This window comes from Paenibacillus sp. NPDC058898, from assembly GCF_049316025.1.
GTDB lineage: Bacteria > Bacillota > Bacilli > Paenibacillales > Paenibacillaceae > Paenibacillus_AQ.
In genome coordinates this window covers 115,344-201,064 of the sequence record NZ_JBMOSM010000012.1, presented here as the reverse complement: position 1 = coordinate 201,064, position 85,721 = coordinate 115,344, and the positions used below count along the sequence as shown (strand labels likewise).

Annotated in this window: 87 protein-coding genes, 1 tRNA gene and 1 riboswitch (1 of these 89 only partly in view); of the genes, 30 read left to right on the top strand and 58 right to left on the bottom strand. The window is 49.4% G+C overall.

What is annotated here, in order from left to right:
• The coding region (locus ACOZB4_RS26660) for a WIAG-tail domain (RefSeq protein ID WP_422759701.1) at window positions 1-2,184 on the top strand (2,184 nt) is incomplete at its 5' end.
• Between the two features lie 89 nt (window positions 2,185-2,273).
• Here the strand turns inward: ACOZB4_RS26660 and ACOZB4_RS26655 are convergent.
• The 5 genes from ACOZB4_RS26655 to ACOZB4_RS26635 all read right to left on the bottom strand — a co-directional run bounded on the left by ACOZB4_RS26655 (window position 2,274) and on the right by ACOZB4_RS26635 (window position 6,292).
• Window positions 2,274-3,023, bottom strand: a complete 750-nt coding sequence (locus ACOZB4_RS26655) for an ABC transporter permease (protein ID WP_215163258.1) — start codon at window positions 3,021-3,023, stop codon at window positions 2,274-2,276.
• A complete protein-coding gene (locus ACOZB4_RS26650; protein ID WP_076322210.1) occupies window positions 3,024-3,785 on the bottom strand; it encodes an ABC transporter ATP-binding protein in 762 nt (253 codons plus the stop codon). It abuts the gene before it with no gap.
• A 169-nt stretch (window positions 3,786-3,954) separates the two neighbouring features.
• Window positions 3,955-4,296, bottom strand: a complete 342-nt coding sequence (locus tag ACOZB4_RS26645) for a DUF1048 domain-containing protein (protein WP_215163257.1) — start codon at window positions 4,294-4,296, stop codon at window positions 3,955-3,957.
• Between the two features lie 70 nt (window positions 4,297-4,366).
• Complete coding sequence (locus tag ACOZB4_RS26640; protein ID WP_076322212.1) at window positions 4,367-4,687, bottom strand: PadR family transcriptional regulator; 321 nt, start codon at window positions 4,685-4,687, stop codon at window positions 4,367-4,369.
• 354 nt (window positions 4,688-5,041) lie between these two features.
• A complete protein-coding gene (locus tag ACOZB4_RS26635) occupies window positions 5,042-6,292 on the bottom strand; it encodes an MFS transporter (RefSeq protein ID WP_379410484.1) in 1,251 nt (416 codons plus the stop codon).
• 329 nt (window positions 6,293-6,621) lie between these two features.
• On the opposite strand from ACOZB4_RS26635, the gene ACOZB4_RS26630 reads away from it, so the two are divergent.
• Window positions 6,622-7,140, top strand: a complete 519-nt coding sequence (locus tag ACOZB4_RS26630) for a sigma-70 family RNA polymerase sigma factor (RefSeq protein ID WP_379410486.1) — start codon at window positions 6,622-6,624, stop codon at window positions 7,138-7,140.
• Window positions 7,137-7,985 carry a hypothetical protein gene (locus tag ACOZB4_RS26625; RefSeq protein WP_379410489.1) on the top strand — a complete coding sequence of 283 codons (849 nt, stop codon included), beginning with the start codon at window positions 7,137-7,139 and terminating at the stop codon, window positions 7,983-7,985. The genes ACOZB4_RS26630 and ACOZB4_RS26625 overlap by 4 nt, the downstream gene beginning before the upstream one ends.
• A gap of 124 nt (window positions 7,986-8,109) precedes the next feature.
• Here the strand turns inward: ACOZB4_RS26625 and ACOZB4_RS26620 are convergent, their stop codons facing one another.
• From ACOZB4_RS26620 to ACOZB4_RS26610, 3 genes are all read right to left on the bottom strand, one after another.
• The gene (locus ACOZB4_RS26620) at window positions 8,110-9,171 is read right to left on the bottom strand and encodes an NAD(P)-dependent alcohol dehydrogenase (protein WP_379410495.1); all 1,062 of its coding nucleotides are present in this window, start codon (window positions 9,169-9,171) and stop codon (window positions 8,110-8,112) included.
• Between the two features lie 39 nt (window positions 9,172-9,210).
• Window positions 9,211-10,887, bottom strand: coding sequence for a glycoside hydrolase family 13 protein (locus tag ACOZB4_RS26615; RefSeq protein WP_379410505.1), 1,677 nt, complete (start codon window positions 10,885-10,887; stop codon window positions 9,211-9,213).
• A gap of 298 nt (window positions 10,888-11,185) precedes the next feature.
• Window positions 11,186-13,438 carry an ATP-binding cassette domain-containing protein gene (locus tag ACOZB4_RS26610; protein ID WP_379410516.1) on the bottom strand — a complete coding sequence of 751 codons (2,253 nt, stop codon included), beginning with the start codon at window positions 13,436-13,438 and terminating at the stop codon, window positions 11,186-11,188.
• Window positions 13,439-13,726: 288 nt separating this feature from the next.
• On the opposite strand from ACOZB4_RS26610, the gene ACOZB4_RS26605 reads away from it, so the two are divergent.
• Both ACOZB4_RS26605 and ACOZB4_RS26600 read left to right on the top strand, forming a co-directional pair.
• Window positions 13,727-14,302 carry a 5' nucleotidase, NT5C type gene (locus tag ACOZB4_RS26605; protein WP_379410518.1) on the top strand — a complete coding sequence of 192 codons (576 nt, stop codon included), beginning with the start codon at window positions 13,727-13,729 and terminating at the stop codon, window positions 14,300-14,302.
• Window positions 14,303-14,533 (top strand): hypothetical protein, encoded by a 231-nt coding sequence (locus ACOZB4_RS26600; protein ID WP_071222107.1) that lies wholly within the window; start codon window positions 14,303-14,305, stop codon window positions 14,531-14,533.
• A gap of 50 nt (window positions 14,534-14,583) precedes the next feature.
• Here ACOZB4_RS26600 and ACOZB4_RS26595 read toward each other — a convergent pair whose 3' ends face one another.
• The 5 genes from ACOZB4_RS26595 to ACOZB4_RS26575 all read right to left on the bottom strand — a co-directional run bounded on the left by ACOZB4_RS26595 (window position 14,584) and on the right by ACOZB4_RS26575 (window position 19,743).
• Window positions 14,584-14,739: a hypothetical protein gene (locus ACOZB4_RS26595; RefSeq protein ID WP_006208027.1), complete on the bottom strand. Its 156-nt coding sequence runs from the start codon at window positions 14,737-14,739 to the stop codon at window positions 14,584-14,586.
• A gap of 190 nt (window positions 14,740-14,929) precedes the next feature.
• A complete protein-coding gene (locus ACOZB4_RS26590) occupies window positions 14,930-15,448 on the bottom strand; it encodes a DinB family protein (protein WP_379410524.1) in 519 nt (172 codons plus the stop codon).
• A gap of 113 nt (window positions 15,449-15,561) precedes the next feature.
• Window positions 15,562-15,861 (bottom strand): phage holin family protein, encoded by a 300-nt coding sequence (locus ACOZB4_RS26585; protein ID WP_379410527.1) that lies wholly within the window; start codon window positions 15,859-15,861, stop codon window positions 15,562-15,564.
• A 334-nt stretch (window positions 15,862-16,195) separates the two neighbouring features.
• Window positions 16,196-18,001 carry an ABC transporter ATP-binding protein gene (locus tag ACOZB4_RS26580; protein WP_379410552.1) on the bottom strand — a complete coding sequence of 602 codons (1,806 nt, stop codon included), beginning with the start codon at window positions 17,999-18,001 and terminating at the stop codon, window positions 16,196-16,198.
• Window positions 17,998-19,743 (bottom strand): ABC transporter ATP-binding protein, encoded by a 1,746-nt coding sequence (locus tag ACOZB4_RS26575; protein ID WP_379410583.1) that lies wholly within the window; start codon window positions 19,741-19,743, stop codon window positions 17,998-18,000. Before ACOZB4_RS26575 ends, ACOZB4_RS26580 begins: the two co-directional genes overlap by 4 nt.
• 264 nt (window positions 19,744-20,007) lie before the next feature.
• Between ACOZB4_RS26575 and ACOZB4_RS26570 the strand changes: the two genes are divergently transcribed.
• The gene (locus ACOZB4_RS26570) at window positions 20,008-20,340 is read left to right on the top strand and encodes a hypothetical protein (RefSeq protein ID WP_076322226.1); all 333 of its coding nucleotides are present in this window, start codon (window positions 20,008-20,010) and stop codon (window positions 20,338-20,340) included.
• Between the two features lie 209 nt (window positions 20,341-20,549).
• Here ACOZB4_RS26570 and ACOZB4_RS26565 read toward each other — a convergent pair whose 3' ends face one another.
• Complete coding sequence (locus ACOZB4_RS26565) at window positions 20,550-21,278, bottom strand: N-acetylmuramoyl-L-alanine amidase (protein ID WP_379410619.1); 729 nt, start codon at window positions 21,276-21,278, stop codon at window positions 20,550-20,552.
• Between the two features lie 306 nt (window positions 21,279-21,584).
• On the opposite strand from ACOZB4_RS26565, the gene ACOZB4_RS26560 reads away from it, so the two are divergent.
• From ACOZB4_RS26560 to ACOZB4_RS26550, 3 genes are all read left to right on the top strand, one after another.
• Window positions 21,585-21,788, top strand: coding sequence for a hypothetical protein (locus tag ACOZB4_RS26560; protein ID WP_379410623.1), 204 nt, complete (start codon window positions 21,585-21,587; stop codon window positions 21,786-21,788).
• A gap of 508 nt (window positions 21,789-22,296) precedes the next feature.
• Complete coding sequence (locus tag ACOZB4_RS26555) at window positions 22,297-24,105, top strand: LamG-like jellyroll fold domain-containing protein (RefSeq protein ID WP_379410628.1); 1,809 nt, start codon at window positions 22,297-22,299, stop codon at window positions 24,103-24,105.
• Between the two features lie 520 nt (window positions 24,106-24,625).
• On the top strand, window positions 24,626-25,168 hold the full coding sequence (locus tag ACOZB4_RS26550; protein ID WP_379410631.1) for a cupin domain-containing protein: 543 nt from the start codon (window positions 24,626-24,628) through the stop codon (window positions 25,166-25,168).
• A gap of 943 nt (window positions 25,169-26,111) precedes the next feature.
• Here ACOZB4_RS26550 and ACOZB4_RS26545 read toward each other — a convergent pair.
• A complete protein-coding gene (locus ACOZB4_RS26545; RefSeq protein WP_379410635.1) occupies window positions 26,112-26,396 on the bottom strand; it encodes a DUF4183 domain-containing protein in 285 nt (94 codons plus the stop codon).
• Window positions 26,397-26,525: 129 nt separating this feature from the next.
• The gene (locus tag ACOZB4_RS26540) at window positions 26,526-27,371 is read right to left on the bottom strand and encodes a DUF4183 domain-containing protein (protein WP_422759700.1); all 846 of its coding nucleotides are present in this window, start codon (window positions 27,369-27,371) and stop codon (window positions 26,526-26,528) included.
• 173 nt (window positions 27,372-27,544) lie between these two features.
• Between ACOZB4_RS26540 and ACOZB4_RS26535 the strand changes: the two genes are divergently transcribed.
• Window positions 27,545-28,480 carry an ATP-dependent DNA ligase gene (locus tag ACOZB4_RS26535; RefSeq protein WP_422759699.1) on the top strand — a complete coding sequence of 312 codons (936 nt, stop codon included), beginning with the start codon at window positions 27,545-27,547 and terminating at the stop codon, window positions 28,478-28,480.
• Window positions 28,481-28,549: 69 nt separating this feature from the next.
• Here the strand turns inward: ACOZB4_RS26535 and ACOZB4_RS26530 are convergent, their stop codons facing one another.
• Window positions 28,550-28,660, bottom strand: coding sequence for a YjcZ family sporulation protein (locus ACOZB4_RS26530; RefSeq protein WP_379410644.1), 111 nt, complete (start codon window positions 28,658-28,660; stop codon window positions 28,550-28,552).
• A 219-nt stretch (window positions 28,661-28,879) separates the two neighbouring features.
• Between ACOZB4_RS26530 and ACOZB4_RS26525 the strand changes: the two genes are divergently transcribed.
• A complete protein-coding gene (locus tag ACOZB4_RS26525) occupies window positions 28,880-29,287 on the top strand; it encodes a hypothetical protein (protein WP_379410647.1) in 408 nt (135 codons plus the stop codon).
• A 30-nt stretch (window positions 29,288-29,317) separates the two neighbouring features.
• Window positions 29,318-29,611, top strand: coding sequence for a tyrosine-type recombinase/integrase (locus tag ACOZB4_RS26520; RefSeq protein ID WP_422759698.1), 294 nt, complete (start codon window positions 29,318-29,320; stop codon window positions 29,609-29,611).
• A 116-nt stretch (window positions 29,612-29,727) separates the two neighbouring features.
• Here the strand turns inward: ACOZB4_RS26520 and ACOZB4_RS26515 are convergent.
• Both ACOZB4_RS26515 and ACOZB4_RS26510 read right to left on the bottom strand, forming a co-directional pair.
• Window positions 29,728-29,799: transfer RNA gene (locus ACOZB4_RS26515), tRNA-Thr, on the bottom strand.
• Between the two features lie 108 nt (window positions 29,800-29,907).
• The gene (locus ACOZB4_RS26510) at window positions 29,908-30,213 is read right to left on the bottom strand and encodes an MTH1187 family thiamine-binding protein (RefSeq protein ID WP_076322239.1); all 306 of its coding nucleotides are present in this window, start codon (window positions 30,211-30,213) and stop codon (window positions 29,908-29,910) included.
• Window positions 30,214-30,580: 367 nt separating this feature from the next.
• A riboswitch (cobalamin riboswitch) is annotated at window positions 30,581-30,813 on the top strand.
• A 194-nt stretch (window positions 30,814-31,007) separates the two neighbouring features.
• Between ACOZB4_RS26510 and ACOZB4_RS26505 the strand changes: the two genes are divergently transcribed.
• The 4 genes from ACOZB4_RS26505 to ACOZB4_RS26490 all read left to right on the top strand — a co-directional run bounded on the left by ACOZB4_RS26505 (window position 31,008) and on the right by ACOZB4_RS26490 (window position 35,217).
• On the top strand, window positions 31,008-33,341 hold the full coding sequence (locus ACOZB4_RS26505) for a ribonucleoside-diphosphate reductase subunit alpha (RefSeq protein ID WP_098741781.1): 2,334 nt from the start codon (window positions 31,008-31,010) through the stop codon (window positions 33,339-33,341).
• A gap of 223 nt (window positions 33,342-33,564) precedes the next feature.
• Complete coding sequence (locus ACOZB4_RS26500) at window positions 33,565-33,783, top strand: hypothetical protein (RefSeq protein WP_422759697.1); 219 nt, start codon at window positions 33,565-33,567, stop codon at window positions 33,781-33,783.
• A 65-nt stretch (window positions 33,784-33,848) separates the two neighbouring features.
• Window positions 33,849-33,977, top strand: a complete 129-nt coding sequence (locus ACOZB4_RS26495; RefSeq protein ID WP_379410651.1) for a hypothetical protein — start codon at window positions 33,849-33,851, stop codon at window positions 33,975-33,977.
• A gap of 208 nt (window positions 33,978-34,185) precedes the next feature.
• Window positions 34,186-35,217: a ribonucleotide-diphosphate reductase subunit beta gene (locus tag ACOZB4_RS26490; RefSeq protein WP_379410654.1), complete on the top strand. Its 1,032-nt coding sequence runs from the start codon at window positions 34,186-34,188 to the stop codon at window positions 35,215-35,217.
• Between the two features lie 200 nt (window positions 35,218-35,417).
• Here ACOZB4_RS26490 and ACOZB4_RS26485 read toward each other — a convergent pair whose 3' ends face one another.
• The 5 genes from ACOZB4_RS26485 to ACOZB4_RS26465 all read right to left on the bottom strand — a co-directional run bounded on the left by ACOZB4_RS26485 (window position 35,418) and on the right by ACOZB4_RS26465 (window position 39,021).
• Window positions 35,418-36,872 carry an MDR family MFS transporter gene (locus tag ACOZB4_RS26485; RefSeq protein ID WP_379410657.1) on the bottom strand — a complete coding sequence of 485 codons (1,455 nt, stop codon included), beginning with the start codon at window positions 36,870-36,872 and terminating at the stop codon, window positions 35,418-35,420.
• Between the two features lie 245 nt (window positions 36,873-37,117).
• On the bottom strand, window positions 37,118-37,588 hold the full coding sequence (locus tag ACOZB4_RS26480; RefSeq protein WP_379410660.1) for a DinB family protein: 471 nt from the start codon (window positions 37,586-37,588) through the stop codon (window positions 37,118-37,120).
• Between the two features lie 140 nt (window positions 37,589-37,728).
• A complete protein-coding gene (locus ACOZB4_RS26475) occupies window positions 37,729-38,367 on the bottom strand; it encodes a ThuA domain-containing protein (protein WP_379410665.1) in 639 nt (212 codons plus the stop codon).
• A 28-nt stretch (window positions 38,368-38,395) separates the two neighbouring features.
• Window positions 38,396-38,530: a hypothetical protein gene (locus tag ACOZB4_RS26470; protein WP_379410668.1), complete on the bottom strand. Its 135-nt coding sequence runs from the start codon at window positions 38,528-38,530 to the stop codon at window positions 38,396-38,398.
• A gap of 89 nt (window positions 38,531-38,619) precedes the next feature.
• Window positions 38,620-39,021 (bottom strand): Rrf2 family transcriptional regulator, encoded by a 402-nt coding sequence (locus ACOZB4_RS26465; RefSeq protein ID WP_076322244.1) that lies wholly within the window; start codon window positions 39,019-39,021, stop codon window positions 38,620-38,622.
• Between the two features lie 312 nt (window positions 39,022-39,333).
• Between ACOZB4_RS26465 and ACOZB4_RS26460 the strand changes: the two genes are divergently transcribed.
• Window positions 39,334-39,717: a RidA family protein gene (locus ACOZB4_RS26460; protein ID WP_379410675.1), complete on the top strand. Its 384-nt coding sequence runs from the start codon at window positions 39,334-39,336 to the stop codon at window positions 39,715-39,717.
• 187 nt (window positions 39,718-39,904) lie between these two features.
• Here the strand turns inward: ACOZB4_RS26460 and ACOZB4_RS26455 are convergent, their stop codons facing one another.
• From ACOZB4_RS26455 to ssuE, 17 genes are all read right to left on the bottom strand, one after another.
• On the bottom strand, window positions 39,905-40,282 hold the full coding sequence (locus tag ACOZB4_RS26455) for a VOC family protein (RefSeq protein ID WP_379410677.1): 378 nt from the start codon (window positions 40,280-40,282) through the stop codon (window positions 39,905-39,907).
• 53 nt (window positions 40,283-40,335) lie between these two features.
• Window positions 40,336-41,199, bottom strand: coding sequence for an AraC family transcriptional regulator (locus ACOZB4_RS26450; RefSeq protein WP_379410681.1), 864 nt, complete (start codon window positions 41,197-41,199; stop codon window positions 40,336-40,338).
• A 303-nt stretch (window positions 41,200-41,502) separates the two neighbouring features.
• Window positions 41,503-43,011 carry a multicopper oxidase family protein gene (locus ACOZB4_RS26445; protein WP_379410684.1) on the bottom strand — a complete coding sequence of 503 codons (1,509 nt, stop codon included), beginning with the start codon at window positions 43,009-43,011 and terminating at the stop codon, window positions 41,503-41,505.
• Window positions 43,012-43,327: 316 nt separating this feature from the next.
• Window positions 43,328-44,188 (bottom strand): hypothetical protein, encoded by an 861-nt coding sequence (locus tag ACOZB4_RS26440; protein ID WP_379411013.1) that lies wholly within the window; start codon window positions 44,186-44,188, stop codon window positions 43,328-43,330.
• 189 nt (window positions 44,189-44,377) lie between these two features.
• The gene (locus tag ACOZB4_RS26435) at window positions 44,378-45,817 is read right to left on the bottom strand and encodes an MFS transporter (protein ID WP_379410686.1); all 1,440 of its coding nucleotides are present in this window, start codon (window positions 45,815-45,817) and stop codon (window positions 44,378-44,380) included.
• Window positions 45,818-46,060: 243 nt separating this feature from the next.
• On the bottom strand, window positions 46,061-46,606 hold the full coding sequence (locus ACOZB4_RS26430; protein WP_379410689.1) for a TetR/AcrR family transcriptional regulator: 546 nt from the start codon (window positions 46,604-46,606) through the stop codon (window positions 46,061-46,063).
• Between the two features lie 161 nt (window positions 46,607-46,767).
• Entirely contained in the window at window positions 46,768-46,920 is a 153-nt protein-coding gene (locus ACOZB4_RS26425) for a hypothetical protein (protein ID WP_379410692.1), read from the bottom strand.
• A gap of 189 nt (window positions 46,921-47,109) precedes the next feature.
• Window positions 47,110-47,718, bottom strand: coding sequence for a TetR/AcrR family transcriptional regulator (locus ACOZB4_RS26420; protein WP_379410695.1), 609 nt, complete (start codon window positions 47,716-47,718; stop codon window positions 47,110-47,112).
• Between the two features lie 18 nt (window positions 47,719-47,736).
• Window positions 47,737-48,588: a CPBP family intramembrane glutamic endopeptidase gene (locus tag ACOZB4_RS26415; protein ID WP_379410699.1), complete on the bottom strand. Its 852-nt coding sequence runs from the start codon at window positions 48,586-48,588 to the stop codon at window positions 47,737-47,739.
• Window positions 48,589-48,801: 213 nt separating this feature from the next.
• Entirely contained in the window at window positions 48,802-49,743 is a 942-nt protein-coding gene (locus ACOZB4_RS26410) for a GNAT family N-acetyltransferase (RefSeq protein WP_379410701.1), read from the bottom strand.
• Window positions 49,744-49,874: 131 nt separating this feature from the next.
• On the bottom strand, window positions 49,875-50,009 hold the full coding sequence (locus ACOZB4_RS26405) for a hypothetical protein (RefSeq protein ID WP_272914349.1): 135 nt from the start codon (window positions 50,007-50,009) through the stop codon (window positions 49,875-49,877).
• Between the two features lie 165 nt (window positions 50,010-50,174).
• Window positions 50,175-50,972 carry a DUF817 domain-containing protein gene (locus tag ACOZB4_RS26400; protein ID WP_379410704.1) on the bottom strand — a complete coding sequence of 266 codons (798 nt, stop codon included), beginning with the start codon at window positions 50,970-50,972 and terminating at the stop codon, window positions 50,175-50,177.
• Window positions 50,973-51,283: 311 nt separating this feature from the next.
• Window positions 51,284-52,702: an MDR family MFS transporter gene (locus ACOZB4_RS26395; RefSeq protein WP_076322248.1), complete on the bottom strand. Its 1,419-nt coding sequence runs from the start codon at window positions 52,700-52,702 to the stop codon at window positions 51,284-51,286.
• Between the two features lie 82 nt (window positions 52,703-52,784).
• A complete protein-coding gene (locus tag ACOZB4_RS26390) occupies window positions 52,785-53,198 on the bottom strand; it encodes a MarR family winged helix-turn-helix transcriptional regulator (protein ID WP_098741772.1) in 414 nt (137 codons plus the stop codon).
• A 335-nt stretch (window positions 53,199-53,533) separates the two neighbouring features.
• On the bottom strand, window positions 53,534-54,304 hold the full coding sequence (locus ACOZB4_RS26385; RefSeq protein ID WP_379410712.1) for an AAA family ATPase: 771 nt from the start codon (window positions 54,302-54,304) through the stop codon (window positions 53,534-53,536).
• 287 nt (window positions 54,305-54,591) lie between these two features.
• On the bottom strand, window positions 54,592-55,182 hold the full coding sequence (locus tag ACOZB4_RS26380; RefSeq protein WP_339270065.1) for an AAA family ATPase: 591 nt from the start codon (window positions 55,180-55,182) through the stop codon (window positions 54,592-54,594).
• A 60-nt stretch (window positions 55,183-55,242) separates the two neighbouring features.
• The gene (gene ssuE / locus ACOZB4_RS26375; protein ID WP_379410717.1) at window positions 55,243-55,788 is read right to left on the bottom strand and encodes an NADPH-dependent FMN reductase; all 546 of its coding nucleotides are present in this window, start codon (window positions 55,786-55,788) and stop codon (window positions 55,243-55,245) included.
• Between the two features lie 544 nt (window positions 55,789-56,332).
• On the opposite strand from ssuE, the gene ACOZB4_RS26370 reads away from it, so the two are divergent.
• Together ACOZB4_RS26370 and ACOZB4_RS26365 are read left to right on the top strand one after the other, a co-directional pair.
• Window positions 56,333-57,241 (top strand): SDR family oxidoreductase, encoded by a 909-nt coding sequence (locus ACOZB4_RS26370; protein WP_379410720.1) that lies wholly within the window; start codon window positions 56,333-56,335, stop codon window positions 57,239-57,241.
• Window positions 57,242-57,297: 56 nt separating this feature from the next.
• Entirely contained in the window at window positions 57,298-57,753 is a 456-nt protein-coding gene (locus tag ACOZB4_RS26365; protein WP_076322252.1) for a hypothetical protein, read from the top strand.
• Between the two features lie 67 nt (window positions 57,754-57,820).
• Here the strand turns inward: ACOZB4_RS26365 and ACOZB4_RS26360 are convergent, their stop codons facing one another.
• Together ACOZB4_RS26360 and ACOZB4_RS26355 are read right to left on the bottom strand one after the other, a co-directional pair.
• Window positions 57,821-59,563, bottom strand: coding sequence for an NAD(P)H-hydrate dehydratase (locus ACOZB4_RS26360; RefSeq protein ID WP_379410724.1), 1,743 nt, complete (start codon window positions 59,561-59,563; stop codon window positions 57,821-57,823).
• A 67-nt stretch (window positions 59,564-59,630) separates the two neighbouring features.
• Window positions 59,631-60,263, bottom strand: coding sequence for an NAD(P)-dependent oxidoreductase (locus ACOZB4_RS26355; RefSeq protein ID WP_076322255.1), 633 nt, complete (start codon window positions 60,261-60,263; stop codon window positions 59,631-59,633).
• A gap of 365 nt (window positions 60,264-60,628) precedes the next feature.
• On the opposite strand from ACOZB4_RS26355, the gene ACOZB4_RS26350 reads away from it, so the two are divergent.
• A complete protein-coding gene (locus tag ACOZB4_RS26350; RefSeq protein WP_379410728.1) occupies window positions 60,629-61,519 on the top strand; it encodes a hypothetical protein in 891 nt (296 codons plus the stop codon).
• A 392-nt stretch (window positions 61,520-61,911) separates the two neighbouring features.
• Here the strand turns inward: ACOZB4_RS26350 and ACOZB4_RS26345 are convergent, their stop codons facing one another.
• Both ACOZB4_RS26345 and ACOZB4_RS26340 read right to left on the bottom strand, forming a co-directional pair.
• The gene (locus tag ACOZB4_RS26345; protein WP_379410731.1) at window positions 61,912-62,664 is read right to left on the bottom strand and encodes a MerR family transcriptional regulator; all 753 of its coding nucleotides are present in this window, start codon (window positions 62,662-62,664) and stop codon (window positions 61,912-61,914) included.
• Between the two features lie 21 nt (window positions 62,665-62,685).
• Window positions 62,686-63,669, bottom strand: a complete 984-nt coding sequence (locus tag ACOZB4_RS26340; RefSeq protein ID WP_379410735.1) for an alpha/beta fold hydrolase — start codon at window positions 63,667-63,669, stop codon at window positions 62,686-62,688.
• Between the two features lie 149 nt (window positions 63,670-63,818).
• Between ACOZB4_RS26340 and ACOZB4_RS26335 the strand changes: the two genes are divergently transcribed.
• A complete protein-coding gene (locus tag ACOZB4_RS26335) occupies window positions 63,819-64,730 on the top strand; it encodes a hypothetical protein (RefSeq protein WP_076322259.1) in 912 nt (303 codons plus the stop codon).
• Between the two features lie 299 nt (window positions 64,731-65,029).
• Here ACOZB4_RS26335 and ACOZB4_RS26330 read toward each other — a convergent pair whose 3' ends face one another.
• The 4 genes from ACOZB4_RS26330 to ACOZB4_RS26315 all read right to left on the bottom strand — a co-directional run bounded on the left by ACOZB4_RS26330 (window position 65,030) and on the right by ACOZB4_RS26315 (window position 68,237).
• Entirely contained in the window at window positions 65,030-65,251 is a 222-nt protein-coding gene (locus tag ACOZB4_RS26330) for a YezD family protein (protein WP_100540014.1), read from the bottom strand.
• 145 nt (window positions 65,252-65,396) lie between these two features.
• On the bottom strand, window positions 65,397-66,260 hold the full coding sequence (gene cysW, locus ACOZB4_RS26325; protein ID WP_379410741.1) for a sulfate ABC transporter permease subunit CysW: 864 nt from the start codon (window positions 66,258-66,260) through the stop codon (window positions 65,397-65,399).
• Between the two features lie 13 nt (window positions 66,261-66,273).
• Window positions 66,274-67,122 (bottom strand): sulfate ABC transporter permease subunit CysT, encoded by an 849-nt coding sequence (gene cysT, locus ACOZB4_RS26320; RefSeq protein ID WP_339270044.1) that lies wholly within the window; start codon window positions 67,120-67,122, stop codon window positions 66,274-66,276.
• Window positions 67,123-67,160: 38 nt separating this feature from the next.
• Window positions 67,161-68,237, bottom strand: a complete 1,077-nt coding sequence (locus ACOZB4_RS26315; RefSeq protein ID WP_379410745.1) for a sulfate ABC transporter substrate-binding protein — start codon at window positions 68,235-68,237, stop codon at window positions 67,161-67,163.
• Window positions 68,238-68,598: 361 nt separating this feature from the next.
• Here ACOZB4_RS26315 and sleB point away from each other — a divergent pair, with 361 nt between their 5' ends.
• Window positions 68,599-69,258: a spore cortex-lytic enzyme gene (gene sleB, locus ACOZB4_RS26310; RefSeq protein WP_076322264.1), complete on the top strand. Its 660-nt coding sequence runs from the start codon at window positions 68,599-68,601 to the stop codon at window positions 69,256-69,258.
• A 175-nt stretch (window positions 69,259-69,433) separates the two neighbouring features.
• On the opposite strand, the gene ACOZB4_RS26305 is transcribed toward sleB, so the two are convergent.
• On the bottom strand, window positions 69,434-70,507 hold the full coding sequence (locus ACOZB4_RS26305) for a lactonase family protein (protein ID WP_339270039.1): 1,074 nt from the start codon (window positions 70,505-70,507) through the stop codon (window positions 69,434-69,436).
• 236 nt (window positions 70,508-70,743) lie between these two features.
• On the opposite strand from ACOZB4_RS26305, the gene ACOZB4_RS26300 reads away from it, so the two are divergent.
• The 4 genes from ACOZB4_RS26300 (at window position 70,744) to ACOZB4_RS26285 (ending at window position 73,627) form a co-directional block, all read left to right on the top strand.
• Window positions 70,744-71,904, top strand: coding sequence for a stalk domain-containing protein (locus tag ACOZB4_RS26300; protein ID WP_379410752.1), 1,161 nt, complete (start codon window positions 70,744-70,746; stop codon window positions 71,902-71,904).
• 174 nt (window positions 71,905-72,078) lie between these two features.
• Complete coding sequence (locus tag ACOZB4_RS26295; protein WP_379410754.1) at window positions 72,079-72,462, top strand: cytochrome-c oxidase; 384 nt, start codon at window positions 72,079-72,081, stop codon at window positions 72,460-72,462.
• Window positions 72,463-72,608: 146 nt separating this feature from the next.
• The gene (locus tag ACOZB4_RS26290; RefSeq protein ID WP_379410757.1) at window positions 72,609-73,019 is read left to right on the top strand and encodes a hypothetical protein; all 411 of its coding nucleotides are present in this window, start codon (window positions 72,609-72,611) and stop codon (window positions 73,017-73,019) included.
• Between the two features lie 398 nt (window positions 73,020-73,417).
• On the top strand, window positions 73,418-73,627 hold the full coding sequence (locus tag ACOZB4_RS26285; protein WP_379410759.1) for a hypothetical protein: 210 nt from the start codon (window positions 73,418-73,420) through the stop codon (window positions 73,625-73,627).
• 2 nt (window positions 73,628-73,629) lie between these two features.
• On the opposite strand, the gene ACOZB4_RS26280 is transcribed toward ACOZB4_RS26285, so the two are convergent.
• The 3 genes from ACOZB4_RS26280 to ACOZB4_RS26270 form a co-directional block, all read right to left on the bottom strand.
• The gene (locus ACOZB4_RS26280; RefSeq protein WP_379410761.1) at window positions 73,630-75,027 is read right to left on the bottom strand and encodes a DUF4179 domain-containing protein; all 1,398 of its coding nucleotides are present in this window, start codon (window positions 75,025-75,027) and stop codon (window positions 73,630-73,632) included.
• The gene (locus tag ACOZB4_RS26275) at window positions 75,020-75,550 is read right to left on the bottom strand and encodes a sigma-70 family RNA polymerase sigma factor (RefSeq protein WP_379410764.1); all 531 of its coding nucleotides are present in this window, start codon (window positions 75,548-75,550) and stop codon (window positions 75,020-75,022) included. Before ACOZB4_RS26275 ends, ACOZB4_RS26280 begins: the two co-directional genes overlap by 8 nt.
• A gap of 137 nt (window positions 75,551-75,687) precedes the next feature.
• Window positions 75,688-75,879, bottom strand: coding sequence for a hypothetical protein (locus ACOZB4_RS26270; RefSeq protein WP_076322272.1), 192 nt, complete (start codon window positions 75,877-75,879; stop codon window positions 75,688-75,690).
• A 229-nt stretch (window positions 75,880-76,108) separates the two neighbouring features.
• Here ACOZB4_RS26270 and ACOZB4_RS26265 point away from each other — a divergent pair, with 229 nt between their 5' ends.
• The 3 genes from ACOZB4_RS26265 to ACOZB4_RS26255 all read left to right on the top strand — a co-directional run bounded on the left by ACOZB4_RS26265 (window position 76,109) and on the right by ACOZB4_RS26255 (window position 78,003).
• Window positions 76,109-76,828, top strand: coding sequence for an MBL fold metallo-hydrolase (locus ACOZB4_RS26265; protein ID WP_379410767.1), 720 nt, complete (start codon window positions 76,109-76,111; stop codon window positions 76,826-76,828).
• Entirely contained in the window at window positions 76,825-77,385 is a 561-nt protein-coding gene (locus tag ACOZB4_RS26260) for a TetR/AcrR family transcriptional regulator (RefSeq protein WP_379410771.1), read from the top strand. The genes ACOZB4_RS26265 and ACOZB4_RS26260 overlap by 4 nt, the downstream gene beginning before the upstream one ends.
• Window positions 77,386-77,511: 126 nt before the next feature.
• Window positions 77,512-78,003: a cytochrome c biogenesis protein CcdC gene (locus ACOZB4_RS26255; RefSeq protein ID WP_076322275.1), complete on the top strand. Its 492-nt coding sequence runs from the start codon at window positions 77,512-77,514 to the stop codon at window positions 78,001-78,003.
• A gap of 292 nt (window positions 78,004-78,295) precedes the next feature.
• Here ACOZB4_RS26255 and ACOZB4_RS26250 read toward each other — a convergent pair whose 3' ends face one another.
• Complete coding sequence (locus ACOZB4_RS26250) at window positions 78,296-79,309, bottom strand: NADP-dependent oxidoreductase (protein ID WP_379410777.1); 1,014 nt, start codon at window positions 79,307-79,309, stop codon at window positions 78,296-78,298.
• 224 nt (window positions 79,310-79,533) lie between these two features.
• On the bottom strand, window positions 79,534-79,794 hold the full coding sequence (locus tag ACOZB4_RS26245; RefSeq protein ID WP_076322276.1) for a metal-sensitive transcriptional regulator: 261 nt from the start codon (window positions 79,792-79,794) through the stop codon (window positions 79,534-79,536).
• A gap of 344 nt (window positions 79,795-80,138) precedes the next feature.
• On the opposite strand from ACOZB4_RS26245, the gene ACOZB4_RS26240 reads away from it, so the two are divergent.
• Complete coding sequence (locus ACOZB4_RS26240; RefSeq protein WP_076322277.1) at window positions 80,139-81,887, top strand: alpha-glycosidase; 1,749 nt, start codon at window positions 80,139-80,141, stop codon at window positions 81,885-81,887.
• Window positions 81,888-81,952: 65 nt separating this feature from the next.
• Here ACOZB4_RS26240 and ACOZB4_RS26235 read toward each other — a convergent pair whose 3' ends face one another.
• The 3 genes from ACOZB4_RS26235 to ACOZB4_RS26225 form a co-directional block, all read right to left on the bottom strand.
• Window positions 81,953-82,828 (bottom strand): UbiA-like polyprenyltransferase, encoded by an 876-nt coding sequence (locus tag ACOZB4_RS26235; protein ID WP_379410781.1) that lies wholly within the window; start codon window positions 82,826-82,828, stop codon window positions 81,953-81,955.
• A 12-nt stretch (window positions 82,829-82,840) separates the two neighbouring features.
• Window positions 82,841-84,148 carry an aspartate aminotransferase family protein gene (locus ACOZB4_RS26230; protein ID WP_379410784.1) on the bottom strand — a complete coding sequence of 436 codons (1,308 nt, stop codon included), beginning with the start codon at window positions 84,146-84,148 and terminating at the stop codon, window positions 82,841-82,843.
• 109 nt (window positions 84,149-84,257) lie between these two features.
• On the bottom strand, window positions 84,258-85,721 hold the 3' portion of the coding sequence (locus ACOZB4_RS26225) for a peptidase U32 family protein (protein WP_379410786.1). It continues 516 nt past the right edge of the window; the window shows 1,464 of its 1,980 coding nt (coding positions 517-1,980); its start codon lies beyond the right edge, outside the window — the gene reads right to left on this strand; its stop codon occupies window positions 84,258-84,260.

Below are 85,721 nucleotides of genomic sequence, written 5' to 3'. Positions count from 1 at the left end.
GTGCAGATTGCCGAAGGCTCACTGACTGGTGCGCAAATTGCTGACGGAGCCATCGGCAGACAACACCTAGGACCGGATGCCTTCGATAACTTCACCCTAGACGAAGGATCGGTGACCGGCAGCAACATTGCTAAGGATTCCATCACCGCCGAACACGTTGCGGATGGTTCGCTCACGGGCGTGCAGATTGCCGAAGGCTCACTGACTGGTGCGCAAATTGCTGACGGAGCCATCGGCAGACAACACCTAGGACCGGATGCCTTCGATAACTTCACTCTAGATGAGGGATCGGTAACCGGCAGCAACATTGCTAAGGATTCCATCACCGCCGAACACGTTGCGGATGGTTCGCTCACAGGCGTGCAGATTGCCGAAGGCTCACTGACTGGTGCGCAGATTGCCAACGGGGCGATCGGCAGCAAGCATCTCGGTCCGGATGCCTTCAACGACTTCTCGTTAGCCGATGGCTCCATTGACGGCAGCAAGATTGCTAATGCCTCCATCACTGGCGCTCACGTTGTAGATAGTTCGCTCACAGGCACGCAGATTGCCGACGGAACTATCGGCAGCCAGCACCTGGGACCAGATGCCTTCGATAACTTCACGTTAGCCGAAGGCTCCATTGACGGCAGCAAGATTGCTAAGGCCTCCATCACCAGCGCTCACGTCGCCGACGGGGCGATCGGCAGCAATCATCTCGGTCCGGATGTCTTCGATAACTTCTCGTTAGCCGATGGCTCCATTGACGGCAGCAAGATTGCGGAGGCTTCCATCACCGGCAAGCATGTTGCTGATGGCTCCCTGACTGGTGCGCAGATTGCCGACGGAACTATTAGCAGCAAGCACCTCGGACCGGATGTCTTCAACGACTTCTCGTTAGCCGAAGGTTCCATTGGCGGCAGCAAGATTGCTAAGGCCTCCATCACAGGATCGCACGTTGCTGACGGCTCCCTGACTGGTGCGCAGATTGCTGACGGAGCGATCGGCAGCAATCATCTCGGTCCGGATGCCTTCGATAACTTCTCGTTAGCCGATGGCTCCATTGACGGCAGCAAGATTGCGGAGGATTCCATCACTAGCGCGCACATTGTTGATGGCTCCCTGACTGGCGCACAAATTGCCGACGGAACTATCGGCAGCAAGCACCTCGGACCAGATGCTTTCAACAACTTCTCGTTAGCCGAAGGCTCTATAGACGGCAGCAAGATTGCGGAGGCTTCCATCACTGGATCGCACGTTGTAGATGGTTCGCTCACGGGCGCGCAAATTGCCGACGGAACTATTAGCAGCAAGCACCTCGGGCCAGATGCCTTCGATAACTTCTCGTTAGCTGATGGCTCCATTGACGGCAGCAAGATAGCTGAGGATTCCATCACCGGCAAGCATGTTGCTGACGGCTCCCTGACTGGTGCGCAGATTGCAGATGGAACTATTAGCAGCAAGCACCTCGGTCCGGATGCCTTCGATAACTTCACTCTAGATGAGGGATCAGTGACCGGCAGCAAGATAGCTGAGGATTCCATCACTAGCGCGCACATTGCTGATGGCTCCCTGACTGGTGCGCAGATTGCTGACGGAACTATTAGCAGCAAGCACCTCGGTCCGGATGCCTTCGATAACTTCTCGTTAGCCGATGGCTCCATTGACGGCAGCAAGATTGCGGATGCCTCCATCACCGGCGCTCACGTTGCCGACGCCTCACTCACAGGCGCGCAAATTGCCAATGGAACTATCGGCAGCAAGCACCTCGGACCAGATGCCTTCAACGACTTCACCTTAGCCGAAGGCTCCATTGATAGCGATAAGCTTGCAAACGGCGCCGTCACAAGCACCCATCTGGCCGAAGGAGCCGTTACCGGACAACAATTGGCTAAAGGCGCAGTAACGGCAGAACATTTATGCTTTACGCCAGTGCGCAGCACACCTGGCCAGCCGAAGCTGCAGCAATTCGGCATGACGCCATTTGTATTTGGAGCTGAGGCGTTAACCGAGGTAACCGTCCAATTCGAGGAAGCTTTTGCTGGGATCAACTATATCATTGTGGGGATGAGCAACAATCCTGGCTTCCAAATCTCCCTGAAATCCCAGCGCGAGGATACCGCCGTCCTTGAAGTGAGCCGCCAGCCTAACTGCAATCTCGCCTATGGTTTCATGTCCTGGATTGCGATCGGTCCTTCACGGTAACACCATAGCATTCCAAAAGAGGCCCTCCCCTGGGTAACACGGGAGGGCCTCTTTTACGTCAATTTCTCCACATTCCCAGAATGGTGTACTTACCCTAACTGGCGTTTAAATGTTTTACTGGCGAAGAAGTAAGCGATGACCATGATGCCAACGCACCAGGCAAGCGCGATCCAGATATCGTTGCCAACCGTCCCTTCATATAAGAGGGCACGAATCGCATTCACGATTGAAGTCACGGGCTGGTTCTCAGCAAACGCACGGACAATTTTAGGCATGGTTTCGGTGGGGACAAAGGCCGAACTAATAAACGGCAGGAAAATTAGCGGGTACGAGTAGGCTGTCGCCCCTTCCATAGACCCTGCTGTCAATCCGGGAATGACCGCCAGCCATGTCAGCGCCAGCGTAAACAACCCGAGTATCCCAGCTACCGCGAGCCAATCCAGGATATCGGCGCCGGAGCGGAAGCCCATCAAGAGCGCGACGAGGAAAACCACCACGACAGTAAGCGCATTGGAAACAAGTGAGGTCAATACGTGGGCCCACAATACCGACGAGCGCTTGATCGGCATGGTAATGAAACGCGCCATCAACCCACTCTTTACATCCGTAAACAGCCGCAAGGAAGTGTAAGCAACGCCGGATGCGATAGCCATCAGCAAAATTCCCGGCAATAAATAATTGACGTAATTGTCCGTACCTGTCTCTATGGCGCCGCCAAATACGTAGACAAACAGCAGCATCATCATAATCGGCGTAATCGCCACCGTGATAATTGTGTCCGGGCTGCGCATGATGTTGCGCATTAAACGCCCTAGTAACACCCCTGTTTTGCTTTTCATTTACATCGCCTCCTTGTTGCCGATGATCGCGAGGAAAATTTCCTCCAATGTCGGCTGCTTCTCGATGTACTCCACTTTGGCTGGCGGGAACATCTCTTTGAGTTCGGTAAGGGTACCGGTCGTGATGATTTTTCCGCCATGCAGAATGGCGATACGGTCCGCCAGTTGTTCGGCTTCCTCCAGGTACTGGGTCGTCAGCAAGATGGTCGTGCCGCCGCCGGCAAGCTCCTTGACGGTATTCCAGACCTCAATCCGCGCTTCGGGGTCAAGCCCTGTCGTCGGTTCGTCGAGAAAAATGACGGCTGGTGTCCCGATCAGGCTCATGGCGATGTCAAGCCGGCGCTTCATCCCGCCGGAATATTTATCTGCCCGGCGGCTAGCCGCATCGGTCAGGCTGAATCTTGCAAGCAGATCGTCGGCGACTTGAGCTGGATTGGAAACTCCCCGCATCTTGGCAATCATCATCAGGTTTTCCCGCCCGGTAAGCATGCCGTCTAAAGCCGCGAACTGCCCTGTCAGGCTGATGCTCTGGCGAACATGATCCGGTTGACGCTGGACGTCAAAGCCGCAAATACCTACTTGGCCGCCATCGAGCTTCATCAGCGTTGAGAGAATGTTGACTGTCGTTGTCTTGCCTGCTCCATTTGAGCCCAGCAGCGCGAAAATTTCCCCACGCCGCACTTCAAAATCCACCCCCTTTAAGACTTCCTTGTCTTTAAAGGATTTTTTTAACCCTTTTACAGAAATCGCTGCATTCCTCATATTTTTTCCTCCTCATAATTAGCGCCTTGCGGAGCTAGGTTGCCTGCACCCAACTATTTAGTAATACTGATAATCTGTATAACTTACTACCGGGTTAAAAATTAACTGAATAGCGAAGGTGGCAATTCACATTAGTAACCAGCTAATCAGTCGGTATGATCTATTGAATTTATTTTTTACCCAATCGGTTCATGATACTCTGATTCAAATCTTCCCGATACTTGGCTACATAGGTTTTAGCGTTTGCTACTAGTTCGTCAGCAAAGGACGCCACGTCTTCCCCGGTGATTTCCAGCACTTGTCTGCCTTCAGCTGCTCCGGCTTCGAACAACTCGATTAATTCATACTGCATGTGCAGCATATCCATCCCGTTGCCCGCTGAGAAATTCCACATGTAGTTTTGAATTTTCTTAAATACAAACTGGTAGTCCTCAGGCAGGGCTTCAACCCGTGCCATCATCATTTTGTACTCTTTTTTATCACCAATCATTTTTTTGAATATTTCCAACATATAATTTTCCTCCTTTTATATAAAGCGGAACAAGGCACTCCAAAAATATCGGACGGAATATCTTATGAGGCTAGATTGACTTCAAGACGTTGATTTTTGATGATAAGAAATCCCACCTTTCCCAAAACGATTCAAGCTCCTGGCGGCCAGCCTCATTAAGTGAGTAAAACTTGCGCGGAGGCCCCATGTCTGACGGTTTCTTTTCAATGTTCACCAGCTTTTTCTTTTCTAACCGCACGAGTATGGTGTAGACCGTTCCTTCCACGACTTCGGTAAACCCAAGCTCGTTCAGACGGCGGGTAATCTCGTAACCATAGGTTTCACGGCGGCTGATGATTTCCAGCACACAGCCTTCCAGCGAACCCTTCAGCATTTCAGTTAAATTTTCCATATTCGAAAGCCTCCTCTATTTCGCCCTCCCCTACTTAGTATTACCTATATTCAGTATAACATAGTACCGAAGGAAATTTTTACTTAATAGCATTTGGAAAAACACACTATTAAGTATTACTCATTACACGTACATTGTAATACTGAGTAGCAGGGAGTGTCAACAACTTCTTTAAAATATTTTTTCAACCTCATTGTTCAGTGATGTCGGTATTCAGTGTGACCTACTACGGGTATATCGTAATACGTAGTAGATGGATTATCAACCGGATTTCCAAATATTTTCAAACCAGTATCGCCCCGCGATTTATGCATGCAAAAAAGACGAGCTTTAAGCTCGCCTTTTGTTTATTGATTATTCGATGCCGATCCGTCCTTGTTCAAGCCCCTCCCCTAACTCCGGCAATCTCGTTCGTATCCGTAATGCGTAACATCCCGAGATGAACAATACCGTGGCCGCGATGATGTACGTAGCCCGAACGCCGAATTCATCGGTTATGAACCCAAACAACAGGGTGGATAATCCGAATACCAGCGAAACAAGCGCGCTTTGAGCTGCGTACACTTTTGGCAATACATGGACAGATACGCCCCGCTGCAGTGTAGTCTGAAGCGAGACTGCCTTAAGCTGTTCAAAAACGCCGAAGCCTGCCGAGAACACCAGGGCCATCCAAGGCACCGAGGTCAATCCAAAACCGAACGTCATGATACTAATGCCGAAGGAAGAGCAGATGACGAACTTGCGGATGTTGCGGTCGATCAGCCCCGCGTTTTTCATTCCAAACAGTCCACCCAGCATGAGTCCCAGGAAAAAGCTTGCGTTGATATATCCCCACCATGCCTCCTCCCTGTGCAGCACATCGGCTACATACACGTAGATGGTCGCTGCGATCCAAATCACGCCCGCCATCGTCTCCAATACATAAATCACATGAATTGCCCGAAGAGAAGGCTGTTTCCAAATGAGTGTCCAGCCTTCCTGAATGGAGCGCCAATTCGAAACGCGAGCCTTCTCTTTCTGTTCCTGGGTGGATTCATGCCGATCCTCTATAAGCTTCATGAAGACTGCGGCGGCGAGGGTTAGGGCAAAGGTCAGCCATATTACGTTGCTTCCGCCCAAGACTACGACCAGCAGTCCCCCAACGGCCCAGCCTCCCAGTTGAATTAGCTGATCCACGATGGCAACAAAGCTATTCGCTTTCGTCAGCTCGGTGGCATCCACCAGACGCGGCAGCATGGCATGGCTTGCAGGTGCAGCCCAACCATCAAGCAAAGAGATGAGGAATACGAATCCGAGGATCGCATAGACCGTCACCTCCTGCTCTCCCAGCACATAGTAGGTCATTAACAATAGGAACAACACGGCCGTTTTCCCGATTTGCGACAAAGCAAGCAGCGACTTGAGGCTGTATTTATCCATCAACACGGGCGCAAAGCTCCCGCTTATAAACCGTGCCATCGTCGTGACAAAAGGTATCATGGCCATCAACATGGCGGATCCCGTAATCCCATAGATAATTGCCATCAGGCCGACAATGTAAAACAAGTCGCCGCTATTGGCGAGCGCCTGACCTATCCAGAGATACCGAAAAGATTTCCTCTTCATCTTTCTACCCCAGTTCTGTATTTAGTTGTGTTGGTTAGGGTAGAAAAACCTACATGTTCTGGCCTCCGTACATTTTATATGGTCTTAATATAGTAACACCGTTAAAGACTTCTGTTAAGTTAACGGATTAATTTTTTCAAGCGAATCAGATGGCATATCTCACCAACCGCAACTTTTTTTATCCCTGGCTAAAACTATTTGGCCCGCTCCACGGTCTAATGATCAGTCAAGCGCACTCAAGTACTTGAGCATGATCCAACCCATTAAACCAGGAATAGATCAAAACGAATTCGTGCCATGACATAAAATACTAGCGCTAGTAGTTAGGAGTGAGTGAACTGAGAGCGAAAGAGTCGAAGCCAAAACAGTTCAGTGAAAATATTGAGAAATGCAAAAGCAAGTTATACCGGGTGGCCTATTGCTATGTCAAAAATGAGCAGGAGGCACTCGATATCGTCTCCGAGGCAACCTATAAGGGATTTCTCGCTTACGAGCGAATGAACACGCCGCAGTATTTTGAGTCCTGGATGACCCGGATTGTCATTAACGCTGCCATCGACCATCTCGGTCGCAAGAAGCGGGTAACTTATATGGAGGACCAAACGCAAGACTATGCAGCCGCAGAGCATACCCTACCGCTGGAAGAGAAAATGGATTTATATGATGCGCTGGACAGACTGATGCCAGAAGAGAAAACCTATATTATTCTGAAGTTTTTTGAGGACCTGCGCTTTCGAGAAATGGCGGAAGTGCTGTCATTGTCCGAAAACACGGTCAAGACCAGATTCTACCGCATTATCGGAAAATTAAAATCGTATTTAATCGAGGGAGAGGTCGATAATCTATGACAGGAAAAGAACGCTACGAACACATTGAGATCCCTGCCCAGCTAACCGATGTTATGACCGCAGCACAGAAAAAGGCGGCTGCCCGCAAACGATCCATGCGCTTGACGAGATATTCGTCCGTTGTTGCAGCTGCCATTGCCGTACTATTCGTGGTCAACATCCCGACGGTGGCAAACGCCTTAGCCAAAGTCCCCGTGGTGGGCAGCATCGTTCAGGTTCTGCAGTTCGGGGGCGGAGGCGAGCGGACCGACGGCGTTACCGTGGGTACGGAAGCTTCCGAGGACGTGATTAAGATTCAATTTGATCAGGAAGGCAAGTCCGTTTCCAGTGTCCCGTCCTACACCGTGGATCATCGGGATGCACCAAACCGTCTGATCTTCACGTTTAACGGTGTACGAAACTTTGATTATGAAACCCTCAGGAAAGACATGCTGGCCCTGCCGCTGGTGAAGGATGTCTATGAAAATGTGATTTTGGATGACTCGGCCATGCGTTTTGTCGTTGAACTGAAGGATGGCGTGAAGCATACCGTATCCGAATATAAAGACCCCGGCTATATTGAGCTGAAGCTCACTTCGACCGGCGAGCCGGTAAACCCGCGCGAGGTCTTCTATATCCGCAGTGAAGCCATGCCACAAGGGGAATCCCTTGCTATTCTTGAAGAGATTTATATGGAAGACGACGTGACCTTCATTAAGACCGCTGGCGGTGACTTCATCGCGGTCATCGGCGGGTTCGATTCCCGTGAGGAAGCCGAGCAAAAGCTTGGTGAAATTTCGGCTCGCGACAGCTACAGCGATGATCTGCATATCGACAGCTGGATGAGCAATGAACGCCCGAACTAACCTGGATTATGAAAAGGCACCGCTCCGACAAGTGTTGGAGTGGTGCCTTTTTTATGATGATCAATGACGTTTTTTGGGCAATATTGAACATGCCGGTCTCGCGGCTCTCCCGGCTACAACCATATTATGCGGTTGAATGAGGATAGATCATGACTTTTACGCTGGTGTCCTTGTGCGTGCGAGCAAGCTCTACAGCTTCCTCGATCTGATCCAAGGAAAACTGGTGGGTGATGATATCGCGTATGCGGCTGCCCTTGTTTTGCAGCATCTGTATAGCCGCCGGGTACGTGTTCGCGTAGCGGAACACGCCGTATACATCCAGCTCGGCGTCAACCAAAGCGCCGATATCCACCGGGATGGCATCCTTTGTCGGCAGACCTACATACACGATCCGGCCTCCGCGGTTCACATAACCGATTGAATCAGCGATGGCACCGGCGTTGCCCGACGTTTCAATAATAAGATCAATCCCTTTGCCGCCCGTAAGTTCCTTCAACCGCTGCGGAACGGATTCATTCATCGGATTGATCACGCCGGAGGCTTCCATCTGAAGGGCCAAATTACGCCGGTATTCCACGACGTCACTGCCATATACCTGAGAAGCTCCGGACATTTTAGCCGCCTCCATAGCAAGCAGGCCAATCGGCCCCAGGCCGAGAACCAGCACCCGGTCCTCCGGGTGCATACGCCCGCGGCGTACGGCATGAAGTCCTACGGACAGCGGTTCAAGCAAAGCGCCTTCCTCAAAGGACATTTCATCCGGCAGCCGGAACAGGAAGTCGCTTCGCACCGCGACGTATTCGGCCCAAGCTCCGTCAACCGGTGGGGTGGCCATAAATACAACATCCGGACACAGGTTGTAACGTCCGCTTTTACAATAAGAGCAGCGCCCGCACGTAACGCCCGGTTCCACGGCCACGCGGTCACCGGCGGAGACATTTCTCACCTTCTCCCCCGTCCTTACGACAACGCCGGCAAGCTCATGTCCCAGAATCAACGGTTCCTTCACCTCATATCTGCCAATCCGTCCATGCTCATAGTAATGCACATCCGAACCGCATATGCCGATGCAATACACTTGAATCAAGGCTTCATCCGGCTTTGGCTCCGGAATGGGAACCTGCTTCACCCCAATGGATAAAGGGCGTTCAAGAACGGCGGCAGACATCATGTTTGGTTGTGACAAGCTGCATTCACCTCTCATCTCAAGAAATCGCTTACGAACTTAGTTTACACGATAAACTATCGCTTCATAAGGGTGTAGAGCGAATTCGCCGAAACTTCGCTCCGAGCGCTTGTAGTTCGAGAGTACAACTTCCGGTTGATGCTCACGCCACTCGACAGGGAATTGAAAATCCGGTGTTCCGCTATAGAAGTTGAGTACGACCAAGTACATCTCGTTCCCGAGCGACCTGGAATAGGCGAATATTTCCGGATGCTCCTGAAGCACCGCTTCATAGGTTCCGTAGATCAACGCCTCACTGGATTTGCGCAGACGAATCAAGGCCTTATAGTAATTGAGAATGGAATCGGGATCATTTAACTGCTGCTTCACGTTGATCTCATGATAATTCGGATTGCAGCGGATCCACGGCACAACCGTGGAAAAGCCGCCATAAAGCGTGTCATCCCATTGCATCGGCGTTCTTGCATTGTCCCTTGCCCGGTACGCGATTCTGCGCATCGTCTCGGACACGTCCTTCCCGTCCAACAGCCGCTCGCGGTAATAGTTGTAGATCTCCACGTCTCGATAATCGCTCAGCTCCGCAAACTCAACATTCGTCATTCCGATTTCCTGCCCCTGGTAAAGAAACGGCGTCCCCTGCATCAGCATAAAAAAAGTAGCCAGCATCTTGGCCGATTCCTTATGATAGTGGACCGGATCGCCAAAACGGGATACGGAGCGCGGTTGATCATGATTCTCCATATAGAGGGCATTCCAGCCCACGCCTTCAAGTCCCGTCTGCCATTTATGCATGATCTGCTTCAATTCGGCCAAGTCCCAGATCGCATAATCCCAGCGCCCTTCGAGTCCGAAATCAAGATTGACATGCTCAAATTGAAAAATCATGTTCAAGGCCCCGTTCTCTTCCCCGATCCATCGGTCTGCTTCCGATATCGGAATGCCACTCGCTTCGCCAACCGTCATAATGTCATAATGGGCGAACGCTTCGCGTTTGAATTGTTGAAGAAAATCATGGATGCCCGCTATATTCCGATGTCCCGGATTCGAGTCGACATATCGAAGATGATTCGGATTGGGCATATCCGGCAAACCCGGCTGCTTCTTAATATGGGTGATCGCATCCACGCGGAAACCGTCAATCCCTTTATCGAGCCACCAACGGATCATCCTGACCAGATCATCCCTGACCGCAGAATTCTCCATATTTAAATCAGGCTGCTTCTTGGAATAGAGGTGGAGATAATATTGATCCGTTAACTCGTCATATTCCCAAGCGGAACCGGTAAAGATGGATTCCCAATTGTTCGGCTCGGCCCCATCCCTCGCATCCCGCCAGATGTAGTAATCCCGCTTCGGATTAGTCCTTGAGGAACGGGATTCAATAAACCACGGATGTTCATCCGAGGTGTGATTGAGCACCAGATCCATAATAAGGCGCATGCCGCGGTTATGGATTTCGGCCAGCAGTTGATCGAAGTCGGCCATGGATCCAAACTCCGTCATAATATCCTGATAATCACTGATATCGTAACCGTTGTCACTATTGGATGATCGATAGATGGGGCATACCCATATAACATCAATCCCGAGATCCTTCAAATAATCCAGGCGTGATATAACCCCTTGCAGATCCCCGATGCCGTCTTCATTCGAATCCATAAAACTGCGTGGATAGATCTCGTAAGCAACGGCTTCTTTCCACCATACTTTCTGCATTGTCGTATCCCCCATTTACAATAAAGATGCTGCTTATTAGGATTGCAGACCGAGTCATTACACGTACTTCATTAACCAACTTAGTCTGTCGCAGCATACAGTATTGCCGTTTAAGCGATCATATAAGCCTAACAACCATAGAATAGCCGTGCCGCGGGGATATGCGGCACGGCCACTATAAAGTCCACTATGAAACAACTACGGAAATGAATTCGTGCCTGCTCCATGTAACATACTGCATGGGTTTGGTCAGACCCCGATAAGGACCCGCCATTCACTCCACTTCTTTGATCTCCCGCTAACCCCGTACATACTTTGCAGTCAGCGATTGTTCCGCCATGATCAGTTCAGCAGGCGTTCCTTCGAACATGACCCTGCCTCCCCTGCTGCCGCCCTCGGGTCCAAGATCGATGATCCAATCCGCCTGACGGATTACATCCAGATTGTGCTCGATCACGATCACCGAGCTGCCGTTATCGACGAGCCGATTCATCATGTCCAGCAAATGCCCGACATCCGACATATGCAGCCCCGTTGTCGGCTCGTCCATCACGTAGATCTTTCCCTGTCTGTGCAGCTCGCTGGCCAGCTTGATGCGCTGGCTTTCGCCCCCGGACAGGGTGCTTAGCGGCTGTCCGAGCGTTAGATAGTGCAAGCCGACATCGTGCAGGGCCTCCAGCCGCCGTCTGATTTCTTTTTTCTCGAAAAAATCGAGTGCCTGCAGCACCGTCATATCCAGTACGTCGGTAATCATTTTTCCATGGAGTTTATACTGCAGCACATCATCCTTAAAGCGCCTGCCATCACAGGTGTCGCACGGAGACTTGATGCCTTCCATAAACGCCAGGTCCGTATAGATGAACCCGAGACCGTGGCAGTCGGGACAGGCTCCTTTGGAATTGAAGCTGAACAGGGATGGACTCTGATCGTTAGCTTTGGCAAACATGCTCCGGATGTCATCCATGATCCCCGTATAGGTAGCAGGATTGGAACGAATCGAGGTGCTGACGGCGGACTGGTCGATGACGACAGCCTCGGGATGCTGGGACAGGAAGGCATGATGAATCAGCGAGCTCTTGCCTGACCCCGCTACGCCCGTGACCACGGTTAACACGCCTTCCGGGATATCCACCGTTACATTTTTCAGGTTATGATGACTGGCATTGGCAATCCGCATTTGTCCTGTCGGTACCCGGAACTGTTCTTTCATCGGCATGCAGCGTTTCATATACTGCCCGGTTAACGTAGAGTCTTGGCTGCACAGCTGCTCAACCGTACCCTCGAAGACAACTTCCCCTCCCCGGGTACCTGCATTCGGTCCCACATCCACCACATGGTCGGCAATTTCAATCACGTCGCGGTCATGCTCCACGACCAGCACCGTGTTGCCCTTGTCACGAAGCTTCCTGAGCATGTCGTTCAGGCGGTGAACATCCCGAGGATGCAAACCAACGCTCGGCTCATCAAAAACATACATCATGTCCGTCAGACTGCTGCCCAGATGCCTAACCATCTTCACCCGCTGCGATTCACCTCCGGAGAGCGTGGTCGTCTCCCGATTCAGCGTTAAGTAATCCAGCCCCATATCCATCAAGTGCTGCAGCCGCTCGGCCAAACTGGCCACCATACTGGCAGCCACAGGCTCCTTGATATTCAGGATGACCTCTCTTAACTCCCCAATCTCCATGGCCGCACACTCGGCGATATTATACCCGTTGATTCTGCAGCTTAATGCCGCTTGACTGAGCCGTGTCCCCTCGCATAACGGGCATGTGCCATGCGTAATAAAATTTTTGACGTGATTTAAGGTGCGTTCGGACAATTCACTGCTGTCTCTCTGGATATACAGCCGGTTGAACTTCAACACGAGACCTTCGAAGTCAGACTGTACCGGTCCACCCTTGGACGGAAACGTCACCTTTCCCTCCTTGCCGTATAGGAAGAGATCCCATTCCGCTTCCGAATAGTCGGCCAGCTTCTTATCGTTATCAAAGAAACCGGACATGGTGTAATTTTTCATATACCAGCTATCCACTGAGAAAATAGGAAATCGGACTGCTCCCTCATTCAAAGATTTGCTCGTATCCAGCAGTTTATTTAGATCCAGCTCGACCTTCCTGCCGATACCTTGACATTCCGGACACATGCCTTGCGGGTCGTTAAAAGAAAAGACGTTGGAGTATCCCGCAAATGGCTGTCCCACCCTGGAAAACAACAGACGGAGTATGGCGTACAGATCCGTGATTGTGCCTAGCGTGGACCGTGAATTGCCCCCCAGACGCTTCTGGTCGATGACGATGGCCGTCGACAAGTTCTCGATCGAATCGACGTCCGGCTGGCTATGCCGTGGAAGTCGGTTACGAACAAAAGCGGTAAACGTCTCATTCAGCAATCGCTGAGCTTCCGAACTGATGGTATCAAACACGATGGACGATTTGCCCGAGCCAGATACGCCGGTAAAGACCGTGATTTTCCGTTTTGGAATTTGCAGCGAAACATTCTTCAGGTTATTCTCCCTGGCTCCACGTATGTTGATATATTCTTGCGCCATGGCCGCTCCTCCCTTATACCCTGTAGTGTTCCTATTATAAAAGGGCAATCATGACATGTACTGTCATAATGGGTGAAGGTCTCTATTATTAAGTTATTCCCGCAACCGGTAAATATCAGGAAGGTTGTTGACCGTATTAATGCTATACTTAGTTTATAAGAGTTTGGGGAGATAAAATGTTACACCCTCCCATTTTTGATTCCGGTTTGCCAATAAGCATCCTGTCCCTTACAATTACGGAACATCATCGTTTCTTAGAATTCATGTTTACAGGAGAGTAATGACGATATGAGCAAAAAAATAGTCGCCATCGATATGGATGATACCATCTGCCATCTCATACCCAAGGCCATTCACTATCACAATCTGCAGTACAAAGATCCTCAGCTGACGCTGGATCAGATTACCGATTATAATCTGCACCAAATCTGGCATCCTGACTGCTCAGAAGAGTCTTTCTTCGGAAAGCCGGGCTTATATGAAGAACTTGAAATATTTGATGAATATACGATTGACGAAGTCCACAGAATGACGCATGATTATGACGTTATCGTTGTTACCGCAGCCCGTCCCTCCTCGGTGCCCGAGAAGTGGAGATGGCTGCAGCGGCATATGCCTTTTATTCCGTTCGAGAATTTTTTCGTGGCCAAGCGCAAGGATTTAGTCGAATTCGATCTTCTGATTGACGATGGTCCCCATAATGCGATTGCCGCCAGAAAAGCCGGAAAGCAAACCATTCTGATTCCGCGTCCGTGGAACGCGCATATTCAGGATGAATTTATTCTGAAGGATTCCTGGAAGGGAATGAACGAGTTAGTTGACCGTATTTTATCTGATTCTAACCATCAAGGGGATATGAAATAAATGAATACAGACCGCAATAGTCGGTACCTATCGCAAGACATCCATTTTTTCGCGGCCGCACTGTCGGAAACGGTAGTTTCCGTATGGGAAGAGGATCCCGCAAGCGTATACGTGGAGATCGAGCGAGGTTACATTGAATGCTATACACCGGATGTCGTCCGCATCCGCAACGAAGAGACAGGTTATCTGACACACTACAGCCGTGACACCGCTATGTTTCAACGGATGTAATAGATAAAGGCCGCTTCCCTTGCCGGGAGGCGGCCCTTTTATTACTTAAATCATCTTTTAGCTGACAGAACAAGAAACAGGGTTGCGAGCGGGCCTAACAAGAGGGACAGCAGAAACCAGTTTAATCCCGTTCTGTTTTTTCCTTGAGCCAATCCGGCATTAATTAATGCCAGCGTTCCCCATCCCACGTAAAATTCATTATTCATCCTATCTCCTCCGATACCGTGCTCTTTATCTGCTTATTACGTTTTGACATGCTGAATCGTTGCAGGATATACAAAAAAGAGCAAGGAAAGCTCCCTGCCCTGGGCAATTTTAACATGTATAGCAGCAGCCTCAAAAGGCTCCGGCTTTAGCCGCGAAGGCCCCAGTCTCACTTGAGTGGACAATCGATCCTTATGCGTGTTCCAACTCTCTTAACAGCTGAAATATCTGTCCCCGATGATGGGATTCATGCTCAATCAGATGATAGATGACCCATTCGGGCGTTACATCGTACGGTTCCAGTTGTCTGACTCGCCTCCAGTCCGAGAGGTCCATGCCTTTGAAATGGGCAAGCAATTCATGACGTACTCTCTGCATGCGGTGAAGGTGTTCCTCCAATGACTGATCCGGCACTTCAGAAAGACTATTATCCTCGGTACGGTGATCCCAGGGAAAGCAGGTCTTTATTTTCGGGTCCCAAGCGGATTCAAGCACCTCGGCGTACAGCCAGTCCGCTTCAATGTAAGCGATATGGTACAACAGTGAACCGATCGACTGCCGACCGTCCACCTTATGGTTCAAAAACTCATGCCGAATCCCTTCCAGCCGTCTCAATATCGTTTGCCGCACATCTTCAAGTCCCCATATCCACCGGCCGATCTCCGGCTCAAACCCAGGCAATGCCTCAACCGTCAACGTTTTCCTCTGCAAATCTTCACGCTCCCTTACATCATCTCATGAACCTAAGAATAACAGGCTCAAGCGGCAGACTGCCAGGTAAAGTTCGGTTTAGGCAAAAACCACCCTGGGTCATTGAGCCGTTCTTACTTCTTTCTAGTCGCAATCGCCTCTGCTGTTTGTTTAACGGCCTGATGCCCGAATACCGCAAACGCCCCTGCGAGTATGCCTTGAATGATATTTTCCACGCTCCAGCCGATCAAGCCGGTTGTGAACAGAACCGATACGACTATAACCAGATATACAATGCTCCAATTCGGAACCTTGGGGGTTTGCTTCAGCACATATCCGATTACCCAACAGGCAGCAACGACCATGAAGAGCCGCGGGTCAATCAATTGAAAAATGACGCTCCATTCCATGGTAAACCCACCCTTTCCATTCATCTTCTACATCCTATTCCTCGAGCCTATCGATTGGCTTGTATTTATATCCTTATTCTCGTAAGTAAAATAATAGAATCTGCAAAATGGAATTTTCGATAGGTTTGACGATGAGCGGACGCAGCACAAATCGCGGTATTCCTGGGTGGAGGAAATACGCAGTGAGTATCCAATATGAATGGCGCGGTTCTTCATTTAGAGCTTCCCCTGATATATCAGAATATATGGCCCGTTATTTTCCATTCATATTATATAAAAAAAGGCAGCCTCCATACCAACGGAAGCTGCCTTGCTCGAAACCTGTTCTAACATCCCCAATTCCAAACCAAACTTAATGTTATACCTTGCTAACCTCAACTCTATCCTCTACGGGGGCCTGAGCCTCGACAGCGGACTGCTCACCCTGCCATAACAGCTGCATCTCTTCGCTCGTGGCGAGCAGCGCAGACAAGCTGCCCTCCGCTTCGATCCGGCCATCCTTCATGACGATGATATGTTCGGCCTTCGAAAGGGCTGCCCTGCGATGCGATACCGCGATGCAAGTGACGCCCTGCTCCTTGAACAACCCATCCCATACCAGCTGCTCCGTCTCCACGTCCAGCGCGCTGGACAGATCATCAAAAATGAATAAATCCGCGCCCGTAATCAGCATGCGTGCCGTAGCCGCCCGCTGGATTTGTCCGCCCGACAGCATAACGCCCCTCGGACCGACCAACGTCTCCAGTCCCTGATCCAGATTCTCGATATCCTTCTCCATGACGGCCAGACGGATGGCCCTCTCCAGAGCTTCCTCCGTCCGCTCTTTCTTCCCTTGAACAATGTTCTCTCTCAAGGGATCACTAAACAGCCTAGGAACCTGCGGTGTATACGCCGCCCGAGGAGGCATAAGGAAGGTTGCTGGATCCACCTCTTCCCCGTTCCAGCGGATCGTCCCTTCCTGCTTCGGCAGCAGACCCAGCAATGTCCGGACAAGCGTCGATTTCCCCGCTCCGATTCGTCCTGTCACCACCAGGAACTTGCCGCGCTCCAAGCGGAAATTAATATCCGATATGCCATTCTCCGAATTCGGATAATGATATGATAAATTCTTGACTTCCAGCTCCTGCAGCTTCTCCCCCGGTTCTCTGTGAATGACGGGCAGTTCCGGCGGCTCTTCGTTCAGATACGTTTCCCGTGCCTCAATAATCCGGTCTTCCTCACCAGGACGGAACAGCGAGCGCATCCGGTCAAAGGAAACCTTCAGCCGCTTGTGCTGGAACACCATATACCCGAACAAGGAAATACTGAAGCCGATATTAGCCAGGTAAGACGTAAACAAAGCGAAATCCCCGACGGTAAAATGCCCGGCCTGCATTTCAGCAGCGCACATCAGCAGAATTAGTCCCGTACAGATGCTAAGCACATGCTGATTCAAGGATCGCATCCATTGTTTGAACAGATTATCCTTCAGCGCTGCCTGCCGGCGGTCTTCGTTCAGCTTCATGAAGCGCTCATGAACATGATCCTCGGCCTGCCCGAGCTTCAAGGCTTGAACCGCACCGAAGGTTTCCGCGATAAAGCTGGTAATGCGCCCCGTAGCTTCCCGGTTCTTTAGCCCGTAACGACGCGCGCGGTTGCCGGACAGATTGTTCAGGAGCGTGACCACTACGAGCGGCAGCACGGCCACCAGCATGATCTTCCAGTTAATGCTTGCCATAATGACTACGGATACGAGGGCAAAAACGAGGCGCCCCCAGAAATCCACCCAGGATTCCACGTATTCCACAACTTCTTCCACGTCATCGCGGAAGCGACTCATCGCCTCCCCTGGAGAAGCCGGCAAATTCCGCCCCGGCCAGCGCATGATCCCAGCCAGCATGTTCGTGCGCAGAATGGCCTGAATGTGGTAAATATACGTTACCCATTGATAAAAGGCCGCAAAGAACGTCCCCACCCGCGCAACCCTTACTACGGCAATGAAGATCAAAGGAACGGCTAGCCATACATAATCCGTCGAATTCGATGTAGCCCGGTCAAAAAACCACTGCATCCCAAGCCCGATCAATAGCGGCAAGGAATGAAATATGCACCACAACAGACCGTTGAATAAAAATAATGAAGGCTTGAAACGAAATAGGCGCCCTATAAAACCTGTGATGGTCATGCCAGTTCCTCCTCTCTGCCTGTGATCAGCAGTCTGGCATAATGCGATGCCGGATCTTGTGCAAGTGCTTCCCGTGCTCCGAATTCCAGAATTCGTCCGTCACCCAGCACCATAATTTTATCTACCTGCTCCAGCGTAGCCAGCCGGTGCGCGATGATGATGCCCGTACAACTGCTCATCAGCTGATCCACGGCCGTCTGCAGCATCATTTCCGTTGCGGCGTCTAGGCGTGAGGACGGTTCATCCAGAATCACCAGGCTCGGCTGTGTCAAAAATACCCGGGTTAAAGCGAATAGCTGCGCTTCCCCCGCGGATAGCGATGCTCCGCCTGTTGTCAGATGCGTATCCAGACCTTCCGGCTGCGCATCGATCCATTGCCGAAGTCCCAGACGCTCCGTCGTTTCCAGAATAAATGCATTCGACACGCCGTTATCGAACAACGTCAGGTTGTCACGCAGCGAGCCATCAAACAGCTGTACATCCTGCGTGACCATCCCCACCCGGCGGTAAAGCGCAGGCAGCTTCAGCTTCGTGATATCGGTCCCCCCAACGCGGATCACACCGCTGTCGATGTTATACAGTCGAAGCAGAATACGGCTGAGACTCGACTTTCCGCTGCCGGTACGTCCGATAATACCCAGGCGTTCGCCTGGTTTGACCTCAAAGTTGATGTCTTTTAGCACCGGTTTATCCTCGTTATAACTGAAGTTGACGCCCTCAAATTCCAAACCGAGCGCTCCCTCCGGAAGCTCTTCTTGTTCTCCGTCTACAATCTCGCTCTTATTGGACAGCAGCTCTCTGGAACGCAGCATGCCGGATTTTGCCTTTTGGAACTCCTGCACCTGGTCACCCAGCATTTCAATCGGGTCATTCAGCATCTGCGTATATTGATAGATTAGGAAGAGGGTCCCTAGCGTAATTTCACCGATCAAATAATAACGAACCCCTAGTAGCAGGACAGCGGTAACTGCAAGGGCAAACAGAATCACCGTGGTATTCCAAGGGACGACGCGAAGCATCCAGGCTTTTCTTCCTTTCAGGAACACGCTGCGCATCATGCGATGAAACCGATTCATCACATACGGCACATTTCCGTTCGCCTGTACATCCTCAATGCCAGCGATGCGTTCCTCAATTAAGCCAAACAGCGAAGCGCTGGCTTCCCGTTCATTCTTCGAAGAATTGACGCCCATATTCCGGATGAACACCATGAACAAAATAGACAGCAGTGTAAACACCGTCATGACGATCGCGATCGGCAGATTGACTGTGAACATAAATCCTAGTATGCCGGCGAGCAGCACAAAACTTCCGATAACCTGCACGATGAACATCGCAAAGAAGTTCGAAATATTCGTCACGTCGCCATCAACCCGCTCAATCATCTCGCCTGGCGTTTTCACATTATGAAATCGCATATCCAGCCGCAAGCAATGCTTCAAAAGATCGCCGCGAAGCCGGTTCGTGGCGCGCCATGAAATATCGTTCCCCATATAGCTGACAGCCACGGTAATCAGCTGATTAAAAACAGCCACGACCAGAAACAATCCCGCCAGTTGAATCAGCGTGGCTATAACGCCGCCTTCGGCTGCCGTGTCAATAAACCGTTTGACAATCTGCGGATTCAGAAGCTGCAAGCCTGTCGACGTCAGCAGCATCATGATCAGCAGTATCAGCCGTCCTTTAACCGGTTTTAAATACCGCAGCAGCCATGACATTGAAACCTTTTCTTGTTTGGGCACAGTGCCCACCCCCATATGCAAGCAAGTATGTACAGACCTCCATCTCCCCATAAAGCAAGGCATGGCGGCAGTAAATCATTACCAGTCTACATGATATCCACAGTCATTCCTAGGTAAAGAATAATTATAATATGATGTAAATCCCTTCTCCTCCTCTATAAAACTAGCAAGTCAATACCCGCTTCAAAAAAAAGCGAATCCAATAATTCAGCATACTCGTATATGTATAATAGAGTGACGTGCAACTTTTTGGAGGTGGGCATAATGAATACTGGGATCAGTGGATTAGACGGACTGGATGAACAGAAGCTATCAGAAATTCGCGAAAATGCCGCAAGGCTCTCGGACATGAAACAAGAAGTGCCCGTGGAAGAACTGTTCTCGGAATCATTTATTCAAAGACATACCAAGTTTTCTTCAATCGGTCACTTGCTGAAAGCCGCAGGTTATGAGGGAAGCACAGATGAAGAGTTTGACGAATTCATACAAGGACATACGATTAACCCATTTATCGTTGAACATACCCCATTTCGCAGCTGGCAGGATTTTCAGGAGTTAGCCGTATCCGCTTATATCACGAAATGGCTGGGATTCTAAATATTCAATCAGAAATCCGCCTGTACGCAGGCGAGGGAAGATAACCAAAGAAGCCCCTCTAACCGATGTTAGAGGGGCTTCTGATATATTTTTTAAGGGGTGCTTTTATCTTATGCTCCAAATATTAATGGAAGCTTAAATTATGATTAAAGGGACATAAATTGTTCGACGCGGCACAAATAGCCCGTTCTTTTATAATAATCGGGTGTTTATTCGGTTGTAACTGTAGCCGTTTTGGTCTTGTTATCCCAGACAACCTTGGCGCCTAACGCCTCACCGATAGCCCGAAGCGGCACATAGGTCACGCCATTCTCAAGCTTGCCGTCCGCGATCTGCTTCCCGTTTACAATGACATGTACCTTATCCTCCACCGTAACGCCCCCCTCTTTCTTCTGAAGTCCCAAAGATTTAGCAATGCCATTCACATGACCGATCGCAATAGAATCAATCACATCCTGCCGTTTAAGCTTGGCTGCATCTGCCGCCACATCGATAAACAGGTTTTCGGTTAAGACAGCAGGCATCTTAGCTTCACGGACCATATGCAGATTAGCGGCCTTCTGCCCCCGATCGATGACACCGAAGGATTTAATGGTACTCATGATTTCCGCGTGCATAACGTTCTGCAATCTTACCGAAGCCGAGCTTGCCGAGGTATATCGATATGACTCAAAGCCCCCAGCACCGCCACCCGCGTTACAATGGATGCTAACTAGGATATCGGCGCCAGCAGCGTTTGCCTTATGGGTCCGTTCAGCCAATTCAAGGAACACATCTGAGGATCGGGAGAGTAGTACTTGGACATCGCCATATTCCGCTTCCAATCGTTTCTTCACAGCAAGAGACACCGCTAATACGATTTCCTTCTCCTGCAGGTCGTTTCCGGTTGCTCCGGAATCCTTCCCGCCATGCCCTGCGTCAATCCAAACCTTTTTCACGATCATTCACCGCCTTTGTAGGTTGTTGAATAGCCCGGTGATCCATTACAGCGAAGGCAACTGCGGCAATTGCTTCCAACTAATGTTTCAATGGTTATATTAGGCAAGCAACTGTAAGTCCTACTGCAAGGACGAGTATATATATAAGATACTCCTGTTTAGCACATTCGGTGTTTGCTTGTGCCTAAATTGAGCGGCCTAGATCGGTTTCTAGTCACCTTTTGAGTTTAGATACGAGCCCTGCATTTTACATTTAATGGAACCTAAAATTGGGATTTGCGTATTGTCTGTTAAGGGGTTGATTCTATGTTTACCATGTTCGTCGGTGCCATTAATATCTGGCTTGGTCTATTAATATTCAGAAATCCTGAAGAAATGGCAATCCGCATGAATCGGGATGAATACCATGAAATAGATGATAATGATATATTAAAAATGCAGTTTCTCGGAGTATTTGTTGTTGGTTTTGGTGTTATTTTAGCTCTTTTAGGGTTATCTACTTTTTTCTAACTTGTAATATGTATTACTCGCATTTAACTTTTTCATTAAGCCATTGATGAGGGGCTGGTTATATGTCTGGGTTTACACTTATCCTGTTCGCTGTTGTTTTTCTAATACGTGGTCTATTGAGGATACGCAAACCCACATGGGGTTCGTTATATAAGAGTTGGCAGGTAAAACACGAGTCTGAGCCAAGCTCGGACTACATTCAATATATCAAATCCAGTGGGCTTCCCTAGATTGTTCTAGGATCCCTTTTTCTAGTGTTAGGCATTCTCCTTATGATTCTTTGAACACTCCTTTATAGCTTAGTGGCCGGGTGCTCGCGATTCCCGTAATCGATATACTGCCAATTGGTTCACACTGGAAGCCGCCGGTGGCTGACCGCCAACGGCAATTTAATCAGCACAGACCATTCCCCATACTTTACACAAATCCGTTTCTCTCCTAACATCCCGGTAATACATATTCCGTACAATGTCCCTATCACATTACATCGATGAAGGGATATGACAGAATGAAAAAGAAATTTAAGAAATTGCTCGCGCTGCTGTTGCCAGCGACGATGATTGCGGGGCTGCTGTCGGGCTTTCAAGCGTCCGCAAGTCCGGCCACTTCACCAGATAGCGACAATAGCTTCAAAATGGCCATACTGCCGGATACGCAAAAGTATGCGCGTTACAAAAACGAGCTTTGGCTGTCGCAAACGAATTGGATCGCAAAAAACGCGAAAAAAGAAAATATTGTGTTCACCGCACATTTAGGCGATTTGGTCGATCGCGCCGATGAAGAATACGAATGGCGCAACGCCGACGAGGCGATGAAAGTATTCGATAAAGCCAAGCTTCCATACGGTTTTTTGGCAGGAAACCATGATGTGCTCAACTCGCAGCAATACGACAACGAACGGGATTTGGCCAAGGAACCGTTTTTGAACTATTTTTCGACAGATCGGATGAAAAACATCCCGGGTTTTACCGGCCATTCGGAGGACGGATTTAATTCCTACTATATTTTTGAAGGGTCCGGGAAAAAGTACATGGCACTCTTTCTGGATTGGAGAGCATCCGAAGAGACGTTGAAGTGGGCGCAAAAGGCAATCGACAAACATCCTACGTACCCGGTCATGGTGTTCACCCACCAACTGCTGAACATTTCCAACGACAAAAAATCAGCCGTCATGACAGATCACGGGCAATTTCTATGGGACAAGCTGATCGCGAAAAACGATCAAATCTTCCTCACCGTAAACGGTCATCATCATGGCTATGCTCATACGGTCAAGAAAAACAACAAAGGTCACGACGTCATTATGATGGTCGTTGATTATCAGAGCGCCTTTCACGGCGGCAACGGAATGTTACGAACGCTTGAATTCGACATGGAGAAAAACCGCATTCATACATCCTCCTTCTCCCCATGGGTCATGGGATTGCCGGAGGAACAAAGAACCGCGTTTGATGAGGAGAAATTAGTAGACGATTTTAACGATTTTACAGTCGCGATGGATTTTGAAGAACGGTTCTCCGGGTTCCAGCCCATCATTTCCGTCAATAAAGAAGTGCCAAAAGTAGAAGGTACGGTCGCTTACTGGCAAATGGACAACCGTTTGGCCGCTGAAGGGCAAGCTGTGACAGGCAAGGGAGCGGCGGTCAAAGATCTTTCCGGCAAAGGCAACGATTTGTACCGTATCGACGAAGGTGACGCCAAGCCAGGCGATCTGATCTGGTACAAAGGAAATGCGCAAAATCCCCAAAGCAATTCGGGCATTCGCTTTTTCAACAACAAGTCGCAAAAGAAAGGCTCGTATTTGAAAACATCCGATCAAGCGCCTATCAATGCACTGACATTCCCGAACGGATATACGATTGAAGCGGTCGTGAAGCTCGGGCCTGACTTTGACGCCGACAAGCATTCCTGGATGGGCATTCTGGGCCGGTACGGCACCGGACAAGACGTCGGCAAGAAAGAAGGTGACGCCGACGCTCCGCTAGCAACGTTGGCTGTGTCAAGCTTACGGGAAATTCAATGGGCGTCCTTCCCGCTCAATTACAGAAGCGAGCAAACGAGTTGGTCGTGGGAAATGGACGACAGCTGGCACCATATCGCGCTGGTCAACGACGGGCAATCGACAAAGATGTATATCGACGGCGTAGAAGTACTGCGCAATCCCGACACAAAGCTGCAGGGCATCGCCACGACCGGCAAACCGTGGATCATCGGCGCGAGCCAATATGCCAATAAGCTGGACGGCGTATTTAACGGATGGATCAGCGAAATTCGTATCGTCGATCATGCGCTGAACAAGAAAGATTTCTTACAATAGTTAGACATGCGCAAGCGCCGGAATGATTCCCGGCGCTTGAAGCGCTACCTGCTTGCTTTTATGATGATTTCATCTTCCAGATATTTTTGAATGACTTCTGCTGAGATGATCAATGGTTCCTGATTTGGGTAGAAAATTTGGTAGAAGTTCTGGTAGAAGACTACAGCTCGCCGACTAAAAGCTGGCGGGCGATTTTTATTAATATGCTGATACGCTAATAAACGTTATTAGGCTAATAGACAAGAAAGTTTAACAATAATTGCTTTTTTCCTTCGATTTTCATATCCTCCTTGGCCGGGGGATACCCTGGATGACTCTTCCAATAACCAGGAAAAGCGCTCCTTCATCCCAGCGACCAGATATCTTGTTAAGAGCCGTTTTAAAGGAAAAAATGTCATTTCCAAAAAATGGTCGATAATATTGTTATAAGCCATAGGCTCCAGCCCATTGTTGTCTCCTCTATATAGGCTACTGCATAGGATAGATAGAAAATTACGAAACCATGAAGAGGAGATTGAATATGTACCGTTATCCATGCCACCCTTACCAAGGGTATAATCCTGCGCATAACTACTGGAATAACCAAAATTGGAGCGATAATTTGAATTTTCGTTATTCGAGTTGGAACAACAATTGGCATCGTTATGATGAAAATATGAAATTAACTGATTATGGACAAAGGCCTCTTGTGTTGAATATTGATCAAGCAGCTAAACAAAACAATACTTACCGAACCGCCTTATGGACAGGAAAGCACTTTCAAGTGACACTAATGAGCATTAATGTTGGAGATGACATTGGTTTAGAAGTTCATCCTACAACTGATCAATTCATACGAATTGAACAAGGTAAAGGACTTGTTCAAATGGGTGATAGTAAAGATAACTTGGATTTTCAAGAAATGGCCTATGATGACTATGCAATCATGATACCGGCTGGAAAATGGCACAATGTAACCAATATGGGGAATGTACCACTAAAAGTATACGTGATCTATGCTCCTCCAGAGCATCCATATGGCACGGTTCAAGAAACCAAAGCAGATGCCATGTCTGCTAGGTAAAATAAAGGATAGAACCTTTAAAATTAAAATAGCGGCAAACTGGGGTTTTGACATCTCAGTTAGCCGCTGTATTTATTTCCCTTTCAAGCTGAATGCTCTCCGAAGCTGATGAGTATAAAACTGATATCTCTGATATGCCCAACGTTGCTTTTCGATCAGAATCGTGGCGTTAGCCGTCTTATCGGCATGTAGATTCTCCTGATCAATACGGCGAGCTGCTTCGCCATTATGTGGCTTTCGAGCTCGCGGCGTTTACCGGCATGAGGCACAGTGAGATCCTTGCTTTAAGACGAATTGATGTAGACCTAAACATCAGGAGCATATCTGTAAGACAGGCATATACAATTGCTGAGGTTGGACATGACTTTGATGATACAAAAAATGATAGCAGCATTCGATCAATAGCTCTATTTGCTAACACAGTACAAATGCTCCGAGACCATTTTGAAAAACAGCGGATAGAGAAAGAAACAAATAAATTCTACACAGATTCGGGTTTAGTCGTACAAACAATCTTGGGTACCCCTCTTGGACCGCGAAACCTCATGAGGATTACTATAGCATTCTTGACCTGGATCCGTTTAAGGTTCTTGAAGTATTTCTTGGCCGTTAGAAGATTTGTTAGAAGTTCTGTTAGAAGACTGAGGCCCGTCAGCTAAATGCTAGCGGGCAATTTTCTAGTGATCAGAAACAACTTTATCAATCTTTATCCATTGCTTTTCACCTTCAGCTAAAGACAATTTGATTTCTCGTCTGAACGAGTGGATCAGTACGATAATACCTGTTAACTCTATCTTCATACTCATCGAACAGCCACAATGTAATAGTGCATTTTGTTTCAGAAAGCACTATCTGGGAAGATCATCCCCTTTTGTATTTAGAAAAAGCCCTGCTCCTTTAAAAACAGAGCAGGGCTTTTGGATAAGAGCAAATATACCAACATTTAAGAGACAACGAATTGAACTATAAGAGGTGTTCCGGGATCTAACGCATCTCCGCCAGGGATGGTAATCGTCGTTGTTGTAACAGAAGAAACATCAGCCGTTTGCATTATACCATTCACATAAAGGTTGTAATAGTTGAACGTACTCGGAAATACAGTGGCAGCTGTTCCTGCATCATTAGTAAACGCTGTGGCTGCAATTGCGAATGTTGCTCCTGTTCCCGTTCCAGCACCAACTGTAGAAGTGAATCTTCTACTGTTTTGATACGGTGGTACTATTGGCATTTTCATCGCCTCCCTTCTTTGTTGAGGATCATGCTGAAACTCAAGCTGAAATCTTTGAAAGCATGCCTGATCCTCTTATACATTTAATGCAAGAGTTCAGAGATTGCGCAGGCATATTACCAAAAATTGTTAGACAATAACATTAGCCGTTAACTCTACTGTTTCTAAAACGATCGGAGTACCTGCATAGATTGTGCTACTTTGGGCTGGAAAAAATAAGCAGAGCGAATTTACATCGTACGAGTTACTGAGCTGAAGAATTCCATTTATATAAAGATTGTTAAAGCTGTTTGGGCCAAGGGCCGAGAATTCCACCACGGGGGCTCCCATATCGTTCGTGAATTGACCGGCTGGAATCATAGCTGACATAGTTAGATCCAGATCTGTTTCTGGTTCATAAAAATAACGGTTAATTGCAGTAGTGACAGCAACTTCAGGAATGACTACTTCTCCAGGAGGGCCTTGTGGTCCTTGTGGGCCTTGAGGACCTTGTGATCCATCAAGCCCTCTTTCTCCTTGTGGTCCTTGTTGCCCTGGCGGTCCTTGAGGACCCTGTGATCCATCAAGCCCTCTTTCTCCTTGTGGTCCTTGTTGCCCTGGCGGTCCTTGAGGACCTTGTGATCCATCAAGCCCTCTTTCTCCTTGTGGTCCTTGTGGGCCTTGCGGACCTGAAATCTCTTGAATACCTGGCTGGCTTAGGGATTTCTGCATTTCACACAATTTAGCTAACTCAGCTTTCATTTTGGATTTAGCTTCCTGTATTGCAGCTTGTAAGGCTTTCTGGTTAATTAGAGCTTGAAGATTTTGCTTTCTTCTATTTAATAAACACCACTTTGATATGCACCTTTTACAAAGGAGTTTCTTAAGAAAAACTGTTTTTTTAATTCTTTTGGTACATTTGTATTTTCTTTTTGCCTTTAAACATTTGTACTTTCTTTTTGCCTTTAAACATTTATACTTTCGTTTAGCAGCCACCCTTCATTTTCGCCACCTTCTCTTAGACTTTATAACTGTGTGTATAGTCATATCTATATGTCAAATGCACACCATGGGGGTGGACGAATAACTTGTATCAAACAAACCGGAACCATTCCAGATAAAAAATAGGCGTTTTATTTAGGGATATCCTATTTCGTTATACTTAAGTATTGAGCCCAAAAATCAGCGCCGCTATCTGTTATGACATAACTTACCGCCTGATCAGCATATCCTTGAACGTTATAATTATTTCGAGGTGTTTTTCATGTTTATTGAACCGATGCTACTCGCAACAGCCTTTCTCAGATTCGCACTATATATTCGAACCAAAGATTGACGGGCACAGGCTCCTGTTTTCCCAACAGTCCGGCCAGATCCGGCTTTATACTCGTCATGAGACGGAATGTACACAACAATACCCTGAACTCTTGGTTCCGTTTGATGATGACATCCTTCTGGATGGTGAAGTAGCATGTGCCGGTCCCGACGGCGTGGACTTTGAGGAAGTTATGGTCAGGTTTAAAGCAAGTAAGGACCAATGCATCAAGCAGCTGACCATATCTTCTCCAGTTACGTTTGTTGTGTTCGACATATTGCAATACAAAGGGCAAGACCTTCGGAAGATGCCACTGCTGCAGCGCAAAGAGATCCTTGCCGGCATAAAAATGCCAAATCAGCAATTTGGCGTCATTCCCTTCGTGGAAGGCGCAGGCGAAGCTTTATTTGAACAGATGGTGAACCGAAAACTTGAAGGGATGGTCGGCAAACGAAAGAATAGTCTATATGTAAGCAGCCGATCACCAGCCTGGCAGAAGGTTATTAATTGGTCGTATACTAACGTGATCATAACCGGGTATCGAAAAAACGAATTCGGATTACTTGCCGCGGTTCAGAATGAGTCTGGTGGTCTTCGGTCGGCTGGGATTGTCGAATATGTTACAAAGGCAACCAGGAAAGAGTTTTATTCGAAGAGTCAATTCCTTGTCACAGGTGAGGATAAAAAATTCGTTTATTTGAACCCGATGATCCAGGGGCGGGTGAAATATAGAAACTGGTTCAAATCGGGGATGTTGCGAACGCCAGTATTAACGGAACTCAACTATTAATTAAAATTTCGTTTATGTGAAAGAACCCCACCAGGATTTGCAGGTAGGGTCTTTGTTATTCGGGGAGTCTTATACGAAGGCACTTGTAATGATTACCAACAAAATAAAGAGAACAAGAATTGCCCCGACTGAATTATTAACTCCGTATCCCCCAGTTCTTTCATAACCGACTTCGCTCATGTTGTCCCCTCCCCTTTTTTAGTACGATACAAAGTATTCAAAATTTCATGGAATGTCAGGGCGAATATACTTCTTGGAGACAAAAAAGAACCCCACTAGCTTAAGCTAGTGAAAGGTGCAGATGACAAAATTAAAACCCAAGCACTTCCACGATTTTTATCATAGAACGTTATTACCAAATTAGCAGTCGGATCCATTAAAAAGGCCCATGTAATCATCATGGACGCTTTAGATCGAGCCGTGACCTGGGGTGAGATAGTCCAAAACGTAGCAAGATCAGTCGATCTTCCCCAAGGGAAAAAGGCAAAGTTTGAAGTGTGGAATGAAAAACAACTAAAAATTTTCTTGGATACAGCAGCTCATAATCAGTATTACGTCGCTTTCGAGCTCGCGGCATCTACCGGCATGAGGCAGAGTGAGATCCTTGCTTTAAGACGTATTGATGCAGACTTAAACATCAGAAGCATATCTGTAAGACAGGCATATACAATTGCTGAGGTTGGACATGACTTTGATGATACAAAAAATGATAGCAGCATTCGATCAATCGCTCTGTTTGCAAACACTGTACAAATGCTTCATGACCATTTTGAAAAACAGCGGATAGAGAGTAGTAATTCCTCATGAGGTTTCGCGGTCCAAGAGGGGTGCCCACGCTTGTTTGAACGACCAAACCCTAATCTGTGTAGAATTTATTTGTTTTATAGCATTCTTGACAGCATTATTAAGGAACACCCGGAATTTCCGAGGATTCGATTTCATAATCTCCGCCATACCCACGCTACACTTCTTCTAAAAGCAGGTATACACCATAAAATCGTTCAGGAACGTCTAGGCCATTCTTCTATTAATGTAACCTTAGATACGTATTCCCACGTACTACCCAACTTACAAGAAGCTGTTTTTAATACAATCGGTGACTCAATCTTAGGGAACCAAATCGAGGACTAAAAACCCACTTTACTCGACTAAAGGTTAGAAAAATGTTAGAAGTGTAGGTTATTAAACTAAAATGGCGCGATTCCGAAAAAACTCGGAAAACCGCGCCATTATTGACTTTGTAAAGATGCTGGTGAAGGGAATTGAACCCCCGACCTACGCATTACGAGTGCGTTGCTCTACCCCTGAGCTACACCAGCAAATGTGGTTCGATGATATTCCTCACGAAACAACAAAAATTATTATAATACTTCAGCAGCAAAATGCAAGTCCTATTCTTACGGAAATATCCTCCGTAACTGGCGGCATTACCCGCCTAATTTCTCCTGCACGGACTGGATCTTCTGTTTGCTCGAGGAGACTTGATCCCTGCGGTCGTCGATCTTCACGGAAGTCGATACGCGCTTCGCACCGGACAGAAAAGGCGCTTCATGCAAAGCCTCAATCGCCCGCCAGATCATGTTAAGCTCTCCCTCGATGATGGTGCTCATCGAAGTTAGCTCATAGGATATTCCATCCTGTTGTTTCAATATACGCTGCATCTCGGCAACATAAGAACTCAAGCTCGTTGTTGCGGTTCCGATCGGAATCACCGTTACCTCCGCTATAGCCATCTTGAATACCTCCCTCGTTGCATCTCATTAATATGGAATGCTTCCGAATGCGTTAAACTCCCGGATACAGTTATCATATCAATTCTGACCCTCCATATCAAAGTCCGTCTGTCTGTAACTTCATACAAGATATGGTGTATCTTCCTCGTTTCTCCGTACGAATATATCCTATTTTGTCAAAACGATAATATACGTGGTATCTGCGCAGAAAAGGTCGCATTTGGTCACAATTCAGGAAATGTTATGGCCTTTTGGCAGTTTCTTAACTGGCACAATGTCCGCTCGTTTGCTATAATTCTTTTTGCGTTCAATTTTAAGAATATAGTTTACAAACACAATATATTGGGTTAAATTAGATTAACAACAACCAAATATAGTGTATGTAGGTGCCGGATCAACCTATAAGGCAGTCCGGCTTAATAGGGAAGCATGGTGTAAATCCATCACGGTCCCGCCACTGTAAGGGCCTAAGGCTGTTTATGATCTATCAGCCATCCACATACGACATATGCCACCGAGGAACCGGATCAAGGTCTCAGGGGAGGCAATGCTGAGGAAAGTAGCTCAAGTCAGGAGACCTGCCTATATGCAGCAGACACCAACCTACGGGGTTTTAGGTAAGTGTTCGTTAAGCTTGCGTCTGTACATAACATCATGCCCATTCATGGGCTTATGGCAAACGTCATTTTCGAATCACAGCGCACGGACATTTTCAAGCCTGCCCGCGGGTTTTAGAAAATGTTTTTTTGATGTCCTTTTTCATATTTCCCCCGAAGAAAGCGAGGAATTTATTCATGCCCCAGCTCGTAGTTAAACCGAACAACCGTCAGCTCGCCTTTGATGAAATTCGTCTCTCCGTCTATGCCGACCGGACTCTAAAAGGATTGGACATGCTCGATAAAGAGCGCCTGCTTCGCGGCGTCAATGCCAAATTGCGCGGTGAGCAAGTTACCGGCGAAGAAATCAGCAACGCCTTCACGATGTCCGCCCTTGAGCTTGTAACCAAAGAGGAGCCGGATTGGAAGTTTGCAGCTGCGCGTTCGTTTCTGACCTCTTTATATAAAAAAGCGGCCACCAACCGCCGATACAAAGCATACCCGGAAGAACCATACGGTGCCTTCTACCCGCTCATTACAGAGCTTGTACAGAAAGGCATTTATCGCGAGGATCTTCTGACCAGCTACACCAAAGAACAAATCGAAGAACTCGGCGAATGCATCGATCCAAGCCGCGACCTGCTGTTTGATTACATCGGGCTGTTGACACTGGCTGAGCGTTACCTGGCAAACGACTTTGACGGTCGCGTCATGGAACTTCCGCAAGAACGGTACATGGTCATCGCGATGTTCCTCATGCACAACGAGCCAGCTGACAAGCGTCTTGACCTTGTCAAAGAAGCCTACTGGGCCATGAGTAACCTGTATATGACGGCCGCTACGCCGACCATGTCTAACGCAGGTAAAAAAGTAGCCGGCCAGCTTTCCAGCTGCTTCATCGATACCGTGGACGACTCCCTGGAAGGAATCTTCGATTCCAATACGGATATCGCCCGTCTCAGCAAAATGGGCGGCGGCATCGGGGTTTACCTCGGTAAAGTTCGTGCACGCGGCTCTGACATTCGCGGTCACAAAAACACCAGCTCCGGCGTTATCCCTTGGATTCGCCAGTTGAACAACACCGCTGTTAGCGTTGACCAATTGGGAACTCGTAAAGGCGCTATCGCGGTTTACCTGGATGTGTTCCACAAAGACATTCTGTCCTTCCTGGATCTGAAGCTGAACAACGGTGACGAGCGCATGAGAGCACATGACGTGTTCCACGGCGTATGTCTGCCTGACCTGTTCATGGAAGCTGTAGAAGCACGTGAAGAGTGGAGCCTCTTCTGTCCACATGAAGTGAAGAAAATCATGGGCTGGAAAGACGAGAACGGCCGTCCGCTGGGCCTGGAAGACTTCTATGATCAAGGACAAGGCGAAGGCGAATTCCGTCAAAAGTATGCTGAAGCCGTGGCGAGCCCGCTGCTGCCGCGCATTACGGTACAGGCTATCGACATTATGAAGCGCATCATGAAATCCCAGCTTGAAACGGGTACACCGTACATGTTCTACCGCGACACGGTCAACCGTGCGAACCCGAACTCTGCGCATGGCATGATCTACTCTTCCAACCTGTGCACCGAGATCATGCAGAACCAATCTCCGACAGTTGTTGAGCAAGAGGAACTGGTTACGAAAGACGGCCAAACCCGGATCGTAATTTCCAAAATCCCTGGCGATTTCGTTGTCTGCAACCTGAACTCCATCCACTTGGCTCGTGCTGTACCTGCTGGTGTGCTGGAGCGTCTCGTTCCGATCCAGGTTCGCATGCTGGATAACGTTATCGACATTAACAATATTGAAGTTCTGCAAGCTCAATATACCAACAGCCAATACCGTGCGGTCGGTCTCGGCACCTTCGGTCTGCATCACTTGCTGGCGCTGGAAGGCATCCGCTGGGAATCCGACGAAGCCGTTGCATATAACGACAACCTGTATGAGCACATCAACTACCTGCTCGTTAAATCCAGCATGGAGTTGGCCAAGGAAAAAGGCCACTATCCGAAATTCAAAGGCTCCGACTGGGAGAGCGGCGAGTACTTCACGTTCCGCGGTTACACCGACGGCGAGCATGAAGGCAAGTTCGTAACCACCGAACAATGGCGCGAATTGCAGCAAGAAGTACAAGAAAGCGGGGTCCGTAACGCATGGCTGTTTGCTATCGCGCCGAACGGCTCCACATCGATCATCGCGGGTTCCACAGCGAGCATCGATCCATTGTACGAACTTCTGTCTTATGAAGAAAAAACCACTTACAAAGTGGCTAACCCGGCTCCGGATCTGTCCGAAAAAACGATCTGGTACTATAAAACGGCTTTCTTGATCGACCAGCATTGGTCCATCAAAATGGCTGCCGCCCGTCAGCGTCACGTTGACCAAGCGCAAAGCTTTAACCTGTATGTCCGCCCTGATATCCGGGCTTCGGAATTCCTGGAGCTGCACCTGCATGCCTGGAAAGCCGGCATCAAGTCCACTTATTATGTACGCAGCCGTGCGCTGACGATTGAAGAGTGCGAATCGTGTGCAAGCTAACCTTTAATTTCGAACCCACCCAAACCCTCCCTTCCAAGGGAGGGCCCCAAGGGCTCTGCCCTCTGGACACCCGCAAGGTGCTTAGGTTCTGAATGAGGCGCTTCTACGTTACTTTAGTGGCTAGGAGCGCTTTCTCCCTTCGGGAACGCTGGAATTTAGTGCGGAAGCTAATGAGTTACTGCGTGCGATTGGTGAGTTACTGCCTGCTGGGATCGCTCTCCCCTTGGGAATCGCTTCTCATGCGGCGCAGGGACCATTGAGTTACTTCGTGCGATTAGTGAGTTACCGCCTGCTGGGATCGCTCTCCCCTTGGGAATCGCTTCTCATGCGGCGCAGGGACCAGACCATTGAGTTACTGCGTGCGATTGGTGAGTTACTGCCTGCTGGAATCGCTCTCCCCTTGGGAATCGCTTCTCATGCGGCGCAGGGACCAGACCATTGAGTTACTGCGTGCGATTGGTGAGTTACTGCCTGCTGGGATCGCTCTCCCTTTGGGAATAGGGACCATTGAGTTACTTCGTGCGATTGGTGAGTTACTACCTGCTGGGATCGCTCTCCCCTTGGGAATCGCTGGAAGCTTGGTTCACTACAAGCAACGAACGGCTGCATGCGGGTGTTCCCGCTGAGCAGGAGTGAATATGCTTTCTAATAAAAGGCTACAAGGGTAAGGGTATCCAATCGGAAGAGTTTACGTCCGCCTTTGGGAGCCCTTTGCAACCTTAAAAATACATTCAAGCAAAGGGCGGACAACAGCGGCTGGAGAGTGGATACCCGTCCCTCGAATAGGCAAGCAGGTCCCTTCAACCTTCCGCCCTACTATGATATACAAGGAGAGAAAATCGGCATGCAAATGCAAAAGATATTTAATACCGAAGCACCCAACCGCTCCACTCGCGTCATTGAAGGTGAATGCTCCGGGATCTTGAACTGGAACGACATTCGGATGCCTCATATGTATAAGCTGTACAAAGTCCTGCTGCTGAACCACTGGATCGCGGACGAGATTCCGATGTCCAAGGATGCGCAGCAGTTCCCGCGCCTGGACCCTGAAGAGCAGCGCACCTTCAAGATCAACATCTCCCTGCTCGCTGTTCTGGATTCCATGCAGACGATGTTTGTCGGCGACGTGAAGCGTTACTTCACCGATTCGTCGCTCGAAGCCATCTCGGCCATCATCGGTCAGCAAGAGGTGGTTCACAACCAATCCTATTCCTACGTGCTATCCTCCATCGTATCGGAGCAAGAGCAGAAGGACATCTTCGAATACTGGAAACATGACCCGGTACTTCTGGAACGCAACCAGTTCATCTCGAACATTTATCAGAACTTCCGTGACAATCCATCGCCGCAATCCTTCTTCGAAGCGATGGTCGCGGACCTGATCCTAGAAGGAATCTTCTTCTACAGTACGTTTGCCTTCTTCTACAACCTGGCCCGTGACCAGAAGATGATGGCAACCAGCCAGATGATCTCCTATATTCAGCGTGATGAGAACCAGCACTGCTACTTCTTCGCCGAAGTGTTCAAGCAGCTGCTCAAGGATTTCCCTGAGCTGAACTCCAAAGAGAACATCGACTACCTGTACCGCACCATTGACCGTGCCGTCGAGCTCGAAACCAATTGGGCCCACTACACGCTCAGCAATGTGCGCGGCATCGATCTGAACGAATTGGGCGATTACATCAAGTACATCGCGAACCGTCGCATCACCATGATGGGTCTGGAAAAAGCTTACGAAGGTGTGGACGTTAACTGCATGCCATGGATCAAGCCTTTCTCCGATGAAGCCCTTAACGCGACGAAGACCGACTTCTTCGAAGCTAAATCCCGTAACTACGGCAAAGTTGGCGACGACAACGGTTTTGACGATCTATAAAAACCTCTCCAAATACACAAACCTCCGGGATTCCCTTACCAGGGATCTCGGAGGTTTTTTATATCATATGATCGACTACAATAAAATGTAATACAATAATGTGTCATCATTTATGAAGGTGACATTTCTGTACGTGATCGGTTCCGTGCCGCTAAACTGCTGGCCGCGCTGGTTGATTTTCAAATTTCAAATATTGAGGATTATTTCTGCTCCGATATGTGAACACGCTTCATGAAAAGAGAGAAGACGAAACCTACAATCGCAACAACAATAGCAATATCAAAAACATGTTGTATACCTGCTGTCAAAGCAAGCGCGGCGTTAGTTGGGTCCGCCTGGTCTGCCGTTTGCTTCAGAAAGCTGCTCATGCCCACAGACATGATACTTACCGCAACCGCTGTGCCGATCGCACCCGCCACCTGTTGGACCGTATTCATAATTGCGCTACCGTGCGGGTAAAGTGAAGGAGGCAATTGGTTCAGAGCATTCGCCTGTGAAGGCATCCAGACCATGGAGATCCCGATCATCAAGAAGGTATGAAGCACAATGATTTGGGTTATGGCCGTCGTTGTCGTAACTCCTGAGAGAAACCAGAGCACTACGGATATCAAGGCCATACCAGCGGGAACAACCCATCTCGGCCCAAATTTATCGAATACTCTGCCCATAATCGGTTGCATGATCGCATTCACAACCCCCCCGGTCAACAAAACAAGTCCGGCCGAAAAAGCGTTAAGGCCGAGGCCTCTGATCAAATACAAGGGCAACATAATCATGGCTGCCATCATCACCATTACGGCAATCATAAGCATAACAGTGCCAACCGTAAACATAGGCTGTTTGAATGCCCTCAAATCCATCATAGGCTGCTTCATTCGCAATTGCCGTACCGCAAATATCAATAGCGCCAATATGCCGACAATCAACGGAATCACGACCTTGGGTGATCCTAGTCCTCCTTCCCCTTCCCCGGCGCTACTAAAAGCAAATACAATTCCGCCGAAGCCAAGCGTGGATAGGATAAGCGAATAGATATCTATTTTCGGCTTAGTAATCGTCGATATATTTTGCATATATCGCATTCCAAACAGAAGAGAAAACGCCAATACGGGAAGAGACAATCCGAAAATCCAGTTCCAGCTAAGCTGCTCGATCAACAGACCGGAAAGGGTTGGTCCGACAGCAGGAGCAACCACAAGAACAAGCCCGATCAACCCGTAGGTCGTCCCCCTCCTCTCAGGTGGAACAATGACCATCACTGTGTAAAACATCAGCGGCAGGATGAGCGCTACGCCCGCAGCTTGAATAACCCGTGCAATCATGAGCAACTCAAATCCCTGGGCCGCGGTCGCCACCGCTGTGCCGAGTAAAGCAAATAGGAGCGAAGCCGTGAACAATTGTCTGGTTGAAAACCATTGGAGAAACAACCCGGATACCGGAACCAATATGCCGAGGGTCAGTAAGTAACCCGTCGTCAGCCATTGGGCCGTTGCGGCGGTGATATGAAACTGGTTGATTAAATCGCTGAGCACTACGTTTAAAGCCGTCTCGTTAAACATCCCAATAAAACCGCTTAATAGTAAGGAAACCATGATCGGAATAACTTTATATTTTTGCACCGCATTATGCTGTGCTTCTGGCGTCGCTGCTTGCATATTCTCCACTCTCCTCGTAATAATCCAATATTATAGACTTTAAAGATACTAGTTGTCTTTAATTAGTTAAAAAAAGAATTGCTTGTTATGTAACTATATTCAGTTCTCACACAAGATCAGTCATTTTCTGATTTCTCGACTGTTCTTCCATCTCTTCTTCTGCCGATAACACCACCTTTTGAATCGGGCATCTTAAAAGTAATATTTTATTTCGATTTCATTTCCGAAAGTACTCCATGAAATCACTAAGGTTTAGCGAGGTTCATTTTCGGTGGGATATACCCGAGTTGCCTGCCTATTTTTACAATTTGTCCTCTATGATGAAATTCGTGCGTGATGGTGTGCGTAAATAGCCATAATTCGGTTAACTCTACGCTGCCACTCTGCCAGGATGCTTCAACGGCAGGATCCCATTTGTTTTTAAATTCATTTAGAAATTCATAAACCAGGTCATCTGTTTTCTTAAAAACTTCACGCATTTTCTGCACATTGTCAACGGATTCTGGTTTTAATTTTGGAAGTGATTTGCCAAGGCCACGACTCCCCAACCATACCCGATAACAATCAGTTACATGAACATGCAGACTGCGAATAGAAACTCCGCCTAGGGCTTCAACTTCTTTAACATAATCTGTGGGGGACATAGTTTCGCAGTAACGAAATAATGATTCCCTTGTACGCTTAATCAAATCATACTGGCTTTTGAATACATCCATCTTCTCACTCTCCTTTTGATAACAAGCTACGTATGGGTTAAATTGCGGATTTCGCCACCTAGTTAATCGCCATACGTAGCGCACTAAAAAAATACCGCCGTTAATAGCGATGCACGTTATCCTAAAATTAGGATGTCGAATCACTCACTCTTCGCACCCCGGGCAGCCCACATTCCGCTATTCCGAATCAGCTTACGCACGGATTCCACCTGGAAAGATGGAAGATGATGTCCTGGCATCAGATATACCACGCGACCAGAGCCATATGTATGTGCCCACGCAGCAGGCCACCGCTGGTCATCATGCACATATTCGGCAAGTATAACCGCCGATTCATGCGGACTCAGCTCGAACCGAAACGGTTCTTCATCTACCGTGAAATCGCTTAAGTTCTCCACAATTGGGTGACTCCCATGATTATATCGAATTGGCAGTGACGTATATTCCGGATGTCCCGTAACCCTGCCGCCGATTAACTTTTCCAGCTCTTGGCTTTGCTGCAGCGAGATGCCGTTGTGGATAGCTAGCAGCCCCCCGCCGTTTCTCACATAGGATATGAGCGCTTGTACCTGATCTTCGGGTATCTCCAGATCCGAAAAATCCGTGTACGATATGAACAGATCATAGCCCTCCAGCTTATCCTCCTGAAGCACGGCATAATCATCCGTACATTCAACGTCCATAGGTTCAAATATGGTTTGTAATTCGTGATCAATATTCGTAAAAGGATGATATTTCGCTCCCTCGTATTGTCCAAGCGCAATTGCTTTCATATTCATAGTCTCCTCTCCTTCTCGTTTGCCAGGGTCACTCTCGTCCTTCATAATCCAGAAAGATCGGCTGTTCGCCAAGGTACGCCTTTGGGTCCATCACAAGTTTCATGATGCGATCGGCAGACACATCCGGCGGCACGGCCGCTTCTTGATCCAAATTGCGGTTCATGTAGGACAGCCACCCCGGTTAGTTATAAATCGATATTGTAGATTTTAAAGACACTTGTTGTCACTAATTGGCTTAAAAAAAAAGAAGTGTCATATGACTATATTATGTTCCCGCACAAGATCCGACATTTTCTGATTTCTCAACTGTTCTTCCATCTTCTCTTCTGCCGATAACACCACCTTTTGAATCGGGCATCCTGGTCCATGTTCGAAACTGCAATCGAACAAGGAAGCCGAACCTTCAATCGCATGAATAATATCTAGGAACGAAATATTTTCCCAATTTCGTTTGAGTCGATAGCCGCCATTCACCCCCGTTATCGATTCAATCATGCCCGCCTTCACCAACTTGGTCAGTATTTTGGACAAATAGGTTGGAGAGACACTTTGTCGCTCCGCCAACTGCTGTACACCTATTGGTTTTTGGGGCGTCGCCGCAGTAAGAAAGAGCATCGTATGGAGGGCATAATCGGTAGCCTTGGAGTACTTCATTCAACATCACCTCAATTAAGGACTTTACAGATCTATAATAACTATTACGTTTCATTACGTCAAGCATAAAACATGCGCTTGGAAAAGTACTTCTCACAAAAGAAATGAACTTAATCACAATGTTTTTAGGGTTAAATCATCAGGAGAGTGAACAAAATGCGTAATTAAAATCATAAATTATTGCCTGAGATAAAACCTGGTATCTCTACTTTACACTATCCTTTTTGATAGTACCTATCAATAAAGTGCGTACTGTTCTTTTATATTCTTTCATTCTATACTAACTTTACTTTAAGTAAAGGAGAGAAAAAAATGACGAATGTCAAAAGCTATAATCACAGTCTTTGGGATCACGGCATCACCCAGGGTTACTCCGTAAACGGAACTATCTACATTTCGGGACAATTCTCCCACGACACGGAGGGCACGTTCGTTGGCGAAGGCGATATCGAGGCACAGACCCGGCAAACGCTGGAAAATCTTGATCGCGTGCTGGCGGGATTTGATGTCACGAGATCGAACCTCGCTTATGTGGAGATCTATTTGACAAACGCTCAAGAACATTCCGAGCCGGTCATCCGGCTGTTCAAGGAATACGTGGGACAACACCGGCCGGCTGGCAGTCTCATCGGCGTGACATATCTTGCATCCCCTGAGCAATTGATTGAAATAAGCGCAGTCGCACACACGGACTAACTCGCCACCGTGGTCGGCACAACAGCGGCGGTCCGGGCTTCGGATAGGTGCGACCGCCATTGGCGCAAAGCAGAAGGGTTTCGCCAAGTAAGTGTAAAATAGTCTCCATCTGATCGCTAGGTGGGGACTATTTTACAGACTCAGACAAGACCGTCCATGTTGTTTAGACGGTCTCCTTTTGGTTTTCTTAAACTTGGACTTCACTCATTAATGCATGAGTGTTATCTTCTGTATCTTTAAAAAATACCATCCATGTTTCTGTTTGTCCCATTTTCGCTACAACATGTGGTTCGTCGATAAAAGTAACTTCTTTACCGACTAAACGTTCATAAGTATCTTCAATATTCTTTACCTGAAAATAAATAACTGAACTTGATTGGGCGAACTCCTCTTTATCTGGAAGTGTTAACATGAGCCGCAACCCATCGCATTCAAAGAATGCCATACCATCCGTGTTAAATAATAGAGAGAGACCTAGTGTCTCTTTATAAAAATCAAGTGCTCTATTTAAGTCTTTAACTGGCACACCAATTTGTCCGACTTTCTGAATCATTTTAGTTTCCATAATACAATTTCTCCTTTCAAATATCTTATCAATATAAGAATAAATAATTCCCCCTAATATTTCTTATCCAATATCACCTGTTTTCGATATTCTTTAGGAGATATACCAACATGTTGCTTAAACATTTTGCTAAAGGATACAGGGTTTTGAAATCCAAGTTTAAAGGTTATATCGGTCATACTATTATCTATTTCTGATAATAGTTGCTTTGCTTTTTGTATTCTAAATTCTGAAATATGCTGATGGGGTGTTCTACCGTATATTTGGGAGTAAGTTCTTAATAAATGGTTAGGTGACAAACAAGCAACCCTAGCAACTTCATCTAGTTTTAAAGATTTATCGAAATATGATCTAATATAATCATGTCCTATACTTACCCTTCTATATAACTCCTCACGTGTAGAACGACGAATTGCATTTAATGATTCAATTTCTTTGTATGTATTAAAGTGTTCATTTAAAATAGAATGCATAATCTTATGAAATTGTTCCTCATAACCAACCGAATCAATTTCAAGACTAGGGAATATCTGTTTAAAAGTTTCTAGTTGAGAGGATAGAGTATTATTTTTATGGTAGGTTTTTTCAAAAAAGCCAATAGGACTTGTATCCTTAAACGGATCGCTTAGAAGACAATCATTTGTTTTTTTGAAAGAATGAAAGACTTCGGCTGCAAACCCGTCTTTAAAGAAAACACAAAAAGACTCCACATGCTCAATTTCATCAATTGAAATTGTGTATGAACCTTCATTGAGGAGTAGGTATCTACTCTCTTCAACGGCAAAAAAGCCTTTATTAGTCTTATAATGGGCTTTACCATTTGAGAATGTTTTTATGGACTGTTGACCAATTCCATCCCAGTATAACTGGTCACTTTTTGCATGTAAAACGAAATTGGTAGAGTCGTTTTTTGTCATAATACAATCTCCATCATAAACACTTCATTTTTTCCTACCTTTATTATACATAATTTAAGTATGAACATATGTATTACCAGTGAATTTCGTTGAACCGTATCATACTTCGCTCCCTCCATCTCAGGCAATGTGCGTAATTGATAACACATATCAGTTACGGTTAACCATATATGTTCTTATCTTACGTTTATGACAAGAACATATATGGTTAAAAATGCTGCCGAGATGATGTCGATTCGGCAATTAATGGATGTCTTCGTTTCTTTCGTCACGAGTTTGAGCTTCTTTGTGATGGCTCACTACTTATAGATCGGGAAGATTTCCTGATTTGGTTCCCACTCGATATGGCGTCGTCACGCCTTCGTAATTCAACATCATGCTCATGCCCATCGAAGCATGCCTGAGATTGTGGCAATGCACCATCCAGAGACCCGGATTGTTGGCATCCAGGTACAGCTCGTAGGTCTCGCCCTCCTTCGTTAGGAGCGTATCCAGATACACCGGGCTGCCCTGCAAGGCAACGCCGTTCCGGCTTAATACGCGGAACGTATGCCCGTGCAAGTGGAAGGGATGGTCGCCTCCGCCTTCGTTGGAGACTGTGATGAGAACTTGATCTCCCTCCTGCACGGTCATCGGAGGAATTTCGTGAAAGGATTTTCCGTTTATCGACTTAACGAATAGGTTTTGCCCGAGCTTAAGATCGAAATGCCGATCGGGCTTGACTTGCAGGACACGATCGTTAGGTAGTGGGGTACCGTAATCGACGAACGAGAGCAGCTTTCCGCCTTCCGAATACTGCGGCTGGCTTCCGCTGCCTATCGTAATCGGCAAGCTCTTTGAAGCAGGGCCGCTAACGACGACTTGGCCGGACTCCGGAACTGTGATGAGCAGATCATACCGCTGGCCCGCTCCTATCGGAACAATTGTTCCTTCAAGCAGCCCGGGTTCATTCAAATCGTGGCCATCCATCGCCACGATCCGGTAAGGAGCTCCATCGACGTTGAATTCCATCGTTTCATTGCCCGAATTGATCAGCCTTAGCCTGACATGTTCGCCTGGTTTGCCCGGGACCGCCAGCCCTCTCGTGCTTCCGTTCAACAACATGGAAGAATCCAACTGCTGATAGAGCGCCGTCGCCTCTGATGTTGAGGTATCGGACTCGAATCGTTTCTTGGGTTCGACGATCAGCGCGCCCAGAAGCCCCTTGCTTACCTGAATCGAGCTCATCTGGTGGGAGTGGTACCAGAACGTGCCCGGGGTCGTCGCGATAAACGTATACGTAAACTGTCCCCCCGGCCGCACGGTATCTTGCGTTACTCCCGCAACACCATCCTGAGAGCACGGAACCTCGATACCGTGCCAATGAATCGTAATGCCGTCCTCAATGTCATTGTTATGGAGTGTAACGATAACCCGATCACCCTCCGTCACGCGAAGCTCGGGACCCGGGGTTGTACCGTTTAAGGTGAAGGCATCGACGGTTTTACCGTTGTCCAGCCTCAATTTCGTCCAAGTTCCCGTCAGATCGAACTTGCGAGTCGATTCCGATGATTCCTGGGCTGTGATTGAGGCGCAAGACACCGCTCCATCTTCGGAAGAGAATACCTCCATGCTTCCCATATGCTCCATGTGGGCCATTCCCGCCATATCTGTCCTGCCGGCCGACATCTGATGGTGAGCCATGTTGATCTCTTGCGGCTTCTGAAGCCGCATCTGCCAAAAATAAGTGATAAGCGCGGCTCCGACCAGAATTACCACTATCAACGGAAGTCCGATATAGATCAAGCGTTTTGCCGGTTTTCTGTCAGTCAAGATTTATTCCTCCTTATAATAGTCGAGCCATAATGCGCTTTACCGTTAGACTATGCCCTCCTGATACGAGGTGGGCGATAGGCCTCTATATTCGATGCCATAAGCTGCTTGTTCATTCCAGAGTCACTCATAGATCGATCTTAGCGTCTATAATTTTCACTCCATGTACATCTGTTTCAAGGGAGGCAACCCCGGTTATCGCGTTATCGTTTAACCAAATCTAAAGCGATCGGCTTGATGACGGCTGGCTCGAATTGTCAGAAGAGTTTGATGATGATGATCCGGATGAATCGGAATCAGAGCAGTTTATAATCAATTAGTTCTGAATCACGGAAGTATGGCGAATTTCCTTTTTGCTCAGTAGTAACACGACTGGAATGAAGGCGATCAAGAAACAACAGGCGGCGAGAATGGGAAATACGGACATTTCCAAAACGGCGCGGCCGAGATACGTTTGCCAGCCGATTGCTACTAATCCAAGCAAGTAGGCGATACCTGTTAAATGGATAAATCGGCGGGCAGCGGGTACATGTCTTTTTTGTTCCGATAACCAAGCAACAAAAGGTACTACTTGTAGTGCGTGAAAACCAAGACCATGCAGCCACATCATGCTTCCGTGTTTCCCGATGATTCCTTCGATTGAAATCCAAATGCCTGCCGCAAACGATAACATGACCGCAATCATCGCATAGCGGATGCCAAGTACCAGCTTAGGCTGTAGAGAATGAGCCTGTTTGCGGAAAAATGCGATCGCAATGAATACATAATATAAGATGAAGAGAAGTGCCACTACCGTAAAAATTGAACCGATCGCTACGTCAAAAGGTGTGCCATCCTTGACGAACCGCGGGTTCATCCCGCGAAAATTTTGCATGGTCTCTGCTACATAAGAAAAGAGAGCAAGCGCGATGTAAGACCAGCGTATGAATGCCTTTCTTTTCGTTCCCAGACCAGAAAACGGAAGAATGGCTGCTGTGGACAATAAAAATATTCCGAGTGCGGCATTGAATGAAAATGCTTTTGAAATATCGCCATGAGGGGCTACGGGCCCTCCGTACAGCATGACCCAGATCGCGCATATGCCTGCAAGTAAAAAGCCGAGCAGTCCGGTATACACTAACCACTTCTCACCTTGAAAAAACGGTAGAGCTGCATTTCTCCTAACAATAGATTGAATTTTCAATTGAGTTTCGCCCTCCTGTGAAGTTTTGGTAATACAAAGCTTGCAGATCCCGACATTCTTTTCGTTTAACAAACTTGTGGGCCATTTCGTCCGGATCTCGCTGCTTTTCGCAGCAGAAGCAATTTGAGTTCGTGTGCTGCACCAACTTCGTCATTTTGTTCATTACTCCGGCTTGCAGGCTATTCATACACTGCCACTCCTCTCTCTTCTCTCACCTGGGCGATAAAATATTGCTCCAGCGGGAGAACCGGGTTCGCTCGGAGACTCTGCCACCTTCCGGGCGCCTCGCACGAGGATGGCGACGAGCAGAAAGCCGACGGCGAGCATCGCGGTGAACACGAAGAGGGTTGGCACTAGGTGATGGCCGAAGTCGTCCGGAGTGGCAATGGTGCCGCCGCTAGCGAAAACGAGGCCGCCGATGGCGATGCCGAACACGCCGCCCAGCTCGCGGGCCATGTTGCTCAGACCGCTCGCTTCACCTGCCGCTTCTTCCGACACCGAGCTGAGAAGCCCGTGCGAGAGCGGAGTGAAGCTGAGACCCATGCCGGCGCCGGCCGCAATCATGAACGGAACCATGTACCCGAACGGAAAGATCGCTCCCTGGCCAAGGATGATCACGGCGAATCCGGCCAATGCCGCGGCCTGCAGGAACAAGCCGAGCAGCAGCACACGCTTCGAGCCGAACCTTCCTGCGAGCAAGCCCGCCAGCGGTGCAGCGATCATCGTGCAGGCGGTCCAAACCATCTCCCGGATACCGGCGCCGAGAGCCGTATAGCCTTGGGCTTGCTGCAGGAACAAAGTAAGCAGGAAGATCGCTCCGAAGATGCCGGCGTTCAGCCAGAACCCGGCCAACAAATACCCGCTGTAATTCCTATCCCGAAAAAGCTTGATCTGCACGATTGGCTGCACGCGTCTTCGCTCCCACACATAGAAGACGAGTAGCAGCAACGCGCCGCCTGCCATCGATGCCCAGACGCTGAAGGCGCCCCAGCCTTCCTCATTGCCGCGGACCATGCCAAAGATCAAGCCGAACAAGCCGGCGCCAAGCAGTATAATGCCGAACGGATCGATCGGCTTGCGCTCCCCCTTCGACTCCTTCAGCCAGCGCAAGCCGAACAGCAGCGCCAGCGCGCCGATCGGAACGTTGATCCAGAAGATCGCTTCCCACGGCGCCCCTTCGATAATCACGCCACCGACCAGCGGACCGATGGACAGCCCTAGACCGGAGATGCCGGACCAGATGCCGATCGCGGCCGCTCTCTTCTCGGGTGGGAACGCGGCATTCACCAGCGTTAGGCTAATCGGCATGATTCCAGCGGCGCCGACGCCTTGCAAGGCGCGGGCCAATATCAGCTGAATCGAGCTGTCGCTAAACGCCGACGCGAGCGAACCCAGCGTGAACAAGACAACGCCGGTCAGAAACATGCGCTTGCGGCCGAAACGCTCTCCCAGTGTGCTGAACGGGATAAGCAGCACCCCGAACGCCAGTGTGTAAGCGTTGAGGAACCACTGCAGGTCGGACATGCTCGCATGCAGCGACAATTGAATGGACGGCAGTGCTACTCCGATGACCAAATTATCCAGCATGGCCATGAACATCGTAATGCAGGTAATGACCATCATTCGGATTCGATCTGTGGCAGACATCATTTTCCAGTACACTCCTTTTTATTATTTATAGATAAATAAATTAATGTCCAAAAAAGAACGCCGACCGTTCGGCGTAAAAAAAGCGGATTGTCTGAGCGTTGAAGATTCGTACGGTGTGCTTGATGCCGTTCGGCGCAGTCGGTACTTGCAACGGGAGACTGGCAGCCGGCTTGACGCCGTACGATGTATTTCTAGAAGCATTCTCCTGTAATCGCCTTACCTATCGCAATCCGAGCCTCCTAGATTTCCAAACTGCGGAAGCGCCAGCACTTCTGATAACGTGATCACCATTCCGCAGGCGAAGAACAAACTCGCTTGCTGGGCAGGGCCCGGGATTCCAGCATCGGCGAATCGTTTCGTGACGGTGCCGTGAATCATCTCGAACTGCTTGCGCACGTACTCCCGAACGTCGGCTTCCGGCGTAGCGAACGACTGCACGCACAATAAGATTTCGTCTCGGTGCGTTTCCATCAGTTCGTTGAAGGCGTTCCCCATCCGGTCGGCCAACTGCTCCGGCGGCCCCTCGACGGCGCCAAACGCTTCGATCAATCGGTGGAACGCCCGATCCAACACCGCCAAGTACAGCTCTTCTTTGGTTTTGAAAAAATGAAACACATACGGCTGGGTAACGCCGACTTCGGCAGCCACCATCGCCGTCGTCGTCTTGTAGAAGCCGTTGTTCGCGAACAGCGTCGCGGCGGCGTCCAAAATCTGATCCTTGCGATTGGAGGAACCGATGTCCTGATCTTTAAGTCTGGCCATATCGCACCTCGTTTATTTATTTACCAATAAATTAACACCCCAAGGACCTTCTGTCAACCTTGTTTTTCCCGTAAAATGAAAAGGCCGCCCCCGGGTCTTTTACTACCCCGAGAGACGACCCGCGCCATCCATCCGCTTCTTACGGAGCACCCAGGCCCCCATCATATGACCAATTCCGACCCGATCGAATAACTCGAATCGGCCGAGGCCAGAAACAGGACGAGATTCGGCATGAAGTTTTGTTGTATCATAAACTGGGATTCTACAGTCTTCTTGCGAGATGAGCATTCTTCCGCTGATTTCTGCCCGCTCATGAAGCTTTGGGACTCCTCCATGGCGATGGCTTTACGACGTGTAAGCCGGGATTTCAAGCGTTATATAACCGAGTCCCAGCTCGGGGAGTGCCTAGCGGATCGCCTGGGTAAAGAAAGCCTACGATGCACATCTATCGACCATCGATTGTCCGAGCAATGAATATTTTTCAGCAAGTGTGTTCTCTTTTTTCAGTTGGGATCATTCATCGATATTCCCTTTAAAAGCAGCTTGATCGCATTGACATGCAGGGCTGCATATTCATCCCCGCTTAATTTTGGCATCGTTAGGCAGAGCTGCGTTGCTCCAGCTAATGTGGACATCACGCCGAAACTCAACGTTTCGATATCTTCATTAATAAAAACGCCTTGCTCGATCCCTTTTTGCAGCACTTGTCTAATCGCACGATAGGCTACTTCTGTGATCTCTCTCAATGTAGCCAATGCTTCGGATTCGCTTGAAAGTGTTTTAGCATACTCTTCGAGTGCTTGGATTAAGGGACTTTCACAATCTCGTCCGAATAAATCAGCCATTTCAAGCAACTGTTCGCTGGGAGACGTGGATTGCTCGGCCGAACGAAGCCACTTTTGTGACATGTCTTCGGCATGCTGGGTAAGCAATTGGAGAAAGAGTACCTCTTTATTTTTAAAATGATGATACAAATTGCCTTTACTCATCTGTGTCGATGCACATAAGTCGTCCATTGTAGCTCGATCATAACCTTTTTCAATAAATAATAACTTGGCATGGTTCAATATAATCGTTTTTGCTTCTTCTGCCGGCAATCGTCTTCTGGTCATAAAGCTCCTCCCGGAACCTTATGAACGGTTCCTTTTATACTTGAAAAATTGAAAAGCACCATATGAGATAACGATAGCAAAAATCCCAAAGAATGCAAACGGCATATCTAGCGTGTGGCGGTATACCATGCTTTGCAGCCCCATGTTTTCCAATGTCGAAGACCCATACCCCCAAATGGATGTATTAAAAATGTTCGTGGCAAAATGGATCCCGATGGGAGCAGCCAGACCATTGGTGTGGTAGGCAACGATTCCCAGAAAGAATGCCCCCAGCAGGTAATACAACGGTCCAAAAATCCCGTAGTTTAGCATTTCGGGGTTAAAACCATGGATCAGAGCAAAAATTAGGGAAGTGATGAAAATGGACCAGAATACACCGCCTCTTAATGATCTAAACATACGGTACATATAACCTCGGAACAAAATCTCTTCAGCAGCACTTTGAACCAAAATCAAAGGAGCGGTAACAATGAGTACACCCAACCATGGAAGCGGGTCAAAATGAAGCGTAAAAGCTTGAGGATGCACGACGATATCGACAAGCAAATACAAAATAAGCGCCATAAAATACCACAAGAAATAAATCGCAAACTTTCGGAAATCGGGCCTTTTACCTTCAAACAAAAATGTTCTAAAACGAATTTTGAAGAAATATTTGGTGACAAGGAAGATGCCGAGAATAAGGAATAAAAAAGACAAATAAAGTGTGATTAAACTAGGTAATCCTGAGCGAGTAGCGGGAATCAAAGCATTAACAAGATTTAACCATAATAAAGTGCCGCCTTGCCAAATAATAAAAATAACGATGAACCCTGCTACAGATTTGAAGCTGAATGGTATCGGCGGTTGAAGGCCATATTTTTTTTCCATGACATGCACCCATCTCTCATTGTAGTTACCGACTAAATAGTCGGTAACTACAATATACATACCCAATATATGTCTGTCAACAAAATGAACAAAGATTTTGACGCTTGTTATTGCGTGGTTGCCTATAAAAACCATCACTTCTTTGCTTGATCAGCAGCTAATTTTGTTGAATAAACCAAGGAGCTGAAGATTCGATCTAGCCTCCTGGTCGTTTTACCCCTTCGCTGCCCATACCTCGATCTCTACCTGAATGGACGGCATCGCCAGTGCCGGTACGTAGGCCATCGTCATAGCCGGCGCCTTCCCCCCGTGGAATTTCTCCCATACCTGGTGGAAGTGATCCCAGTCGACCTCCTGAACCGCCCAAATGTTGATTTTGACGATATGATCCGCCGACATCGCTTCCGTTGCCAATAACCTCTCAATGTTCGCCAAGGTATTCTCCACCTGCTGCTTCATATCTTCCGGCAAGTTCCCCTCCCTATCGGTTCCCACCTGACCGGAGAAGACCAACAGCTCAGCCCCTCTCGGAACCTTGGTTACATGGGTATAAGGCCCGATCGGCGGGGCGATACCTGGCGGATTGTACCGCTGAATTGGAGACGGCTGTTCCTCATCGGCTTCATTCAAAATAGCCAGCGTCTGATGGTCTTCCCATGTCCCGTTGATTTTCACGTTTTTCCGGGCAATGCCTTCTTTATGGAATCCAGCTTTCAAAAGCACTTGGATCGAGCCCAGGTTGTGCGGCATCACACCCGCCTCAATTCGGTGAAACTTCAATTCCTGAAAGGCAAACTTCACAATCAATTGAACCGCTTCGGTCATATAGCCCTTTCCGTTGTGGTCTTGGTCCAAAAAGTAACCGATCCAGCAGCTCTGCAGATTCCCCCGCACCACTTCGGTCAGCATAATCTCGCCGATAATCGCTCCGGTGTCCTGCAGTCCAATCACATAAACATACCCTTGATCTGCCTTGCTGACTTCCATGGCCTTTCGGATCCGCTCAAGCTGACACTGATGGGTGTAGAAGCTCTCTTCCCTTAAGCCCGTAAACCGCTGAAAAAAATCCCGGTTATCCTTCTCGAGCTTCAGCAGTGCCTCTACATCCGATTCCTCTACCGACTTGACATAAATCTGTTTCCCTTGCATAAACATGGTATCCTCTCCTTTGTTTGAAGCATTAGAAACACAAAAAAACACCACAGCGCACCTGTGGTGTACATGCCGATCTATGCAACCACAAGCAAGCGACCTGTGGTGTTCAATTCCACTGCATCCTCATCCGGTTACCGAATGGAAGGATCCTTGATCGCTGAATATCCGATTTTGGACACACTTCTCCCATTATCGGACGGATCAAAGAAAACAGCGGTGGAGTATCCCATGCCTTTTGCCAAAGACGCCAATGATCTTTTTTTCATGTGAATACTCCTCCCTTCTGCTTCGCGCGGTTCATCTGTTCCAAACATCTATGTTCATAAAAAATCCCTCGCCTTACAGCTCGAGTCGCAACGTTAGTCTTCCATACCTTAATTAGCCATAGGATACATGATTTCGAATGAATGGTCAAATTCGCTAAACTGGATTTACATGACCGTTCCCTTCGGATTGTCTTTGGCCGGTCCTCTGCCTTGTTTCAGATGCTTCAGCTGAGCCACAATAATGACACTGATCACCACCAGCAGAAACCACGAGCTGATTTTGCCGATATGCACAAGGCTCCATGTCCGCTCCTGACCCGGATAGGTCCAAGCTCCAAGAAACGTAGAAATATTCTCAGCGATCCAGATGAAAAAGCCAATCAGCAGAAACGACAGCACCAGCGGCATTCGTAGGGTTTTTCCGTCCACATCGAAATACACCATGGTTCTGCCAAAAACCACGAACAACAATGCCGTGAGAAGCCAGCGTGCATCCCACACGTAGTGATGGGTAAAGAAGTTGGCATAGATCGCTGCGCTGATCAGCACAGTCAGCACAGGCAGCGGCCAGCCGGTGATGCGCAAATTCATTCGGCGCCATGCCTGGCATATATAACTGGCTACACTGGCGTACATAAAGCCGCTGTACAGCGGGACTCCGCCGATTTTGCTCCAGCCCTCCTCCGGGTAAGACCATGAGCCCATATGCACTTTATACAGCTCCAGCATCAAACCGATGATATGAAAGACACAGATGACCTTCAGCTCATCCCATGTCTCCAGCTTGCTCACCAACATCCCGATTTGTGACAGTACACATATGAGAAGGATGAGATCATACCGCGCCAAACCGGGAATTTCAATCACCTTGGTCAGTCCCAGCGCGCCGAAGATAATCACTGGAAATATGCAGGACAAGGCCTGCTGATAACCGAAAATCCACAGCTTCCGTATAAATTCCATAAGCTCCTCCTACCACCTGCACATTCGTATACTTCACCCTACCACAGACCGCGAATTCAATAAAAGAACAGCATTGTCATAATTCGTCCAATCCATTGGAGGGTGCAAGGCAAAAAAAGAGAGCAGCCCTTCAGCTGCCCTCTCATCGGTTAACGTCCTATTTGACTATAACTTGAGGTTGTGCATGACGCCAATGATGCAGTTCAACCAACCCCGTTCAATCGCTTGATACCTTTCGAGTTACCCTGTCTTGCGCTAAGCTTCAACAGCCCGAAGGATCATCTTCTCCAGTATGGCCGATGAACGCTGGGTCAGAGGGCGACAGGGTGGACCGATTTTTTCTTTTTGACCCGTAACAAAAATGTAAGAGGTATGGCAATAACAGCCACCATCGTTCCGATCATAAACACATCATCAATGCCCATCGTTGTTGCGGCACGCTGGGTCGAAGCCCCCGCTCCCATGTAATAGGATGTTCTGGATACCACCAGTGCGCTGAATATGCCGATCGATAATGAAGCAAGCCCTTGTCGTGCCCAGTTCGTGATGGACGATGCGTGACCTGAATATTCGCTGGACACCGCACTCATTGCTGCGTTCGTTAACGGCATATTGCATAAAGCAATGCCAAGGCAGCGAACCAGCTGCAGCAAGGAAATGTACATAACCGAGGTGTTGGTACCGATTCCGCTGAAAGCGAGCGTGGCTGCCACAATGATGAGAACTCCCGTGATCACCAGCCGGAATGGGCCGATCCGATCATAAAATTTACCGATAAGTGGCGACGCTGCTGCCATGACAATCGCGCCCGGCAGCATGATCAGGCCGGTATCCATCGGGGACAGCTTCAGCACAGTCTGCAAATAGAGCGGCACCAGCAAGGTTCCCGTATACAGGGATATTGTCACGATGCAGTTCAGGATCAAGCTGTACCGGAATCGGGGGAATTTGAATACTTTAAGCTGCAATAACGGGGATGAAATCCGCAGCTCCCACTTAACGAAGAACAGCAGCAGTAAGACTCCGGAGATGAGTAGAGACAGGGTCTTCCAGGATCCCCAACCCCAGTCGTTACCATGGCTGAAGGAAAGCAACAAAAGAGAACTGCCTGCCACCACTGTCAAGAATCCGAGGAAATCAAACGATTTCTTCCCGGTCAGTCGGTAAAAAGGAATGAATTTGCTTACGATGACAATCGAGATCAGGCCGATCGGAATATTTAGAATGAAAATCGATTTCCAGCCAAAATATTGCACCAGCCATCCGCCAAGTGTCGGCCCAATCACCGGTGCCAGCATGGAGGCCAGGCTCCATAGCCCCATGGCATAGGCTTGCCGTTCCCTGGGAAATACCTGGTAGATGATCGTCATCGTAATCGGGATAATCATCCCGCCGAACACACCTTGCGTAATCCGGAACGCAATCAAGGTCTCGATATTCCAGGCTACGACGCATAATAGCGACGAGAGTGTAAAACCCATCAATGCCAGGACAAACAGCCTCTTATAACTGAGCTGGTCCCCCATGTAGCCTACGATGGGAGCCACAATTCCCGTGGCGAGCAGGTACCCGGCCATCAGCCATTGGGTTGTGCTCAGCGTGGCATCGAACTGCTCCATCACAACCGGAAAGGCCACGTTGATGGTGGTGATGCTGAGCACCGCCAGAAAGTTACCGAAAAAGATAGCGCTCATAATAAGCCAAAATGAAGATTTATCTTGTGTATTCACATGAAGCCTCCTAAACAAAGTAACCCCGCCCGGATCTGATTAACAGAGCTGGAGGCGGGATTCGAAGAGTACAGTCCTAGGGTTATGGAAATAACTTTTTGCCAAGCAATCGCAGTAAAATATACAGGTTATCCGCCTCATCCTCATCCAGCTGCTTGAAGGATTCCATGACGGCATAATCCCCCTCGCTGCGCGCATCGAGCACAAGCTGCCGGCCTTCTGCCGTAAGATTGACATAATGGCTTCGTCCATCACTGGGATTGGGCGTTCGAACCACCAATCCCCGCTGTCCCAGAGCGTCTACCAAATACGTGATTGTTGCAGCCTTAAGCTCCATATGCTCAGCCAACCGGTTGGGAAGCAGCGGACCCTGCTGCTCGATCAAACTTAAAATCTTATATTGATTCATCGTTAAATCGTTCTTTCTCAAGTGATTCAAAAAAGATACGACGCGATGCCTCGTCATTTTATCCGATAACTCACGGTACATATCCATGAGTCTCTCCACGCTTGCTTCTCTTCCGTTCTCCAGAGCATTTCACCTCGATCTTATTTTAGTTCAACGATTCTAACTTGTAAACATCATTTTCATGTTTTCATTTCCGAATTTCCCTTTTAATTCATGTTTTATCACTAAACTACTTAGGTTATTCGAAGTTTACTGCGGGGATTTGAGCCGCCTGAATCCCTAAAGAAGACACCCTTCCAGAAAAACTCCCCATGGTATGCCCTTCATAACGATTCGCCTAGTCTAAATCCCCGCTGCTATACAAAAAAGGGGCCCGGTAAGGCCAACTAACGCCTTCGGAACCCTTCACACTCGATATATGGCTATTCTTCATCGTCTGCAAACAATTCATGGAGCATCGCTTCCCGGCGATTCACAAATTCCTTCGTAATCATATAATGATCCGTTTCCTCCAAACTCGACTCTTCCCCCCCTTCGGAAGTCAGCTTATAGATGACGGAATCGGGATAGGCCATAACAATCGGCGAATGCGTGGAAATAATAAACTGCGAATCTTCCTGGACCAGGTCATGGATGCGTCTGAGCAGCGCCATTTGGCGAAATGGGGACAACGCCGCTTCCGGCTCGTCCATGATATACAGGCCATTCCCCCAAAACCGGTGCAAAAAGGTGGCAAAAAACGATTCTCCGTGCGACTGCTGGTGAAGCGATTTGCCGCCGTAGGAATCTTTGATGGGAGGACGGCCGAGGCACTCTTCAGCATCCAACTGGTCGATATTCGTCGCGACGTTATAATAGCTCTCCGCCCGAAAGAAAAACCCGTCACGCGGTTTGCGTACACCTCGGACAGTTCGTATATATTCATGAAGCTTGGAATGCGTCTCCTCGGTTGAGAACGAGAAGTTCATCGTCCCTCCTTCCGGATTAAACCCGAGGGCCGTGGCAATCGCCTCCAGCAGCGTGGATTTGCCCATACCATTCTCGCCCACGATATAAGTGACCTTCGGATGAAAATGGAGTCCGTCCAAAGCCGCAACCGCCGGCAAATTAAAAGGATATTCATGAAATGACGGGACACGGTCCCTCATTAACACAACGCTTCGCAGATAGGCAAGCATAGCAGCGTTATCCAAGCGCTTTCCCTCCTTGATTTATGAAGCCTATAATTCTAGTCTACTATATAACATTCCAGCAGTGGTTCCAATTAGGACCAGAGCCCCTATATCTGAGTATAAGCATGGGACGTTTCCCTGAAGATTGAATATGAGCAGCCTGTTTGCGCCTACGCGTAAACAGGAGGGCATTCCCTGGAGTTGTTTGTTGCCTCATCGATACTCAAAAAATGCGCCATCACAGGGCTCACCGGCACCTGGAATGACGCACTTTTTTATATTATATCGAATGCGGTAGTTCCGATATGCTATTCGCTTACGATAAATTGATAGAGCTCCTCGACCTTCTCTTCCGTCAGATCGCCGCTGTTATCGAATACCTTAATGGACGTCTGAGGAATGTCCCAGTTCACTTCCGGAACGAAATCGACGCGCTTCTTGAAGTCGTCCCAATGATCCAGTTTCCACTGATCCCGCTCGGTCTGTCGGTCAACGATCCGTTCCTTCTGCAAATCCATGTCTTTGAGGGCGACCACAATGACCTTCACGTCAACGTCGCTCTTCGTTAATCCAGCCGATGCGATGACTTCTTCAATCCATTCGCGATTCTTGAGCTCGGCGGTAAACGGAGAAATCATAAAGACATTTTGTCCGGCACCCAGGTTCTCGATGCAAATGTCCTTGGTCGTGTCATATTCCAGATCACGCAGGTTCTCTTTATAAAAGGAAGAGTCGCGATCGTTCGGATCCAGTCCGTTACTTTCCAGGAATTTTTCAACAAAGCGTCCCCCCACCGTATCGCGATCGAGAAATGCAGCCGGTATACGGACTGCAAGCTTCTTGGCTACGGTTGTCTTGCCTGTACCGGCCACGCCGACAAAAAACACTAGCTTTTGCAAATGGTATCCCTCCATATGATCTCTATCGGTTTTATATCCCTGTCGTTCACTCGGGCATTCTTAAACACGTTCTGCCCGGTAACGGGTTTCTTCAATTAACTCCTCCATTGCGGAGGCCAAACGTTCCTGGAGCACTTCCGCTACATCGAATCCGCCCTCTTCAGTACGTGCCACTTGGGCATCCACCGCGTACACGCCTCCTAGAATATGACGGGCTCCGATCGAAGAAAGCACGGGCTTAAGCGAATAATCAATCGCCAGCAGATGCGCGAGACTGCCGCCGATGAACATCGGAAGTACGATTTTTCCGGCCAATCCTTTTTGCGGAATCAGGTCTAAAAATGTTTTCAGAACGCCCGTAAACGAAGCTTTATAAACCGGACTTGCCACAATCACGGCATCAGCCTCGGCCACAAGCCCGTTCGCTTTGACAATATGTTCACTCTCAAACTTGGTATGAATCAAATCCTCAGGCGGGAGCCCAGCCACGTCGATTCGGCTAACCTCGAAATTCGCAGCAGTCAATGCCTGCTCCGCATACTCCATAATCGCATTCAATCGGGATCCGGCTGTGGGACTCCCGTTAATAATAACAGCTTTCGCCATAATCATTCACCTCGGCTTATCTTATAGTGTCGCCATCTCATCCATTCATACGATCGCTATGTAAGATCCTCTCGACTTAAAGTCAGACGGCCATAGCCAACATTTTAGAAAAGGAGGACTTTACAAAGAACCGCAAAGTCTTCCATAAGCAGTCGCTCTTAAATCCGACGTTTACCAATATAAATCAGAGCAAATTTGTCAGAATTAATATCATCGTATCAATGTGTCCGCGCTTTTGTCAATGCAGCAGCACCGGCAATTGAACCTTGGCATTTCGCGAACCACTACGCTCATTTCCTCCCCGAACTTCCTGGGTAATGTGATGATCCCGTTCATATACTTCATAGCGATGCAGCGAAAGCGGTGCTGGATCGCTATTCCGCGATCAATTCCTCGCCACTCTTCTTCATCCATTCCCAATAGCGCCGACACGTAAAAGCACGACCTTTCACCTATTCTGTTCACAAACGGCACCCCGGACTAGGCGAATGCATAGAGATAAAGCATCGACGTTCAACGATAACAACCTAAAAGGAGGAATGAAATGAATCCCCAACAACCCATTCCCTACGTTGGCTCCAAAACAGAATGCAAGGAACAGCCCCTCGCTTTCCCTCCACAGCATCAAAACTGCCAGCCGGGCCTGGAGAGTCTAATGTCTCCGCGTCCGATCAGCGAAGATCCCGCGTACCGAGGCAGCGGTAAACTGGATGGCAAAATCGCTATTGTGACTGGGGGAGACAGCGGTATCGGCAAAGCGGCCGCCATTGCCTTCGCCAAGGAAGGTGCCGATCTGGTCATCCCATACTTATATGAGACTTCGGATGCGGAGGTGACGAAACAACGGATTGAATCGTTCGGCAGACGATGCCTCTTAATGAAGATTGATCTGCGATACAAAAAAAACTGCGAAGCCGTGGTTAACGAAACGATAGCCTGCTTCGGCAAGCTGGATGTTCTCGTGAACAACCATGGCGTCCAGTATGTGCAGCGCAGCATCTTGGACATCACGGAAGAACAGCTCCATCACACCTATCAAACGAATATCTTTCCCTTCTTCTTCATGATCCAGGCAGCGCTGCCCCACATGAAATCCGGGGCGTCGATCATCAACACGGCCTCCATTACCGCCTATGACGGTTTAAAGGAGCTCATCGACTATTCCTCAACCAAAGGCGCCATTGTTTCCCTTACCCGATCCCTGGCCCTTTCGCTGGTCGATCAAGGCATCCGCGTCAATTCCGTCGCTCCGGGCTCAGTCTGGACGCCGCTCATCCCATCCAGCTTCTCCGCTGAAGAGGTCGCCGTATTCGGAACGAAATCACCGATGAAGCGGGCCGCACAGCCCTACGAGCTGGCACCCGCCTATGTTTACCTGGCGTCATCCATCTGCTCATCTTTTGTCACGGGTCAGGCTATTCACGTCAACGGAGGGCAGATGGTAACCAGCTAGCATGGATGCCGCAAGCATCTGAGAATTCTATGAATAACGAGCAGAGGATGTGTACAATGAACACCGAAATTCCCAAACGGTCTGCCCGGATGGACATGGGGTTTTATGCATTAAACAAGCTCGCCAGTGCCGGCATCGTTGTGCTGCTGCTGAGCCTGCTTGATTGGGTGTGGCCTTCCAGCGCTGATCAAGCTTCGGAATGGTTAGGCCTCTATATGCCGCAAGAGCACTGGGTATACGGTTACGCGCTGACCGCGTCTCTTGCAGCGGATGCCATTCTCTCGTTCCTGCCTTCGCTGCATAAGGGTAAACAAGCCGCCGTGTACGGAGCGGTCGGTTTTCTGTTCTTCGCCTTATCCACAGGCGGGAATCCGGAGCAGCTCTGGCTTCGCGCAGCAGCGGGAGCCTTGACACTGCTGCTCTTCTTGTGGGGAAAGCATACGTTCTCCAGCAATTCTCTGGCCACCCCGTTCTTTGCCTTGGCCGTTCCCCTCTTGTGCTGGGTGATCTGATTCATGTGCCCATAGCTTCCTTCCATGCAAAAAGGGCCCTCCGAGGGCCCTTCCCTTGCTCTTCGCTTCAAAGTGCTGCGATGACATCCCCGGCGATGACCGAGGCAGGATGTCCCCGATGCCGCGCGGCTCGCTCGCCGGCACGGCCGTGCAGCCACACGCCAAGCGCGGCTGCAGACGGACCGGCATATCCTTGCGCCAGCAGGCTGGCAATGATGCCGGTCAGCACGTCCCCGGTGCCTCCGGTCGCCATGCCGGAGGTGCCGGTTGGGTTGATGTAGGCTTGTCCGTCCGGCGAAGCCACGACGGTATGCGCCCCCTTGAGCACGAGGGTAACCCCGTGCTCGGTCGCAAACCCTGCGGCGGCACCGATCCGGTCCTGCTGCAGCTCGGCGGTGGGGATATCCAGCATCCGGGACATCTCCCCCGGATGTGGGGTCAGCACCGTTGCCGCACCGCGCGGCTCCCAGGTGCTGAAATCACCGGCTGCGGACAGCATATTTAGCGCATCGGCATCCACCACTAGCGGCCCTTCCCATTCTTCCCACAAACGGCGGAGCCACCTGGCATCTCCGTCAAAGCGGCCAAGCCCCGGACCTACGGCCAGCACATCACGGGTTTTGGCGAGTTCCAGCACCCGTTCCGCAGAGGCCTCATTCCAGTAGCCACCGCTCTCTTCGCCTGTGGCGGGTGCGAGCATCACCTCGGGCGCGGCTCCGCTCAGCGGCAGCACCAGGCTTGCAGGGAGCGCCCAGGTCACCAAGCCGCAGCCCGCGCGAAGCGCTGCCCGGGAAGCGAGCAGGCCTGCGCCGCTCATCGTACGGCTTCCCCCTACGGTCAGGACGTGACCGTAGGTGCCCTTATGCCCGTCCGGCGAGCGGTAGCGGGACACGTCCGCACCCAGCTCGGTCCGAAGCACATGCGGGGTGAGCAGATGCGTGCTGACGCCCTGCTCCCGGCACAGCGATGCCGGGATGCCGATGGAGCGGACCACCACCCGGCCTGCCGCTTCGGCGCCGGGGTACTGCACCAGGCCTCGCTTCAAGAAGGCGAGGCATACCGTCACCGCGGACGAGATGCACGGCTCGTGCCGCGCGCCGGTATCGGCGTCCAGTCCGCTCGGAATATCCGCGGACACAATTGGCAGGCCGCTGTCATTGGCGGCCTGGATCAGCGCGGCGTAAGCGCCGCGGGGCGCGCCGGTCGCGCCCGTGCCGAGCAGCGCGTCCACGATGCCGGTGTACGCGCCGTAGTCCACGGCTTCATGGCCGTGGACCAGAGCCGGGATGCCGAGCGCTGCCGCGGCATCCCGCTGCACCGCCGCCTCGCCGGCAAGCGCGGACGGCTCGGCGGCATAGAGCAGCGTGACGCGCATACCGGCGTCACGCAAATGCCGGGCAGCGACCACCCCGTCGCCGCCGTTATTGCCTTTGCCCACCAGAATGAGCCAGTGCTGCTGCGCTGCAAGCGCGGTGGGCAATCGAGCCTCTCCGTCGATGACAGGCGACGGGCGGCTCATCACCAGAGCATGATCATTCCCGGTAGGAGCCTCCGCCACTTCCGAATGCTCCGGTAATGAGAGCCGTTCTTGCCACCCATCATCCCGTATGAATGACCGAGACTTTCCTGCGGTCACAGCACCTGCAGTGTAAAGGGAGCAGTTCACTCTATCACGCTCTAGGCACAGCTTCAGAACTTCCTCGGCAATCGCCTTACCCGCATTCTCCATCAGCGCAATCGCCGGAATACCAATTCGATGAATCGTATGGTTGTCGAGTGCCCTCATCTGTTCAGACGTTACAACATACATCAAAAGCTCTCCCCTTTGCTTCGATATATCCTACACAAACGTTCCGTCGACTCAGGATACCCCTCTATTAATAAGCAACAGTAAAACGGGACTGAATAAACTGCGGATCATCCAGCTCGTCGATCACGGCTACCGCGAAATCTTCAACCGAAATTCGGCTGCTTCCACTATCATCGGTCACCAGGCGATCCATGCCGATCCGGAACTGTCCGGTGCGTTTCCCCGGCTCGATGATCGCCGCCGGACTGACATACGTCCATTCCAGATCGCTTTCCTTATACAGGTCGTAAGCATCCGCATGCGCACGGGCAAGCGGCCTGATCTCCTCCGGAAATTCCGGGGTGTCCATAAGCGGTACGCCGCTATCGGCAATCAAGCTGCCAGCACCGCCAACGATCAATAGACGGGTAACGCCGCCGCGTCTCGTTCCCTCTACAATCGTGCGTGCGGCTGCAACGAGCTCCTCTTCCTGGCCGAACTTCGGACCAAAAGCGCTAATGACAGCATCATGCCCTTGAATCGCCTCTTCTAATGATGAAGGATCCATGACATCCGCTTTGACTTTCTTTAATCGTTCATGCTCTGAATCCAATCGATCCGGATTACGCAATACCGCCATGACTTCGTGCCCCCGGCGCAGCGCTTCCTCCGTAATTCGTCTCCCGATCGTTCCGCTTGCTCCAATTAATGCTACCTTCATGTTCATCGCTCCTTCGCTTAGAAATTATACTATATCACCCCTGGTGATGAATGGCTCTTTACTGAATCTTAAGTAGTATTATAAACACCTAGTGCCAACTATAGCCGTTCCGGGGTGTCGCACCTCCTATTTACTTATCCCCTTACAGACCTCTTCAAACTCCACTCGTTCATTTTTCCTCAAAACAATAGATCTTTAGACCTATGTATCACAATATTATTTTCACCGATAGAATACATAGATGCATTTTTATGAATATATATATATTGCATAATGACTTAATTCGCATTACTAAGGTCGTGTGTTTGCTGGAATTTGTCGTTTTTCTATGACGTTATCGTAATGTAAAGGAGATTATCCATACAATGAAAATAAAATACGTCCACTTGCTGGCCCTCTGTCTCGCAAGCAGTCTGCTGCTAAGCAGCTTCTCCCTTCAGCCTGATGCGGCTGCAGCCGCATCCCGCCAGAAGGCAACCTGGTTCTGGGATACCCCGCAGATTCAAGATTCGGCTGATGACATTCTGAATTTCGCCACCAGTCAAGGCGTAAATGTGCTCTATCTGCAGATGAACCGTGATGTTCGGCCCGAATATTACCGCAGCTTTATCCGCCAAGCAGGTGAACAGGGGATCGAGGTTCATGCCCTTGGCGGCGCGCCTAACTGGGCGCTGGAAACGGAGCGTCATCGATTAGAAACTTTCATTCAATGGATCGCTGCATATCAGGCTTCCGCTGCTCCGAATGAGCGCTTCACCGGCATTCATGTCGATATCGAACCACATGTGCTGGCCGAGTGGAAAACAAACCAGCCCTCCTTGGTAAAGCAATGGCAAGCGAGCGTCCGCTATCTGGTCCATGAAGCGCACACAATGAATCTACCCATCGGTTCTGACATGACATTCTGGCTGCATGGCTACCAGCTGCCGGATCAGTCGATGTCGATCAGTCGGTGGATGATCCAGCAGTTCGACCAGGTTGTCATTATGGCCTATCGTGATCAGGCAGACAACATTTACAGCGTCGCTGCTGCCGAGCTTAAGGAAGCCGATGAACTTGGCAAGGAAGCCCTGATTGCCGTAGAGACCAAATCGAGCAATGAGGGAGCTTATATTACCTTTTTTGAGGAAGGCACGTCCTATATGGAAGAGCAGTTGTCCAAAGTATGTATCAAAGCGGAGAAGCACCCTTCGTTCTCCGGGTTCGCCATTCATGACTACAGGTACTGGAAGGCATTACATGACTCCGATCGATAACATCGCGATTATTTCATAGTAGGAATAAAAAAGATGGCGTTTCAAGAGGGTGTTTCCTCTGGCGCCATCTTTATATTTTTAGATGAAGGAACTCATCCTCTCCACCCGGGTAAAGGCCTGATTGCTCTTAAACCGTCAACATGAGAAGCAGTACATAACCGACCGTCAATTTCGCGCGTTGCAGCGGCGCTTTTTTTACCTGCACTTCCTTCACCCCGGCCCCTCCCTCTCTTTCGATGCTACCGTCTTATTCATATACTATATGCGGCTCGGTCTCTTATGTTGCCTTGGGGAAAAATTGTTTGCCAAGAAAAAAACCGATTAGCCATGTAATCAGTAGAATACGATTTAAGCTTCCTGCATAGGAAGCAGAACCCGAGCTGCAATGCAGCTCATTCACGATCAGGATAGCGCTTCAAGACCTCCTGCAAATATTGTTCTGCTTCCATTACAAGCTGACGCTCTCCAGCGTTCCATTGATCCCGATTTCTATCGACTGCTAAGAAGGCAGCATGAATCTGTTCATCGCCATGTGTCACACGTTGAACCATCCGATGCCATTCTTGGGCCAAGGTCCTGGCTAAACGGGACTCGATCGGAACGTTTGAAGCCTTATAAGCTGCAGCTTGCAGCGATATTTTTCGGAACGTATTGTAAAAATCCAATGCCGCCTGCTCAGAGTTAAATACCTTTTGAAATAGCCGCCAGTCTTCCTCCGAAAATTCGTATTCTTTCCAAGCCGACATATCGACCTCATTCAACGAACGCATGAGATGGGCTAACAGCTCCCAGGGTACGTTGTAACCTTCTTTCATCATTTCCTTTGCGACATGCAATCCGTCAAGCTTGGCCTGGATACTCTCTTTCTGTGAATAGAGGACCGATGCCTGGTAATCTAGAATGTTCTCGATATCCTGCTCCTCGGTGCCCACGATCAATTGTTCTTTGATCCTTCTTATAGAGAAACCGATGGCTCTATAGAACATAATCTGTTCAAGTACATACAACTGTTTATCATAATATACTCTATGCCCCAGCTCATCTCGCTCCGCATTAAGAATCCCTTCATTATCGTAATACTGAATGGTTCGCGGAGTTATTCCCGACAATTGACTGATTTCTTTTACGGAATATTTTCTTCCCATGAACCCATCCCTTCCCGTCCCTTACTCGATTTTTGCTAAAAAAGCTTCTATCGTTTCCTGTAACTCTTTAGGGTATTCCCCGTTAATTGCATGCGAGGCATCTTCAAATACGACCATCTCGCTATTAGGGTCTTTCAGGGAATCCATCCCCGTTTGATACGACTTTTCAGCATGGTGCATCGTCGATTGTCCAGCTAAAATACCGAGCACCGGTATCGTCAGCTCAGCTAATCGTTCAGGCTTGATGGCTTCCGGCATGGGCAGCTTGCTCTTGAATGTCCGCATACCGGTTTCGATTAATTTGGCGGTCGGGTCGCTGTCATCAACTTCAGCCCCGCCGGATATATAGCTGAGCATTTTCTCCCGGATCGGTTTGGGCACCATGGGCACAGACGCCGGAATGGATACCAGTATCATTTTCAGTGGAATGGGGCCAAACACATAGACAGGGTCCAGCAATATGAGCGATTGAATCTTCTCAGGATGCTTGAGCGCCACATTCGCCGCACTCCACCCGCCGAACGACAGCCCTAACAGGTGGATCTCTGATTCCGGCAGCTGATCCAGCACTTGCCCTAACCATGCTGCTTGGTCCGCAGCAGTTTCAATCCGTCTGGTTTCTGTGCTTAAACCCGGCTCTCCTATCAAATCAAGGGTATATACAGGCCGGTGTTCTAAAAAACCGCTTAGATTGGCCTCCCACATGGGTGTAGCAGATCCTTTTCCGGGAAGCAGCAACAAGGGTGTTTTATGCGGTGTATCGCTCTCCCGGAACTTGTAGAGCTGCACCACGCCAAAATCGGTATTAACCTTAATCGATTCAACCGGTTCTGGTAAGTGATTCATCGCCTCATCATAAGCCACCGCATATTCCTTCTGCCCATCCTCTGTAACAAAACCGCTTAACGACCCGTCATCTCTGAATAGAAAGCCTATTACCGTCAGTATAGCTAGTATCGCAATGAGAATGCTACCTAAGATCACCCATCCTTTTTTTCGTTTCACTTCAATCCCCTCCTAAGATGACTATAGGATATGACGTAACGTTATACGCAACCCCCTATGCTCTCCCTAGCTGCCTGTTACCGAATCGGCTTGAAATCCCTCCCTTGTTGTGCAATAGTGAAAGGTAGAATATTGAAGGAGGGGTCCGCTTGTCCCTTACGGAATGGATGGTTGATATCTTGGGCTCACTGGACACGCTCGTGGCCGTGCTTCTTGCCACTGCAATATTTTCGGGCCTGTACATATACAGTGCATCCCGGCTATTGGGTGCACGGAAGGATTCACTCGCTCGCATTCGTCAATCCTTGACGATTTATACCAGACTGGCCGGACCACTGGGAACCCTCATCAATCGACCGACCCGAACGGCTGTCCCCGACGACCTGTTGATCCGGCTTCTGCAGGAATGCAAATCCGCTGACCTGTTGACGCGGGAGCTCCACGAACAGATTGATACCTTTCTTAGCGATCGTGATGAATCCAGATTAACAACGCTTCACAAACTGCTGGACCGCGAGATCAACAGACTTATGAAGGAGCGCGACGAACTGGTTGGGCGGCTCGAGAAACCCGGTTGGGGTATGGGATTGTGGCTGCTCTTGAAACCTGCCGTACCTGCCCTTTCACTGGGTGCCGCGATCCTATGGACGACGATTCTCGTCCAGGAACTAAGGCAATCCCCTGCCTGGACAAACCCCGAGGTATGGTGTTTATGGCTCTCCAACATGATTGCCACAATCTCCTTCTACCGACTATTGATGGATTCCAGAAGAAGAACGCATGGTGTGATCTATACCATACTGCATCTGCTGATTGTAGCTTCAGCCCTGTTTAATCTGATCTGGAACGAGGCCTCACCATACGTTTTGGCTACCCAATGCTTGCTGTATCTGGCGGGTTTCCGGGTTACAGCCACCCGCAAGCGCCGTGAACGGCCCTATGCCGGACACCCGGAACTAATGGAACAATTCCTTCATCCTACGGGAGAGAATGACCCTCTTAATGAGACGGGAGGTTCCTGCGATCCAGAGATCACTAACAGCCCTCTGCGATCCAGATAAGATAGCAACGACATGAATATTACGAGATACAGCCCGTGCCGAATTCAACGGCCGGGCTGTTATTATATCTTCGCAATCCTTGTGCGGCAGGCAGTCATTACCCGATATTACGCTCTTACCTACCACAATCCTGGATCCCTGTGTTCATACAAAAAAAAGAATTCCCGTATGATTACCGAAGCACACTCCTATAGTCTACATCGGTTAACACTCAGGGTGTTCCCCAAAGTCTACTGGGTAAAGTGTGCTTATGGCATCTAAGGAAATTCTTCTCTCGGTACTCGATAACCCTTTAGGGATCATCTTGCATTCGTTCTTCGTTGTTGGCCAGATGCCCGGGGCGGTCCTGACGTCTTGACCGCTCCGGAGGCCGTATTCTCAAAACGCTTGCGCTCCGTTCGTTCCATCTGAACGATTTGACCCTCATGCACTACAATTTGCAGCGAACCGAATTCCATGTCGTTCAGCAGGCTGGCTATGCGTTCGAGCCACATTTCATCCACTTTTAAAGGTTTAGCCATGGATACGCCTCCTCACCGGGCAAAGCCCAAATATATTTACTCATCCCCACAAGTCGAAGTGACATTTTACCTGCACGCGTGCATTATTCATTCTTTTCCAACCTACATAGTATGAATTAACATTAGCATGGGTTGGAAACGACTGTCAATGGGCATTTTTTCGCGTAAACCAATTTTTCAGCAGCAGGGTTACGACGGCTAATAACAGCAATAATGAGGCCACCGCGAACGATGCCGAAAACTGATACTCATTGTACAAAATTTCGACATGAAGGGGCAGCGTATTGGTCTCGCCGCGGATATGGCCGGATACAACGGATACGGCCCCAAACTCGCCCATGGCTCTGGCGTTACACAATATGATGCCGTACAATAACCCCCACTTAATATTGGGCAGGGTGACCCTCCAGAATATTTGCCAGCCCTTGGCGCCCAGCGTTACTGCCGCCTCCTCTTCCTTCGTCCCTTGGTCTTCCATCAGCGGGATCAGTTCCTTTGCCACAAAGGGAAACGTGACAAATAATGTAGCCAGAACAATGCCGGGCACGGCAAAAATAATCTTGATATCATGGCTTTCAAGCCAAGGGCCAAACCATCCCTGCCGCCCGAAGATCAGCACGAAGATTAAACCTCCGATCACAGGCGATACCGCAAACGGCAGATCCAGCAGCGTAATCAACAGATTTTTGCCTTTAAAACGAAACTTCGTTATGGTCCATGCTGCAATAACGCCGAATATCGAATTCAGCGGTACCGCAATAGCCGCCACCAGTAAAGTCAGCTGAAGCGCAGACAGAGCATCAGGATCGGATAAGGCGGCTACATAGACCTCCCAGCCCTTCTTAAGCGCCTCCGACATCACCGTAATCAGAGGCAGCACAATAAGCCACAGCAGCACAAGCCCAGCCAAGCTTATGAATGTCCATTTCACCCACGGCTTCTCCGTTGCCGCCAGAGAGGACGGCGTGTTTCGTTTCGCTGCAGGAGCGGCAGGTACAGTTCCAGCCATTATTATCCCCTCCTTAACGGGCGGTTTTCCGTGTCCAATGTTGTAGTATATTGATGCCGAGCAGCAGTGCGAAAGAGATGAGCAGCAAGATCAAGGCAACCGCCGTCGCGCCGGCATAATCAAACTGCTCCAGCTTCGTCATGATTAACAGCGGCGCAATCTCCGTCTTCATCGGCATATTCCCCGATATGAAAACCACGGAGCCATATTCACCGATGCCCCTGGCAAAAGCAAGCGCAAATCCGGTCAGCAGCGGCGGAATCAAGGTCGGCAGAATGATGGTGCAAAACGTGCGCCATCGGCGTGCCCCGAGCGTTGCAGCCGCCTCTTCCGTATCCCGCTCCGCGTCCTCCAGCACCGGCTGTACCGTCCGCACAACGAACGGTATGCCGATGAACATGAGGGCCAGCGTGATGCCTAAGGGAGAAAATGCCGCCTTGATCCCCAGCGGCTCCAGCAGCGATCCAATCCAGCCGTTAGCGGAATAGATCGCGGTTAAAGCCACCCCCGCTACTGCCGTTGGCAGGGCGAAGGGCAAATCGATCAGGGCATCCCACAATTTTTTGCCGGGGAAATCATACCGCACCAGCACCCAAGCCAGCAGCAGCCCCAATATCGTATCCGCGAATGCGGCCAGCGCCGCTGTCGTCAGACTAACCCGGTAGGAGGCCAGTACCCTCGGATCGGTTGCAACCGACCAGAACTTCTCCCAGGTTAGTCCGGTTTGATTGAGAAGCAGCGCCGACAGCGGCACGAGCACAACCAAGCTCATATAAAGGACGGTCAGTCCCATGCCGATTCCAAAACCCGGGAGTACGCTGCGATTGTTTCTGCTTTGCTTCTGTACGGGGAGTACTGCCATATCCACTCATCCTTTCCTGCCTTCGGCGGTTATGCCGATCAGCTGCCTGGCACGTAAATCTGATTAAAGATGCCGCCGTCATTGAAATGCTTCGTTTGTGTCTCTTCCCATGTTCCAAACACATCCTTGAGCGTAAACAATTCGATAGCCGGGAATTTCTCCTTGTACTTGTCAGCCACGCTGGTAAGCGTTGGACGGTAGTAGTTCTCAGCCGCAATCGTCTGCCCCTCTTCACTGTATAGATATTGCAGGTAGGCTTCCGCTACCTCGCGGGTCCCACGTTTGTCAACGTTCTTATCCACGACGGCAACCGGAGGCTCCGCCAAAATACTGACGGACGGATTCACGATCTCGAATTTGTCGGGTCCCAGCTCGTTAATCGAGAGATAAGCTTCATTCTCCCAAGCCAACAGCACGTCCCCGATTCCGCGTTCTACAAAAGTGGTTGTCGCACCGCGGGCTCCGCTGTCCAGCACCGGTACGTGGGTGAACAGTTCTTTCACAAATTCCTGTGCCTTCGCTTCATCGTTATTGTTAACCTTGAGTGCGTACCCCCACGCCGCCAGGTAGTTCCACCGAGCACCGCCGGAGGTCTGTGGGTTCGGCGTGATCACCTCCACGCCCTCCTTGATCAGGTCCGGCCAATCCTTGATGCCTTTCGGGTTGCCTTTGCGGACGAGAAAAACGATGGTTGAGGTATAAGGCGCACTGTTATGCTCAAACTTGCTCTCCCAGCCTTCATTGATCAATCCGGCCTGACGGATCGCATCGATATCGTATCCGAGGGCCAGTGTCACCACATCCGCCTCCAAACCGTCGATAACCGAACGGCTTTGCTTGCCTGAACCTCCGTGCGATTGCTTAAATGTTACCTTCTGGCCTTGTTCCTTCTCCCAATGCGCTGCGAACGCTTTATTGTATTGGTCATATAACTCTCGGGTCGGATCGTAAGAAACATTGAGCAGTTCCACGCTCGGCTTGCTTGAACCCGAAGCAGGCGCGTCTCCATTGGCGGTTGCGACTGTCTCTGTTTTCTCTGCACCGCAAGCTGTAAGTGCCGCCGTCAGCATCACTGTTAATCCGATGAGAACCCCTTGCTTCAACACCTTTTTCATATGGATCACTCCCCCTATTATTCTCTACTAAACAGGCCGTATGGCAAAAAAAGACGGAGGAAAGCTCATCAGAACAGAGTCAAGCCGGTTTGCAAACCGTGCCTGCTCTTAGTCTTCGAGCGTTCCTCCGTCGATACGGTGAGAACAATACATTATAATTCCTACCTGTTTAGTATGTTATGTTGCTATTGTAATAAGTCCCTCTCCTGCTGTCAAACCTTTTTTCAAAAAATTTCAAGTTTAGGACCACACGGACCATGGAACCATTTTTGGTGCAACGAACGCAGTCACGACGCGGATTTCCATTTACTGATGGTTGTATGAACCCGCTTCCAACCTTATAATTCTACCCCAAAGGGAGTTGATCACCATAAGAAAGCCAAATCGAAAAATAATTTCTGCTCTTTTCCTTAGTATTCTTCTGTTCATGCCTGCATTTGCCCAAACGACGGAGGCAGCTCCGGTGTTAAAGCCTGGCAATGAAAACGGGGATGTCTGGGAGCTTCAATATCGCCTGAAAACGCTGGACTTCTACACGCAGCCGCTGGATGGCAAATATGGGGCAAACACGAAAACAGCCGTTACCCGTTTCCAAAAAGAATACGGTGTGCCAGCCGATGGAGTTACCGGCGCACAAACCTGGAGACAGCTGAAAAAATATACGTTAAATCAATCCGAAATGGATGTCATGGCCAGAGTCATTTATAGCGAAGCCCGCGGTGAGCCTTACAAAGGACAAGTTGCCGTCGGGGCTGTTGTCATGAACCGCATTCAATCCAGCGAATTTCCGAATGATATTCGGGGCGTCGTCTTTCAAAAAGGGGCCTTTACAGCCGTAGATGACGGACAATACTGGTTGACTCCGAACCGGGCTGCCTATCTTGCCGCATTGGATGCCGTTCGCGGCTGGGATCCGACTTATGAATCCCTTTATTATTTCAATCCGAAAACAGCAACCAGCAAATGGATCTGGTCCAGACCGCAAGTGCTGCAGATCGGCAATCATATCTTTGCGCATTAATGATTCATGGAATGAATCTTTAAACCAATGAATTCCTATAACCTTGCAGCCAGCTTACTCGCTAGTTGGAGATTGAACACCGCGTTCTAGTCCAGTGCTACCCGCAGGACGCTTAACAAAAGAAGCAGCTCAAGTCCCATTTTCGGGTCTTCGAGCTGCTTCTTCTTTATATACGTTAACGTTTATTAGCTTTCGCCTTCTCCACGGGACAGATGCATACCGGGCGCGTAACTTCTAGTGTATAACCCGTAGAAACCAGATTGCCCGTGTCCGGATCGATCCGATAACTTGCGATCAAACCATTGTCCTGATTCGCCGTTAGCAGGAAGCCGTCCGGCATGATATTGAAGTGGCGCGGCGTTTTACCACCGGAAGACACCCAGTTGACGGCACGGAGCATACCGGTCTCCTGGTCGATTACATATTGAACGATGCTGTCATGGCCCCGGTTGGAGGCGTACAGATAACGACCACATGGAGATACCAGCAGATGGGCAGATGTGTTGTTATCCATCACGACGTCTTCTGGTAAGGTCGATATGTGCTGCAATATTTTCAAATCTCCAAATGTTCCATCGTTTGCGTAAGCCGTTACCGTGCTGTTCAGCTCGTTCGTGCCATACACCCACTTGCCTGATGGATGAAAAGACACATGCCTCGGACCCGAGCCTGGCGGCAAACTGATCTCGCGGTGGGTCACCAGCTTGCCTTCCTCCAGCCGATACAGGTTCACATCATCCATGCCCAAGTCACTGACCACGATATACTTGCTGACGGGGTCTTCAAATATTGAATGCGGATGCGCTTCGGATTGACGGTCATCGTGAAGACCGCGTCCGCTGTGCTTGATCTTGGAGGCCAGCTCTCCAACCCGGCCGTCTTCTTCTAATGCCAGCACCGATATATGTCCATCACTATACCCTGTCGTAAGCAGATACTTCCCGTCCGATGTACGGGATACATGACATGCACCGGACGAGCCGGTAGACTGAACGTTCAGCAGCGTTAATTCACCGGTGACCAGATTGGCCGAATAAGCCGACACATCGCTTTCGCCCTTCTCGCTCGCTGCATACAATACAGAGATCGAATCATCGAAATCCAGATAGGTAGGGTTTTCTATTCCAGCCGTACCACCTAAGATACGCAGCTCGCCCGTACCTCGATCCATCGCCCCCCAATGAATTCGATTCTCTTCCTCCGAACCATAGGTTCCTATGTAAAATATCAGTTCCTGTCCTGCTGTCATGTGATCCACTCCTTTGTCTAATGAATGATCCGGTGAACCGGTCTAATTCTTATTATGTATTACCCATCAGGGCTCCGCGCTTACCGTCTTTTTTCAATTCGATCCGGCAAGCCGTCCCGCGTTGCTCTTACCAATTATTATTCATAAAGAAATGTATTGCTAGCATTGGTTTTATCATGTACGATTACCACAATTACCACTCTATTCTATCATTCGTTGAAGGGGATGACAGCCAATTGAAGAAAAAAATCAGCCTACTGACGATCGCTTTCCTGTTTCTGTTCGCAAGTGCGACACAAGCCGCTCCGGCAAAGAATCAAGGGAATATCCGGGTCTACCTCGATAACCAGGAAATCAAATTTCAGGCAGCGCCTATTATGAAGAATGGAGTCACCTTCGTGCAATTCCGCCCTCTGTTCCAGGCCTTGGATTATAAAGTCAATTGGAACAGCACGAATAAACAGGTAACGGGTACATACCTCGATCAGAAGCTGCAGATGACCATCGGACAGAAAACCGCTTATGTCAATGGTGCAACAACCACGCTTCAGATTGCCCCATTCACCGATGGCGGCAACACGCTGGTTCCCCTTCGTTTCGTAGCTGAAGCCACCGGACTCCCCGTGAAGTGGGATTCCAAGGCACGTACCATCAAGATCGACCGTGAGGGTGCAATTGATAAAGCCACCGATGAGGTAAAGAGGCTTTACCATACAATTGAAGAAGCTGGAAGTGCCAAGAAACTGGATGCTGTCATGAGCGCCTTCCATCCGAAATCTCCTGTTTTTGCGGAAATGCAAGAATATTATCAGAACCAATTTAAGAACGATCTGCATGTATCTGCTGATGTATGGGAAGTAACGGTAGCCGGAACGTCAATCCATGCCTACACCAGCGTGACCCTCGACCGCACCGGCGGACCTTTTGCTTGGGATGCTACACTCCATTATGAAAATCTCTTGAAGAAAGATGCTTCGGGAGCATGGAAAATCTATGATCTGGTCCATTACGAGACGGAATATCTGGTCGGAGATGAACTGCTGGAAGCTCGTCCAGAAGTGCCAGCAGCGGATCAAACAGCCATCGTGGCTACCATTGATACCCAGTCCAAGGGCTTCAATGAGGAGGATGGTCCACTGCTTATGTCGGTTATTCATCCGGAATCAGCCTACCACGAGATATTCCGAACCAGCATTGCGGAAGGCATTTTTGATGAGGTGAATTTCAACATCAAGTCCGAGGAGATTCGGACGGTCTTTTTCCAAGGGGAAGACGCCGTTGTTTATGCCAAAGAAAGCGATGATGCAGACGGTGAAATCATCCGTTCGACCTCTCTTTACTGGCTCAAGAAAGCCGACGGGAAATGGCTGATCTATGATGTGCTGGAGCTTGAATAAGTCACTGGCATAACGAATGCGTACAAATGAACCGTGAATTTCCCGGCGAGGGAGTTCACGGTTTCTTTTTTGCTGGCTATAAAACGTCGTTCTTCATTAAATCTTCCTCCCTCTTGGTCTACTTCACCAAAGCTGACATATATCATAGTAGTAATCCATAAGAGGAGGGGTTATATGGGTGTTAAATTAATCAAGATCGCCGCTGTATACTTCGTACTGGGGATATTGCTCGGCATGTACATGTCGATCTCCCACAGCTACGATTACGCCTCAGTTCACACACACGTCAACCTTCTGGGCTGGGCATCCCTGGCTCTTGCAGGTGTTATTTATGTTCTGTTCCCCGCAGCCGGAGAATCCACCGCAGGCAAAGTGCATTTCTGGCTGCACAATATCGGTCTGCCTGTCATGATGATCGGTCTCGCACTGCTGGTAAGCGGTATGGGATCGGTAGAGCCGGTCATTGCTGTTGGCGGCGTTCTGGTAACGCTGGGCATTCTCGCTTTCCTCTATAATGTGCTAACCCATGTTAAAAGTACGCATAGAAGGAAACGCTGATTTTGGGCTCGGATCCTCAAGGAATCGTCTCTATTTGGCGGTTCCTTCTTCATGTTTCATGCGCCTCTTTCATCGGAAGATGGGTCATAGTTACCGACTAATGGGTATAAGTAGATACCTTTCTCTTCGAAGGAGGCATCATAGTCATGGAAACAAATTCAGCAATTGAAGTCCAATTTCACTGCCGTCAGTGCCAAGCGGATATCGGGGTTACGTTCAAATCAGAACAGTTCACCACGGTACTCTGCCCGCAGTGCGATTACAGCTATTCACTCATGAGACCAACCATTGGGGAAGAGATCCTACTGGATTGGGAGAAAGAGGCCGTATTCCAAAAAATCCGCGCGGATCAAACCGAGCATGACAAAATGGAACTGATGCTCCTCGTCATCAAGGTCGTCGAGCTGCTGACTTGGCGGGATGAAGGAAATGGCCATATCCGCGCCATCGAAACGCTTCGTGAGTGGCTGCTGCTTAACGGGGTGCCCAAAGCGCTTATTGAACTCCTGGATGCTAAGGGACCTGAAGGCAGCTCCCCTACCGGGCATAAGGAATAGCGAAATCAAGCCATGTTTTATATAAGTTGAACTAAAGATTCTCAGCCCGAGCATCACTACGAATACGGATTATTCTTCCGATCGCTGTTGCCCCCAGATTTCTATCAATCCATTATAAATGGTTGAAATCCGGGTGCAAAGGCGACCGCTATCGCTTCTCCAGAATAATTCCGCCTTCTCCGTTGAGATTCTTCTTTTCATTAGTTCAATCTATATAGGATATAAATACATGATTAAAAGGAACCGTCCTCCGGCCATCATCGTCGGGGGCGGTTCCTTATTCGTGTCCTCAAGTCTGGAGCATAACTTTAAATGAGAACACTCTGTTATTTTACATATGTTGGAACTTCGTTAATTAACCATACGTATTATCTCTAAAGAAAGGAGCTGACTAATCCATGTTCAACTTCATTTTTATCGCATTCATGGGCATCGTACTCATCGCGATTGGTCTATACGCCATCAGAAATCCGCATTCATGGTGGTTCAGAAGAACGCAAGATGATATTGAACTCAGCGATTTGAGAATATGGTATCTAAAATTCGCCGGCAAAATGACCATCGCATTCGGCGTTGTGGTTATCCTGATGAGCTTTCAGCATCTCTAAATTTATTGAATCGGCACCTCGAATGCCTGCTCCATGACACCAGGGTAGCTGCTTAACGTAAACGTCAGTGGCTGCGGGTAATCCCCAGGTTTAAGGTGGATATACTGCGTGATGAGGCTTACGTCGGTATCCGAAGAGGATCGGGACGAGGAACTGAGCCCCCCAGCATCTTCATTGATCCTATGCTTTTTCCCCTCTCCATCCACAAACTCCGGCTCAATCGACACACTGCCCATATGCCGGTCAGTCTGTTCTTCGTATTCAAATGTCAGGGTATGCCCCGTGTACTCTCCGAACCGAAGGTCGCCGTCCGGTGAACGGATGATCTCTTTCTTATCCGTATCCACCACGAGTTTCATCTTGGAGGGGTCCACCGCCTGGAATCCGCTTGCTTTCAGCGTGATTGATTCTGGCTTCTCCAATATATTGCTGTCGAAGAAGTAAGTCATATCCCCTCCCCCGGCACCGGGTAAGAATGCGGAATCACTGTTCAATCTGATCTTCTCGCCGTTAACCACAGCTTCCAAATATACATCCCATAAGCCGGTTACCTTCATCGTATTACTGGATGGGACGTTCGCTTTCAAGACGATTCCGACAGGAGACAACACAGCTTCTTTCAAATAGAACCTCTGGCTCTCAATCTGCAGCATTTTGTTGAGCGGAACGGTGCTGGTATACTTCTGAACGGTCTCCATATCAACGGATACGTTAATATCGAGCACCTGCTCGTTCTCTGTAGCGGATTCATAAACCGTATTCGTCGAATAGGGGGCGATCCTAAAAGATAACGTCAGTTCCTCAGGTATAGGGTGATTCTCGCCCATCTGAATGTCTGATCGGGAACGGAACAGTTCGCCGGGCTTAATCTCAGTTCCACCAGATGACCCGATACTGTAAGGCAGCGATTCGCTGGATTCCCGGCGCTTCATCTCCATCCTCTTTAAGTCTGCGGGATTCTCCGCATGGTTTTGAACCGTATAGAACACCTCCATCTGCTGGGAGCCTACAAGTATCCCGTTCACCGTTACCGTATAATCCCCCTTGGTCACCGATTGATTCACCGGCTGAATCATGCCGTGTTTGTTGGCTGTATTCAGCGTAATATCTTCTCCGAAATCAAACCCGGTCAATGGCGGATACGGCCCTTGAGCCGCCATTTGCTTTTGGGGATTCACCAGCCCTTCGTTCCCGCTCCATACCACGAACAGCAGCGCAGCCGCTACGGTTACAAGCACGGCAGAGACGGTAGCCATTCGTGCCCGGCCCCGCTGCGTGCGCCGTCCTCTTCGCATCCCGCTTCGCACCGCCGCGTCCAATGCTTCATCGGATACAACAGCTGCGCTGATCTCCGCGTCCCTATTCATCTCCTTCAGCATTCGCTCTTCCTTCTCAAACATGGAATATGGCACCTCCTGGCTCGATTTTTTGCCGAAGCATCTTTAATCCTTGATACAGCCGGGTTTTGACTGTACCCTCCGGAACATCGAGAATCTTGGCGATATCACTAATCGTCATGTCCTGATAATATTTCAAAATCAGCACATGGCGGTATTTAGGCTTCATGCGGCTGAGCCCACGCTCAAGATCCAGCTTGCTATCGCTGACCATCTCGGCAGCCGTCTCCCGGCTGTGAACTTCTTCAACCGGAACCATGCGCTTTTTTCGTTTTTGCTCATCCACGCAGCAGTTAATCAGGATCCGAATGAGCCAAGGAACAAATGCCTCCGGATGCTTCAGCTTCCGGCACTTCATCCACGCCCGGCATACCGTCTCCTGCAATACCTCCAGTGCGTCACTCTCGTTATGCAAATAACTGTACGCAATTCCGTATAGGCGCCTTCGGTGCTCCGTAACGAGTGCATAGAACGCTTCCTCGTCCCCTCTGCAGGCAGCAGCCGCAAGCTCTTTATTTTCCATCATCCGATTACCCTTCCCCTCCGACCTACCTCGTTTGTATTCATCTCTGTATATAAGACTGCGAAGCGATTCAAACGGTTTTTTTATTTTCCACACAAAAAAAGTCCGCCCTGGCAGGCAGACTTGAACGTATCTCTCGATTAACTTCGTTTTCTGCGTCCTTTAAAGAAGTAATGGTATCCTAGATATCCGATGCCGCATAACAGCAGCATAAGCGCAGAAAGCCAGATGACAGGAAGCAGATATGGCGTGTGCTGACTGGCTACATACAGAAGTACCGCGGAGAAGGCATACATCACCATCAGAAGTACGATGCGTTTGAAAATATCCATGTCGTCCGCCCCTCACCCTTTATCTCAATAATCTACAATTTTTTCCGTATATCTATCTTTATGGTAACTCAAAATGATGAAAATTGCACTCAAAATTTGGTAAATTTATAAAAATTTTAGGGGTTAAACAAGCCTATTCATGAAAATGTTAAAATTCAGACTTGATAAAACTAATATCATTAGTTATTATGCTAATATGATTAGTTTTGAATGAGAGGGGAATTGTATTATGTTAATAACAACGATTGAACACGTAACTCAAATTTCTTTTCTTCCTCGTCTTTTCCCGGTAAATGTCTATCTTGTAGAAGAAAACGACGGGGTTACGCTGATTGATACAGGCATGTCATTTTCCCAAAAGGGAATTCTTCAAGCGGCCTCCGCTATAGGAAAGCCCATCACCCGGATCGTGCTGACCCATGCTCACGGCGACCATGTCGGGGCGCTCGACGGGTTAAAGAAAGAGCTTCCGCATGCTTCGGTTTACATCTCGCGGCGTGATGCACTGCTGCTAAAGGGAAATGCCGAGCTCCAACCTGGAGAGCTGCAAACTCCGATTCGCGGAGATATTCCCAAAAACATAACCACCGTTCCGGATGTGCTTCTGGGTGACGGGGAATCCGTTGGTTCGCTCAAGGCCATCGCCACTCCCGGGCATACGCCGGGGCATATGGCATTCCTTGATGAGCGTAGCGGTATCCTGATTGCCGGCGATGCTTGGCAGACACGGGGCGGATTAGCCGTATCCGGTGTGTTCAAGCCCTGGTTTCCCTTCCCTGCCATGGCAACCTGGAGCAAGGATCTTGCTCTGGAAAGCGCCAAAATGCTAACCGCACGGAAGCCCGCCGTTCTGGCTGTCGGCCATGGACGGATGCTAAAGAATCCGGCGGCTCCCATGCAGCAGGCCGTTGCGCATGCGGAATCTATTATGAGGAGGAATGCAAAATGAGTCCGAGACCCGGAATTGACCGGCTTCAACTGCTTCAAACCGCCGCCGATCTGGCGGATCAGGATGGGCTTCATACCGTAACCTTGGCCGCACTTGCTGGTAAGCTGGGCGTTCGGTCGCCTTCCCTGTATAACCACGTAGACGGACTGCCCGGTCTGCATGCCGCCCTTATGCTGTATGGCCTCCAGACATTGCATGATCGGCTGCTGAAGGCTGTCGCCGGCCGGTCAGGCGAAGATGCCCTGCGTTATGTATGCCTTACCTATGTTGACTTTGCCAGATCTCACCCCGGATTATACGAAGCCGCATTGCAGCCTCTCCGTCCGGAACAGCAGGAGACGCAGCAAGTAGGCAATCAGATTGTCGAGCTTCTGCTCCAAATCTTAGCTCCTTACCAGCTCAGTGAGCCGGAGGCGCTGCATGCTGTGCGGACACTTCGCAGCCTCTGCCATGGCTTCTCATCTCTGGAACGTGGGGGGCAATTCGCCATGGATTTGGATGTAGATGAAAGCCTCAATTTTATGATCCGGATTTTCATCGATGGACTCCAGTCTTAAAGACAGCTGGTGCTAATAGCGCTGCTCCTCCCACACCTGCCTGATTTTGCCTGGCATCAGAATGTGCTATAATCAGAAGGCAGCACATTGTCATGTCATTTTATTTATGGAAAGAGGTTCTGAATTGTGGTTAATTTCGATTCCCCAATTCTTCAGATAGGCTCTACGATTGTGATGCTGGTTATGGCACTGACCGTTATTTTCATTCGAATGAAAGCGAGTCACCGCCCCGTCACCGTCAAGAAGATCATCATCCCTCCCGTTGCCATGAGCACCGGGTTTCTGATGTTCGTTGAGCCGCAAGTACGCATCCCCATATGGTGGGCGGGTATTGCCTTTCTGGTAGGCTGGTTCATCTTCTCCTATCCACTGATTCGCAGCACCAAATTCGAGAAGGTCGATGGCCAGATTTTCATGCAGAAATCGAAAAGCTTTATTTACATTCTGCTCGGCCTGCTGGCAATCCGGCTTCTGCTCCACGGATATATCGAGCAGCATATTTCCATCCCGCAGACCGCGGCGTTGTTCTTCATGCTGGCTTACGGCATGATTGTCCACTGGCGCATTTCGATGTATCGCCAGTATCAGCAATTTACGACACCAGAAGCGGCTATATAGCGAACATGTTCCATCTTTAACTATATAAGTTGAACTAAAGATTCTTAGCCTAAGCATCACTACGAATGCGGATTATTCTTCCGATCGCTGTTGCCCCCAGATTTCTTCGATACATTCATATCATGGTTAAAATCCGGGGGCAAAGGCGACCACTTCGTTTCTGCGCAAAAAAAGAGTGTCGATGATCACGCAAGCCGGAAGGCTATGACCCTTCCGCTCGCAGAGCTCCCATATGAGGAGGCTTGCGAAGTGCGTAAATTCGACACTCTTTTATTTTTTGTCTGTCAAAAGACTAGCTTTGCTCTTCGCTTACCTTCACCAGCTGTTTCCCGAGATTCTCCCCGGAGAAGAGCCCCAGAAACGCCTCTATAGTCTGCTCGAAACCGTCGACGATATGTTCGGCGTACTGAATTTTACCATCCCTCAGCCATTCGGCCAGTTCATGCAATGCCTCATTGTACCGACTGGCGTAGTCGCCGACCAGGAAGCCCTTCATCAGTGCCGTATTGGTCAGCAGCAGGCTCTGAATTCTCGGACCTGTATCGGGTTTCTGCAGGTTATAGAGTGCGATTTGGCCGCAAATCGGAATTCGTGCATTTTTGTTGATAAGACGCAGCACCGCATCGGAAACCTCACCGCCGACATTGTCAAAATAGACGTCCACCCCATTCGGGCAAGCTTCCGCTAAAGCCGATGCCAGATCTTCGGTCCGGTAATTGATCGCTGCATCAAACCCCAGCTTCTCCGTCAGGTACTTGGTTTTCTCTTCAGAACCGGCAATACCGATCACCCGGGTTCCTTTGATCTTGGCAATCTGCCCGACAATCATGCCTACGGCGCCTGCGGCACCCGATATCACCACCGTCTCGCCTTCCTTCGGCTGACCGATATCCAGCAGTCCGAAATAGGCAGTCAAACCGGTCATCCCCAGCACACCCAAGGCGGTCGATACGGGTGCCAGATCCGGGTTGACCTTACGCAGCGTTCCGGTCCGCACGGCGGCAAAGCGCTGCCAGCCCCATGTTCCTGCAACAAAATCGCCTTCCCGATAGGTCGGGTCCGTCGATTCCATCACCTGCCCTACTGCGCCTCCAGCGATAACCTGTCCTACCTCGTAGGGCTTCGCGTAACTTTTGGCATCGCTCATTCTGCCCCGCATATACGGATCCACCGACAAGTATTCGGTCCGTACCAGGACTTCTCCAGCTTGCGGAACGGGCAAAGGCTGCTCCTCAAAGGTAAAATCCGACTCATCCGGCATGCCTTGCGGCCTTTTGGCTAGTATAATTTGTTCGTTCACAGACATCTGAGTACCCTCCTTTAAGAAAAACCATCATCTTATCTTCACCCATTTTGTCCGTTTACAAATTTCCCAGCCCTTGCCAGGCCCCTTAACGGCAGGTGATCCTTTCGCGTTCAGGTGCATGTTCATTTTCGAGGGTTCCGCTAAATTCAAGTGGTTCCATCATGAGTCGGATACCTGAGGGGAGCGGTTCATCCAGACCTTCACCCTGCCTGCTATTCAAACGTTTACCTGCTCTTCACGAGCAGATTAACGGCATCCTGCACAAGCTTCTCCGTATCCTCACCATTCGCTTCTGCCTGCCGTACACAATCCACCAGGTTGGAGCTGACAACAACGCCAATGGTCCGGTCAATTGCCGTACGCGAAGCGGATAATTGCGTGATGACCTCCCTGCAGTCCTTATTCTCTTCCATCATCTTCAAAATGCCGCGAAGCTGTCCTTCAATCCGCTTGATCCGGTTTTTCATCTGATCGTCGTATTGCATGTGACTGTCCTCCTATAATACGTATCTGCACTGTCAGGCTTATCCTTGTCCTTATATTATACAACAAACGCCCGCTCTTTCCTTACGACCTGCCCCGCCGGCAGAATCCCGCTTGAAAATCTGCATCCTGCTGCTCGCTGCTGCGTAGCATTAGCAACTTCGATATAGGGCTTGTATACGCCAAGAGCGCATGGTATATTTTTAAATAACGAATGAATTCATAGTCATCCAGATCCAAACCTCATAATTTAAAGGCAATGTTATCTTACAAAGGTACAACCTCGGCTATTCATAGTCCTGGCTGTGCCTTTTTTTAATTTCACTTACTTAAGGAGGAATTATCGATGTTCTTGGAAGCCATCTATCACCGTCCGCGTAAGAACTGGTCCTATGCCTATAACGGTACGACCATCCATCTCAGAATCCGCACCAAAAAAGACGACATTACCGAAGTGTACGCCCTCGCAGGCGACAAGTACCTGTGGGATCAGACGATGGAATACATTCCGATGACCAAGTTGTCCTCGGATGAAATGTTCGATTATTGGGAGTGCGAGGCAACCCCTCCTTACCGCCGCTTGAAATACGGCTTCCTGCTCCAGCAGGGCGACGAGAAACGCTGGATGACCGAATATGACTTCCTGACGGAGCCGCCGGCCAATCCGGACCGCCTGTTCGAATACCCGTTCATCAATCCGGATGACGTTTTTCACCCGCCTGCATGGGTCAAAGATGCGATCTTCTATCAAATCTTCCCGGAACGCTTCGCGAATGGGGATACAAGCAACGACCCGGAAGGCGCTTTGCCTTGGGGCAGTGCCGAACCGACGCCGAAAAACTTCTTCGGCGGTGATCTTCAGGGGGTTATCGACCATCTCGATTATCTAAGCGAGCTCGGCGTTAACGCGATTTATTTCACTCCGCTGTTCACGGCAACAACAAACCATAAATACGATACCGAAGACTATATGGAAATCGATCCGCAGTTCGGCGACAAGGACACGCTGAAGAAACTCGTCGATCTGTGCCATGCACGCGGAATCCGCGTCTTGCTGGATGCAGTCTTCAACCATTCCGGCAGAACGTTTGCGCCGTTCGTTGACGTGCAGAAGAACGGTATGAACTCCAAATATAAGGATTGGTTCTACGTTCGCTCCCTGCCGCTGGAAGTGGTGGATGGCATCCCAACTTACGATACCTTTGCATTCGAGCCGCTGATGCCGAAGCTGAACACGGAGAACCCGGAAGTTCGAGCTTACTTGCTCAAGGCAGCCGAGTACTGGATCAAGGAAACGGGTATCGACGGTTGGCGCTTGGATGTAGCCAACGAGGTAGGGCACAGCTTCTGGCGCGAATTCCGTCAAGTCGTGAAAAAAGCCAACCCGGATGCTTACATCCTTGGCGAGGTGTGGCATGAATCCTCCATCTGGCTGGAAGGCGACCAGTTTGACGCTGTCATGAACTACCCGTTCACGAATGCCGTACTGGACTTCTTCATCAATCGTACCGCCGATGCCGAGAAATTCTCCTTCATGCTTGGCAAACAGCTTGCCGGTTACCCAAGACAAGCCAGTGAAGTGATGTTCAACCTGCTGGACAGCCATGACACTGCAAGACTGTTAACGCAGGCGAACGGCGACAAACGCTTGATGAAACTTGCCGCGATGTTCCAGTTCACGTATTTCGGCACGCCTTGCATCTATTACGGCGACGAAATCGGCATGGACGGCGGGCACGATCCGGGCTGCCGCAAATGCATGGAATGGGATGAGTCCAAGCATGATAAGGACCTGTTCCATTTCTATCAAACGCTGATTAAGCTCCGCAAAGAGCATTCCGCTCTCCGTACGGGAACCTTCAAATTCTTGAAGGCCGAGAAGAACGGCGGTAAAATCGCGTACCTGCGCGAGGACGACAACGAAACGATCCTCATTGCCGTCAACAACGACAAGGCGGGCAACACAATGACCGTCCCTGTGCTGGATCATCAGTGGACGAACCTGTGGAACGGCGAAGGCCTTAGCGCGAAGCAAGGCCAGTTGACCGTGAAGCTGCCCGCCTATGGCTTTGCCATCTTAAAGGCCGGTCAATAAAAATCAAACTCCCTTTGAGTGCCATATGGCCCGTGTATGCGGGCTGGCAGTCGAAGGGAGTTTTTTTATCCGAGCAAAAATTGGTCGGCCAAGGTAAAGAGCAGAATCGTCAAACTAATCACCTGATTCAGGTTATAGGATGCCAGATGCATCCGCCTGCGGCTGGAAGGCTTGATGATGCGATGCTCCACGGCAAGCAGTATCACCGAGACAGCAATTCCCGTCAAGTAGAGCCAGCCCAAGCCTTGGATAAAGTAAAGGGAAACCAACAGGATGACCATAATCCCATGCAGCATTCTGGAAATGAGCAGTCCGCCCTCTAACCCAAACGTGCGGGGAATGCTCCACAAGCCGGTGCTTCGATCGAATTCGATATCCTGTGTTGCGTAAATGATATCAAAGCCCGCGATCCACAGCATCACAACGGTACCGATGATAAACGGAATGAAGGCAAATTGCCCCGTTACGGCAAACCAAGCCCCGATCGGAGCCGAAGCAATCGTGAAGCCCAGGTACAGATGGCACAGCCAGGTGAAGCGCTTCGTGTACGAGTACGAGCAGATCAGTATAATCGCTGCCGGTGAGAGCCACAAGCAGAGCTGGTTCAGCATCCCTGCCGCGAGTATGAAGATGGCAAAGTTAACGATGACAAACACGTGCACTTCGCGAGGCAGCAGAAGCTTTCTCGGCATATGGCGGTTCGCCGTTCGCGGGTTCGCGGCGTCGAACTTCAAATCGGCGATACGATTGAAGGCATTGGCCCCATTGCGTGCGGCAACCAGCGCAATCAACGACCACAGCATGACATGCCATGACGGTACGCCGCCCGCGGCCCAGATCATGGAAATGATCGCAAAGGGCAGCGAGAACAGCGTGTGGGAGAACATGACCAGTTCTCCGAACATTTTGGTCTTATGAACGACTTTATTGATCATTTGCATCCGGATCCAACCTCATTCGTTTACAAATTGGGAAAACCCAGCCAGCACTTCGTCCAAGGCGCTGAGCATGGCGACGATATCTTCCTCCGGAATCATCATGGCCGGCTGGAACGCCAGCACGTTTCGGCCGATGCCATTTTTGCCGATAATGAATCCTTCTTCCTTCATGCGCTCTAGAATGATATCCGTCCATGCTGCGCTTTCCTCGTCTGTCGCTCCCCGGATTTCGGCCCCGGCCATAAAGCCCTTGCCTCGGACATCGGCGATCAGCTCGTATCGGCCCTGCAGCTCCCTCAAACCATCGATAAGCCGTCCGCCGACACGCAGAGAACGTTCGACCAAACCTTCCTGCTCGATGTAATCCAATACGGCAAGCGCCGTGGCCGATGACACCGGGTTGCCGCCGAAAGTGGAGGCGGATGGTCGGTTTAGACTGGCGGCAATCTCATCCGTCGTGGAGAAAGCGCCGATGGGCACTCCATTGCCTAGTGCCTTTGCCATGGTCAGAATGTCGGGCACGATGCCGTAATGCTCGATCGCGAACATACGTCCTGTACGGCCGCAGCCTGTCTGGATTTCATCGACAATCAGAAGGATCCCGCGCTCCTCCAGCATCATCTTCAGCTCATGGAAATACCAATCCGGCGGTACGATCATTCCCCCGTTGCCTTGGATCGGCTCTACGATCATTGCGGCGAAGGTGTCTCCTTTCGCAGCGAGCACACTCGCCAACGCATCCAGGGAGCGGCGAGCGGCAGCATCCTGATCCATGGCAGGATCATAGGGACGTGGAATAAACGTAGTTACGTCCTGATCCAGAAAGTCATCGGTACGCCACATCGGGATGCCGGTCACGTTCATGGTCAGGAAAGTGCGGCCATGAAGGCCGTATTCCAGCGCCAGGAAGTTGCGGCGTTTCGTGTGCAAACGTGCGAGAAGGAGTGCGCCTTCATTCGCTTCGGAGCCGCTGTTCACGAAGAACGAACGCTTTAGATTGCCAGGCAAAATGCCGTTTGCTAACCGCTCCGCCAAATCCACCATCGGCTGGGTAAGGTAGATGGTCGACGTATGCTGCAGCTTCTGCAGCTGCTCGATCGTACGGGCAGTAATGGCATCATTGCAGTGACCGCAAGCGACAACCGACACCCCCGTGAAGAAGTCGGCATACGCTTTGCCATCATGGCCGTAAAGCTTATGCATCTTGCCGCTGACGATCTGAGGCGGCTCTTTGTAGAAATTAGCCGTGCAGGGGTAGCCGTACTCCCTACGTTTTGCCACGATAGCTTCGGGACCGATATACGTCGGATCTGCATGCGTCATGGATATTCACCTCTTTGAATTGATCTCGTTTCTCCTATGTTCCGTGAAAATATATCAAAAATGATAGCCATATGCGGGCTCATCTTCATTCTCCGTTTCGGAGCTCATCTCATACTTCGGTCAGCTCAAGCTGCAGGGTATGGCCGAATTGGAGCGAACCCAGTGTATAACCGGCATAGATCGGTGTCATGTCTGCATACAGCCTGCTGCATGAATCCAGATTCAGGGCAGCTTGGCGATATATCCGCACCAGGCCGCGAAGCTGCTCCGTCGTATACGTCTTTCCTTCAATGCGGAAATGATTCACGCCAGCTTCGTGCAGCTCCTTCAAGAACGGCATATTGCACAGCTCTTTCGACAGTGCCAAGTGGTTACGCCCCGAGGCATCCCGGTATACAGGGTTCTCCCCTTTATCCGTAAGCAGTACGAGATGACGGTTATCCACGAATCGGTTATCCTCTTCAGCTATGGGCTCAAACTCTGCCGCATTGGTGTATAAGTCATGCTCCAGATACATCACGATGGGCGATCCGTGAACGATGATCTCGACGGGAATCTCCGGATGACGCAGCAATTTCGTTAAATCATGGAGCTGAAGCTCAAGCGACGGATTGATTCTGGATATGCCATAATGCTTCTGATAGAACGAAGCCGCCATGTGGTTGTATATATTCAGGCTGAAATCGGCAATCATCGGCAGCCCTAGGGATTGAAACTTGTGCATGGCACCGATGTTGGATGCAAGCAAGCCATCAAGACCATAATGGTTATGCTCCTTGCCTGCACTGAGGAATTGATAATACTGCTCCATATGAAGCTCATTCATCATGCGGGGCATGCCAAGAATAATTTCGGCATTCCCTTTATCCGCTGTCAAAGCTTCGATATCTTCACGGCCGAATGGAAGATCCGGTTGGAACACGTCACCTGTCAGGTAGATAACGTTCGCCCCTTCTACGATTGCCGCACGGGCCTGCTCTACCGTGTTGACATGCACCGTAATTTGCGGAATCGACGTACCCGGCTGCTCACGCTTCGCATGACGAAGCGATTCCTTCACCTGAAGCACCCGTTCCTCCTTCATCTCGCGTTCCGCGGTAGGTGTGCTGAACACCTTCCCCGTACTGTAAAACTTGCCTGTTCCTTCATAACGGCGATTGATGAAATCCAGTCCCGGCTTGCCAAAAGCATAAGCTGTCGTGAAATCACGTTTCCGGTTTTTATGCAGCGTATCTGCCCCGGCTTCGCGGTTAAAGCCTATCGGATCCGCAATGTAACGATCGATCGCATCTCCGTAAGCATTAACAACCATCAGCAAAAATTCGGTATCTCTCATGCGTCCTTCAATTTTGAAGCTGGTAATGCCGGACTTGACCAGCTCCGGAATATGCTCGTACATATACATATCTTTTGCAGCAAGCGGGTACTCAGTAGGATAGAGGTATCCATCTTTTTTCACCCGATAATCCCAGCGGCAAGGCTTCATGCATCGTCCCCGGTTGGAGCTGTTGCCAAACAGCATGGAGCTGTACAGACAGTTCGCACCGTGAACGGTGCACATATCGCCGTGCAC

Bases quoted from the DNA above. Each gene is read 5' to 3' on its own strand.
- ACOZB4_RS26655 (WP_215163258.1), bottom strand. From the start codon at position 3,023: ATGAAAAGCAAAACAGGGGTGTTACTAGGGCGTTTAATGCGCAACATC.
- ACOZB4_RS26650 (WP_076322210.1), bottom strand. From the start codon at position 3,785: ATGAGGAATGCAGCGATTTCTGTAAAAGGGTTAAAAAAATCCTTTAAA.
- ACOZB4_RS26645 (WP_215163257.1), bottom strand. From the start codon at position 4,296: ATGTTGGAAATATTCAAAAAAATGATTGGTGATAAAAAAGAGTACAAA.
- ACOZB4_RS26640 (WP_076322212.1), bottom strand. From the start codon at position 4,687: ATGGAAAATTTAACTGAAATGCTGAAGGGTTCGCTGGAAGGCTGTGTG.
- ACOZB4_RS26635 (WP_379410484.1), bottom strand. From the start codon at position 6,292: ATGAAGAGGAAATCTTTTCGGTATCTCTGGATAGGTCAGGCGCTCGCC.
- ACOZB4_RS26625 (WP_379410489.1), top strand. From the start codon at position 7,137: ATGACAGGAAAAGAACGCTACGAACACATTGAGATCCCTGCCCAGCTA.
- ACOZB4_RS26615 (WP_379410505.1), bottom strand. From the start codon at position 10,887: ATGCAGAAAGTATGGTGGAAAGAAGCCGTTGCTTACGAGATCTATCCA.
- ACOZB4_RS26610 (WP_379410516.1), bottom strand. From the start codon at position 13,438: ATGGCGCAAGAATATATCAACATACGTGGAGCCAGGGAGAATAACCTG.
- ACOZB4_RS26605 (WP_379410518.1), top strand. From the start codon at position 13,727: ATGAGCAAAAAAATAGTCGCCATCGATATGGATGATACCATCTGCCAT.
- ACOZB4_RS26600 (WP_071222107.1), top strand. From the start codon at position 14,303: ATGAATACAGACCGCAATAGTCGGTACCTATCGCAAGACATCCATTTT.
- ACOZB4_RS26595 (WP_006208027.1), bottom strand. From the start codon at position 14,739: ATGAATAATGAATTTTACGTGGGATGGGGAACGCTGGCATTAATTAAT.
- ACOZB4_RS26585 (WP_379410527.1), bottom strand. From the start codon at position 15,861: ATGAATGGAAAGGGTGGGTTTACCATGGAATGGAGCGTCATTTTTCAA.
- ACOZB4_RS26580 (WP_379410552.1), bottom strand. From the start codon at position 18,001: ATGACCATCACAGGTTTTATAGGGCGCCTATTTCGTTTCAAGCCTTCA.
- ACOZB4_RS26570 (WP_076322226.1), top strand. From the start codon at position 20,008: ATGAATACTGGGATCAGTGGATTAGACGGACTGGATGAACAGAAGCTA.
- ACOZB4_RS26560 (WP_379410623.1), top strand. From the start codon at position 21,585: ATGTTTACCATGTTCGTCGGTGCCATTAATATCTGGCTTGGTCTATTA.
- ACOZB4_RS26555 (WP_379410628.1), top strand. From the start codon at position 22,297: ATGAAAAAGAAATTTAAGAAATTGCTCGCGCTGCTGTTGCCAGCGACG.
- ACOZB4_RS26550 (WP_379410631.1), top strand. From the start codon at position 24,626: ATGTACCGTTATCCATGCCACCCTTACCAAGGGTATAATCCTGCGCAT.
- ACOZB4_RS26545 (WP_379410635.1), bottom strand. From the start codon at position 26,396: ATGCCAATAGTACCACCGTATCAAAACAGTAGAAGATTCACTTCTACA.
- ACOZB4_RS26530 (WP_379410644.1), bottom strand. From the start codon at position 28,660: ATGAGCGAAGTCGGTTATGAAAGAACTGGGGGATACGGAGTTAATAAT.
- ACOZB4_RS26525 (WP_379410647.1), top strand. From the start codon at position 28,880: ATGGACGCTTTAGATCGAGCCGTGACCTGGGGTGAGATAGTCCAAAAC.
- ACOZB4_RS26510 (WP_076322239.1), bottom strand. From the start codon at position 30,213: ATGGCTATAGCGGAGGTAACGGTGATTCCGATCGGAACCGCAACAACG.
- ACOZB4_RS26505 (WP_098741781.1), top strand. From the start codon at position 31,008: ATGCCCCAGCTCGTAGTTAAACCGAACAACCGTCAGCTCGCCTTTGAT.
- ACOZB4_RS26490 (WP_379410654.1), top strand. From the start codon at position 34,186: ATGCAAATGCAAAAGATATTTAATACCGAAGCACCCAACCGCTCCACT.
- ACOZB4_RS26485 (WP_379410657.1), bottom strand. From the start codon at position 36,872: ATGCAAGCAGCGACGCCAGAAGCACAGCATAATGCGGTGCAAAAATAT.
- ACOZB4_RS26480 (WP_379410660.1), bottom strand. From the start codon at position 37,588: ATGGATGTATTCAAAAGCCAGTATGATTTGATTAAGCGTACAAGGGAA.
- ACOZB4_RS26475 (WP_379410665.1), bottom strand. From the start codon at position 38,367: ATGAATATGAAAGCAATTGCGCTTGGACAATACGAGGGAGCGAAATAT.
- ACOZB4_RS26470 (WP_379410668.1), bottom strand. From the start codon at position 38,530: ATGAACCGCAATTTGGATCAAGAAGCGGCCGTGCCGCCGGATGTGTCT.
- ACOZB4_RS26465 (WP_076322244.1), bottom strand. From the start codon at position 39,021: ATGAAGTACTCCAAGGCTACCGATTATGCCCTCCATACGATGCTCTTT.
- ACOZB4_RS26460 (WP_379410675.1), top strand. From the start codon at position 39,334: ATGACGAATGTCAAAAGCTATAATCACAGTCTTTGGGATCACGGCATC.
- ACOZB4_RS26455 (WP_379410677.1), bottom strand. From the start codon at position 40,282: ATGGAAACTAAAATGATTCAGAAAGTCGGACAAATTGGTGTGCCAGTT.
- ACOZB4_RS26450 (WP_379410681.1), bottom strand. From the start codon at position 41,199: ATGACAAAAAACGACTCTACCAATTTCGTTTTACATGCAAAAAGTGAC.
- ACOZB4_RS26435 (WP_379410686.1), bottom strand. From the start codon at position 45,817: ATGATGGTCATTACCTGCATTACGATGTTCATGGCCATGCTGGATAAT.
- ACOZB4_RS26430 (WP_379410689.1), bottom strand. From the start codon at position 46,606: ATGGCCAGACTTAAAGATCAGGACATCGGTTCCTCCAATCGCAAGGAT.
- ACOZB4_RS26425 (WP_379410692.1), bottom strand. From the start codon at position 46,920: ATGAGCGGGCAGAAATCAGCGGAAGAATGCTCATCTCGCAAGAAGACT.
- ACOZB4_RS26420 (WP_379410695.1), bottom strand. From the start codon at position 47,718: ATGACCAGAAGACGATTGCCGGCAGAAGAAGCAAAAACGATTATATTG.
- ACOZB4_RS26415 (WP_379410699.1), bottom strand. From the start codon at position 48,588: ATGGAAAAAAAATATGGCCTTCAACCGCCGATACCATTCAGCTTCAAA.
- ACOZB4_RS26410 (WP_379410701.1), bottom strand. From the start codon at position 49,743: ATGTTTATGCAAGGGAAACAGATTTATGTCAAGTCGGTAGAGGAATCG.
- ACOZB4_RS26405 (WP_272914349.1), bottom strand. From the start codon at position 50,009: ATGAAAAAAAGATCATTGGCGTCTTTGGCAAAAGGCATGGGATACTCC.
- ACOZB4_RS26400 (WP_379410704.1), bottom strand. From the start codon at position 50,972: ATGGAATTTATACGGAAGCTGTGGATTTTCGGTTATCAGCAGGCCTTG.
- ACOZB4_RS26390 (WP_098741772.1), bottom strand. From the start codon at position 53,198: ATGGATATGTACCGTGAGTTATCGGATAAAATGACGAGGCATCGCGTC.
- ssuE (WP_379410717.1), bottom strand. From the start codon at position 55,788: ATGGCGAAAGCTGTTATTATTAACGGGAGTCCCACAGCCGGATCCCGA.
- ACOZB4_RS26370 (WP_379410720.1), top strand. From the start codon at position 56,333: ATGAATCCCCAACAACCCATTCCCTACGTTGGCTCCAAAACAGAATGC.
- ACOZB4_RS26365 (WP_076322252.1), top strand. From the start codon at position 57,298: ATGAACACCGAAATTCCCAAACGGTCTGCCCGGATGGACATGGGGTTT.
- ACOZB4_RS26360 (WP_379410724.1), bottom strand. From the start codon at position 59,563: ATGTATGTTGTAACGTCTGAACAGATGAGGGCACTCGACAACCATACG.
- ACOZB4_RS26355 (WP_076322255.1), bottom strand. From the start codon at position 60,263: ATGAAGGTAGCATTAATTGGAGCAAGCGGAACGATCGGGAGACGAATT.
- ACOZB4_RS26350 (WP_379410728.1), top strand. From the start codon at position 60,629: ATGAAAATAAAATACGTCCACTTGCTGGCCCTCTGTCTCGCAAGCAGT.
- ACOZB4_RS26345 (WP_379410731.1), bottom strand. From the start codon at position 62,664: ATGGGAAGAAAATATTCCGTAAAAGAAATCAGTCAATTGTCGGGAATA.
- ACOZB4_RS26330 (WP_100540014.1), bottom strand. From the start codon at position 65,251: ATGGCTAAACCTTTAAAAGTGGATGAAATGTGGCTCGAACGCATAGCC.
- cysW (WP_379410741.1), bottom strand. From the start codon at position 66,260: ATGGCTGGAACTGTACCTGCCGCTCCTGCAGCGAAACGAAACACGCCG.
- cysT (WP_339270044.1), bottom strand. From the start codon at position 67,122: ATGGCAGTACTCCCCGTACAGAAGCAAAGCAGAAACAATCGCAGCGTA.
- ACOZB4_RS26315 (WP_379410745.1), bottom strand. From the start codon at position 68,237: ATGAAAAAGGTGTTGAAGCAAGGGGTTCTCATCGGATTAACAGTGATG.
- ACOZB4_RS26305 (WP_339270039.1), bottom strand. From the start codon at position 70,507: ATGACAGCAGGACAGGAACTGATATTTTACATAGGAACCTATGGTTCG.
- ACOZB4_RS26295 (WP_379410754.1), top strand. From the start codon at position 72,079: ATGGGTGTTAAATTAATCAAGATCGCCGCTGTATACTTCGTACTGGGG.
- ACOZB4_RS26290 (WP_379410757.1), top strand. From the start codon at position 72,609: ATGGAAACAAATTCAGCAATTGAAGTCCAATTTCACTGCCGTCAGTGC.
- ACOZB4_RS26285 (WP_379410759.1), top strand. From the start codon at position 73,418: ATGTTCAACTTCATTTTTATCGCATTCATGGGCATCGTACTCATCGCG.
- ACOZB4_RS26280 (WP_379410761.1), bottom strand. From the start codon at position 75,027: ATGTTTGAGAAGGAAGAGCGAATGCTGAAGGAGATGAATAGGGACGCG.
- ACOZB4_RS26275 (WP_379410764.1), bottom strand. From the start codon at position 75,550: ATGATGGAAAATAAAGAGCTTGCGGCTGCTGCCTGCAGAGGGGACGAG.
- ACOZB4_RS26270 (WP_076322272.1), bottom strand. From the start codon at position 75,879: ATGGATATTTTCAAACGCATCGTACTTCTGATGGTGATGTATGCCTTC.
- ACOZB4_RS26265 (WP_379410767.1), top strand. From the start codon at position 76,109: ATGTTAATAACAACGATTGAACACGTAACTCAAATTTCTTTTCTTCCT.
- ACOZB4_RS26260 (WP_379410771.1), top strand. From the start codon at position 76,825: ATGAGTCCGAGACCCGGAATTGACCGGCTTCAACTGCTTCAAACCGCC.
- ACOZB4_RS26250 (WP_379410777.1), bottom strand. From the start codon at position 79,309: ATGTCTGTGAACGAACAAATTATACTAGCCAAAAGGCCGCAAGGCATG.
- ACOZB4_RS26245 (WP_076322276.1), bottom strand. From the start codon at position 79,794: ATGCAATACGACGATCAGATGAAAAACCGGATCAAGCGGATTGAAGGA.
- ACOZB4_RS26240 (WP_076322277.1), top strand. From the start codon at position 80,139: ATGTTCTTGGAAGCCATCTATCACCGTCCGCGTAAGAACTGGTCCTAT.
- ACOZB4_RS26235 (WP_379410781.1), bottom strand. From the start codon at position 82,828: ATGCAAATGATCAATAAAGTCGTTCATAAGACCAAAATGTTCGGAGAA.
- ACOZB4_RS26230 (WP_379410784.1), bottom strand. From the start codon at position 84,148: ATGACGCATGCAGATCCGACGTATATCGGTCCCGAAGCTATCGTGGCA.